Origin of the sequence: Streptomyces sp. NPDC090077 (genome assembly GCF_044747545.1) — a bacterium.
In the GTDB taxonomy this organism is placed as follows: domain Bacteria; phylum Actinomycetota; class Actinomycetes; order Streptomycetales; family Streptomycetaceae; genus Streptomyces.
This window is the reverse complement of record NZ_JBIVEG010000021.1, coordinates 1-111515: the sequence shown is the minus strand read 5'-3', so window position 1 is coordinate 111515 and position 111515 is coordinate 1. Positions and strand designations below refer to the sequence as shown.

At 71.9% G+C, this 111515-nt stretch carries 105 protein-coding genes, 2 tRNA genes and 1 pseudogene; 57 read left to right on the top strand and 51 right to left on the bottom strand.

The genetic code is table 11. The annotated features are described in order from the left end of the window. Window positions 1-859: 859 nt before the first annotated feature. On the bottom strand, window positions 860-1519 hold the full coding sequence (locus ACIPW5_RS28700; RefSeq protein ID WP_401250779.1) for an SMI1/KNR4 family protein: 660 nt from the start codon (window positions 1517-1519) through the stop codon (window positions 860-862). Between the two features lie 542 nt (window positions 1520-2061). On the opposite strand from ACIPW5_RS28700, the gene ACIPW5_RS28695 reads away from it, so the two are divergent. Together ACIPW5_RS28695 and ACIPW5_RS28690 are read left to right on the top strand one after the other, a co-directional pair. Further along, entirely contained in the window at window positions 2062-4374 is a 2313-nt protein-coding gene (locus tag ACIPW5_RS28695; RefSeq protein ID WP_401250776.1) for an N-6 DNA methylase, read from the top strand. A 68-nt stretch (window positions 4375-4442) separates the two neighbouring features. Beyond that, the gene (locus ACIPW5_RS28690) at window positions 4443-4664 is read left to right on the top strand and encodes a hypothetical protein (RefSeq protein ID WP_401250773.1); all 222 of its coding nucleotides are present in this window, start codon (window positions 4443-4445) and stop codon (window positions 4662-4664) included. Between the two features lie 296 nt (window positions 4665-4960). On the opposite strand, the gene ACIPW5_RS28685 is transcribed toward ACIPW5_RS28690, so the two are convergent. Further along, window positions 4961-5031 (bottom strand) — tRNA-Gly (locus ACIPW5_RS28685). A gap of 480 nt (window positions 5032-5511) precedes the next feature. On the opposite strand from ACIPW5_RS28685, the gene dcd reads away from it, so the two are divergent. Both dcd and ACIPW5_RS28675 read left to right on the top strand, forming a co-directional pair. Next, window positions 5512-6099 carry a dCTP deaminase gene (dcd, locus tag ACIPW5_RS28680; RefSeq protein WP_007265045.1) on the top strand — a complete coding sequence of 196 codons (588 nt, stop codon included), beginning with the start codon at window positions 5512-5514 and terminating at the stop codon, window positions 6097-6099. Beyond that, on the top strand, window positions 6096-6593 hold the full coding sequence (locus ACIPW5_RS28675; protein ID WP_363053693.1) for a phosphoribosyltransferase: 498 nt from the start codon (window positions 6096-6098) through the stop codon (window positions 6591-6593). Before dcd ends, ACIPW5_RS28675 begins: the two co-directional genes overlap by 4 nt. 77 nt (window positions 6594-6670) lie before the next feature. On the opposite strand, the gene ACIPW5_RS28670 is transcribed toward ACIPW5_RS28675, so the two are convergent. Next, entirely contained in the window at window positions 6671-7636 is a 966-nt protein-coding gene (locus ACIPW5_RS28670; RefSeq protein ID WP_401250768.1) for a Yip1 family protein, read from the bottom strand. Window positions 7637-7868: 232 nt separating this feature from the next. Here ACIPW5_RS28670 and ACIPW5_RS28665 point away from each other — a divergent pair, with 232 nt between their 5' ends. Then, entirely contained in the window at window positions 7869-8792 is a 924-nt protein-coding gene (locus ACIPW5_RS28665; protein WP_401250766.1) for a hypothetical protein, read from the top strand. Between the two features lie 913 nt (window positions 8793-9705). On the opposite strand, the pseudogene ACIPW5_RS28660 reads toward ACIPW5_RS28665, so the two are convergent. Continuing rightward, a pseudogene (locus ACIPW5_RS28660) lies at window positions 9706-11964 on the bottom strand (heterodisulfide reductase-related iron-sulfur binding cluster); the annotation flags it as partial. A 110-nt stretch (window positions 11965-12074) separates the two neighbouring features. Beyond that, entirely contained in the window at window positions 12075-12683 is a 609-nt protein-coding gene (locus ACIPW5_RS28655; protein WP_401250763.1) for a sugar transferase, read from the bottom strand. A 261-nt stretch (window positions 12684-12944) separates the two neighbouring features. On the opposite strand from ACIPW5_RS28655, the gene dnaK reads away from it, so the two are divergent. Genes dnaK through ACIPW5_RS28635 form a run of 4 tightly spaced genes read left to right on the top strand, consistent with a single transcriptional unit; the run spans window position 12945 to window position 17138 of the window. Next, a complete protein-coding gene (gene dnaK / locus ACIPW5_RS28650) occupies window positions 12945-14789 on the top strand; it encodes a molecular chaperone DnaK (protein WP_401250760.1) in 1845 nt (614 codons plus the stop codon). After that, entirely contained in the window at window positions 14789-15454 is a 666-nt protein-coding gene (gene grpE / locus ACIPW5_RS28645; RefSeq protein ID WP_401250757.1) for a nucleotide exchange factor GrpE, read from the top strand. Before dnaK ends, grpE begins: the two co-directional genes overlap by 1 nt. 39 nt (window positions 15455-15493) lie before the next feature. After that, entirely contained in the window at window positions 15494-16669 is a 1176-nt protein-coding gene (dnaJ, locus tag ACIPW5_RS28640) for a molecular chaperone DnaJ (protein ID WP_401250754.1), read from the top strand. 1 nt (window position 16670) lies between these two features. Continuing rightward, complete coding sequence (locus ACIPW5_RS28635) at window positions 16671-17138, top strand: heat shock protein transcriptional repressor HspR (protein ID WP_385762824.1); 468 nt, start codon at window positions 16671-16673, stop codon at window positions 17136-17138. A gap of 123 nt (window positions 17139-17261) precedes the next feature. On the opposite strand, the gene ACIPW5_RS28630 is transcribed toward ACIPW5_RS28635, so the two are convergent. Further along, the gene (locus ACIPW5_RS28630; RefSeq protein WP_401250751.1) at window positions 17262-18293 is read right to left on the bottom strand and encodes a helix-turn-helix transcriptional regulator; all 1032 of its coding nucleotides are present in this window, start codon (window positions 18291-18293) and stop codon (window positions 17262-17264) included. 85 nt (window positions 18294-18378) lie between these two features. Between ACIPW5_RS28630 and ACIPW5_RS28625 the strand changes: the two genes are divergently transcribed. After that, window positions 18379-18576: a hypothetical protein gene (locus ACIPW5_RS28625; protein ID WP_401250748.1), complete on the top strand. Its 198-nt coding sequence runs from the start codon at window positions 18379-18381 to the stop codon at window positions 18574-18576. Further along, window positions 18576-18890: a hypothetical protein gene (locus ACIPW5_RS28620; RefSeq protein ID WP_030228709.1), complete on the top strand. Its 315-nt coding sequence runs from the start codon at window positions 18576-18578 to the stop codon at window positions 18888-18890. The genes ACIPW5_RS28625 and ACIPW5_RS28620 overlap by 1 nt, the downstream gene beginning before the upstream one ends. Before the next feature lie 175 nt (window positions 18891-19065). On the opposite strand, the gene ACIPW5_RS28615 is transcribed toward ACIPW5_RS28620, so the two are convergent. Beyond that, window positions 19066-19470, bottom strand: coding sequence for a pyridoxamine 5'-phosphate oxidase family protein (locus ACIPW5_RS28615; protein WP_401250744.1), 405 nt, complete (start codon window positions 19468-19470; stop codon window positions 19066-19068). Window positions 19471-19639: 169 nt separating this feature from the next. Here ACIPW5_RS28615 and clpB point away from each other — a divergent pair, with 169 nt between their 5' ends. Together clpB and ACIPW5_RS28605 are read left to right on the top strand one after the other, a co-directional pair. Next, window positions 19640-22225, top strand: a complete 2586-nt coding sequence (clpB, locus tag ACIPW5_RS28610; protein ID WP_401250741.1) for an ATP-dependent chaperone ClpB — start codon at window positions 19640-19642, stop codon at window positions 22223-22225. Between the two features lie 110 nt (window positions 22226-22335). After that, entirely contained in the window at window positions 22336-22875 is a 540-nt protein-coding gene (locus ACIPW5_RS28605) for a YbjN domain-containing protein (protein WP_401250738.1), read from the top strand. Between the two features lie 40 nt (window positions 22876-22915). On the opposite strand, the gene ACIPW5_RS28600 is transcribed toward ACIPW5_RS28605, so the two are convergent. Both ACIPW5_RS28600 and ACIPW5_RS28595 read right to left on the bottom strand, forming a co-directional pair. Beyond that, a complete protein-coding gene (locus tag ACIPW5_RS28600) occupies window positions 22916-24067 on the bottom strand; it encodes a glycosyltransferase family 39 protein (RefSeq protein ID WP_401250735.1) in 1152 nt (383 codons plus the stop codon). Between the two features lie 8 nt (window positions 24068-24075). Further along, entirely contained in the window at window positions 24076-25263 is a 1188-nt protein-coding gene (locus ACIPW5_RS28595; protein WP_401250732.1) for a pyridoxal phosphate-dependent aminotransferase, read from the bottom strand. A 720-nt stretch (window positions 25264-25983) separates the two neighbouring features. Between ACIPW5_RS28595 and ACIPW5_RS28590 the strand changes: the two genes are divergently transcribed. The 9 genes from ACIPW5_RS28590 (at window position 25984) to ACIPW5_RS28550 (ending at window position 35613) form a co-directional block, all read left to right on the top strand. Beyond that, window positions 25984-26502, top strand: a complete 519-nt coding sequence (locus tag ACIPW5_RS28590) for a DUF2617 family protein (RefSeq protein WP_042801168.1) — start codon at window positions 25984-25986, stop codon at window positions 26500-26502. Window positions 26503-26601: 99 nt separating this feature from the next. Next, window positions 26602-28245, top strand: a complete 1644-nt coding sequence (locus tag ACIPW5_RS28585) for a polyamine aminopropyltransferase (protein WP_401250728.1) — start codon at window positions 26602-26604, stop codon at window positions 28243-28245. 54 nt (window positions 28246-28299) lie between these two features. Then, entirely contained in the window at window positions 28300-29151 is an 852-nt protein-coding gene (locus ACIPW5_RS28580; RefSeq protein ID WP_401250725.1) for an SRPBCC domain-containing protein, read from the top strand. 19 nt (window positions 29152-29170) lie between these two features. Further along, window positions 29171-29959 carry an aldose 1-epimerase gene (locus ACIPW5_RS28575; RefSeq protein WP_401250722.1) on the top strand — a complete coding sequence of 263 codons (789 nt, stop codon included), beginning with the start codon at window positions 29171-29173 and terminating at the stop codon, window positions 29957-29959. Window positions 29960-29980: 21 nt separating this feature from the next. Then, window positions 29981-30520 carry an orotate phosphoribosyltransferase gene (gene pyrE, locus ACIPW5_RS28570; protein WP_401250719.1) on the top strand — a complete coding sequence of 180 codons (540 nt, stop codon included), beginning with the start codon at window positions 29981-29983 and terminating at the stop codon, window positions 30518-30520. 311 nt (window positions 30521-30831) lie between these two features. Beyond that, entirely contained in the window at window positions 30832-31854 is a 1023-nt protein-coding gene (gene fbaA, locus ACIPW5_RS28565; RefSeq protein ID WP_007265022.1) for a class II fructose-bisphosphate aldolase, read from the top strand. Between the two features lie 230 nt (window positions 31855-32084). Further along, the gene (locus tag ACIPW5_RS28560; protein WP_401250715.1) at window positions 32085-32792 is read left to right on the top strand and encodes a ScbR family autoregulator-binding transcription factor; all 708 of its coding nucleotides are present in this window, start codon (window positions 32085-32087) and stop codon (window positions 32790-32792) included. Between the two features lie 69 nt (window positions 32793-32861). Further along, window positions 32862-33563 (top strand): BTAD domain-containing putative transcriptional regulator, encoded by a 702-nt coding sequence (locus ACIPW5_RS28555; protein ID WP_401250712.1) that lies wholly within the window; start codon window positions 32862-32864, stop codon window positions 33561-33563. 112 nt (window positions 33564-33675) lie between these two features. Beyond that, window positions 33676-35613 (top strand): helix-turn-helix domain-containing protein, encoded by a 1938-nt coding sequence (locus ACIPW5_RS28550; RefSeq protein ID WP_401250709.1) that lies wholly within the window; start codon window positions 33676-33678, stop codon window positions 35611-35613. Between the two features lie 36 nt (window positions 35614-35649). Here the strand turns inward: ACIPW5_RS28550 and ACIPW5_RS28545 are convergent, their stop codons facing one another. Next, the gene (locus tag ACIPW5_RS28545; RefSeq protein WP_401250706.1) at window positions 35650-36822 is read right to left on the bottom strand and encodes an IS701 family transposase; all 1173 of its coding nucleotides are present in this window, start codon (window positions 36820-36822) and stop codon (window positions 35650-35652) included. 274 nt (window positions 36823-37096) lie between these two features. Here ACIPW5_RS28545 and ACIPW5_RS28540 point away from each other — a divergent pair, with 274 nt between their 5' ends. From ACIPW5_RS28540 to ACIPW5_RS28520, 5 genes are all read left to right on the top strand, one after another. After that, complete coding sequence (locus ACIPW5_RS28540; RefSeq protein ID WP_401250703.1) at window positions 37097-38179, top strand: CE1758 family FMN-dependent luciferase-like monooxygenase; 1083 nt, start codon at window positions 37097-37099, stop codon at window positions 38177-38179. Window positions 38180-38252: 73 nt separating this feature from the next. Then, a complete protein-coding gene (locus tag ACIPW5_RS28535; protein WP_401250700.1) occupies window positions 38253-38666 on the top strand; it encodes a DUF3151 domain-containing protein in 414 nt (137 codons plus the stop codon). A 129-nt stretch (window positions 38667-38795) separates the two neighbouring features. After that, window positions 38796-39644: a tryptophan 2,3-dioxygenase family protein gene (locus tag ACIPW5_RS28530; protein ID WP_401250698.1), complete on the top strand. Its 849-nt coding sequence runs from the start codon at window positions 38796-38798 to the stop codon at window positions 39642-39644. Next, window positions 39637-40878, top strand: coding sequence for a kynureninase (gene kynU, locus ACIPW5_RS28525; RefSeq protein ID WP_401250695.1), 1242 nt, complete (start codon window positions 39637-39639; stop codon window positions 40876-40878). The genes ACIPW5_RS28530 and kynU overlap by 8 nt, the downstream gene beginning before the upstream one ends. A gap of 172 nt (window positions 40879-41050) precedes the next feature. Then, window positions 41051-41926, top strand: a complete 876-nt coding sequence (locus tag ACIPW5_RS28520; RefSeq protein WP_401250692.1) for an alpha/beta hydrolase — start codon at window positions 41051-41053, stop codon at window positions 41924-41926. Between the two features lie 13 nt (window positions 41927-41939). Here the strand turns inward: ACIPW5_RS28520 and ACIPW5_RS28515 are convergent, their stop codons facing one another. Further along, on the bottom strand, window positions 41940-42617 hold the full coding sequence (locus ACIPW5_RS28515; RefSeq protein WP_401250689.1) for a macro domain-containing protein: 678 nt from the start codon (window positions 42615-42617) through the stop codon (window positions 41940-41942). 170 nt (window positions 42618-42787) lie between these two features. Here ACIPW5_RS28515 and ACIPW5_RS28510 point away from each other — a divergent pair, with 170 nt between their 5' ends. Further along, window positions 42788-44419 carry an ADP-ribosyltransferase domain-containing protein gene (locus ACIPW5_RS28510; RefSeq protein ID WP_401250687.1) on the top strand — a complete coding sequence of 544 codons (1632 nt, stop codon included), beginning with the start codon at window positions 42788-42790 and terminating at the stop codon, window positions 44417-44419. Window positions 44420-44440: 21 nt separating this feature from the next. Here the strand turns inward: ACIPW5_RS28510 and ACIPW5_RS28505 are convergent, their stop codons facing one another. The 3 genes from ACIPW5_RS28505 to ACIPW5_RS28495 form a co-directional block, all read right to left on the bottom strand. Beyond that, window positions 44441-44935: a carboxymuconolactone decarboxylase family protein gene (locus ACIPW5_RS28505; RefSeq protein WP_401250684.1), complete on the bottom strand. Its 495-nt coding sequence runs from the start codon at window positions 44933-44935 to the stop codon at window positions 44441-44443. Window positions 44936-45019: 84 nt separating this feature from the next. Continuing rightward, the gene (locus ACIPW5_RS28500) at window positions 45020-45649 is read right to left on the bottom strand and encodes a DUF6879 family protein (RefSeq protein WP_401250681.1); all 630 of its coding nucleotides are present in this window, start codon (window positions 45647-45649) and stop codon (window positions 45020-45022) included. Window positions 45650-45791: 142 nt separating this feature from the next. Further along, window positions 45792-47075: an adenylosuccinate synthase gene (locus ACIPW5_RS28495; protein WP_362458830.1), complete on the bottom strand. Its 1284-nt coding sequence runs from the start codon at window positions 47073-47075 to the stop codon at window positions 45792-45794. A gap of 184 nt (window positions 47076-47259) precedes the next feature. Here ACIPW5_RS28495 and ACIPW5_RS28490 point away from each other — a divergent pair, with 184 nt between their 5' ends. Further along, window positions 47260-48078: a diacylglycerol kinase gene (locus tag ACIPW5_RS28490; protein WP_401250882.1), complete on the top strand. Its 819-nt coding sequence runs from the start codon at window positions 47260-47262 to the stop codon at window positions 48076-48078. An 83-nt stretch (window positions 48079-48161) separates the two neighbouring features. Here ACIPW5_RS28490 and ACIPW5_RS28485 read toward each other — a convergent pair whose 3' ends face one another. From ACIPW5_RS28485 to ACIPW5_RS28450, 8 genes are all read right to left on the bottom strand, one after another. Next, a complete protein-coding gene (locus ACIPW5_RS28485; RefSeq protein ID WP_401250678.1) occupies window positions 48162-48860 on the bottom strand; it encodes an alpha/beta hydrolase in 699 nt (232 codons plus the stop codon). Window positions 48861-48976: 116 nt separating this feature from the next. After that, the gene (locus tag ACIPW5_RS28480) at window positions 48977-50194 is read right to left on the bottom strand and encodes a cytochrome P450 (RefSeq protein ID WP_401250675.1); all 1218 of its coding nucleotides are present in this window, start codon (window positions 50192-50194) and stop codon (window positions 48977-48979) included. A 9-nt stretch (window positions 50195-50203) separates the two neighbouring features. Then, entirely contained in the window at window positions 50204-50863 is a 660-nt protein-coding gene (locus ACIPW5_RS28475) for a response regulator (RefSeq protein WP_401250673.1), read from the bottom strand. Continuing rightward, window positions 50860-52188, bottom strand: coding sequence for a sensor histidine kinase (locus ACIPW5_RS28470; RefSeq protein WP_401250670.1), 1329 nt, complete (start codon window positions 52186-52188; stop codon window positions 50860-50862). Before ACIPW5_RS28470 ends, ACIPW5_RS28475 begins: the two co-directional genes overlap by 4 nt. Before the next feature lie 87 nt (window positions 52189-52275). Continuing rightward, a complete protein-coding gene (locus ACIPW5_RS28465; RefSeq protein ID WP_401250667.1) occupies window positions 52276-52947 on the bottom strand; it encodes a response regulator in 672 nt (223 codons plus the stop codon). Continuing rightward, a complete protein-coding gene (locus ACIPW5_RS28460; RefSeq protein WP_401250665.1) occupies window positions 52944-54263 on the bottom strand; it encodes a sensor histidine kinase in 1320 nt (439 codons plus the stop codon). The genes ACIPW5_RS28465 and ACIPW5_RS28460 overlap by 4 nt, the downstream gene beginning before the upstream one ends. Window positions 54264-54273: 10 nt before the next feature. Continuing rightward, a complete protein-coding gene (locus ACIPW5_RS28455; protein ID WP_401250662.1) occupies window positions 54274-55461 on the bottom strand; it encodes an acyltransferase in 1188 nt (395 codons plus the stop codon). After that, window positions 55454-56383 carry an alpha/beta hydrolase gene (locus ACIPW5_RS28450; protein WP_401250659.1) on the bottom strand — a complete coding sequence of 310 codons (930 nt, stop codon included), beginning with the start codon at window positions 56381-56383 and terminating at the stop codon, window positions 55454-55456. Before ACIPW5_RS28450 ends, ACIPW5_RS28455 begins: the two co-directional genes overlap by 8 nt. Before the next feature lie 240 nt (window positions 56384-56623). On the opposite strand from ACIPW5_RS28450, the gene ACIPW5_RS28445 reads away from it, so the two are divergent. Further along, the gene (locus ACIPW5_RS28445) at window positions 56624-57100 is read left to right on the top strand and encodes an HIT family protein (RefSeq protein ID WP_401250879.1); all 477 of its coding nucleotides are present in this window, start codon (window positions 56624-56626) and stop codon (window positions 57098-57100) included. 22 nt (window positions 57101-57122) lie between these two features. On the opposite strand, the gene ACIPW5_RS28440 is transcribed toward ACIPW5_RS28445, so the two are convergent. The 5 genes from ACIPW5_RS28440 to ACIPW5_RS28420 form a co-directional block, all read right to left on the bottom strand. Further along, window positions 57123-57758: a LysE family translocator gene (locus tag ACIPW5_RS28440; RefSeq protein ID WP_401250656.1), complete on the bottom strand. Its 636-nt coding sequence runs from the start codon at window positions 57756-57758 to the stop codon at window positions 57123-57125. 5 nt (window positions 57759-57763) lie between these two features. Further along, window positions 57764-58216, bottom strand: a complete 453-nt coding sequence (locus tag ACIPW5_RS28435; protein ID WP_401250654.1) for a nuclear transport factor 2 family protein — start codon at window positions 58214-58216, stop codon at window positions 57764-57766. Between the two features lie 81 nt (window positions 58217-58297). Beyond that, window positions 58298-59980 carry a serine/threonine-protein kinase gene (locus ACIPW5_RS28430; RefSeq protein ID WP_401250652.1) on the bottom strand — a complete coding sequence of 561 codons (1683 nt, stop codon included), beginning with the start codon at window positions 59978-59980 and terminating at the stop codon, window positions 58298-58300. 191 nt (window positions 59981-60171) lie between these two features. Beyond that, window positions 60172-60648, bottom strand: a complete 477-nt coding sequence (locus ACIPW5_RS28425) for a MarR family winged helix-turn-helix transcriptional regulator (protein ID WP_401250649.1) — start codon at window positions 60646-60648, stop codon at window positions 60172-60174. Then, window positions 60641-61270, bottom strand: a complete 630-nt coding sequence (locus ACIPW5_RS28420) for a DJ-1/PfpI family protein (protein WP_401250646.1) — start codon at window positions 61268-61270, stop codon at window positions 60641-60643. The genes ACIPW5_RS28425 and ACIPW5_RS28420 overlap by 8 nt, the downstream gene beginning before the upstream one ends. Window positions 61271-61463: 193 nt before the next feature. Between ACIPW5_RS28420 and ACIPW5_RS28415 the strand changes: the two genes are divergently transcribed. The 3 genes from ACIPW5_RS28415 to ACIPW5_RS28405 all read left to right on the top strand — a co-directional run bounded on the left by ACIPW5_RS28415 (window position 61464) and on the right by ACIPW5_RS28405 (window position 64347). Further along, the gene (locus ACIPW5_RS28415) at window positions 61464-62816 is read left to right on the top strand and encodes an aspartate aminotransferase family protein (RefSeq protein ID WP_401250643.1); all 1353 of its coding nucleotides are present in this window, start codon (window positions 61464-61466) and stop codon (window positions 62814-62816) included. Window positions 62817-62924: 108 nt separating this feature from the next. Then, complete coding sequence (locus ACIPW5_RS28410; protein ID WP_401250640.1) at window positions 62925-63596, top strand: GntR family transcriptional regulator; 672 nt, start codon at window positions 62925-62927, stop codon at window positions 63594-63596. Between the two features lie 100 nt (window positions 63597-63696). Next, window positions 63697-64347: a hypothetical protein gene (locus tag ACIPW5_RS28405; protein ID WP_401250638.1), complete on the top strand. Its 651-nt coding sequence runs from the start codon at window positions 63697-63699 to the stop codon at window positions 64345-64347. A 68-nt stretch (window positions 64348-64415) separates the two neighbouring features. Here ACIPW5_RS28405 and ACIPW5_RS28400 read toward each other — a convergent pair whose 3' ends face one another. After that, window positions 64416-65141, bottom strand: coding sequence for an SLATT domain-containing protein (locus ACIPW5_RS28400; RefSeq protein ID WP_401250635.1), 726 nt, complete (start codon window positions 65139-65141; stop codon window positions 64416-64418). Window positions 65142-65415: 274 nt separating this feature from the next. Between ACIPW5_RS28400 and ACIPW5_RS28395 the strand changes: the two genes are divergently transcribed. From ACIPW5_RS28395 to ACIPW5_RS28365, 7 genes are all read left to right on the top strand, one after another. Then, a complete protein-coding gene (locus ACIPW5_RS28395) occupies window positions 65416-65760 on the top strand; it encodes a YbaB/EbfC family nucleoid-associated protein (RefSeq protein ID WP_401250632.1) in 345 nt (114 codons plus the stop codon). A gap of 79 nt (window positions 65761-65839) precedes the next feature. Beyond that, a complete protein-coding gene (gene recR / locus ACIPW5_RS28390; RefSeq protein ID WP_401250629.1) occupies window positions 65840-66439 on the top strand; it encodes a recombination mediator RecR in 600 nt (199 codons plus the stop codon). Beyond that, complete coding sequence (locus tag ACIPW5_RS28385; RefSeq protein WP_401250626.1) at window positions 66432-67079, top strand: DUF5063 domain-containing protein; 648 nt, start codon at window positions 66432-66434, stop codon at window positions 67077-67079. The genes recR and ACIPW5_RS28385 overlap by 8 nt, the downstream gene beginning before the upstream one ends. Window positions 67080-67252: 173 nt before the next feature. Further along, a complete protein-coding gene (locus ACIPW5_RS28380) occupies window positions 67253-68527 on the top strand; it encodes an aspartate kinase (protein WP_401250623.1) in 1275 nt (424 codons plus the stop codon). Next, window positions 68524-69600, top strand: coding sequence for an aspartate-semialdehyde dehydrogenase (locus ACIPW5_RS28375; RefSeq protein ID WP_401250620.1), 1077 nt, complete (start codon window positions 68524-68526; stop codon window positions 69598-69600). The genes ACIPW5_RS28380 and ACIPW5_RS28375 overlap by 4 nt, the downstream gene beginning before the upstream one ends. Window positions 69601-69769: 169 nt before the next feature. Next, window positions 69770-70582, top strand: coding sequence for a SigE family RNA polymerase sigma factor (locus tag ACIPW5_RS28370; protein WP_401250617.1), 813 nt, complete (start codon window positions 69770-69772; stop codon window positions 70580-70582). Further along, the gene (locus ACIPW5_RS28365; protein WP_401250615.1) at window positions 70579-71745 is read left to right on the top strand and encodes a hypothetical protein; all 1167 of its coding nucleotides are present in this window, start codon (window positions 70579-70581) and stop codon (window positions 71743-71745) included. Before ACIPW5_RS28370 ends, ACIPW5_RS28365 begins: the two co-directional genes overlap by 4 nt. On the opposite strand, the gene ACIPW5_RS28360 is transcribed toward ACIPW5_RS28365, so the two are convergent. Together ACIPW5_RS28360 and ACIPW5_RS28355 are read right to left on the bottom strand one after the other, a co-directional pair. After that, complete coding sequence (locus ACIPW5_RS28360) at window positions 71723-72544, bottom strand: SURF1 family protein (RefSeq protein ID WP_401250612.1); 822 nt, start codon at window positions 72542-72544, stop codon at window positions 71723-71725. The genes ACIPW5_RS28365 and ACIPW5_RS28360 overlap by 23 nt on opposite strands. Window positions 72545-72587: 43 nt before the next feature. Then, window positions 72588-74420, bottom strand: coding sequence for a prolyl oligopeptidase family serine peptidase (locus ACIPW5_RS28355; protein ID WP_401250609.1), 1833 nt, complete (start codon window positions 74418-74420; stop codon window positions 72588-72590). 109 nt (window positions 74421-74529) lie between these two features. On the opposite strand from ACIPW5_RS28355, the gene ACIPW5_RS28350 reads away from it, so the two are divergent. The 3 genes from ACIPW5_RS28350 (at window position 74530) to ACIPW5_RS28340 (ending at window position 76716) form a co-directional block, all read left to right on the top strand. Then, a complete protein-coding gene (locus ACIPW5_RS28350) occupies window positions 74530-74697 on the top strand; it encodes a hypothetical protein (RefSeq protein ID WP_164720908.1) in 168 nt (55 codons plus the stop codon). A gap of 113 nt (window positions 74698-74810) precedes the next feature. Further along, window positions 74811-76112 (top strand): cytosine deaminase, encoded by a 1302-nt coding sequence (codA, locus tag ACIPW5_RS28345; RefSeq protein WP_401250606.1) that lies wholly within the window; start codon window positions 74811-74813, stop codon window positions 76110-76112. A 10-nt stretch (window positions 76113-76122) separates the two neighbouring features. Further along, a complete protein-coding gene (locus ACIPW5_RS28340) occupies window positions 76123-76716 on the top strand; it encodes an HD domain-containing protein (RefSeq protein WP_401250603.1) in 594 nt (197 codons plus the stop codon). A gap of 44 nt (window positions 76717-76760) precedes the next feature. On the opposite strand, the gene ACIPW5_RS28335 is transcribed toward ACIPW5_RS28340, so the two are convergent. Beyond that, window positions 76761-77411, bottom strand: coding sequence for a TetR/AcrR family transcriptional regulator (locus tag ACIPW5_RS28335; RefSeq protein ID WP_401250600.1), 651 nt, complete (start codon window positions 77409-77411; stop codon window positions 76761-76763). Window positions 77412-77512: 101 nt separating this feature from the next. Between ACIPW5_RS28335 and ACIPW5_RS28330 the strand changes: the two genes are divergently transcribed. After that, window positions 77513-78340, top strand: a complete 828-nt coding sequence (locus ACIPW5_RS28330; protein WP_401250598.1) for an alpha/beta fold hydrolase — start codon at window positions 77513-77515, stop codon at window positions 78338-78340. Here ACIPW5_RS28330 and ACIPW5_RS28325 read toward each other — a convergent pair. Continuing rightward, window positions 78332-79645: a chloride channel protein gene (locus tag ACIPW5_RS28325; protein WP_401250595.1), complete on the bottom strand. Its 1314-nt coding sequence runs from the start codon at window positions 79643-79645 to the stop codon at window positions 78332-78334. The genes ACIPW5_RS28330 and ACIPW5_RS28325 overlap by 9 nt on opposite strands. Continuing rightward, the gene (locus ACIPW5_RS28320) at window positions 79642-80166 is read right to left on the bottom strand and encodes a potassium channel family protein (RefSeq protein WP_401250592.1); all 525 of its coding nucleotides are present in this window, start codon (window positions 80164-80166) and stop codon (window positions 79642-79644) included. The genes ACIPW5_RS28325 and ACIPW5_RS28320 overlap by 4 nt, the downstream gene beginning before the upstream one ends. 296 nt (window positions 80167-80462) lie before the next feature. On the opposite strand from ACIPW5_RS28320, the gene ACIPW5_RS28315 reads away from it, so the two are divergent. Both ACIPW5_RS28315 and ACIPW5_RS28310 read left to right on the top strand, forming a co-directional pair. Next, window positions 80463-80900: a hypothetical protein gene (locus ACIPW5_RS28315; protein ID WP_401250589.1), complete on the top strand. Its 438-nt coding sequence runs from the start codon at window positions 80463-80465 to the stop codon at window positions 80898-80900. Between the two features lie 7 nt (window positions 80901-80907). Next, window positions 80908-81138 carry a hypothetical protein gene (locus ACIPW5_RS28310; RefSeq protein WP_401250586.1) on the top strand — a complete coding sequence of 77 codons (231 nt, stop codon included), beginning with the start codon at window positions 80908-80910 and terminating at the stop codon, window positions 81136-81138. 79 nt (window positions 81139-81217) lie between these two features. Here the strand turns inward: ACIPW5_RS28310 and ACIPW5_RS28305 are convergent, their stop codons facing one another. The 13 genes from ACIPW5_RS28305 to ACIPW5_RS28245 all read right to left on the bottom strand — a co-directional run bounded on the left by ACIPW5_RS28305 (window position 81218) and on the right by ACIPW5_RS28245 (window position 95278). Continuing rightward, complete coding sequence (locus ACIPW5_RS28305; protein WP_401250584.1) at window positions 81218-81661, bottom strand: luciferase family protein; 444 nt, start codon at window positions 81659-81661, stop codon at window positions 81218-81220. 202 nt (window positions 81662-81863) lie between these two features. After that, the gene (locus ACIPW5_RS28300) at window positions 81864-82115 is read right to left on the bottom strand and encodes a hypothetical protein (RefSeq protein WP_401250581.1); all 252 of its coding nucleotides are present in this window, start codon (window positions 82113-82115) and stop codon (window positions 81864-81866) included. A 12-nt stretch (window positions 82116-82127) separates the two neighbouring features. Beyond that, entirely contained in the window at window positions 82128-83504 is a 1377-nt protein-coding gene (locus ACIPW5_RS28295) for a hypothetical protein (protein ID WP_401250578.1), read from the bottom strand. Between the two features lie 124 nt (window positions 83505-83628). After that, window positions 83629-84246: a hypothetical protein gene (locus ACIPW5_RS28290; RefSeq protein WP_401250575.1), complete on the bottom strand. Its 618-nt coding sequence runs from the start codon at window positions 84244-84246 to the stop codon at window positions 83629-83631. Further along, complete coding sequence (locus ACIPW5_RS28285) at window positions 84246-85256, bottom strand: hypothetical protein (protein WP_401250572.1); 1011 nt, start codon at window positions 85254-85256, stop codon at window positions 84246-84248. The genes ACIPW5_RS28290 and ACIPW5_RS28285 overlap by 1 nt, the downstream gene beginning before the upstream one ends. Window positions 85257-85294: 38 nt before the next feature. Beyond that, on the bottom strand, window positions 85295-85921 hold the full coding sequence (locus tag ACIPW5_RS28280; RefSeq protein ID WP_401250569.1) for a hypothetical protein: 627 nt from the start codon (window positions 85919-85921) through the stop codon (window positions 85295-85297). A 29-nt stretch (window positions 85922-85950) separates the two neighbouring features. Then, window positions 85951-86574, bottom strand: a complete 624-nt coding sequence (locus ACIPW5_RS28275; RefSeq protein ID WP_401250566.1) for a hypothetical protein — start codon at window positions 86572-86574, stop codon at window positions 85951-85953. 12 nt (window positions 86575-86586) lie between these two features. Next, window positions 86587-88836, bottom strand: a complete 2250-nt coding sequence (locus ACIPW5_RS28270; RefSeq protein WP_401250563.1) for a hypothetical protein — start codon at window positions 88834-88836, stop codon at window positions 86587-86589. A 142-nt stretch (window positions 88837-88978) separates the two neighbouring features. After that, window positions 88979-89530, bottom strand: coding sequence for a hypothetical protein (locus ACIPW5_RS28265; protein ID WP_401250560.1), 552 nt, complete (start codon window positions 89528-89530; stop codon window positions 88979-88981). A gap of 49 nt (window positions 89531-89579) precedes the next feature. Next, window positions 89580-92594: an ATP-binding protein gene (locus ACIPW5_RS28260; protein ID WP_401250557.1), complete on the bottom strand. Its 3015-nt coding sequence runs from the start codon at window positions 92592-92594 to the stop codon at window positions 89580-89582. Between the two features lie 7 nt (window positions 92595-92601). Beyond that, window positions 92602-93159, bottom strand: a complete 558-nt coding sequence (locus tag ACIPW5_RS28255) for a hypothetical protein (protein WP_401250555.1) — start codon at window positions 93157-93159, stop codon at window positions 92602-92604. Window positions 93160-93265: 106 nt separating this feature from the next. Next, the gene (locus tag ACIPW5_RS28250; RefSeq protein ID WP_401250552.1) at window positions 93266-93526 is read right to left on the bottom strand and encodes a hypothetical protein; all 261 of its coding nucleotides are present in this window, start codon (window positions 93524-93526) and stop codon (window positions 93266-93268) included. Between the two features lie 84 nt (window positions 93527-93610). Next, complete coding sequence (locus ACIPW5_RS28245) at window positions 93611-95278, bottom strand: conjugal transfer protein (RefSeq protein WP_401250549.1); 1668 nt, start codon at window positions 95276-95278, stop codon at window positions 93611-93613. A 272-nt stretch (window positions 95279-95550) separates the two neighbouring features. On the opposite strand from ACIPW5_RS28245, the gene ACIPW5_RS28240 reads away from it, so the two are divergent. The 7 genes from ACIPW5_RS28240 to ACIPW5_RS28210 all read left to right on the top strand — a co-directional run bounded on the left by ACIPW5_RS28240 (window position 95551) and on the right by ACIPW5_RS28210 (window position 103202). After that, a complete protein-coding gene (locus ACIPW5_RS28240) occupies window positions 95551-96006 on the top strand; it encodes a hypothetical protein (RefSeq protein WP_401250546.1) in 456 nt (151 codons plus the stop codon). Window positions 96007-96046: 40 nt separating this feature from the next. Further along, the gene (locus ACIPW5_RS28235) at window positions 96047-96682 is read left to right on the top strand and encodes a hypothetical protein (RefSeq protein WP_401250544.1); all 636 of its coding nucleotides are present in this window, start codon (window positions 96047-96049) and stop codon (window positions 96680-96682) included. Further along, entirely contained in the window at window positions 96679-97872 is a 1194-nt protein-coding gene (locus ACIPW5_RS28230) for a hypothetical protein (protein WP_401250541.1), read from the top strand. Before ACIPW5_RS28235 ends, ACIPW5_RS28230 begins: the two co-directional genes overlap by 4 nt. Next, window positions 97869-98258, top strand: coding sequence for a DUF4913 domain-containing protein (locus tag ACIPW5_RS28225; RefSeq protein WP_401250538.1), 390 nt, complete (start codon window positions 97869-97871; stop codon window positions 98256-98258). The genes ACIPW5_RS28230 and ACIPW5_RS28225 overlap by 4 nt, the downstream gene beginning before the upstream one ends. A gap of 189 nt (window positions 98259-98447) precedes the next feature. Then, window positions 98448-99134 (top strand): hypothetical protein, encoded by a 687-nt coding sequence (locus ACIPW5_RS28220; RefSeq protein ID WP_401250536.1) that lies wholly within the window; start codon window positions 98448-98450, stop codon window positions 99132-99134. Window positions 99135-99141: 7 nt separating this feature from the next. Beyond that, a complete protein-coding gene (locus ACIPW5_RS28215; protein ID WP_401250534.1) occupies window positions 99142-101190 on the top strand; it encodes a peptidoglycan DD-metalloendopeptidase family protein in 2049 nt (682 codons plus the stop codon). Window positions 101191-101468: 278 nt separating this feature from the next. Continuing rightward, window positions 101469-103202: a type IV secretory system conjugative DNA transfer family protein gene (locus ACIPW5_RS28210; RefSeq protein ID WP_401250531.1), complete on the top strand. Its 1734-nt coding sequence runs from the start codon at window positions 101469-101471 to the stop codon at window positions 103200-103202. A 162-nt stretch (window positions 103203-103364) separates the two neighbouring features. Here the strand turns inward: ACIPW5_RS28210 and ACIPW5_RS28205 are convergent. After that, window positions 103365-103438 (bottom strand) — tRNA-Pro (locus ACIPW5_RS28205). Window positions 103439-103539: 101 nt separating this feature from the next. Further along, window positions 103540-104478 (bottom strand): metallophosphoesterase, encoded by a 939-nt coding sequence (locus ACIPW5_RS28200; RefSeq protein ID WP_401250528.1) that lies wholly within the window; start codon window positions 104476-104478, stop codon window positions 103540-103542. Between the two features lie 68 nt (window positions 104479-104546). Here ACIPW5_RS28200 and ACIPW5_RS28195 point away from each other — a divergent pair, with 68 nt between their 5' ends. After that, a complete protein-coding gene (locus tag ACIPW5_RS28195) occupies window positions 104547-105008 on the top strand; it encodes a GatB/YqeY domain-containing protein (protein WP_401250525.1) in 462 nt (153 codons plus the stop codon). Between the two features lie 86 nt (window positions 105009-105094). Here ACIPW5_RS28195 and ACIPW5_RS28190 read toward each other — a convergent pair whose 3' ends face one another. Next, a complete protein-coding gene (locus ACIPW5_RS28190; protein WP_401250522.1) occupies window positions 105095-107470 on the bottom strand; it encodes a transglycosylase domain-containing protein in 2376 nt (791 codons plus the stop codon). A 397-nt stretch (window positions 107471-107867) separates the two neighbouring features. On the opposite strand from ACIPW5_RS28190, the gene ACIPW5_RS28185 reads away from it, so the two are divergent. Beyond that, window positions 107868-108218: a WhiB family transcriptional regulator gene (locus ACIPW5_RS28185; protein ID WP_030228569.1), complete on the top strand. Its 351-nt coding sequence runs from the start codon at window positions 107868-107870 to the stop codon at window positions 108216-108218. Window positions 108219-108256: 38 nt separating this feature from the next. Here ACIPW5_RS28185 and ACIPW5_RS28180 read toward each other — a convergent pair whose 3' ends face one another. Next, window positions 108257-109612: an ArsA family ATPase gene (locus ACIPW5_RS28180; protein ID WP_401250519.1), complete on the bottom strand. Its 1356-nt coding sequence runs from the start codon at window positions 109610-109612 to the stop codon at window positions 108257-108259. A gap of 17 nt (window positions 109613-109629) precedes the next feature. After that, entirely contained in the window at window positions 109630-110616 is a 987-nt protein-coding gene (locus ACIPW5_RS28175; protein WP_401250516.1) for an ArsA family ATPase, read from the bottom strand. A gap of 46 nt (window positions 110617-110662) precedes the next feature. Between ACIPW5_RS28175 and ACIPW5_RS28170 the strand changes: the two genes are divergently transcribed. Further along, window positions 110663-110824: a DUF4177 domain-containing protein gene (locus tag ACIPW5_RS28170; protein ID WP_007264966.1), complete on the top strand. Its 162-nt coding sequence runs from the start codon at window positions 110663-110665 to the stop codon at window positions 110822-110824. Further along, window positions 110821-111291, top strand: coding sequence for a RidA family protein (locus tag ACIPW5_RS28165; protein WP_401250513.1), 471 nt, complete (start codon window positions 110821-110823; stop codon window positions 111289-111291). The genes ACIPW5_RS28170 and ACIPW5_RS28165 overlap by 4 nt, the downstream gene beginning before the upstream one ends. Window positions 111292-111515 lie beyond the last annotated feature (224 nt).

Below are 111515 nucleotides of genomic sequence, written 5' to 3'. Positions count from 1 at the left end.
ATTGGCACCCGCAAGCCGTTACCCTCGCTGGCCGCACTTCAGGCCGAAGGCTGGGCCTTCCAGGAGCGGGCTAGAGAATCATCCCACGCGGACTCGGCGTCGTAGTCAAAGGACGCTGCCCTGCAGCCCCGGTTGCGGGCAGGGTTGCAATGCACCCAATTGTCTTCGCCAGGCCCCAGCTCGATGGGCTTCCTACAGTTGCGACACTCCGACCGCTCCGTGGCCGAGCTGATGCCTGCGGCCAACTCGTCGATGCGCTCGAGCAGCTCACGCACAGACATCTCAGGGTCTTCTGTGGCCAAGAGGGCGACCAAGCGGCGGGCGTTCTGGACCGTGGACGCGTTCAAGGAAGTGACCCCTTTGGCGAGATGTCTGGCGAACCCATCCGATCCTGCCCGACGCGGGCTGAGCCTGTCCTGGCTACGAGAGATCTCTTCGGGGCCGGAGCGGACGAGATCCAGCTGCACCCCCAAGAGGCAGGCGGGAGCATGCGTGTACAGGGACACGGCGGCGCGGGATCAAGCGTCCCTATTGCGTCGCGTCGCAGCTCTCGCAGCGGCTCACAGCCATCCGTTCGGTGTTGCCCTGGGTGGCGCGGAGCGGGTTGGAGGGCGCGAGGCGGCGCCATGCCCCGGGGGACGGGGCGGGGACCCAGCCATAGCGGGGTGGCTGGATGTCGGCCGGGACGATGTGCATGCAGCCAGGAAGGTGGGCCTTACCGCTGCCATGGATGATGATCGCAGCCGCTGGCCAGCCGTCCCATTCGCTGGTTGGCGCGCTGCTGCGCGGTGCGTGGGGATCGCAGTCTGCGCAGTTGTGCATTTCGTGGCGTTCGCAGTACTGCATCGTCCTCACCCAGTTAGGTCTCGAGCTGTTGCTCGGTGCGGTCGAGCCAACTCAGGTACCAGTGCGAGAAATCGTGTCCGGTCGGCTCGATCCCTCGATCTGCTGGCCTCAGATCCTCCCAGATGGCACCTCGGTGCGGGCCCGTCATGACGATCAGTGACGCATAGCCGCATCCCTGGTCACTCAGGTACACAGCCCCCGCTTCCTGTGCGTCATACAGCTCCTCGTAGCGCGCATCCCAGGCCACATGCGCACGACGGAACTCTTCGTCGGCCGTAAAGGCGTCTGAAGTGGGCTCCTGTGCCTCAAGAGCTTCTAGCTCACTCCTCAGCTCCTCCGCTGCAAAGGGCCGTCCGGCGAACTCGGCGGTGGTCGGCTGTGCAGAGAAGGCAAGTCCGGTGCCGAGCCACTGCCACCCCGCGTTGCCCAAGGTCGGCGTCATCAGGCCGTAGTCGGGGCCGGCTCCCCCTCCTGCGACGTGGAGGAGGAAACCCCGATACTGCGCAGGCAGGTCAATGCCCAGGTCTGCCTCCAGCGCCCGGAGCTGCCCCTCGCTCATGACCGGACCGAGGCGAAACCCGTGCCCTCGTGCTCCGAAGATCTTCTCCGCACCGGGGCGCTCGGCAAGCTGGAGCACCCGCTTGCGAACTCCCGTCCACATGTCCCGGCTCATGGGGACACACGCTAGTGAGGCGCGCACAGTCCCGGCACAGGATTTTCCACGCCCTATCGGCACGTTGCCAGTCCCCGGGGGCGTTCCCACGCAGGCAGGTCGAGTGGATTGGCTGGAGCATCGTTTGTGCGCGGCAGGGCGTAGTGGTCCTGCCGAACGGCCTGGGGCGTGGGACTGGGCGGCACCGTCAACCGGCAGGTCTTGCCGCCGCCAGATGCCGGAGGCAGCCCGCCCTGAGCTCCATCCCACCAGCACGCTCCGGGAACCGGAGTGCCTCCCATGGGGCTCGCCTGCTGCGCAGGTCGAAATCCTGTTAACCCCGATGAACATGGATCTGCCGTGACGGGTAGTCGAGTGCACGTCTCTGATCAGGGGTTCTAGCGCCATATTGGCCGTGCTGACGTGTGACTCCTCCCTGAGGCTCCCTCTCTTCTTCAGCGATGGGCCATGAGCACTGTGAATGCTCACTTGATCCACACGTTGCATTCCGCCTACGGTCCTCGTGTCGGCAGATAAAGCCGACACGATGCCAAGGAGTCGTGATGGAGCCAGCACATGACGAACAGACAGGTCTGCTTACCCGGACGCAGATCGCGCACCGCCTCCGAGTGAGCCGTCCGGCCGTGTCGAACTGGGCTCGGCGGTACGAGGACTTCCCCACACCTGTGCGTTCCGGTGACGCGGAGCTCTTTCGGGAAGCCGAGATCGGGCGATGGCTGGTGACCCGCGGCCTTCGGCCACGACAACTGTTGAAGGGGGAGCGGGCTGGTACGACCTACGCCGACCGCTTCGGCCGTGCGACCGGGAGGCGAGGGACGGCAACGAAGTCCGCGCGGATTCTCTCCCCGCAGATCGAGGACGGGGACAGGCAGGCTGTCGATCAGCTGATGGACCGTCTCGCGGATCGGGTGCGGGGTCCGGCCGCGATGGCGGATTTCGTGAACCTCTGTCTCTTCGTCATGTACGTACGCCACGCAGAGCCGGAGCAGTGGCGTCGGATCGAGCACCTCATGGCAGCGGGTGAACAGGCACAGAACGTCAAGGGACTCTTGGGTTCCCTTGGCGACATGGCCCGGGAGACTCTGCGCCAGCATGGTGACCGTACCGACATGCGGGGCAGTCTGCTGAATCTCCAACCGCGCAGCTGGGACGACCTCATTGCGGCTGTGCATACGGCGGCCCGCGCCGGCGTGGGTGCGTTTCAGCTGGTGTGGGAGTCGTTCAGCGTCCGGGAAGGACTGCAGAGCTCGGAGTTCTGCAGCCCGGTGGGCCTGGCCTCGTTGGCGGCAGATCTGATGCTGGCCCCAGGTGAGAAGGCCACTGTGTTGGACCCCTATACGCGGGGCGGGGAAATGCTGGCGGCCGCGTACCGACACGTCGGGGACGCGGGCGGGACTGTCTACGGCGAGACCCTGGACGGACGGCTGCAGTCGGTTGCGAGTCTGTACCTCCTCCACCTTGGGGTGCGGCCCAAGGTGAGCAGCAACCGGTCGGACCGATGGCCACCGCTCCGGGAACACCACGCGGACGTCGTGTTGACGAACCCGCCGTTCAACATGAGTGATGCACCCGGCCCTGGCCGGCGAACGGGGAACTGGCCGTACGGCGCCCCGCCCCGGGGCAACGACAATTTCGCCTGGGTGCAGTACGTCCTCCAGGCACTGGTACCCGGTGGACGAGCAGCGGTGGTGATGCCGGTGAAGGCGGGCAACTCGGTCAACGCTGCCGAGCGTGAGATCCGCGCGGCGCTCGTCCGTACGGGAGTCGTCGAGTCCGTCATCGTGCTGCCGCCACACCTGTTCTCCGCGACGCCGGTGCCGGTCTCCCTGTGGCTGCTGCGGCGGGTCGAACGTCCGGTACGGGAGGACGTCCTCTTCGTCGATGCACAGGGCCTGGGGGAGAAACGCCGACGTCGGCGCGTACTTCGTGACACGGACAGTGCGGCGATCACGGAGGTGGTACGTGCCTGGTTCGACAGAGCAGGTGGCCCGGAACCGGGTGAGGACGTGCTGCGCACTGCCGACCAAGGCTTCTCAGTCACCTCTGTGCTGCGCAAGGACATCGTCGGCGAGGAATACTCGCTGCACCCCGGTGACTACCTCGGTGGCGGACACTACGGTGCCGCTCCCGTTGCGGCCCGGCTGGGCGAAGCGGAGGACGCCGTGGCAGCGTACGGCGACAGGGTGCGTCTGCTGGATCAGCGGGAGCCAGGATTGGAGTACGGCTACCGTCCGGGTTCCGGTCCTGACCACTGGGAAGAGAAGACCCTCGTGCAGTTGTGCGAGATCCGCCCCGGACTTTCGTACACCCGCCTCCCAGCATCGGCGCGCACAGCCGACGCCGGTGTTCCGCTCATCTTTCCGCAGGATTTCGTCGGGGGAAGGATCGTGGACGAACCCCGTCATCGGGTGTCCTGGCAGATGGCTGAGCGTTTCAAGAAGTTCGAGGTGCACGCGAACGACATTGTCTGCGTGCGCACGGGTGCACAGCAGCAACCCGCTCTGGTTTCAAGTTCGCAAGAGGCATGGCTGCTCAGTGCGAACGTCACGCGGCTGCGTGTACTTCGGACGGCTGAGATCGATCCTCGGTACCTCCACGCCTATCTCGGCCTCCGGCACGCGCGGGAGTGGATGTCGCACCGGGCCGCGGCCACGGCAGCCCCGTCGCTGAGGTCCGAGGCCCTGGGGCACCTTCCGGTGCGCTTTCCGCCCATCGAGCAGCAGCGCCGGTGTGTGGAACTTCTCCGTGATCTGCACCAGAGCGCCGAGGCGTACGCCTCGTACGCCTCGGCGCTCGGCGGGTTGCGGGCCGAACTCGCCGAGCATCTCCTGCACGGCTCGGTGGAATCACTGTGACGGCCTACTGCGATCCCCCGAACCGTCCGTCCCTGTCCTCGTCCGAGAACCCAGAAAGGATCGATTCCATGCCCGAACCGGCGGCCTCCTCCACGCGCATGTGGCGACTGTGGATTGCCCTGTACGTGGCCTGTTCCGTGGTGGTCGGCCTGGTCGTCGCCCTGCTCACGCTTCGATCGGGCGCCGCCACCACCGAGGCCGTTCTGGCCGGGGGAGGCGGTTTCGCGACCGCGTTCGCCCTCTTCCTCGCTGTGCCGGCAACCGTGCGTGAACTCAAGCGCATGGGCTGAGCCGGATCCCCTCTCGGGGTTCGTGAAGACCGGGGTCGGGTCATCGGGCCGAGGTCGCCCCTACGCCTTGATGGACGCCACTTCCAGGTGCGCTGGACGGCTCCGGTGTCCGGAAGGACTGCCAGTCCTGCGGGCCGAGTCAAGAAATTGCCGGCACTCGGACTTGGAGCGGCAGTGTGAGACGGCGGCCGCCTTTACGCTCAGGCGACTCCGCGCCGAGGATTCTGGCGCGAAAGCCGTAGACAGGTTGAGACAACGACGAAGGCCCAGGTCGCTGACCTGGGCCTTCGTTCAAGAGCGGATGACGGGAATCGAACCCGCGCTATAAGCTTGGGAAGCTCATGTTCTACCATTAAACTACATCCGCAAGGTGGTCCAGTTGCCTGGATCCCTACCGTTGCACACTGTACCCCATGATCGACCCCCGGTGAATTCTCCCGTCCGGGTCGTCGTCGTTTGCGCCTCGCAGCAGGGTTCGTGGGGGCGGGAGTTGGGGCGTACCGTAGGGGCGCGGAGCGGCGGCTGGAGTGGGTCCCGATCATCCCCTAATGTGGCGATTCATCGCGTTACGGCTCGTTGGGGAAAGGGACTCGATGGAGCACACAGTCGTCCGTTGTGCCGAAGGGCATGTTTTCAACACCGCTTCGTTCCCGCTGCAGCACCTCGGTGCCGGCCGGATCGGGCCCGGGCGGCTGCTGCGGTGCCCGCGGTGCGCGCGGCTGAGGCACGCGGTGCCCGTCGGCGGCGTCAAGCGCTAGGGCGCGGGACGACAGGACGGTAGGCGGTACGGGCGCGCGGGGGCCTTCTCGATTGGGGGTGGCCCGCGCGCTCTGCGTATCCTCGGGACGTGCTTCTCTCCGACAAAGACATCCGGGCCGAGATCGACAGCGGACGGGTTCGCATTGACCCGTTCGACGAGTCGATGGTGCAGCCCTCCAGCATCGACGTACGCCTCGACCGGTTCTTCCGGGTCTTCGAGAACCACCGCTACGCGCACATCGACCCCGCCATCGAGCAGCCCGACCTGACCCGCATGGTCGAGCCCGAGGGCGACGAGGCGTTCATCCTGCATCCGGGTGAGTTCGTGCTGGCCTCGACGTACGAGGTCATCTCGCTCCCCGAGGACATCGCCTCCCGGCTGGAGGGCAAGTCCAGCCTCGGCCGCCTGGGTCTGGTGACGCATTCGACGGCCGGGTTCATCGACCCCGGGTTCTCCGGGCACGTGACCCTGGAGCTGTCGAACCTGGCCACCCTTCCGATCAAGCTCTGGCCGGGCATGAAGATCGGGCAGCTGTGCATGTTCCGCCTCAGCTCGCCCGCGGAGTTCCCGTACGGCAGCGAGCGGTACGGATCCAGGTACCAGGGGCAGCGCGGGCCGACCGCCTCGCGCTCCTTCCAGAACTTCCACCGCACCCAGGTGAGGCACGAGGCATGAGCGCAGTACGCGAGAACCTGACCTACGAGGGCTTCGGCAACGCCGTCCGCGAGCTGGCGCAGACCATCGCCGACGACGGCTACGAGCCCGACATCATCCTGAGCATCGCCCGCGGCGGCGTGTTCGTCGCCGGCGGCCTGGCGTACGCGCTCGACTGCAAGAACATCCACCTCGTGAACGTGGAGTTCTACACCGGCGTGGGCACCACCCTGGAGATGCCGGTCATGCTGGCGCCGGTGCCCGAGGCGATCGACTTCACGAACAAGAAGGTCCTGATCGCCGACGACGTGGCCGACACGGGCAAGACGCTCAAGCTCGTCCACGACTTCTGCCTCGGCCACGTCGCCGAGGTGCGCTCCGCCGTCATCTACGAGAAGTCCCACTCGCTCGTGCAGTGCGAGTACGTGTGGAAGCGCACCGACGACTGGATCGAGTTCCCCTGGTCGGTCCAGCCGCCTGTGGTCAAGCGCGAGGGCCAGGTCCTCGACGCCTGATACGGGTACGGACACGGATACGGGAAGGGCCCGCCGCGCGATCGCGCGGCGGGCCCTTCCCATACGTGCCGGGTCGGCTAGAGCGTGCCCAGCTTGATCATCGAGAGCAGTGCGACCAGCTGGATCGCGGACGCGCCCAGCGCCTTCTGCCAGGGCAGGTCGTGCGACTTGCTCACCATCGAGGTGAACAGGGCGCCGGCCGCCAGCCAGGTCACCCAGCCCAGCACCTGCACGAGCATGTTGTCGCCGCCCAGGAACACCGCCACCAGCAGGCGCGGTGCGTCTGTGATGGACATGACCAGCATCGACAGGCCCACGGTCGGCTGCCACGCGCCGTCGCCGCCCAGCTGGCGGGCCAGCGTGTGGGTGACCGCGCCGAGGATCAGGCCGCACAGCACGAAGGCCACGCCGGCGCTGAGGATGATCGGGATCACCTGGGTGAGGGTCGCCTTGATGGCGTCCTCGCGGGCCTTGTCGAAGCCGAAGACCGCGAGCATGCCGTAGACGAAGGTCACGACCAGCGCCGGGCCCCAGACGGGGTAGTCGCGCATCTGGAGGAAGGTCGGCCCCGGCCGCAGCACGATGCCGCGCAGCAGGTCCTTCCAGGGCAGCCGCGGCCCGGCGGGGGCCGCGGGGGCCGCGCCCGCCTGGTAGGTCGCGCCCTGGCCGTACGGGTCCTCGCCGACCGAGAAGGCCTGGGTGTGGCCCGGGTCGTTCGCGTACGAGCCCCCGTGCGCGTGCTGCCCCGCGTACGGGTCGTGCGGCGGCTGCGGGTGCGGCTGGGCGTACTGGCCGGGCCGGCCCTGCTGGCCCTGCTGGCCGTACGGGTCGAAGTACTCCGGTTCGCCGTGGTCGCCCGCGCCGCCCTGGGCCGGCCAGTGCTGCTGCGGCGGCGGGCCTGCGGGCGGGTAGGGCTGATGGCCGTACGGTGCCTGCGGCGCTTGCTGCTGCTGCTGACCGTACGGCTGCTGCCGCGGGGTGTGCGGGGGTTGCTGCGGAGGGTGGTTGTCGTCCCTGCCGCGTCCGATCCTGAATCCAGCCACGTGATCGAAAGTACCTGCTCCGCCGGGCGACCGTGGCCGGGCCGCCGATACGGGCGGCCTTTGCGGCTGACCTGTGACATCCCCTAGGGGGAGTGGGGGGAGGGTGATTTACACGGTTGCGTGGGGTTCTGTGGGGGTCTGTTACGCAGCCGAGGGGATGCGTACGCATCCGGTCCGTAGCTTCGGGAGTGTCGCCGCCACGGAGTCACGAACCAGAACGGAAACCCCAGACATGCGCCGTACCCGCCGCAGCACCGCCCTTCGTACCGCCGCAGTCCTCACCGGCACCGCCGCCGTGCTGGCGCTGCCCGTCGGCTCCGCCTTCGCGGACTCGCCGACGGTGCCGGAGCCCGAGGTGCTGCCGGGGATCGAGCAGCCGGTGGTGGACCCGTCGGTGAAGCCGCCGGTCGAGCCGAGCGAGAAGCCGGCCGGCAAGCCGTGGAAGGGGCGGGTGTACGTCACCACCGTGAAGCTGGCCGACGGGTCGGTCGCCAAGGTCTACAAGGCCGGCGACGGCCGCTTCGAGGCGGACGTCCTCGCCCGCGGCACGAAGCTGGACACCCTGGTCAGCAGGAACGGCGAACCGGCGTACGGGCAGCACAACGGCCTGCACGTCGTCCTCCGGCCGGACGGCACCGTCACCTCGTGGGTCGAGGGCGGCTCCCACAAGCCGAAGCCGAAGCTGGAGAAGGAGACCTCGGTGCGGATCACCATGCCGGACGGGCGGATCGCGCGGCTGGTCGACGGCCCGAAGGGCAAGCGGGCCGAGATCTCCATGCCGAACGGCAACGTGCTCGGCTCGATCGACCTGAAGAACCCGAGCGTGCTGAACGACGGCTGGACGTACAGGCTCGTCCAGGACGGGAAGCGCGTGAAGTTCGTCGTCATCGACGGCAAGGGGGGCGGGGACAGCTGGGTGTACGACTTCTCCACCGGCAGGCTGATCGAGCGGTACCGGGCGGAGAAGCCGACGACGGCGAAGCCGACGAAGATCGAGCGGGTCCTCCCGAAGGGCGGCGTGAACGCCGGCGCCCCGGGCACCACCGACCCGCAGACGGAAACCCCGCTGCTGCTGGCCGCGGGCGGCGGCATGGCCGCGACGGGCGCGGCGGGCCTCGGCTTCGCACTGCTCCGCCGCAACCGCACCGACGGCTGACGCCCCGCCCGGCAGCCGGATACGCGGAACGGCCGGTCCCCCCGCGGGGGGACCGGCCGTTCTCACCGTGACGAGCGGCCCGCGCCTACTTGGCCGCCTCGGGCGCGTCCTTGGCGTCTGCCGCGTCCTCGGCCGGAGCGTCGGCCCCGGACTTGGTCCCAGCCGGAGCCTCCGCCTCGGTCTCGGCCGGAGCCTCCGCCTCGGTCTCGGCCGGAGCCTCCGCCTCGGTCTCGGCCGGAGCCTCCGCCTTGGTCTCGGCCTCGGCGGTGGCCGCGTCCTCAGCCGGGGCTGCCTTGGTCTCGGCCTCTGCCTGGGCCGCGTCCTCTGCCGGGGCCTCCGCCTTGGTCTCGGTCTGCGCCTTGGCCGGAGCCTCCGCCTTGGCCGGGGCCTCCGCCTTGGTCTCGGCTTCGGCCGGAGCCTCGGCCTCGGCCTCGGTCGCAGCTTCGGTCTCCGCCTTGGCCGGGGTCTGAGCGTCAGCCGGGGCCTCCGCCTTGGTCTCGGCCTCCGCCGGGGCCTCGGCCTTGTCCTCGGCTGGAGTTTCGGCCTTGGCCTCGGCGGGAGCCTCGGTCTCCGCCCCGGCGTCCGATTCCGGCTTCGCCTCGGGCGCCTCGTCGGCGGCCTCGGTCTCCGCGACCGGAGCCTCCTTGGCGTCGGCGTCCGGCTCCGGCTTCGCGTCGGCCTTCGGCGCCGCCTCGGTCTCGGCCTCGGCGTCGGACTTCGGCTCCGCAGCGGCGGCCGCCTCGGACTCCTTCTCCGCAGCGGCAGCGGCAGCGGCAGCGGCCTCGGCGGCCTCGGCGGCCTCGGCCTTTTCCTTCGCCTTCGCAGCGGCAGCCGCCTTCGCCTCCGCCTCGGCAGCGGCCTTCGCTTCCGCGGCCGCCTTCGCCTCGGCCTCCTCGGCGGCAGCCGCAGCGGCGGCCGCCTCGGCCTCCGCCGCCAGGGCCGCGAGCTCCTCCTCCGTCGGCTCCGGGGCCTTCACCGACTCCAGCAGCAGCTGCGCCACGTCCACGACCTGGACGGACTCCTTCGCCTGGCCGTCGTTCTTCTTGCCGTTCACCGAGTCGGTCAGCATCACCAGGCAGAACGGGCAGGCGGTGGAGACGATGTCGGGGTTCAGCGAGAGGGCCTCGTCGACGCGCTCGTTGTTGATGCGCTTGCCGATCCGCTCCTCCATCCACATCCGCGCACCACCGGCGCCACAGCAGAAGCCCCGCTCCTTGTGGCGGTGCATCTCCTGCTGCCGCAGCCCCGGCACGGCGGACATGATCTCGCGCGGCGGCGTGTAGACCTTGTTGTGCCGGCCCAGGTAGCAGGGGTCGTGGTACGTGATGAGGCCGTCGACCGGCGTCACCGGCGTCAGCCGGCCCTCGTCGATCAGGTGCTGCAGCAGCTGCGTGTGGTGGATGACCTCGTACTCGCCGCCCAGCTGCGGGTACTCGTTGGCGATGGTGTTGAAGCAGTGCGGGCAGGTGGAGACGATCCGCTTCGCCGACTTCGGCTTCTTCGTCGACGGGTCGTCGTCGTCCTCGCCGAACGCCATGTTCAGCATGGCCACGTTCTCCTGGCCCAGCTGCTGGAACAGCGGCTCATTGCCCAGGCGGCGCGGCGAGTCACCGGTGCACTTCTCGTCGCCGCCCATGATCGCGAACTTGACGCCCGCGATGTTCAGCAGCTCCGCGAAGGCCTTGGTGGTCTTCTTCGCCCGGTCCTCCAGGGCGCCCGCGCAGCCGACCCAGTACAGGTAGTCGAACTCCGAGAGGTCCTCCGCGTCCTTCCCGATGATCGGGACCTCGAAGTCGACCTCCTTCGTCCACTCCACGCGCTGCTTCTTGGCCAGGCCCCAGGGGTTGCCCTTCTTCTCCAGGTTCTTGAGCATCGTGCCCGCCTCCGACGGGAACGCGCTCTCGATCATCACCTGGTAGCGGCGCATGTCGACGATGTGGTCGATGTGCTCGATGTCGACGGGGCACTGCTCCACGCACGCGCCACAGGTCGTGCAGGACCACAGCACGTCCGGGTCGATGACGCCGTTCTCCTCGGCCGTGCCGATCAGCGGGCGCTCCGCCTCGGCCAGGGCCGCCGCCGGGACGTCCTTGAGCTGCTCGGCGGTCGCCTTCTCCTCGCCCTCCATGGTCTTGCCGCCGCCCGCGAGCAGGTACGGGGCCTTCGCGTGCGCGTGGTCGCGCAGCGACATGATCAGGAGCTTCGGGGACAGCGGCTTGCCGGTGTTCCAGGCGGGGCACTGCGACTGGCAGCGGCCGCACTCGGTGCAGGTGGAGAAGTCGAGGATGCCCTTCCAGGAGAACTGCTCGACCTGGGAGACGCCGAAGACGTCGTCCTCGCCCGGCTCCTCGAAGTCGATCTCCTTGCCGCCCGAGGTCATCGGCTGCAGGGCGCCGAGCGCCGTCGAACCGTCGGCGTTGCGCTTGAACCAGATGTTCGGGAAGCCGAGGAAGCGGTGCCAGGCCACGCCCATGTTGGTGTTGAGCGAGACCGTGATCATCCAGATGAAGGAGACGCTGATCTTCACCATCGCGGTGAAGTAGATGGCGTTCTGGATGCCGCTGTAGGAGAGGCCCTTGAAGGCCAGCACCAGCGGGTACGAGGCGAAGTACGCCGGCTCGTACGACTCGACGCCGTGGATCGCGCCCTCCAGGCCGCGCAGCGCGAGGATCGCGAGGCCGATGGTGAGGATGACGTACTCGACGAAGTACGCCTGCCAGGCCTTCGAGCCGGCGAAGCGCGACTTGCGACCGGCCCGCGAGGGGAGGTTGAGCAGGCGGATCACCATCAGGACGACGATGCCGACGACGGTCATCACGCCGATGAACTCGGTGTAGAGCTCGAAGGGCAGGAAGTCGCCGACGATCGGCAGCAGCCAGTCGGCCTGGAAGAGTTGGCCGAAGGCCTGCACCAGGGTGGGCGGCAGCGTCAGGAATCCGATCGCGACGAACCAGTGCGCGAAGCCGACGATGCCCCACCGGTTCATCCGGGAGTGCCCGAGGAACTCCCTGACCAGGGTGATCGTTCGGTCCTTCGGACGGTCCGTGCGGCTGCCCGCCGGTACGGGTTGGCCGAGCTTCACGAACCGGTAGATCTGCGCCACGGCTCGGGCGATCAGCGCGACGCCGACCACGGTCAGGACCAGCGACACGATGATCGCGGCGAGTTGCATGGGAGGGCTCCTCGGGCGGGACTTACTAAGCGGTAACTTATTGAGTCAAGGCTTGAGGTTACCCAGTTCCCGCGCCGCACTGTAGGTGAGCGTGCGGTGATCTGTGTCGCTCAGGCATGCCTCTGTCGGTAGGCCGCCCGAGGGGTCTGCGCGAGGATCGCGAGATCCATCCCCAGCCAATGGCTCTCCACATAGTGCCGGTCGAGCAGGGCCATCTCCGCCCAGGGGAGGTCGGAACGCGCGCTGACCTGCCACAATCCGGTCATTCCGGGACGTACCAACAGCCGTTCGGGGTGGTCCGTACGGGCCTCCGGGCGCGGCCCGACCAGCGACATCTCGCCACGCGCCACGTTGAGCAGCCGCGGCAGGCCCTCCAGCGCGCACCGGTGCACCAGCTCGCCCGCCCGCCCCGCCCCCTCGGTGCGCAGCCGCCAGGCCCGGAACGGCCGCCCGCCGAGCCCGAGGGCGGGCTCCCGTACGAGGACCCGCGCGCGGGTCGCCGCGTACAGCAGGGCGGCGGCCGGCAGCAGCGCGAGGGCGGCGGGGACCAGCAGGAGCGCGGTGCCGATCAGGTCGCAGACCCGCTTGGCCGGGGGCACGGCCGGCCGTCGCGCGGGGAGCCGGACCGGGATCCGGAGCGGCATCCGGGCCGGGATCCGGAGCTGCCGGAGCCGGAGCCGGAGCCCTGGCCGGGCGGTGAGGGGGTGCAGCAGGGGCATACCGGCACGCTGCCGGACACCCGCCCGGCCCCCGGCGCGCCGCGCGGTCGCGGGCCGCGGCGGGAACCCGTTCGGGTGCGGTACCGCCGCCGGGACCCCGCCCCGGCCCGTGCGCCCCAAGGGTGCGTGACGCCCCGGACGCCCGGGGTGAGCGTAAGGGCAGCCTAAAGGTTGAGTCCCCTCGACTCACCTCTGTTGACTCCGGGGCGGAGGTGATGCACTCTTGAGTCTGTTCCACTCAAGTCAGCTGGAGGAATCGAAATGGCACGTGCGGTCGGCATCGACCTGGGCACCACTAACTCCGTCGTCAGCGTTCTCGAAGGCGGCGAGCCCACCGTCATCACCAACGCCGAGGGTGCCAGGACCACGCCGTCCGTCGTCGCCTTCGCCAAGAACGGCGAGGTCCTCGTCGGCGAGGTGGCCAAGCGCCAGGCGGTCACGAACGTTGACCGGACCATCCGCTCCGTCAAGCGCCACATGGGCACTGACTGGAAGATCAACCTGGATGGCAAGGACTTCAACCCGCAGCAGATGAGCGCCTTCATCCTGCAGAAGCTGAAGCGCGACGCCGAGGCGTACCTGGGCGAGAAGGTCACGGACGCGGTCATCACCGTCCCCGCCTACTTCAACGACTCCGAGCGCCAGGCGACGAAGGAGGCCGGCGAGATCGCCGGTCTGAACGTCCTGCGCATCGTCAACGAGCCGACCGCCGCCGCCCTGGCGTACGGCCTCGACAAGGACGACCAGACCATTCTCGTCTTCGACCTCGGTGGCGGCACCTTCGACGTGTCGCTCCTGGAGATCGGCGACGGTGTCGTCGAGGTCAAGGCCACCAACGGTGACAACCACCTCGGTGGCGACGACTGGGACCAGCGCGTCGTCGACTACCTGGTGAAGCAGTTCGCCAACGGCCACGGCGTCGACCTGTCCAAGGACAAGATGGCGCTCCAGCGCCTGCGCGAGGCCGCCGAGAAGGCGAAGATCGAGCTGTCCTCCTCCACGGAGACCTCGATCAACCTGCCGTACATCACGGCCTCCGCCGAGGGCCCGCTGCACCTGGACGAGAAGCTCACCCGCGCCCAGTTCCAGCAGCTGACCGCGGACCTGCTCGACCGCTGCAAGACCCCGTTCCACAACGTCATCAAGGACGCCGGCATCGCGCTGTCCGAGATCGACCACGTGGTCCTGGTCGGCGGCTCCACCCGCATGCCGGCCGTCGCCGAGCTCGTCAAGGAGCTCACCGGCGGTCAGGACGCCAACAAGGGCGTCAACCCGGACGAGGTCGTCGCCATCGGCGCCACCCTCCAGGCCGGTGTCCTCAAGGGTGAGGTCAAGGACGTCCTGCTCCTCGACGTGACCCCGCTGTCCCTCGGCATCGAGACCAAGGGCGGCATCATGACCAAGCTCATCGAGCGCAACACGACCATCCCGACCAAGCGGTCGGAGATCTTCACGACGGCCGAGGACAACCAGCCGTCCGTGCAGATCCAGGTCTACCAGGGCGAGCGCGAGATCGCGGCGTACAACAAGAAGCTCGGCATGTTCGAGCTGACGGGCCTGCCGCCGGCCCCGCGCGGCGTCCCGCAGATCGAGGTCTCCTTCGACATCGACGCGAACGGCATCATGCACGTCACGGCCAAGGACCTTGGCACGGGCAAGGAGCAGAAGATGACCGTCACCGGCGGCTCCTCGCTCGGCAAGGACGAGGTCGACCGCATGCGCCAGGAGGCCGAGCAGTACGCGGACGAGGACCTGCGCCGCAAGGAGGCGGCCGAGTCCCGCAACCAGGGCGAGCAGCTCGTCTACCAGACGGAGAAGTTCCTCGCGGACAACGCGGAGAAGGTCCCGGCCGAGGTCAAGACCGAGGTCGAGACGGCCGTCACCGAGCTGAAGGACAAGCTCAAGGGCGACGACGCCGCCGAGATCCGCACCGCGACGGAGAAGCTCGCCGCGGTCAGCCAGAAGCTCGGCCAGGCCATCTACGCCGACGCCCAGGCCGCCCAGGCCGCCGGCGGCGCGGGTGACGCGGGCCAGGCCAAGGCCGACGACGACGTCGTCGACGCCGAGATCGTCGACGACGAGAAGCCGAAGGGCGGCGCTGCCTGATGTCGGAGGAGACCCCGGGTTTCGACGAGAAGCCTGAAGTCCCCACCGGCGCCGGCAGTGACGACGCGGAGCCGAAGGCCGCCGACTCCTCCAAGAAGGAGGACGAGGCGGCCCCGGCCGGGGACACGGCTCAGGATGTGGCCCTGCTGGCGCAGCTGGACCAGGCCCGCACCGCGCTCGGCGAGCGCACCGCGGACCTCCAGCGGCTCCAGGCCGAGTACCAGAACTACCGTCGCCGCGTGGAGCGGGACCGGGTCGCCGTCAAGGAGATCGCGGTCGCGAGCCTGCTGACGGAGCTCCTCCCGACCCTGGACGACATCGGCCGGGCGCGGGAGCACGGCGAGCTGGTCGGCGGCTTCAAGTCGGTCGCCGAGTCGCTGGAGACCGCCGCCGCCAAGATGGGGCTGCAGCAGTTCGGCAAGGAGGGCGAGCCCTTCGACCCGACGATCCACGAGGCCCTGATGCACTCGTACGCGCCGGACGTCACCGAGACGACCTGCGTGGCGATCCTGCAGCCGGGGTACCGGATCGGCGAGCGCACGATCCGCCCCGCGCGGGTCGCGGTGGCCGAGCCCCAGCCGGGCGCGGCGCCCGCCGCGAAGTCCGAGTCCGGTGACGGCGACACGCCGTCCGACAAGGACACGGATGCCCCCGACAAGGGCTGACGCACACCATGTAGGGATCCGAGAGGAGGGACACCGGGGATGAGCACGAAGGACTTCGTCGAGAAGGACTACTACAAGGTCCTCGGTGTCCCGAAGGACGCCACCGAGGCCGAGATCAAGAAGGCGTACCGGAAGCTCGCCCGCGAGTTCCACCCGGACGCCAACAAGGGCGACGCCTCGGCCGAGGAGCGCTTCAAGGAGATCTCCGAGGCGAACGACGTCCTCGGCGACGCCAAGAAGCGCAAGGAGTACGACGAGGCCCGCGCGCTGTTCGGGAACGGTGGCTTCCGCCCCGGTCCGGGCGGCGGCGGATCGTTCAACTTCGACCTGGGCGACCTGTTCGGCGGTACGCAGCAGGGCGGCCAGGGCGGCTTCGGCGGCGGCCTGGGCGACGTCTTCGGCGGCCTGTTCAACCGCGGCGCCGGCCCCGGTGCGGGCACCCGCACCCAGCCGCGCCGCGGCCAGGACGTCGAGTCGGAGGTCACGCTCTCCTTCACGGAGGCCGTGGACGGCGCGACGGTGCCGCTGCGGATGTCCTCGCAGGCCCCCTGCAAGGCCTGTTCGGGCACCGGCGACACGAACGGCACCCCCCGGGTGTGCCCGACCTGCGTCGGCACCGGCCAGGTCTCCCGGGGCAGCGGCGGCGGCTTCTCGCTGACCGACCCCTGCGCGGACTGCAAGGGCCGCGGCCTGATCGCGGAGAACCCCTGCGAGGTCTGCAAGGGCAGCGGGCGGGCCAAGTCCTCCCGCACCATGCAGGTCCGGATCCCGGCGGGCGTCTCCGACGGCCAGCGGATCCGGCTGCGCGGCAAGGGCGCCCCGGGCGAGCGCGGCGGCCCGGCGGGCGACCTGTACGTGGTCGTGCACGTGGGCACCCACCCGGTGTTCGGCCGCAAGGGCGACAACCTCACGGTGACGGTCCCGGTGACCTTCGCCGAGGCCGTCCTGGGCGCCGACATCAAGGTGCCGACCCTGGGCGGCCCCCCGGTCACCCTGAAGCTCCCCCCGGGCACCCCCGGCGGCCGCACCATGCGGGCCCGCGGCAAGGGGGCGGTCCGCAAGGACGGCACCCGCGGCGACCTGCTCGTCACGGTGGAGGTCGCGGTTCCGGCGGAGCTGTCCGACAAGGCCCGCGAGGCCCTGGAGATGTACCGGGACGCGACCGGGTCCGAGGACCCGCGCGCCCTCCTGTTCGAGTCCGCGAAGGGAGCATGACATGGACGGCCGCCGACGACAGCCCCGCTTCGGCGAGGGGGCGTACCAGCTCACCGACGAGACCCCGGTCTACGTGATCTCGGTGGCCGCCCAGCTCTCGGGCCTGCATCCGCAGACCCTGCGCCAGTACGACCGTCTCGGCCTGGTCTCCCCGGACCGCACGGCCGGCCGCGGCCGGCGCTATTCGGCCAGGGACATCGAGCTGCTCCGCACGGTGCAGCAGCTGTCCCAGGACGAGGGCATCAACCTGGCCGGGATCAAGCGGATCATCGAACTGGAGAACCAGGTGGCCGCGCTCCAGCAGCGCGTGGCCGAGCTGTCCGCCGCCGTGGACGGAGCGGCCGCCGCCCTCCAGGCCCGCGAGGCCCAGGTGCACGCCTCGTACCGCCGCGACCTGGTTCCGTACCAGCCGCCGGTGCCGGGCAGCGCACTGGTCGTCTGGCGCCCCACCCGGCGTCCGGGCGACTGACCCGCGCGCCGCGCAGCGAAGGCGAAGGCCCCGTGGGGCCCCTCCCGTACGAGGAGGGGCCCCACGGGGCCTTGTGCGCGTCCGGGGCGTCCCGCGGCTCCCCGCGGCCACCCGCGGGCCCCGTCAGGCCTCGGGGAGCTGCGCCGGGCCCGAGCCGTGCAGGATCCCGGACTGGGCGATGAGGTAGCCGAGCTGGGCCCGGCTGCCGCTGCCGAGCGCCGCGGCCAGCTTCGCGATGTGCGCGCGGCAGGTACGTACGTTCATTCCCAGCCGGCGGGCGATCGCCTCGTCCACGTGGCCCTCGATCAGCAGCTGTGCGATGGAACGCTGCACTCCGGAGATACCATCCGGGTGGTGCGTGTAGGTGATCTCGTCGCCCAACGGGACGCCCCTGCGCCAGAGTTGTTCGAAAACCTTGATGAGGTAGTCCACGAGACCCGGATGTCGCAGCTCCAGGGCCACCTTCCGGTCATCGCTGGCGGGGATGAAGGCCACCGTCCGGTCGAAGATCATGAGACGCTCTATCAGCTCCTCCAGCGTGCGGATCTCCACCTTCCCCGCGGAGATCCGGTCCACGTAGGCGAGCGTGCCCTGGCTGTGCCGCACGGTGTGCTGGTAGAGCGTCCGGATGCTCACCCCGCGGTCGATCATCGGAGTGGCGCGCTCCAGCGACTCGCTGAGGACGAACGTCGGCCGGGCGCCGCCGGGCTGGATGGTCAGGGCCTCCGTGTGGCACTCGGAGGTGGCCAGGTCGATGGCGGCGTTGATCTGGTCGAACCCCTCCAGGACCGTGATGGCGTGGGTGTTGGCGGGGCTTTGGGCGCTGATGGTCAGGAACGGCTCGAATGCGTCGGTGAGGTCCACGGCGGTGCGCCGGCGCTCCTGGATCTCGCGTTCGAGCGGATGCAGCCGCTGGGCCAGGGCGACGGACGGAGCAACCGCGCGCAGCTGGTTGGCGTCATCAGGGTCGGGTCGCAGCAGTGCGAATTCGAGCAGGCAGGGCGCGTTCTTGACCTCGCCCCGCGCGACGCGGCCGGTGCTCAGGGCGGCGGCGTACAGTCGCGCTCCCTCGGTGCACATCTCCGTGACGGGGTGGCGATGTGTCGGGTTTATGTCGCTCTTGGGCAAATCTCCACCCCCCAGGGTCCTGAACATGTAAGAACATGATGCATCGTCCCTGTGGCACTGACGTGCCTGAATGAGCCATCGTCTGACAGTGCGGGGGAGAGGATTCCATCAAGTGAGGACGAAGCCGACCATGTATAAGAGAATGCTTCGCTCGGCGCTTGCCGTTGTTTTCTCCGCCGTTGCGGTCTTTGGGGCGGCCATAGCCGCCGACGGGGACGCGGGAAGCTCTCAGGCCGCTCCGGTCTCGTCGGCCGCGGCGACGGTCGAGGGCGATTTCGGCTGGAACAGCACGCCTGCGCAGGTCTCCTGATGACCCCCGACGACCGCGACTTCCGTCGCGAAATGGCATCCGCGTACCGCTCCGGGTGGCAGTTCATCGACCTCGCCACGGCGATTCCCTACGCCGGCGACTCGTTGATGGTCACTCTTTTCGGCCAGCCGATCGTCGTCGTGCGCGAGGAGGACGAAGACGTCCGCGCCTACCGCTGTCTGCGCCGCCCCCGGGGCGCACCGCAGCCCGTCCGCTGCGAGGTCCGGTACGGCATGGTCTTCGTCAACCTGGACCAGCGTGACCACCAGCTCTTCGAACCCGATATCACCACCGCCACCCCCCGCAGTGCCTGAGGCGATTCCCCCGTCGTTGCAGATCGCTCCAGGTGCTACCCCCACACAACGGCGCCATCGTGGACCTGACCACGATGGCGCCGTTGTGATGTCCGCGTCCAGTGGTTGAACCGGACAATCGTCCCGGCGTCCGCCGGGGAGTGCCCGCAGGCCGCTCCGGGTCCGCCCCCGGGGCTCAGGCCCGGCCCATGGCCCGGTCGAGGGTGATCTCCAGGACCACCCGGTCCGGGTTGGGCGAGGGCGTCCGCCCGTACCGCTCCGCGTAGCGCGCCACGGCCTCGGCGACCGAGGCCTCGTCCGTACGGACCACCGCGCGCCCCTCCAGGGTGGCCCAGCGCCTGCCCTCCATCTGGCAGACCGCGACCCGGGCGCCGCCGCCGGCCGCCGCCAGGACGTTGCGGACCTTCTTGCTGTGCTTGTTGCTGATCACCCGTGCCAGCCCGGCCTCAGGGTCGTAGGTGACGCCCACGGGCACCACGTGCGGCGTGCCGTCCGGGCGCGGGGTGGTCAGGGTGCAGACGTGCCGCTCCCGCCAGAAGGCGAGGTACTCGGGCGTCGGGTTGAGTACGTCATGGGACATGGGCCGAAGCGTACGCCCGGGCATCCGCGGGATCCGGCGGCGGAATGGCCGCGAAAGCCGCCTTGAGTGGAATAGACTCAACTTTGCAGATGCTGAATCTGTCAGAGTACGCACGCGGCCCGCCGGGTGCGACGCGTCTCGTACGCCCGCCGGAGAGGAGAAACCGAGAGTGGACGCCGAGCTGACCAACAAGAGCCGTGACGCCCTGAACGCGGCCACGAGCAGGGCCGTCAAGGACGGCCACGCCGACCTGACCCCCGCACACCTCCTGCTGGCGCTGCTCGCCGGCGAGGACAACGAGAACGTCGTCGACCTGCTGGTCGCCACCGACGCCGACCAGGCCGCCGTCCGCGCCGGGGCCGAGCGCCTGCTCGCCGCCCTGCCCAGCGTCACCGGCTCCACCGTCGCGCCCCCGCAGCCCAGCCGCGACCTGCTCGCCGTACTGGCCGAGGCCGACGCCGAGGCCGGCCGCCTCGGCGACGAGTACCTCTCCACCGAACACCTCCTCATCGCCGTCGCCGCCAAGGGCGGACCGGCCGGTGAGGTCCTTTCCGCCCAGGGCGCCACGGCGAAGAAGCTGCTGGACGCCTTCCAGAACGCACGAGGAGCACGGCGGGTGACCACCCCCGACCCCGAGGGCCAGTACAAGGCCCTGGAGAAGTTCGGCACCGATTTCACCGCCGCCGCCCGCGACGGCAAGCTCGACCCCGTCATCGGCCGCGACCACGAGATCCGGCGCGTCGTCCAGGTCCTCTCCCGGCGCACCAAGAACAACCCGGTGCTGATCGGCGAGCCCGGCGTCGGCAAGACCGCCGTCGTCGAGGGCCTGGCCCAGCGCATCGTCAAGGGCGACGTCCCCGAGTCCCTCAAGGGCAAGCGGCTCGTCTCCCTCGACCTCGGCGCGATGGTGGCCGGCGCCAAGTACCGCGGCGAGTTCGAGGAGCGCCTGAAGACCGTCCTCGCCGAGATCAAGTCGAGCGAGGGCCAGATCATCACCTTCATCGACGAGCTCCACACCGTCGTCGGTGCCGGGGCCGGCGGGGACTCCGCCATGGACGCGGGCAACATGCTCAAGCCCATGCTGGCCCGCGGCGAGCTGCGCATGGTCGGCGCCACCACCCTGGACGAGTACCGCGAGCGGATCGAGAAGGACCCGGCCCTGGAGCGCCGCTTCCAGCAGGTGCTGGTCGCCGAGCCCACCGTCGAGGACACCATCGCGATCCTGCGCGGGCTCAAGGGCCGCTACGAGGCCCACCACAAGGTGGTCATCAACGACAGCGCCCTCGTCGCCGCCGCCACCCTCTCCGACCGCTACATCACCTCCCGCTTCCTGCCCGACAAGGCCATCGACCTCGTCGACGAGGCGGCCTCCCGGCTCCGCATGGAGATCGACTCCTCGCCCGTGGAGATCGACGAGCTCCAGCGCTCCGTGGACCGGATGCGGATGGAGGAGCTGGCGCTGAAGAACGAGTCCGACCCGGCCTCGATCGAACGCCTCGACAAGATCCGCAAGGACCTCGCGGACCGCGAGGAGGAGCTGCGCGGCCTCACCGCGCGCTGGGAGAAGGAGAAGCAGTCCCTCAACCGCGTCGGCGAGCTCAAGGAGCGCCTGGACGACCTGCGCGGCCAGGCCGAGCGCGCCCAGCGCGACGGCGACTTCGACACCGCCTCCAAGCTGCTCTACGGGGAGATCCCGCAGCTGGAGCGCGAGCTGGCGGAGGCCACCGAGGCCGAGGCGGAGGCGTCCAAGGGCACCATGGTCAAGGACGAGGTCGGACCCGACGACATCGCCGACGTGGTCGGCGCCTGGACCGGGATCCCGGCCGGCCGGCTCCTCGAAGGGGAGACCCAGAAGCTGCTGCGCATGGAGGAGGAGCTGGGCCGCCGCCTGATCGGCCAGGGCGAGGCCGTACGGGCCGTGGCGGACGCCGTGCGCCGCACCCGCGCCGGCATCGCCGACCCGGACCGCCCCACCGGCTCGTTCCTCTTCCTGGGCCCGACGGGCGTGGGCAAGACGGAGCTGGCCAAGGCCCTCGCGGACTTCCTCTTCGACGACGAGCGGGCCATGGTCCGCATCGACATGTCCGAGTACTCCGAGAAGCACAGCGTGGCCCGGCTCGTCGGCGCCCCTCCCGGCTACGTGGGCTACGAGGAGGGCGGCCAGCTCACCGAGGCCGTCCGCCGCCGCCCGTACAGCGTGGTGCTGCTGGACGAGGTCGAGAAGGCCCACCCGGAGGTCTTCGACATCCTGCTCCAGGTCCTCGACGACGGCCGCCTCACCGACGGCCAGGGCCGGACGGTGGACTTCCGCAACACCATCCTGATCCTCACCTCGAACCTGGGCAGCCAGTTCCTGGTCGACCCGGTCACCTCGGACGAGGACAAGAAGGCCAAGGTCCTGGACGTGGTCCGGGCGAGCTTCAAGCCCGAGTTCCTCAACCGCCTCGACGACCTCGTGGTCTTCTCCGCACTGACCCGCGACGAGCTGGCGCACATCGCCGAGCTCCAGATCGCCCGGCTCGCCAAGCGCCTCGCCGACCGCAGGCTCGCCCTGGACGTCACCCCCGCGGCCCTGGCCTGGCTGGCGGACAAGGGCAACGACCCGGCCTACGGTGCCCGGCCCCTGCGCCGTCTGATCCAGACGGCCGTGGGCGACCGCCTGGCCAAGGAGATCCTCTCCGGCGAGGTCCGCGACGGGGACACCGTACGCGTCGACGTGGCGGGCGAGGACCTGCTGGTCGGCCGCGCCCTGTAAGGGCCGCGCGGCCCCCCGTGTCCGCCCGGAGCGGATCGCCGGTCCGGGGCTGGACACGGGGTGGGCGCGATGGGGGAGGATGGCGGTATCCGCACGAAGGGAAGTACACGGTGAGCATCGACCCGGCCTCGATTCCGAACTTCGGGGGTCAGCCCGAACCGCAAGGCCAAGGACCGGCGGGCCCCGTCGTCCCCGACCAGGACCTGGTGAAGCAGCTCCTGGAGCAGATGGAGCTGAAGTACGTCGTCGACGACGAGGGTGACCTCGCGGCGCCGTGGGAGGACTTCCGCACCTACTTCATGTTCCGCGGCGAGGGCGAGCAGCAGGTCTTCTCCGTGCGGACCTTCTACGACCGCCCCCACGCCCTCGACGACAAGCCGCAGCTGCTGGAGTCGATCGACGACTGGAACCGCCGCACCCTGTGGCCGAAGGTCTACAGCCACACGCACGACGACGGCTCCGTCCGCCTGATCGGCGAGGCGCAGATGCTGATCGGCACGGGCGTCAGCCTGGAGCACTTCGTGTCCTCCACGGTCAGCTGGGTCCGCGCGTCGATCGAGTTCGACAAGTGGCTGCTGGAGCAGCTCGGCCTGGAGAAGGACGTCGACTCCGCCGAGGGCGACGAGAAGAAGGAGGAGGACGGCGAGTAGCCGTCCCCCCTCCCTCCGGGCCCCACGGGGTCCACACGGCCTACAGGGGCACCTTCGCCATCAGCAGCAGGTACGCCCCGTAGCCGTACGAGAGCCCGGCCAGGCCGGCGGTCACCGCGATCGCCGTACGCGGCCGGGCTCTCGCCATGGCGGCCGCCACCGGCAGCAGCAGCGGGAACGCGGGCAGCAGGAAGCGCGGCTTCGACTCGAAGTAGCCCGCCCCGCCGAAGGTGATCACCAGCAGTGTCCCGGCGTACACGAGCAGCGGCAGCGGCGTCCGGTCCAGTACGGCCAGCACCGCGAGCAGCCCGGCGGCGGCGAGCACGGCCAGCGTCACCCCGACCGGGATCGTCACGGGCCCGCCGGAGAGGACCTTCCAGACCGTCTCCAGCGTCCCGCCGCCGAAGTCGAAGCGCGAGCCCCACTGCCGCTGGACGGTGAAGTAGCCGAGGGGGTCGTGGCGGTGCGCCCCGACGGCCACGACGTACGAGGCCCAGCCCGCTGGCGCCAGCAGCCCGGCCGCCCACACCTCGGGCGCGCGGCCCTGCCGGACCACCAGCTCCCGCAGGGCCAGGACGGTCACGGCGGCGGCGACGGCGATCCCGGTGGGGCGGGTCAGCCCGGCGAGCGCGGCCAGGACGGCCGCCGCCATCCAGCGCTCCCGCAGCAGCGCGTACAGCGACCAGGCGGCCAGCGCACACAGCAGGGGCTCGGTGTAGGCGAGGCTCAGCACCACCGCGTGCGGCAGCGAGGCCCACAGCGCGACGAGCAGCACCCCGGCCCGCGCCCCCAGCAGCAGCTCCCCGATGCGGTACACCCCGACGGCGGCGGCGGCCGCGGCCGTCCAGGACACCACGAGCCCGGCGACGGGGCCGCCGCCGGTGAGGTCCACCAGCAGCGGGTACAGCGGGAAGAAGGCGTAGTCGCTCTGGATGGAGTCGGAGGCGGGCCACATGTGGGTGCGGCCGTAGCCGTCGGCGGCGATGGAGAGATACCAGAAGGAGTCCCAGGAGCCGCCGAGCACCTTGACCGGGTTCCGGCCGGCCCACCAGGCGCCGAGGGCGATGACCAGCACCCCCGCCCCGCGCACGGCGGCGAACACCCCGAGCGCGAGCCCGGCCGACCAGGCCGTCCCCCGTCTTCGCCGGGTGCGCCCGGAGGCGGGCGGGACCCTTCTCGTCGTCACGTCCATGCCGGGCCTCAGAGCCGGCGGAGGCGGTCCACTGCCTCCTGGAGCACGTCGGTCTGCTTGCAGAAGGCCCAGCGGACCTGGGTGGCCCCGGCGGACTTGTCGTCGTAGAAGACCTGGTTCGGGATGGCGACGACCCCGGCCCGCTCGGGCAGGGCGCGGCAGAAGGCGAGGCCGTCCTTCTCGCCCAGGGGCGAGACGTCGGTGGTGATGAAGTACGTGCCCTGCGGGCGGAAGACCTCGAAGCCGGCGGCGGCGAGCCCGTCGCAGAGGAGGTCGCGCTTGGCGGCGAGGTCCGCGCGGAAGCCGTCGAAGTAGGAGTCGGGGAGGGCGAGGGCCTCGGCGACGGCGTACTGGAAGGGGCCGGAGGAGACGTACGTGAGGAACTGCTTGGCGGAGCGGACCGCGGAGACCAGCGCGGGCGGGGCGGTGACCCAGCCGACCTTCCAGCCGGTGAAGGAGAAGGTCTTGCCGGCGGAGGAGATGGTGACGGTGCGTTCGCGCATGCCGGGCAGGGAGGCCAGCGGCACGTGCGCGCCCTCGAAGACGAGGTGCTCGTACACCTCGTCGGTGACGACGAGGAGGTCGCGCTCCACGGCGAGTTCGGCGATGGCGGCCAGCTCCTCGCGGGTCAGGACGGTGCCCGTGGGGTTGTGCGGGGTGTTGAGCAGGAGCAGCCGGGTGCGCGGGGTGACCGCGGCGCGCAGGGCGTCCAGGTCGGGGCGGAAGTGCGGGGCGCGCAGGGTGTGCGGGACGCGGACCGCGCCGGCCATGGCGATGCAGGCGGCGTAGGAGTCGTAGAACGGCTCCAGGGCGATGACCTCGTCGCCCGGTTCGAGGAGGGCCAGGAGGGAGGCGGCGATGGCCTCGGTGGCGCCGGCGGTGACGAGGACCTCGGTGTCCGGGTCGTAGGACAGGCCGTGGAAGCGCTGCTGGTGGGCGGCGATCGCGGTGCGCAGTTCGGGGACGCCGGGGCCCGGCGGGTACTGGTTGCCGCGGCCGTCGCGGATCGCGCGGACGGCGGCTTCGGCGATCTCGGCGGGGCCGTCGGTGTCGGGGAAGCCCTGGCCCAGGTTGATGGACCCGGTGCGGGCGGCCAGCGCCGACATCTCCGCGAAGATCGTGGTGCCGAAGGCGGCGAGGCTGCGGTTGAGGAGGGGGCGGCTGCTGCTGCCCGCGGGTGCGCTCATGGGCGCCATCCTCGGGGGAACCTCTGGAGTTGCTCAAGTGTGCTTTCGAGGCGTTGGCCTGGGGGCATCCCCCCTGCACGCGGGCCACGGGGGTGCCGCGACCCGGGCGACCGGGGCTGAGGAAGGGGGCGGGGCCGTGACCCTGGTCTTGATTCTCGTGTTGGTGGCGGTGGCGGGGGTCGTCGTGCTGGTGGCGCGGCTGTCCGGATCGGGCGGCAGCGGTTCCGGCTCCGGCGGCTCGCGGTCCAGCTGGTGGGCCGGCAGCGGGGGCTCCTCGTCCTCCTGCGGCTCTTCCTCGTCCTGCGGTTCCTCCTCGTCGTGCGGGTCCTCGTCCTCCTGCGGTGGCGGAGGCTGCGGGTCCAGCTGACACTGGTACGTGTGCTCGGGGGCCGCGATCCGCATCGTGTGCGGAAGCCGCGCGCACCCCGTGTGGACAGGACGCCCGGCGGGGACAACTTCCTTCGGGCGTCTTCTTGTTCGGGCCGGTACTACGGCGTACGGGCGGCGTCGTGTTGAACACGTGAACCGTGAAGCCCCCGGGGGGATGTAAACCCCGTCAAGTTGGGTAAAAACGCTGTGAGTGCCGTGCCTTTCATGATTCCCTCGGTTGAGTAGACCAGTCCCCGGACCTCCGGGACTTCCTGTGGACCCGTGCCGGTGTCCCCCCACCCGTTGACTACCGCTGGCGGGCCCCGGCCCATCTCCCTCGCGCGTTTGCGGAGCCGACTCATGCTCACGACCCTCCAGACCACCTACACCGACACGCGTGCCGCCGATCTCGCCTGGGCCCTGGGACGCGACCGGCTGCCCGCCCTGGCCGTACTGAACCTCCAGCTCGCTGACGCGAAGGTGGAGTTGCGCCTGCTCGGGGCCTCTCACCAGGTGCTCCTGGAGGAGGGTGAGGTGCTCTGTTCGGAGACGGTCGCCTGCATGCCCGGCAGCAGTACGCCGCTGCCGCTCGGCGTGGCGAAGCGGGTCGGCGACTGGGAGTACGAGTTCGCCGCGCGGGTCGAAACCCTCTCCCGGGGGTCTTTCGCGGGACGGGCGCAGGAGCTGCTCGCGCTGGTCGCGGATCACCCGAACGGGCTAGCGGGCACCTTCCCCGGTGATCCGCACGCGTTCACCGCGATGCTCGCGCAGCGGCACGAGGGGCAGGTGCGCTGGCGCACCTGGCACGCGTACCCGCAGGAGGGCCAGCTGGTGGCCACCCGTACCCGGGTGGGCGTGCGCATGGGCGCCCCGGTCTAGGGCCCGCCTTCCGGATTAGGCCAACTGGCCTGATCTGCATGGCACTTGCACCCATGTGGGTGACAGGGTGTCGGTGGGCGGTGACGTACGGTTCGCTGCATGATCGACCGTTCCGCCCCCCGCGGGGTGCTCCCGGCGGCGGGGCCGCGGGGCGTGCAGACCGTCCAGGCCGCCCTGCCCGTACGCCCCCGGACCGGCCGACTCCTCGTGCTGGCCACGGTGTTCGTGTGCGCCGCCTGCGGGCTCGTCTACGAGCTGGAACTGCTCGCCCTCGGCTCGTACCTCATCGGCGACTCCGTCACGCAGGCGTCGGTGGTCCTGTCCGTGATGGTCTTCGCCATGGGCGTCGGCTCCCTCCTCGCCAAACGCCTGCGCCGCCGCCCCGCCCTCGGGTTCGGCGTCATCGAGGCGGCCCTCGCCCTGCTCGGCGGCTTCTCCGCCATGGCCCTGTACGCCAGCTTCGCCTGGCTGGGGGAGTCCCGGCCGGCCCTCGTCGCCTTCTCCTTCGGCATCGGGGTGCTCATCGGCGCGGAGATCCCGCTGCTGATGGTCCTCATCCAGCGCATCCGCAGACAGGACGCCGGCGGCGCCGTCGCCGACCTCTTCGCCGCCGACTACGTGGGCGCCCTGGCCGGCGGGCTCGCCTTCCCCTTCCTGCTGCTGCCCGTGCTCGGCCAGCTCACCGGGGCCATGCTGACCGGCACCGTGAACGCCGTCGTCGGCGGCGGCCTCGTCCTGTGGCTGTTCCGCAAGGACCTCGGCAGGCGCGGCCGCTGGCTGCTGGTCACCGCCAACGCGACCGTCCTCGCCCTGCTCGCCTCCGCCACCGTCCTCGTCGACGACTTCGAGCGGGCCGCGCGCACCGCCGTCTACGGCGGCGAGGTACGGGTCGCCGCACAGACCGGGGTGCAGGAACTGGTGCTGACGGGGCCGTCCACCGGATCCCCGCGCTCCCTGGACCTCTTCCTGGACGGGCGGCTGCGGGTCAGCGGCTACGACGAGTACCGCTACCACGAGGCCCTGGTCCACCCCGCGATGACCGGCCCGCACAGCCGCGTCCTGGTCCTCGGCGGCGGCGACGGGCTCGCCGCCCGCGAGGTGCTGCGCTACCGGGACGTCACCTCCGTCACCGTCGTCGAGCTCGACCCCGGCGTGGTCCGCCTCGCCCGCACCGACCCGATGCTCTCCGCGCTCAACGCCCGGGCGTACGCGGACCCGCGCCTCGGCGTCGTCACCCAGGACGCCTTCCGCTGGCTGCGGGGGCCCGCCGCGCGGGACCGCTTCGACGTCATCGTCTCCGACCTGCCCGACCCGGGCATCACGCCGAGCACGAAGCTGTACTCGCAGGAGTTCTACGGGCTCGCCGCGCGGGCCCTGAAGCCGGGCGGGCGCATCGCGGTGCACGCCGGCCCCCTCACCACGAGGCCGCGTACGTACTGGACCGTCGAGTCCACTCTGCGCGCGGCCGGGCTGCTCACCACCCCGTACAGCACCGGCGGCCGGCTTACCGGCTTCGCCGCCGGGCCCGACCGCACCCAGGGCGCGGCCGACGCGCCGCCGCAGGACTGGGGCTTCGTACTCGCCGCCCGCGACCAGGTCCCCGAGCTGCGCGTGGACCGGGACACCCCCGCCCTGCGGGCCGTGTCCACCCGGGGGCTGCAGGACGCGGCCCGGGACGCGGCCCGGAGCCGGCCGGCCCGGCTGCTCCCGCCGTCCACGCTGCCGCATCCGCGTTACCACTGACCCGTGGCGTCGTGTCCGTGTGCAGCGGGGGGTCCCCTCGGTAGGCTCGGCCGCATGGAGCATCAGGTGTTCGTTCCGGTACCGGCCCAAGACGTCCGCGCCGTGCTGCGCGACCCCGCCCGGGTGGCCCGCTGCGTCCCCGGGCTCCAGCAGGACGCCGACACCGCCGCCGGGCCGCTGGCCGGGCGGCTCAAGGTGCGCGTCGGCGGCCACACCGTGACCTACCGGGGCACCCTGTCCCTCGCCGAGCGGGACCCCGACCACTTCGCCGCCGAGGGGGAGGGCGCCGAGGTGCGGGGCAGCGGCACCGTCGGCCTCGCGCTCGAACTGCGGCTGGTCCCGCACGACGGAGGGACCCTGCTGGAGTTCAGCGGCGGGGCCACCGCCGACGGCCGGGCCGCCGCCTTCGACCCGGGGGCCACCGCCACCGCCGCCGGACGGCTCCTCGACCGCTTCGCCGCGAACCTGGCCGGCGCGGCCGGCACGGCGGCCGATGCCGCCGCCGGGGCCGGGGAGGCGCCGTCGGACCCCGGCGCCGACCTGCCGTCCGTGTTCGACACCGAGGTGCCGCCCCCGTCCCTCGACCCCTTCCTCGCAGGCGAGTTCGCCGACTTCGCCTCCTTCGCCGAGCCGGACAAGGAGAAGGAGGAGAAGGAGGAGGACGCGGCCGGGACGGGCCCCGCCGCCCCCGGACGCCCGCCGGCCGAGGCGGCCCACGCCCGCCGCACGATGATCGGCCGCAGCGCCGAAGAGGTCGACCACGCGCCCCCGCGCGGCCGTTACGCCCCGGTCCCGGCGCCCTCGGCGGCGGGCGGGCAGAACGGCATGCGCTGGATCGCCCCGGCGGCGGCACTGGCCCTCGCCTCGGCGGTCGTGGTCGGAAGGGCGTTGCGCCGCCGTCGCTGACGCGCCGTAGGGTCACCGTATGACTACGCGACTGAGCGCCGGCGGCGCCGAGCTCACCATCGATCAGGAAAACGGCTGCCGGGTCAGCGGTCTGCGCGTCGACGGCGTCGAGCTGCTGCGGCAGGGCCCGAAGTTCGGGGCCTTCCCGATGGTTCCGTGGTGCGGGCGCACCGCGAACGGCCGGTTCCACGACGGCGCCGCCGTCCACCAGCTGCCGCTCAACCACCCGCCGCACGCCATCCACGGCTTCGCCCGCGACGCGCCCTGGAAGCAGGCCTCGGCCACCGGCACCACCGCGGCCTTCACCTACGACCTCGTCGACCCGTGGCCCCACCACGGCCGGGTGACGCAGCTCTTCGAGCTGGGCGCGGACGCGCTGACGATCCGCCTGGGCGTGGAGACGTACCAGGACTCCTTCCCGGCGCAGGCGGGCTGGCACCCCTGGTTCAACCGGGTCCTGACCGAGGACGGGGAGCCGGCCCGGATCGGCTTCGACCCGGCCTGGCAGGAGGAGCGCGACGAGGACCACATCCCCACCGGCCGCCGCATCGACCCGAAGCCCGGCCCCTGGGACGACTGCTTCGGCATGCCCTACGGGGTCGACGTCACCCTCACCTGGCCCGGTCAGCTGGAGCTGAAGGTCACCAGCCCCGCCGAATGGGTGGTCGTGTACGACGAGCAGCCCGAGGCCGTCTGCGTCGAGCCGCAGTCCGGCCCGCCGAACGGCCTCAACACCCTCCCGCGCCTGGTCACGCCCGTGGACCCGCTGGAGGTCTCCACGACCTGGACGTGGCGGCGGCTCGGCTGACCCGCAACTAAGCTCGACGGCATGACTGACGTACGCGATGCGCTTCTGCAGCAGATCAAGGACAAGGCCGTCGTGCACGGCAAGGTGACGCTCTCCTCCGGCAAGGAAGCCGACTACTACATCGACCTCCGCCGGATCACCCTCGACGGCGAGGCCGCCCCGCTGGTCGGGCAGGTCATGCTGGACCTCACCGCCGACCTGGAGTTCGACTGCGTCGGCGGCCTGACCCTGGGCGCCGACCCGGTCGCCACCTCGATGCTGCACGCCTCCGCCGCGCGCGGCGAGCGCCTGGACGCCTTCGTCGTCCGCAAGGCGCAGAAGGCCCACGGCATGCAGCGCCGCATCGAGGGCACCGACGTGAAGGGCAAGCGCTGCCTGGTGGTCGAGGACACCTCGACCACCGGCGGTTCCCCGCTGACCGCCGTCGAGGCCGTCCGGGAGGCGGGCGGCGAGGTCGTCGCCGTCGCCACCATCGTGGACCGGGGCGCGGCCGAGGCGATCGCCGGGGCGGGCCTGCCGTACCTCACCGGCTACCAGCTCGGGGACCTGGGCCTCGGCTGACCCCGCCCGGCCCCTCCGCGCACGCTCCGGCCGTCTCGGATCGTGGTCCCGCGGGGTGACGGACGGGCCCGGGACCGGGTGCGGGACAAGTGGGGACCAAGGTCCCGGTCGTCTTCGCCCCAGTCCTGACCTGCGGATTTTCGAATGGGCGGGGTGTTTCACGTGAAACACCCCGCCCATTGTCGTGACCGGGGGGTGACAGGCGGGGTGGAGTGTTGCGCCGAGTCTGGAAAGATAGGCGCGACGGCGACGTCGCCCCCAGGTCAGGGCCCGCAATAAGCACACTCCCCGCACATCCAAGGAGCGGACAGATGCCCATCGCAACCCCCGAGGTCTACAACGAGATGCTCGACCGGGCGAAGGCAGGCAAGTTCGCCTACCCGGCCATCAACGTCACCTCGACCCAGACCCTGCACGCCGCACTGCGCGGCTTCGCGGAGGCCGAGAGCGACGGCATCATCCAGATCTCCACCGGCGGTGCCGAGTTCCTGGGCGGCCAGTACAGCAAGGACATGGTGACCGGCGCGGTCGCCCTGGCCGAGTTCGCGCACGTCGTGGCCGCCAAGTACGACGTCACGGTCGCGCTGCACACGGACCACTGCCCCAAGGACAAGCTGGACGGCTACGTGCGTCCGCTCCTGGAGGTGTCCGCCGAGCGCGTCGCCCGCGGCCTGAACCCCCTCTTCCAGTCGCACATGTGGGACGGCTCCGCCGAGACCCTGGCCGACAACCTGGCCATCGGCCAGGAGCTGCTCGCCAAGGCCGCCGCCGCGAAGATCATCCTCGAGGTCGAGATCACCCCGACCGGCGGCGAGGAGGACGGCGTCAGCCACGAGATCAACGACGAGCTGTACACCACCGTCGAGGACGCGATCCGCACCGCCGAGGCCCTGGGCCTGGGCGAGAAGGGCCGCTACCTGCTGGCCGCCTCCTTCGGCAACGTGCACGGCGTCTACAAGCCGGGCAACGTCGTCCTGCGTCCGGAGCTGCTCAAGGACCTCCAGGCCGGTGTCGCCGAGAAGTTCGGCAAGGCCTCTCCGTTCGACTTCGTCTTCCACGGCGGTTCGGGCTCCACGCCCGAGGAGATCGCCACCGCGCTGGAGAACGGCGTCGTGAAGATGAACCTCGACACCGACACCCAGTACGCCTTCACCCGCCCGGTCGCGGACCACATGTTCCGCAACTACGACGGTGTCCTGAAGGTCGACGGCGAGGTCGGCAAGAAGTCCACCTACGACCCGCGCACCTGGGGCAAGCTGGCCGAGGCGAGCATGGCCAAGCGCGTCACCCAGGCCTGCGCCGACCTGCGCTCCACGGGCACCAAGCTGAAGTAAGCGGCGAGGACCCGGAAGGGTTCCCGAGGACCTGAGGAAGGGGTCCGCCGGTCCGACACGGGCCGGCGGGCCCCTTTTCCGTGCACGGTGCAGTGGATTCGGGAGGGATTCGCCCGAGGTGACATACGGCGTTGGACGCGCGGCGGCGCGATGGTGTGGAATCTCTATTACCCAGAGAAACGTACCCGTGGGGATGTAAAACCGGCGGGCCAGGAGAGGCGACGCCGCAGATGAAGACAGAGCGACCCCAGGTGAAGCAGGACCGGGCGGTGCGCACGCGGCGGGCGATCCTGGAAGCGGCCGCCGTGGTGTTCGAGGAGCACGGCTACGACGCCGCGAAGCTCTCGGACATCGTCAACATCGCGAAGGTCACCAAGGGCGCGCTCTACTTCCACTTCGACTCGAAGGAAGGCCTGGCCCAGGCCGTCATCGACGCGCAGAACGCGACCGAGCCCAAGATGCTGCCGCAGCAGTACAAGGCGCAGGAGTTCGTGGACATCGGCATGGTCTTCTCGCACCGGCTGCGTCACGAGGCGCTGATCCGCGCCAGCACGCGGCTCACGCTGGAGTACGGCAACCAGCGGCTCGACCGGGCGGCCCCCTACGAGGCGTGGATCGACCTGCACACCGAGGTGCTGGGGGAGGCCCAGCGGCGCGGGGAGCTGCTGCCGAACGTGGACCCGGTGGTCCCGTCCCGGCTGATCGTGGGGGCGTACGCCGGGCTGAACACCATGTCGCACACGCTCGGCCTCGACCTGGACGCGCAGGTCGCGGAGCTCTACACGCACGTGATGCCGAACGTGGTGGTGCCGGCCGTCGCGATCCGGCTGGACACCGGTCCCGGGCGGGGGGCGCGGGCGCTGTTCGGGCCGATGGGCGCGCACGAGTGCCGGTCCGACTGCCGGGCCGGGCAGCCGCCGCGGGAGCCGGCCGAGTAACCCCTGCCCCCTTCCCTGAAAGATCCTTCCGGGTATGATTTTTCTGCTCGCCTGCCCAGGGAGATCACTGTGGACATTGAGGTACTCGGCGCACCGCGGGTCGTCGAGAACGGCGTCCCCATCACGGCCCCCACGCCGGAGTCCCGGCACGTCCTGGCGGTCCTCGCGGCCTGTCCCGACCGGGTCGTCCCCGTGTCCGTGCTCGCGGACGAGCTGGTCCGCCGCGTCCCGCCCGAGCACGCCCACGCCGCCCTGCACACCGCCGTACGCCGGCTGCGCGAGCGCTTCGCGGAGGCTCAGGGGGCCGGCTCGGTACGGACTCCCGAGACCGTGCTGTCCACCAGGCCCGGCGGGTATCTTCTCGACACCGCCGGCGGCCGCTGCGACGTCCGCGAGTTCGAACGGGAGTCCGGCGCCGGATACCGGGCCATGGAACGCGGCGACTTCGTGCAGGCCGCCGCACGGCTGCGCCGGGCGCTGGACCTGTGGACCGGCCCCGCCCTGGACGGCATCGACGCCGGGACCTGGCTCCGCGGCCGCATCGCCTGCCTCGACGCCGACCGGCTCACCGTGCTCGGCCAGTGGGCCGAGGCGGAACTCGCCCTCGGACGCCACCGCGAGCTGCGCCTCGCGCTCGCCGTCCTGCGCGGCTCCGGCCGCCCCGACAGCGCCTACCTGGCCGCACTGCGCCGGGCCGAGGCCCGCGTCGAGGCCGCCCGCAGGGCCCGGCCGGCCCCCGGGCCCTCCCTGACCGGCGCCGCCCGCACCTGACCGCGGGCCCGCACCGCCCGCCCCGTACGCCCTGCTTGACCCCTCGCCCGACGGAACCTAGGTTCGGGGCCGGGGACGGAAAACAGCTGGTCGGGGTGGGGGGAGCTGCGGCATGCGACGCGGGGACGGGGACGGGGTCGGCCCACTGGACGTACTGGAGCTGCTCGCGCAGGACGCCCCGCAGAGCCGGTACGAGACCCTGCTGGCCGAAGCCCGCGGCGCGGGCGCCGGCGAAGCCGAACTCGCCGCCCTCACCCGGGCCGTCGACCTGGCCGGCTCCGTACGGGCCCGCGCGAGCCGGGGCAGACAGCGCGAGGCCGCCCTCACCGCCCTCGTCGACACCGCCCACGACCTGACCTCCCCGTACGACATCGACGGCCTGCTGCGCCTGATCACCCGCCGGGCCCGGCGCCTGCTCGGCTTCGACATGGCCTGGCTGTCGTTGAGCCGCCCCGACGGATCCGCGTACGTGCGCACCTCGGAGGGCGAGACCACCGCGCTCAACGTCGGCCTCGAACTGGGCACCGGCCGGGGCCTCGGCAGCATCGCGCAGGCCCGCCGCTCACCGGTGTGGACCCCCGACTACCTCGCCGACCCCTCCATCGCGCACGCCCCCGGCATCGACGCCGTGGTCGAGGCGGAGGGCCTGCACGCGATCATCGCGGTCCCGCTGCGCCGGGGGAACTCCACCCTCGGCGCGCTCTACGGATCCGACCGTGCCGTCAGGGAGTTCACCCCCGACGAGATCGGCATCATGCTCTCCCTCGCCGACCTGGCCGCCGTCGCCATCGAGAAGGCCCGGCTGCTGGAGCAGACCCGCGACGAGGTCACCGAGCTGGCGGCCTTCGGCTCGCGCACCAACACCGCCCTCACCCGGGTCCGCCACCTGTGGGAGTGTCACGCCCGGCTGGCCGGGCTGGTCCTGGACGGGGCCGGCCTCGCCACCCTCGCCCGGGCCACCGCCGACGCACTGGACGGCGTGCTCCAGGTACGGGACCCGGGCGGGCGGCCGCTGACCGCGACCGGGGAACTGCCCGGCCTGGACGAGGAAGCGGTGACCAAGGGCGCCCTCCAGGCCCTCACCGACCGGCGCCCGGTGCGGCTGCCCGGAGACCTGTGGCTCGCCCCGGTCCTGGCGGGGGCCGAGGACCTCGGGGTGCTGCTGCTGAGCGCCTCCGAACCGCTCGCCGACGAGGACGTACGGCTGCTCCAGCTGGCCGCCCAGTCCGTGGCCTCGCTGATGCTGATCCAGCGCGGCACGGCCGCCGCCGAGGGCCCCGTCCACGACGAGATCCTCGCCGACCTGCTGGAACGCCCGCACTCCGTCGACCTCCACCTGCTGGAGCGCACCCGCCGCCTCGGCATCGACCTGGACGGCCCGCACGTGGTGGTCGTCGCCCGGCCGGAGGGCGGCGAACTGGGCAAGGCCGTGGCCTGGGCCTCCTCGTACGCCTACCGGATGGGCGGGCTCAAGGGCGTCCGCCGGGGCTGCATCGTCCTCGTCCTGCCCGGCAGCGACGCCTCGGCCGCCGCGCACCGGGCCTCCGGGGAGCTGTCGCCGCTGCTGGGCCACGCCGTGTCCACCGGTGCCGCCGGACCGACCCGGAGTCCGGGCGAGGTGGCCCGCGTCTACGCCGAGGCCGTGCGCTGCCTGGACGCGCTGACCGCGCTCGACGGGGTGGGCGGCACGGCCTCCCTGCGCGAACTGGGCTTCCTCGGCATGCTGCTGTCCGCCGACCACGACGTGGAGTCGTTCGTCGCGGCGACCATCGGCCCCGTCCTCGCGTACGACGCGGACCGGCTGACGGAGCTGACCCGCACCCTGGAGGCGTACTTCGCCTCGGGCGCCAGCCCCACCCACGCCGCCGAGGCCCTGCACGTCCACCCCAACACCGTCTCCCGCCGGCTGGACCGGATCACCGAACTCCTCGGCCCCGACTGGCAGAAGCCCGCCGGGGCGCTGGAGATCCAGATGGCCCTGCGGCTGCGCAAGGCCCGTACGGTCCTGCACGATCGCCGCACCGCCGCCGACCGCGCGGACGGCGTGTGACCCCGGGCGGTCACGCCGCTCGGTGCTCCGTGGCGGTCACGCCGCCGCGTAGTGCTCCGTGCCGGTCAGGGCGCGGGCCGCGTGCGCGACCGAGGCCAGCGTGACGTGCCGGTGCCAGCCCGGCAGGGCCCGCCCGGCGAAGTCCCGCAGGCCCGCCTCCTGGCCGCTGTGCCCGGCGGCGAAGCCGACCCGCCGGCCCTGCTTCGTCAGCCGCAGCAGCGGGCCCACGGGCAGCCGTACCAGGTCCGTCACCCACAGCTGCGCCGGAGGGCGGCGCGGGTCCGTCCACTCGCCGACCAGCAGCAGGTGGCGGCGCCGGGCCGGGGACGGGTCCGGCATCATCACCCGCACCGCCACCGCCAGGGTGCTGCGGTGGCGGCCGCCCGGGAGCGCCGGGTCCGGGTCGGTCCACTCCACCGGGGTGCACAGCCCCTTCACCGACTGCAGGACGTCCCGCGCGGGGCGCGCCCCGGCGCCGTGGCCGGGCAGCGCGGGGTCGGTGACGAGCAGCGGCGTCGACGGCGCGACGCGGGCGATGACGGGCAGGGCGGCCTCGGCGAAGCGGTTCATCGTGGAGCGGGTGCCGATCCGCTGGATGTCGAGCACCACCGGGCGCCGGTTGCCGCTGCGCCGGACCGTCTCGATGACGGCGTCCGCCGCGGACTCCTCGTACGCGGCCTGCGCGTCGGCGGGGCCGGGGGCGCCGGGGGCGTCGGCCTCCGGCAGGTGCATCCGCCAGCCGACCGGAGTGACCAGGCCGGCCGAGGCGAACCAGGTCCCGAAGGCCTGCTGCCCCCGGAACATCTGCCCCTGGTGCGGGTCGAAGCGGTGCGCCACCCCCACCGAGTGCTCCCCGCCCTTCGGGATGGCCATCGGCTGGGCCACCCACGCGGTCAGCGGGGTGGCCGTCTGGAGGAACCCGGCGAGCGAGGCGCGGATCGGTTCCCAGTCCCAGGTGGAGCCGGAGATGAAGTGGTGCATGCTCTGCTCGGCCGCCCCGCCCCCGACCTGCCCCGCGATCCCGCGCATCGACTTGCGGCCGGGCAGCGCGAGCAGCCCCTGCACGTACTGCCGGCCCTTCTCCCGCTGGTCCTTGCGGCGCAGCGAGGACAGGACCGCGGCACACAGGTCGTCGGCCGCCTCCCGGACCGGGTCCCGCCGTACCGGTGCCACCGTGCCCGTACCGGTGCCCGTGCTGATGCTGCTCATGACCGCTTTCACGACATGCCCCCCTCGGCGTGCGTCCACTGCCCCTCTACCGTCGGACGAGCACCCCTTCTCCGGGGAGGTGTGCCGGGCACCGCACTTGGCCGGAACGTGGTGGGGCCGCCACCACCCCGGCGACTTGACGGACTGGCCGGGCGGACCTGGCCGGACCTGCGCGAATCGGGCACGGTCGGATCGCGGGGCCACGAGCCGCGGTGCCGGGGCCTGCCCCCCGGCGCCGCATCCGCGCGGCGGCGTCTACACGGGAGGGGCGGGGGTGCAGTTCGGCATCTTCTCGATCGGCGAGGTCGCGCCCGACCCGTCGACCGGCCGTACGCCGACCGAGCACGAGCGGATCACGGCCATGACCGCGCTCGCCCTGCGGGCCGAGGACGCCGGGCTGGACGTCTTCGCCACCGGCGAGCACCACAGCCCGCCGTACGTGACCTCCTCGCCGACGACCCTGCTCGGCTACCTCGCCGCGCGCACCCGGCGGCTGATCCTGTCCACCGCCACCACCCTGGTCACCACCAACGACCCGGTCCGGATCGCGGAGGAGTACGCGCTGCTCCAGCACCTGGCGGGCGGGCGCGTGGACCTGATGACGGGCCGGGGCACCATCCCCAACTGCTACCCCTGGTTCGGCCAGGACCTGCGCCAGGGCGCCGCGCTGGCCCGGGAGAACTACGCCCTGCTGCACCGCCTGTGGCGGGAGGAGGACGTCGACTGGCAGGGCCGGTTCCGGGCCCGGCTCGACGGCTTCACCTCCGTGCCCCGCCCGCTGGACGGCGTACCGCCCTTCGTGTGGCACGGGGCGGTGCGCTCGGCGGAGACCGCGGAGCGGGCCGCGTACTACGGCGACGGCTTCTTCGCGGACAACCTCATCGGTCCGGTCGGCCAGTACGCCCGCCTGGTGGAGCTGTACCGCGCCCGGTACGAGGAGCACGGCCACGGCACCGCCGGGCAGGCGGTCGTCGGGCTCGGCGGGCAGGTCTTCGTACGGGCGCGCTCGCAGGACGCGGTGCGGGAGTTCCGCCCGTACTTCGAACGGTCCCGGGTGCACGGCGGGCGCTACTCGCTGGAGGAGTGCGCGGCGCGGACGCCGCTGGCCGTGGGCAGTCCGGACCAGGTGATCGAGAAGGTCCTCGGCTTCCGGGAGGCGTACGGGGACTACCAGCGCCAGCTGTTCGCCGTGGACCACTGCGGGCTGCCGCCGCAGGCCGCCCTGGAACAGGTCGACCTGCTGGGCGAGCGGATCGTGCCGGTCCTGCGCCGGGAGCTGGCCGCCTCCCGCCCCCCGTCCGTCCCGCCGGGCCCCCGCCACCCGGCGACGGTCCTGGGGCGCGAAGTCGCGGCGTGACCCGCGCGCGTGATCCGGGCGCGTGATCCGGGCCCGGCCGCCGGCCGCCGGCTCCGTCGGCCAGACTGAACCCATGTCGATTCACCAGAACCTGCTCGGGGGCCCCGCCCCCACCCACCTGCCCGACGAGCCCGCGCCCCGCGAGGCCCTCGCCGCCGGTACCGACCCGTCCGAGGTGGCCGCCGCGCACCCCACGTCCTCCCTGGCCTGGGCCGCCCTCGCCGACCGGGCCTTCGAGGCCGGCCACCCGGTCGAGTCGTACGCGTACGCCCGTACGGGCTACCACCGCGGCCTGGACGCGCTGCGCCGCGCCGGCTGGAAGGGCCACGGCCCGGTGCCGTGGGAGCACGAGCCGAACCGCGGCTTCCTGCGCGCCCTGCACGCCCTGGCGCGGGCCGCCGGGGCCATCGGCGAGAAGGACGAGTACGAGCGCTGCTCGACCTTCCTGCGCGATTCCTCCGAGACGGCGGCGGACACGCTCGCATAACGCTCTCCAGGAGCGCCCTAGAGGGCTTCCGGATCCCCTGCTTATGATGCGGAGCAGGGGACCGGGGCTCCACTTACCTCATCGGAAGGAGCGGACCGCTACCCGGAAGCACGTGTCGAGGAGACAGAAATGTCGCACGCCCTTGATGCCTCCGGAGCCGGTTCGGACACCCCGAACCTCGACTTCGCCGGCACGACCCCGTACGAGGACTACGTCCAGGCCGACGTCCTCACCCACCTCCAGCACCTGCGCTCGGACGACCCCGGCGAGATGGTGTTCCTCGTGACCACCCAGGTCATGGAACTGTGGTTCACGGTCATCGTCCACGAGTGGGAGACCGCCGCCCGCGCCCTGCGCGAGGACGAGGTCCCGGTCGCGATGGACGCGCTGAAACGATCCCTCCGCGAGCTGGAGGCCCTGAACGCCTCCTGGCGCCCGCTGGCCCAGCTCACCCCCGCGCAGTTCAACTCCTACCGCGCCGCACTAGGCGAGGGTTCCGGTTTCCAGTCGGCGATGTACCGCCGGATGGAGTTCCTGCTGGGCGAGAAGTCCGCGTCGATGCTGGTCCCGCACCGGGGCGCCCCGCGGGTCCACGCCGAGCTGGAGAAGGCCCTCCACGAGCCCAGCGTGTACGACGAGACCCTGCGCCTGCTGGCCCGCCGCGGCCTGCCGGTCCCCAAGGCGGTCCTGGACCGGGACCTGGCCCTGCGGTACGAGCCCTCCGCCGAGGTCGAGGCCGTCTGGACGGCCCTCTACGCGGACCCGTCCGGCCCGCACGCGGACCTGCACCGCCTCGGCGAGCTGCTCACGGACGTCGCCGAGCTCGTCTGGCGCTGGCGCAACGACCACCTGGTCGCGACGCGCCGGGCGATGGGCGCGAAGACCGGCACGGGCGGCTCGGCCGGGGTGACCTGGCTGGAGAAGCGCGCCACGAAGAACGTCTTCCCCGAGCTCTGGACGGCCCGCAGCCATGTCTGACGCGACCGTGAACCCGAATCCGATACCGGTACCGATACCGGACCCGATACCGGAGCTCCGGGAGCGGGGCGCCCGCCTCGACGCCGAGGACGGCCTCGGCAAGCTCCGCGAGCGCTTCACCCTGCCCGAGGGCGTCGTCTACCTCGACGGGAACTCCCTCGGCGCGCTGCCGGCCGGGGTCCCCGGCGCGGTGGCCGACGTGGTGCACCGCCAGTGGGGCGAGCTCCTCATCCGCTCCTGGGACGAGAGCGGCTGGTGGACCGCCCCGCAGCGGATCGGCGACCGCATCGCCCCGCTGATCGGTGCCGCCCCCGGCCAGGTCACCGTGGGCGACTCCACCAGCGTCAACCTCTTCAAGGCCCTCGTCGGCGCCGCCCGGCTGGCGGCGCCCGGCCGGACCCGGATGCTGGTCGACGCCACCACCTTCCCGACGGACGGCTACATCGCCGCGTCCGCCGCCCGGATGACCGGCCTCGAACTCGTCCCGGTCGACCCCTCCGACGCGGCCGGCGCCCTCGGCGACGACACCGCGGTGGTGCTGCTCAACCACGTCGACTACCGCAGCGGCCGGCTGCACGACCTGCCCGGCCTCACCGCGGCCGCGCACGCCGCGGGCGCGCTGATCGTGTGGGACCTGTGCCACAGCGCCGGGGCCCTGCCCGTCGGCCTCGACGCGCACGCCGTCGACCTGGCGGTGGGCTGTACCTACAAGTACCTCAACGGCGGCCCCGGTGCCCCGGCCTACATCTACGTGGCCGAACGGCACCAGGGCGCCTTCGACTCCCCGCTGCCCGGCTGGAACGGCCACGCGGAGCCCTTCGCGATGACCCCGGACTACGTTCCCGCCGAGGGACCGGCCCGGATGCGCGTCGGGACGCCGGACATCCTGTCGATGCTGGCCCTGGAGTCGGCCCTCGACGCCTGGGAGGGCGTGGACGTCGAGGACGTGCGCGCCAAGTCCCTCGCGCTCACGGACTTCTTCCTGGAGTGCGTGGCCGCGTACGTCCCGGCCGGCAGGGTCGAGCCGGTCACCCCGGCCGAGCACGGCCGGCGCGGCAGCCAGGTCTCGCTGCGGGCCGAGGGCGCCCGCGAGGTGATGGCGGAGCTCATCTCCAGGGGGGTCGTGGGCGACTTCCGGGCCCCCGACGTCCTGCGGTTCGGATTCACCCCGCTGTACGTCGGTTTCGCCGACGTGGAGCGCGCGGCGCGCACACTGGGTCACATTTTCGGGTGACGCGGTAGCGAAACGTCACACCACGGGGCGGGCGGGGCTACGGCTCCGCCCGCCTCCGTACGGGCCCGTTCCGGCGGCCGGTGGCACGGGTCGGCCTGGTACGGTCCCGCTCAGTCGGAACACCGGAACACCTGTCCCCCCTGTCCCACGCGTTTACCGAGAGGTTGAGCCGATGACGGACCCCGCAGTCGAACGGGACGCCGCCGAGGCCGCCTCGGCCTTCGCACACCCCCCGGTCGGCCCCGACGCGAGCGCCGCGTACGGGGACCACCCCGACCAGGTCATCGACTTCTACGCCCCGCGCGGGGACTCCACCGGCTCCGCGCCGCTGGTCGTGGTCCTGCACGGCGGGGCCTGGCGGGCCCCCTACGACCGGCAGCACATCACCCCCTTCGCGGACCTCCTCGCCCGGCGCGGCTTCGCCGTCGCCAACGTCGAGTACCGGCGGGGCGGTTCCCTGCCCCGCCAGGACGCCGAGGGGCCGGTGGCCGGGCGCTGGCCCGAGACCTTCGACGACGTGGCCGCCGCCATGGACGCCCTGCCCGCCCTGGCCGCCGTCGCCCTGCCCGCGGCCGACTTCCGGCGGACCGTGGTGACCGGCCACTCGGCGGGCGGACAGCTCGCACTGTGGGCGGCGGCGCGGCACGTGCTCCCGCAGGGCTCCCCCTGGCGGCTGCCCGCCCCGCCGCCGCTGCGCGGGGTGGTGGCGCTGGCCCCGATCGCGGACTTCGCGGTCGCGGAGGAACTCGGCGTCTGCGGGGGCGCGTCGGCCCAGCTGCTGGGCGGGCCGGAGCACTGGGAGGCCCGCCTGCCCTGTGCCGACCCCGCGGCGCTGCTCCCGACGGGCATCGCCACCACCGTGGTGCACGGCCGCGAGGACATCGTGGTCCCGCCGGCGGTCGCGGAATCGTACGTGGCCGCGGCGGCGAAGGCGGGCGAGATGGTCGGCCTCACCCTGGTCGAGGGCGTCGGCCACTTCCCCCTGATCGACCCGGCCGCGGACGCCTGCGCGGTCGTCGCCGAGGAGATCTCCCAACTCGCCTGGTAGCGGTGCCCTCCCGTCAGCGCCGGGACGCGGCCCGCTCCGGCGGGGTGATGCGCACCCGCTTCCCGGCGGGGGCGCCCTCCAGGTCGTCCAGCTGCGCCGTGACCGTGGCACGCAGGTCGTCGTAGTCCTCGAAGCGGTGGTCGTTGAAGAGCGTGTAGCCCGTCCACATCAGGTTCGCGCAGATCCGGGCCGGTACGCGGCCGGTGCGGGCGCCCATGCCGACCAGGGCCACCGAGCGGATGCTGCCGGGCTTCTCCTCGTTCTGCCGGTGGACGGCCTGGAAGGCGGCCGCGCAGGCCAGGGCCACGTTCAGGGTCTGGCTGACGTTCTGCGAGGACGTCTCCATCGTCGGCGTCGAGATCAGGAAGCGCGGGACGAGGGCCCCGGACGGCACGCACACCGCGCTGCCCACCGGGAGGCTGCCGGCGAACCGGTCGCGTATCGCCCGCTGCACGCGCAGCTGGATGCCCGCGCCCAGGAACCGCTTGACGGCCGCGTCGACCCCGCCGTCCATCCGGCCGCGGGAGTTGGTCGGGCTGACCCACGCGTCGACGTCCTCGTCGAGGATCGACCCCCGGCGGATCTCGATCCCGGGGGTGTCGGCGAAAGCGGCCCGCCACGACTCCACCACATCGGCGTTGACGTCGGTCAGCACGACCCTGAGCGCAGGCTGAGCACGGTCCTCGGTCATCATCCACTCCCATCCAGAAAGGGTCTTTCCAGGCGCTCACCACGTTAGCGCCGACCACTGACAATGGGCTTCGGGACGACCGGTGGTGACGACCGATCAGCAATGTCAGTGGCCCTTGTTAGCCTGCGGAGAGATTCGAAGTCCGGCTCGACGTTTCGGAGTTCTCCGCCATGCCCGACACCAATTCCCCGGCCGGTTCCACGCAGCCCGACCCGAATGACCCGCTGGCCCTCGCCGAATTGTTCAAGGGCGGTGGCGAGCCGTGGTTCCCGCTGCTGGGACCCGTCATCGAGGCCCGGCCGAACGCCGCCGCGTTCATCGGCACGGGCCGCAGCCCGGACGTCGTACCGGTCCGCGAGCTGACCTTCCAGGCGCTCAAGCCGAATCCTCCGCACAAGTGGAAGGTTGTCGTCTTCGGGCAGAACCCCTATCCGAGGCCGGAAAGCGCCACCGGAATAGCGATGTTCGACAACACCTTCCACGACTGGAAGGACAGCCAGTTCGGCCGGGTCGTCAGCATTCGCTGCCTCATCAAGGCCGCGGCGATGTGGAAGCACGGAATTCCCAAGAAGACCCCGATCGCCGACATACGCGCGCTCCTGAAGGAGCAGGACACCGTGCAGCCGCCGGAATGGTTCCAGGCGATGCTCACCCAGGGCGTGCTCCTGCTGAACGCCGCCCTCACCGCGAGCAGCGACGGGCCCCGGGGCGGCGCCGACCCGCACACCGCCTTCTGGCGGCCGGTCGCCGAGCGGATCGTCGAGGAGATCCTGCGGGCCAAGCAGGACGCCGACGAGGAGGACCGCGGGGTCGTCTTCGCCTGGTGGGGCGCCCACGCGCGCAGCCTGAAGAAGGTCGTCCTCGAACTCCAGAAGAAGTACCCCGGCGTCGAGGTCCGGCACATCGACCACGCCAATCCCGCGGCGCAGGGCGACCTCTTCTGCGACGGCGACCACTTCGCCACGGTCAACGACGCGCTCGCGTCCGTGGGCGCCGAACCCGTCGACTGGCTCCCCGAGAAGGGGTGGAACGAGCGCGCGGAAGGGGCCGGCGGGGCGGGCGGCGAGGACGTCGCCGCGCGCATGGGCGCCTTCATCGCCTCCACGATGGAACTGCACCAGCTGTATCTGGAGCGCCTCTCCAGCGTCAAGGACGAGGGCCTCGTCCTCCCCGCGATCACCGGGGTGTTCGACACCCCGCTCATGGGGTTCCGGGACGCCGTCGCCCCCGTCGCCGAGCTGCTGTCCGGACTCGGCCGGCACGTCGACCGGTCGTACGCGTTCGGCCGGGCGCGGGCGGACGGAGCGGCCGCCGGGCTGTCCGCCGACGCGGTCTCCGCGCTCCACCTCTACACCTGCGAGTCCGCGTTCTACCGGGAGATCAACGCCGTCCTGCGCTCCCCGGACCGGTCCCGGCTCGTCCCGTACCTGCCCTACCTGCGGCTGCTGTTCTCGGCCGTGTCGGGGCTGCCCGCCCGCACCGAGCCGCTGTACCGGGGCGTGGCGCTGGACCTGCGGGCGCAGTACCCGCTGGGCCGCACCGTCACCTGGTGGGGCGTGTCCTCCTGCACGCCCGAGCTCGGTGTCGCGCGGGGCTTCCTCGGCAGCCGCGGCAAGCGGACCCTCTTCGAGGTGGTGCCCGCCCGGGCGGTGGGCATCCGGGACTTCTCCGCGTTCACCGAGGAGGAGGAGTTCATCCTCTCCCCGGGAACGCAGCTGAAGGTCACGGACGTGAAGACCGAGCGGGGCGGGCTGTGCACGGTGCGGCTGACCGAGCTGGAGGAGCAGACGCTGGTCTCCTGACCCGGTGCGGGCCGGCGCCGCTCAGTCCCACTGCTGGTCGGCGAGGGAGGCGACCGGCTGGGGCTTGCCGATCACGGCCAGGGCGATGAAGAAGTTGATCTGGCCGATCGCGATGGTGAGGGTGGCCAGCGCCTTCTCGTCGTAGTGCGCCGCGACCTCGGCGTACAGCTCGTCCGTGACGCGCTCCTGGCCGCGCGGGGCGGGCTGGAGGGTGGCCTCCACCAGGGCGAGCGCGGCGCGCTCGGCCGGGGTGAAGTACGGGGCGTCCTGCCAGGAGGAGACCGCGGTGATCCGCTCCTCGGACTCCCCGGCCTTGCGGAGGAAGGAGGTGTTCAGGACGGTCAGGTAGGTGTTGTGGACGATCTGCCCGGCGCGCAGGTGCACCAGGCTGACCGTGGTGCGCGGCACCGAGCGGTTGCCGGTGGCGCGGAAGAGGGCGGCGCTGACGTCGTTCAGCTCGGGCACGAACGCGCCCGGGTCGGCCATCCGGGAGATCGGGGCGGGGGTGTTCGTCATGGCTGCTGTTCTCCTTCGGTCGGTGTCCTCACAGCACTGACCCGGGGGAGGGCGCGGATGTGACAGGACCGGGGAGATTCTTTTTCAGACCGCCGGGGGCGGCGGCAGGTGCGCGACGGAGTGGGTGAAGTAGGTCCGCAGGTCCTCGGCCACGGCGTAGGCCCGCTTCACGAACACCTCCCAGGGCCTGACGACCGCCGGGTCCTCGTACCGGCGGCTGCCCGTGTGGACGCCGGCGGGGGTGTGGAGGACCTCGTAGAGGACGCGGCCTTCGAGGATCACGATCTCGGGCAGCCGCCCGCCGTCGGCCGCCTCGGTGAAGGAGAACTCCTCGGCGGACAGCACCCGGGCCTGGTGCCCGGCCTCGGCGCGCATGTGGAGCCAGTGGAGCTGCCACTGCACGTACGGGGAGAGCGGCTCCTCCACCACCCGCAGCCGGCGGAAGGGGGAGCCGTTGCGGCCGTCCTCGTCGGCGGCCCTGCGCGCGGTGGTGCGCTCCGCCTCGATCAGCCGGAGCACCTCCCGCCAGTCGCCCCGGCGCAGCGCCTCCCGGGCCGGGTTGCCGGTCTCCTCGAAGTGCTGGAGCCGCTCCAGCCGCCAGGACTCGCCGTTGCGGACCGACGCGCGGCGCGTCCGCAGTTCTTCGGCGTAGGCCTCGGCGTCGAGCGCCTCGCCTCGGTTCGCCGGGAGCGCCGGCGCGCGGAGATCGTGCATCTGGAATCCCCAGCCTGGGTGAAGGTGCCCCGACTGTACCGAACGTGATCAGGAGGACGCGGTACGTGTTCGCGCGGGTCTGCCGAAAACGCCGAAGGGGCGGGGCGCACGGTGTGCTCCCCGCCCCTTCGGGCGCCGGTGCCTAGAGGAACGAGTTGATCTCGATCGTCTCGGTGCGGCCGGGGCCGACGCCGATCGCGGAGATCGGGGCGCCCGACATCTCCTCCAGCGCCTTCACGTAGTTCTGCGCGTTCTTCGGCAGGTCGGAGAAGGTCTTGGCCTTGGTGATGTCCTCGGACCAGCCCGGCAGGGTTTCGTAGATCGGCTTCGCGTGGTGGAAGTCGGTCTGCGAGTAGGGCAGCTCCTCGACGCGCTTGCCGTCGATCTCGTACGCGACGCAGACCGGGATCTCCTCCCAGCCGGTCAGCACGTCCAGCTTGGTGAGGAAGAAGTCCGTCAGGCCGTTCACGCGGGTGGCGTAGCGGGCGATCGGGGCGTCGAACCAGCCGCAGCGGCGGTCGCGGCCGGTGGTCACGCCGCGCTCGCCGCCGATGCGGCGCAGCGCCTCGCCGTCCTCGTCGAACAGCTCGGTCGGGAACGGGCCCGCGCCGACGCGGGTCGTGTAGGCCTTGAGGATGCCGATGACGCGGCTGATCTTCGTCGGGCCCACGCCGGTGCCGGTGCAGGCGCCGCCGGCGGTCGGGTTCGAGGAGGTGACGAAGGGGTACGTGCCGTGGTCGACGTCGAGCAGGGTGCCCTGGCCGCCCTCGAAGAGCACGACCTTGTCCTCGTCCAGCGCGTTGTTGAGGATCAGGGTGGTGTCGGCGACGTAACCCTTGATCTGGTCCGCGTACTGGAGCATCTCCTCGACGATCGCCGAGGCCTCGATGGCGCGGCGGTTGTACAGCTTCGCGAGGAGCTGGTTCTTGCCCTCCAGGGCCGCTTCGACCTTCTGGGTGAGGATCGACTCGTCGTAGAGGTCCTGGACGCGGATGCCGACGCGGTTGATCTTGTCCGCGTACGTCGGGCCGATGCCGCGGCCGGTGGTGCCGATCTTGCGCTTGCCGAGGAAGCGCTCGCCGACCTTGTCGAGGGTGACGTTGTACGGCGTGATCAGGTGCGCGTTGCCGCTGATGAGCAGCTTGGAGGTGTCGATGCCGCGCTCGTTCAGACCGCGCAGCTCGGAGAGCAGGACGGCCGGGTCGACGACGACACCGTTGCCGATGACAGGGGTGCATCCGGGGGAGAGGATGCCGGAGGGGAGAAGGTGCAGCGCGTACTTCTGGTCGCCGACGACGACCGTGTGGCCGGCGTTGTTGCCACCCTGGTAGCGCACTACATAGTCAACGGATCCACCGAGCAGGTCGGTGGCCTTTCCCTTGCCCTCGTCACCCCACTGAGCTCCGAGCAGCACAAGAGCGGGCACAGGCGTACACCTCTTCCGGATGGGGCATGTCCAAGGTCAGGGGGCGTACGACGATGTACACCGCAGGCTGAGCCGTCGGACCGGTGCCCCGGAATAGACGAAGGCCCTGGCGCAATAGCGCAAGGGCCTCTTGCACAAAGATGCTACCCGAGGAAGGACCGAGGTGTCGGCTCCAGAGCCCGCCATGAGCCATGCGGGCGCGCCGGTAGGCGGCCTGCTCGTGCTCGTCGACCCGGTCGCCCGTCGTCTTGACGGTGAGTCCGTGCGCATCGCGAAGGATGTGTTGTCAGCGGGAGCGGCGGCGAAAATCTGCCTCCCGGATTCACAGGAGGAATTTGCGCGGGCGCTCGCCCGCCGGGGTCATCGGCGGCCGGTGATCGTGGGCGACGACCGGGCGCTGGTGCGGGCCGTGGGCTTGCTGCACCGGGAGCCGGAGCCCGGCGAGAGGGTGGTTTCGCTGATCCCGGTGGGGCCGCCGGGGGCGCTGGCGCTGGCCCGGTCGCTCGGGGTGCCGCTGTCGGCGGTGCTGGCGGCGAGGACGGCGCTGGACGGGCCGGCGCGCCCGCGGGACCTGCTGGTGGACGACGGCGGCGGGGTGGTGTTGGGGGGCCTGCGGATCAGCCCGCCGGCGTCGGCCGTACGACGCGGCGGGGGCTACCGCTCGCTGCTGCGGACGCTGCTGCCGAGCCCGGCGGCGCCCGCGTGGCCGGTGCACCGGCTGCGGGTGGAGGTCGACGGGGTGGTGCTGGCCGACGGGGACCGCCCGGTGGAGGACGTGGCCGTACGGACGGCCGGGGGCGGTGCGGGGCCGGCCGAGGTGGTGGTCCGGCTGTCGGGGGCGCCGCCGCTGCGGGGGTGCGCGGAGGCGGTCACGGTGTCCGGGGCGGTCGGGGCGTCCGGCGAGGACTTCCGCTACCGGGCCGACCACGCCCTGGCCGGGCCGGTGCGGCGGCGCACGTGGACGGTGCGGCGGGCGGCCTGGTCGCTGACGCTGCCGAGGTGAGGTGCCCGGCGGGGCGTCCGGTGGGGCGTCCGGTGGGGGCGGGCCGGTGGGTCCGGCCCGCCCCGTAACGCCGCGGAAGCGCCCTACCGGCCGGCCGCCTCGTTCGCGGCGGCCTCGATCAGGTCGGTCACCGGGCCCGGCTGGGAGGCCAGGGAGGCGTGCGAGGAGTCCAGCTCGATCGTCTTGCGGGGGTTCATCCGCTCGGCCATCCGCCGCTGGTTGTCCGGGTGGATCATGTGGTCCTGGGCGGACACCTGGTACCAGGACGGCTTCGTGCGCCAGGCCGGGGCGGTGATGTTGTCGCCGAAGGTGGATCCCAGCGGGGCCTTCTGCGTCACCGCCATGACCAGTGCCTCCTCGGGCGTCAGGTCCTGCGCGAAGCTCTCGTGGAACTTGTCCTGCTTGAGCCACAGGTAACCGTCCGAGTCCGGCGCGATGTTCGCGAAGGCCGCCGGGGGGTGCTGCTCGGTGATCGCGCCCGGGCTCTCCCCGGCGTCGGGCGCGAACGCCGCGATGTAGACCAGCCCGGAGACGTTCGGCAGGTCGCCGGCCTCGGTGATGACGGCGCCCCCGTACGAGTGGCCCACCAGGACCACCGGTCCGTCGATCTGCCGGACCATCTTGCGGGTGCGTTCGGCGTCGTCGGCCAGCGAGGTCAGCGGGTTCTCCACCGCGTGCAGGTCGCGGTGGCCGCGACGGTGCAGCTCGGTGATGACCTTGGCCCAGTGGGCGGCGCCGCCCCAGAATCCGTGGACCAGGACGATGGCGGGCTTTTCGGACATGGGGGTGCCTCTTCTCGCGGCGGGTCGGGGGGTGCGTCCGCTTCACGCTAGGCAGCCGCCGCGGTCCCCGCCACCGGACGGACCCCGGGCCGGGTTCCCGGCCGTCCGGACACCCCCTAGAACTCCACCAGTAGCTCCCGCAGCCCCCGGATCACATAGCCGTCCTGCCACCGCGGCTCCCTCACCAGCCGCATCGGCGGGCCGTCCGGGTCGAGCAGGGCCCCGAACGAGGCCGCCAGCTCCAGCCGGGCCAGGGGCGCGCCCAGGCAGTAGTGGATCCCGGCCCCGAAGGTCAGGTGCGGGTTGTCCGTCCGCCCGAGGTCGAGCACGTCCGGGTCCTCGAAGCGCGCGGGGTCCCGGTTCGCGGACCCGAACAGCAGCGCCACCTCGGCCCCGCGGGGGATCACGGTGTCCCCGACCTCGATGTCGTCGAGCACCCAGCGCTCGAACATCTGGAGGGGCGTGTCGTAGCGCATCAGTTCATCCACAGCTGTGGACAACTTTTCCGCGCCCGCAGGTCCCGGGTGCGCGCGCAGGGCCGCGAGCTGCCCGGGATTGCGGAACAGGGCCCACCAGCCGTTCACCGTGGTGTTCACGGTCGCCTCGTGCCCGGCGTTCAGCAGGAGGACGCAGGTAGAGATCATCTCCTGCTCGCTGAGCCGGCCCTCCTCATCGTGGGCGGCGATCAGCGCGGAGATCAAATCCGTGCCGGGCTCCTTGCGGCGCTCGGCGATCAGCTCCCGCAGGTACGCGCTGAACTCCACGCTCGCCGTCACCGCCCGCCGCGCGGTCTCCTCGTCCGGCCGCAGCTCGAACATCCCGCAGATGTCCGCCGACCAGGGCCGCAACAGCCCCCGGTCCGCCTCCGGGACCCCCAGCAGCTCCGCGATCACCGCCACCGGCAGCGGTTCCGCCACGGCGGTGAGCAGGTCCCCGCCGCCGGCCGCCCGCAGCCCGCCCACCAGCTCCCGCGCCAGCCGCTCGACCGACGGCGCCAGCCGCTCCACCATCCGCGGGGTGAACGCCTTCGACACCAGCCGCCGCACCCGGGCGTGCGCGGGGTCCTCCAGGTCCAGCAGGCCGTTCCCGTTGAGCACGTGGAACGGCTCGTGCTCCGGCGGCGGCGCCTCGCGCCCGAACTCCTCGTGGCTGAAGCGGTGGAGGTACGTGCGCCCCAGCCTCCGGTCCCGCAGCAGCGCACTCACATCGGCGTAGTGCGGGACCAGCCACTGCCCCGTCGCCCCGCACCACACCGCCCGACCCTGCTCCCTCAACTCCCGGTAGGCGGGGTACGGATCGGCGACGAAGGCGGCATCCCACGGATCAAAGCGCATCCCCGCACCCTAAGCAGGCGTCACCAGCCGTGTCTCGTAGGCGTACACCGCGGCCTGCGTACGGTCCCGCAGGCCCAGCTTCACCAGGATCCGGCTCACGTGCGTCTTGATCGTGGACTCCGCGACCAGCAGCCGGTCCGCGATCTCCCCGTTGGACAGGCCCTGCGCGATCAGCACCAGCACCTCCGTCTCGCGCTCCGTCAGCTCCGACACCCCCGAGGGGTCCGTCACCCTCTGCACCTCCGGAAGCTTCGAGAACTCCGCGATCAGCCGCTTCGTCACCGACGGGGCGAGCAGGGCCTCCCCGGCCGCCACCACCCGCACCCCCTCCGCCAGCTGCCGGGCCGAGGCGTCCTTCAGCAGGAACCCCGACGCCCCCGCACGCAGCGCCTGGTACACGTACTCGTCGAGGTCGAAGGTCGTCAGGACCAGCACCTTCGCCTCCGTGTCCGCCGCGACGATCTGCCGCGTCGCCTCCAGGCCGTTCATCACCGGCATCCGGATGTCCATCAGCACCACGTCCGGTCCCAGCGCCGCGACCTGCGCGATGGCCTGCCTGCCGTCGACGGCCTCGCCGACGACCTCGATGCCCTCCATCGCGTTCAGCAGGACGGAGAACCCCTCGCGGACCATCATCTGGTCGTCGACGATCAGCACCCGGATCGTCATGCCGGCTCCTCCTCGGGCTGCGGGCGGTTGCGCACCGGTATGAACACGGCCACCTCGTACCCGCCCGAGGCGGTCTCCCCGGCGGTCATCTCGCCCTCCAGCATCGCCACCCGCTCCCGCATCCCGGTGATCCCGTGGCCGGCTCCCGGCGAGGGCGGGACGTCCCCGTCCGCCGGACCGTTGACCACCCGTATCCCCAGGCCGCCCAGGACGTACGACACCTCCACCTCGGCCGCCGCGCCGGGGGCGTGCCGCAGGCTGTTGCTCAGGGCCTCCTGGATGATCCGGTACGCCGACAGCTCCACGCCCTGCGGCAGCTCGCGCACCGCACCCGTGACGGTCTTGTCCACGCTCAGGCCGGCCTCCCGCACATTGGCGAGCAGCCCGTCGAGGGCGGCCAGCGTCGGCTGCGGGGCCTCCGGGGCCTCGTAGTCCGCGGACCGCACCACACCCAGCACCCGGCGCAGCTCCGTCAGGGCCGCCACCGCGTTCTCCCGGATGGTGGCGAAGGCGGCCTCCAGCTCCGGCGGTGCCTCCTTCACCCGGTACGGGGCCGCCTCCGCCTGGATCGCCACCACCGACATGTGGTGCGCGACCACGTCGTGCAGCTCCCGGGCGATGGTCGTCCGCTCCTCCAGCAGCGTCCGCCGGTCCCGCTCGACGGCCGTCACCTCCCGCTCGGCGATGACCTCCTGCCGGGCCTCCCGGCGCGTGTTGCGGACCGTCACCACCAGCAGGGCCACCGCGGAGAAGAAGGCCATCGGCGCGACGGAGGTGCCGTCCCCGCCGCCGATCAGGATCGGCAGGACCGTCCCGTACAGCAGGGTGATGATCCACATCCAGGCCGCGGCCCGGGGCCGCAGCCGCACGGCGACGAAGGTCATGACGGCGAGGGTGGCGAGGAAGGTGCTGGGCGACCAGGGCCAGGACAGCGACCGGTCGGAGACCAACGACAGGGCGGTGGTCAGCGCCAGCACCACCCAGAACGCCCCCGCGGGACGCACCAGGGTCATCAGCACCGGGCCCGCCGCGAGCAGCCCCACCACCACGAACTGGACCGACGGCCCGCCGTACTGGTGGTCGGTGCTGGCGAGCATGGTCACGATGAACGCCGTCAGGACCACCACGGCATGAGGCAGGTAGGCCGCCTTCGGCCGTATCCCCTCGGGGAGCCGGCGCACCAGCGGGCCGTCCGTCCGCATCGGCGGGAGCGGCCGGTAGGCGAAGGCGTCGGTGATCAGCTCGTGGCGCAGGCTCTGCATCAGGCCCGAAGCCATCCGCAGTTCGGGAGGCCGGGGGGTCGCCCCGGTGGTCGTCTCGGTCATGTCCAAACCGTAGGCCGGTGCCCCCCTCGGCCGCGTCGCCGCAGAAGGGGATTTCCCGGGGTCCCCCTCAGGTACTACACGGGGCTCTCAGTAGCCCGCCGGACGGACCAGACCCGTCTCGTAGGCGAACACCGCGGCCTGGGTCCGGTCCCGCAGCCCCAGCTTCACCAGGATCCGGCCGACATGCGTCTTCACCGTCTGCTCGGCCACCACCAGGTGCGTCGCGATCTCCCCGTTCGACAGGCCCTGGGCGATCAGCGACAGCACCTCGGTCTCCCGCTCCGTCAGCTCCTCGATCCGCGCCCGGGACGGGGCACGCGGCGCGCCCAGCCGGGAGAACTCGGTGATCAGCCGCTTCGTGATGTTCGGGGACAGCAGGGCCTCCCCGGCCGCGACCACCCGCACGGCCTCGGCCAGCTGGTCCGCCGAGGCGTCCTTCAGGAGGAAGCCGGACGCACCCGCGCGCAGCGCCTCGTACACGTACTCGTCCAGGTCGAAGGTGGTCAGCACCAGCACCTTCACCGCCGATTCCGGTGTGCCCGTGATGACGGAGGTGGCCTCGATGCCGCCCATCCCCGGCATGCGGATGTCCATCAGGACCACGTCCGGGGCGAGCTCCCCGGCCTTGGCGACCGCGTCGGCGCCGTCTATCGCCTGGCCGACCACCTCGATGTCGGGCTCGGCGTTCAGCAGGACGGTGAAGCCCTGCCGGACCATCATCTGGTCGTCGGCGATCATCACCCGGATCGGAGTGCTCATACGTCCTTCTTCTTCTCTGTGGAGGAGCCGCCGGGCGGATCCATGGGGAGCACGGCGCTCACCTCGTACCCGCCGTCGGGGCGCGGGCCGGCCGCCAGTTCGCCCCCCAGCATGCCCGCCCGCTCCCGCATGCCGAGCAGCCCGTGCCCGGCACCGGGCGAGGGCGGGGCCGGCCGGGTCGGCGCCGAGTTCGCCACGCACAGGTGCAGTTCGCGCGGCCCGTAGGCGATGCCGACCTCCACCCGGGAACCGGGGGCGTGCCGCAGGCAGTTGCTCAGCGCCTCCTGCACGATCCGGTAGGCGGTCAGCTCCACGCCCGGGGTCAGCGGCCGCCGTATGCCCGCGCTCTCGGTCGTGACGTCCAGCCCGGCCGCGCGCACGTTGTCCACGAGGCCGTCCAGCTCGGCGAGGGTGGGCTGCGGGTGGTGCGGGTTCGCCGGATCGTCGGCGTGCTCAGAGCGCAGCACGCCCAGCACGCGCCGCAGTTCGGTGAGGGCCTCCAGGGCGTTCTGCCGGATGCCGGCGAGGTTCTCCTTCAGCTCCGGGGACGGGTTCTCCACCAGGTGCGGGGCCACCTGGGCCTGGATGGAGATCACCGACATGTGGTGGGCGACGACGTCGTGCAGCTCACGGGCGATCCGGCTGCGCTCCTCCAGCAGCGTCCGCCGCGCCCGCTCCTCCTCCGTCAGGCTCTCCTGCGCCACGAGCTGGCCGCGGGCCAGGCGCGTCGCCCGCAGCGCGTACCCGAGGACCCCGGCGAAGCCGAAGACGAGGAGCGCGCCGACCGCGCTGCTCTGGCCGTGCTCCGGCTTGAAGAGCGTCTCGGCGGCACCGGTGCAGGCGACGGAGATGCCGACGACCGCGCCCGTCACCTTCGGCGGCACGCGCAGGGCCACCAGCAGCACCAGCGGGGCGAAGGCGAAGACCCCGAGGGGGGTCCACGGCCAGGTCTGGCCCTGCCCGACATGGCCGTGGATCATGGCGGCGATGAAGCCGGAGGTCACCAGACCGAGCCACCAGGCGGCGACCGGCCGGAACATCGCGGCGACGATGGAGAAGCCGGTGAAGAGGCACAGCACGATCACGCTCGGATCGTGCACGTGGTAGTTGTCCTGGATCTGCGTGAACGTCAGGAAACCGAAGAGGACCGCGACGTACACGACCAGGGCGTGCGGCAGCCGCTTCAGCCAGCGCGGCCGCTTCATCGGGGGCAGCGGATCCCGTCCGAAGGCGAACAGCTGCCGGACCACACCCTGAGGTGCGGGGCCGCCGTCGCGCACGGGGCCCTCGGCCCGCGATTCTCTCTGCTCGTTCACGTCGGTCACCCTAGGCATGGGACAACTCCCCTACGGATTCAGGACGCCGGTCGCGGAGGGACTCGACCGGTCCCCGGGGCCGGGGTGCCCGCTCATAGCTGTGGAAGGCGGCCCAGCAGACGGCCAGCGCCGCCGCGAACACCGGGAGCCACAGCAGCCGGGCGGCTATCCAGCCCGCCGAGCCGGGCTCGGTGTGCAGACCGGGCAGGTCGGAGGAGAACAGCAGCCCCAGTGCGGTGACGGACATCATCGCGGTCTGGTGCCAGAGGAACACCGTCATCGCGGACAGGTTCATCAGGGCCACCTTCGCCCAGGTGCGGGGCCGGCGCATGGCCCGCGCCAGCGGCCCGCGCGCCAGCAGCGCCAGCCCGCACTGGGCCAGCCCGAAGGCGACGGCGGCCAGCGTCGGCGGGTTCAGGTTGGACACCGCCGCGCCCGGCACCCCCACCATCGACGCCGGGTACCCGCCCCACAGGACCAGCGCGGCCGCACCGGCCGCACCCCCGCCGAGCAGGAGCAGGGCCGGACGGCGCCGGGCGAACGCCCCCCGCGCCCAGGCGGCGCCCAGGGTGTAGGGGACGAGCCAGCCCGCGGCGACGTTGACCCAGCCGATCCACGCGGGCCCGCCGAAGCCGAACCGCCACGCGTCGACCCCCGCCACCACGAGCGCGGGCCACAGCGGGCTCAGCCGGACCACCAGCGGGGTGGCGGCGGTCAGCGCGGCGAACACCAGCAGGAACCACAGCGGCGACCACACCAGCCTGAGCAGGGTCCGCACGGTGTCCCACTCGGCCCCGCCCAGCAGCAGTCCGCCCGCCATGAGCGTCCACAGCGCGAGTACCGCCGCCACCGGACGGAACAGCCGGCCCAGCCGCAGCCGCACCCAGCTGCCGTACGTGACCCCGCGCGCCCGCGCCGACGCGTACCCCTGGGCCGCTACGTGACCGCCGACCAGGAAGAACACCGCCAGGGTCTGGAGCACCCAGGACAGCGGGGCCAGCCAGGGCATGTGGGCGAGCGGACTCACCCCGCGCAGACCGCCGTCGGTACTGGTCAGCGAGGTCACGAGCCAGTGCCCGAGCACGACCCCGAGGATCGCGAGGGCCCGGAGGGCGTCCACCGAGCGGTCCCGGTCGGCCGGGGTCGCCCGGTCGACGCGCTCGGCGAGGGCGGACCAGCGGGTGCGGAGCCTATGCACGGGGGGCCTCCGGTCCGAGGACGATGCGGGCCAGGCTGTCGAGGGACTCGGTGCCCGGCTTGAGGTAGTCGCTGTGCCCGGCGGAGCCGGCCGCGAAGGTCCGGGCGCCGAAGGCGGGGTCCACCGGGTCGGTACCGAACCCGACCCCGCCGAGCCGCACATGGGGAACACGGCCGATCCAGTCGCCGGAGCCCCGGCCGGCCCACACCCGGGCGCCGGTCGGCAGGTCCCGCGCGGTGGCGGCTCCCGTACCCGGGCTGCCGTACAGGGCCATGTCGGTGACCTCAGGGCCGGTTCTGGTCCGGCCGCAGACCACCGAGCCGTACGAGTGGCAGAGCAGGGAGATCCGGGCGTCGGCCGGGGTGAACCTGCGCAACCCGGCCAGGAACGGTCCGAGTTCCGCCGCGGCCCGGTCGGCGCGGTCGGCCGTCAGGACGGTGGTGCTGACCGTGCCGGGGGTGTCGTAGCCGAGCCAGGCGACGACCGCGGTGCGCGGATGCCCGGCCCGGAGCCGCTGCTGGAGGGAGCGGGCCCCCTCCCGGAAGCGCTGGTAGGTGTCCAGGTTCGTGTCCGATCCCGGCACCAGGACCGCGATCCGGTCGGCGGTGCCCAGGTCGCCGAACACCTCCACGGCGCGGCCCTGGCCGCGGCCGTCGAAACCGAAGAACCGGGCTCCGGGCCCCGCCATCGCCCGCAGTTTCGCGGCCCGTCCGGCGTGGCCCGAGTCCTCTGCCGTCCGCGCCGCCCCGGCGATGCCGGCGAGGGCCGCGGCGTACCGGCTCTCCAGGGGCGCGGCATCGGAGACGGCCTCCGGGGCCGGCGCCGGTATCCGCGGGGACGCGGCGGCGGACACGGGGAGCACGACGGCCGCGGCGACGAGGCCGGCCAGCAGGGTGCGGCGGAGGCGGCTGCCAGTGCTCATGTCGGATTCCTCTTCCTGTCCCTCGCTCCGGCGGGCAGGCGCCCGCTCTGACAACGAAGTTAGGAATCGGACCCCCTCGACTGCGTCACGCTGCGGAGCGGGCTTCAGAGGTAGCTCTCAGGTATGACCACCCGTACCTGAGAGCCAGCCGGCAGCGGATCTCGACCGTTCCACGAGCCGGGCCCCCGCCCCCGCACCGTCACATCCGCCCGGACCACGCCCCGTTAAGGTCCGGGGATGATCGAGAACGACTGGCGGCACGACCGCATCGGCAGCGCGCACCGGGGGCTGAACCCCACCGTCCTGCGCCGCCTCGACTCCGGCTTCGCGGCCATCGGCGACCGGCAGTTCCTGCCCGGGTACTCGGTGCTGCTGACCGACGACCCCGCCGTGACCCGGCTCTCCGACCTGCCCCCGGCGCGCCGGATCGCGTACCTCACCGACCTGGAGCGGCTCGCCGAGGCCGTCGAGCGGGCCTGCGCCCGGCTCGACCCGGCCTTCCGCCGCGTGAACATCGAGATCCTCGGGAACACCGACCCGTACCTGCACGCCCACATCTGGCCCCGCTACGACTGGGAGCCCGAGGACCTCGTCCGGATGCCGGTGTGGCTCTACGAGGACGAGGAGTGCTGGCGCGGCGAACGCCATGCGCTCGCGCCCCGCCACGACGGGATGCGGGCCGCCGTCACCGAGGAGCTCGACCGCCTCCTCCCGTAGCGGGCCGACCCCTACCCGGGAGCTACGTCGCGGACGTGGCCACGCGCACCCCGAAGCCGATCAGGACGATGCCCGTCACCCGGTCCATCGTCCGGCGGACGCGCGGCCGCGTGAAGAACCGCCGGGCGCGCGACAGGACGTAGACGTACGTGCTCAGCCAGGCCAGCGTCAGCAGCACGTGCACCAGGACGAGGAGCGCCATCCCCGCCGCCGGGCTCAGGCCCGGCGGAGCGAGGGTGGGCAGCAGGCCGGTGTAGAACACGGCGATCTTCGGGTTGAGCGCGTTCGCGACCAGGCCGGTGCGCCAGGCACTGCCCCGCCCGGGTGCGGGACGGCCCCCCGTGTCGTCGGCGGTGCCGTCCAGGGCGGTCCCGGCGCCCGGACGGCGCAGCGACTGCGCGCCGAGGAAGCAGAGGTACGCCGCACCCGCGAGCTTGACCACCAGGAACACCTCGGCCGAGGCGGCGAGCAGGGCCGCGAGCCCGGCCGCGGTGAGGGCGCCCCAGAGCAGCAGCCCGACGGCGATCCCGCCGACGGTCCGCAGCCCGTCGGCCCGCCCCCGGGAGACGGCCCGCCGGGTCACGATGGCCATGTCGGGGCCGGGTACGAGGGTCAGCAGGGCCAGGACGCCGGTCGCCGCGGCGAGTTGCGTGAGCACACGGCTCAGTCTGCCACCAGGGGTTCGACGTAAACGGCTCTCCAGCGGGGCGCAGGGTCCTGTCCAGGGCTGGTCCAGTACTCCCGGGCGCCGACGACCCGTCCGTCGCGGACCGTCCACAGGGATACGGCCCGGTAGAGGACGTGGTCCTCGGGTATCTCCACCTCGGTGACGACGAGGTCCCCGTCGGCGAGGATGCGCAGCACCTCGACGGAGCCGACGGACCGCTCGTAGGAGCCGTCCGGCCCTCCCGAGCCGGTGCCGCCGTCGCCGCCGGACCCGTCGGCGGCGTCCCCCTCGTCACGGAGCACGGCGATGAAGTTGTCCCTGCCGACGATCCGCTCGCCGCTGACCGGCCATTCGATGACGGCGTCCGCGGCGACGAGCCCGGCCACGCCGTCCCAGTCGCGTTCCTCGATCCGCTCCCACAGCTGTGCCACTACCTTCAAGGGCTCCATGTGCGGCAGTGTGCGATGGGCCCCGCGTGCGCAACAAGCGCTGTATGCAGGCTTATTGACTTCGACACAAACGCCAGCCGACTACTCCCTGTAATACGTGAGAGGGGTACTGGATCCCCCGCTCAGCTCGCGGACCAGGCCCCCGTCGGGCAGCAGCCGCAGCCGGCTCCAGCCGCCCGGGGTACAGGTCGGAGCGGCTCCGGAGGTGACGGCGGAGGCGTCGAGCTCCACCGGGTCGGGGCCGCTGCGCAGGGCGGCCCGCCAGGAGCAGGAGTAGGCCGGGTGCTCGACGCTCAGGGTCATGACGGGGTCGCCGACGGCTCCGGGGGTGAGGGTCAGGCGCCAGTCGGCGGAGCCGGACGAGGCCCGCCAGGTGCCGGCGTAGGACTGGGGGAGCCGGCCGGTCCCGGTTCCGCTTCCGGGGCTCCCGGCGGAGCCGGATCCGGAACCCGCTGTGGAGGGACCCGGCGCGGAGGGGCCCGTTGCGGTGGCGCCGGAGGCGGTGCCGCCGGGGGCCGTGACCGGGGGCCGGGGTGCGGAGCCCCCGCTCATCACCGCGTACACCGTGCCGCCCGCCGCCGCCGCGACCACGACGGCCACCGCGACGAGCAGCGCCGTCGACACGCTGCCCGTACGCGCCGCGGGCGGCGGTGGGGCCGGCGGCGCCACCGGCCGCGGCCCGTACGGCTGGACGGGGACCGGGGGACCGGCGGTGACCGCCGCCGCGAGGGTGGCGGGGACGGTGCGCGGAGCGTCCGGCAGCGGCGCGGGCGGCGGCACCGGCCACGGCCCGGGCATCGGCCCGGGAGCCGGCTCCGGCTGCCGGGGGCCCTCCGCCGGCCCGGAGTCCTCGCGGTCGAGGAGCTGCGCGGCCTGCCGGCCGAGCTGGGCCACGAGCGGCGCCGGGAGCCAGGGTTCCAGCGCCCGGCCCCCGGCCACGGTGTCGCCCGCCCCCACCCGGGCCAGGACGGCCCCCGGGCCGGGCCGTGCGGCGGGGTCCTTGTGCAGGCAGTCCGCGACGAGCCCGCGCAGTTCGGCCGGTACGCCGTCCAGGTCCGGTTCGGCTTCGACGATGCGCAGCAGCAGCCCGGCGGTCCCGCCGGGGTGTTCCGCGTCGCCGAACGGCAGCCGCCCGGTGGCCGCGTAGGCCAGCACGGCGCCGAGGCAGAAGACGTCGCAGGCCGGGGTGACGGGTCCGCCGCGCACCTGCTCGGGGGCCATGAAGCCGGGGGAGCCGACCAGTTGCCCGGTCCGGGTCAGCCCGCCGTCGGGCTCGTCCAGGGGGCGGGCGATGCCGAAGTCGATGACGCGGGGTCCGTCGATGGTGAGCAGTACGTTGGACGGCTTCAGGTCGCGGTGGATCAGGTCGGCGCGGTGGATGTCCTGGAGGGCGCCGGCGAGTCCGGCCGCGAGGATCCGTACGGTGCGGGCGGGCAGCGGGCCGAAGTCGCGGGCCACGACCTGGCGCAGGCTCGGTCCGGCGATGTAGCCGGTGGCGAACCAGGGGGTCGCCGCCTCGGTGTCGGCGTCGAGGACGGGCGCGGTCCAGGCGCCGCCGACGCGCCGGGCGGCGGAGACCTCCTGGCGGAACCGGGAGCGGAACTCCTCGCGGAGGGCCAGGCCGGGGTGGACGAGCTTGACGGCGACGGTGCGGCCGCGGTCGGAGCGGGCGAGGTAGACCTGGCCCATGCCGCCGGCCCCGAGGCGGGACAGCAGGCGGTAGGGGCCGATGCGGTGCGGGTCGGTGGGGTGGAGCTGCTCCATCGCCGGGTGGTCCCTTCCCCCTGGGCTGGCCGGACGGGGCGAGCGTAGTGCGGTGCGCTCCGCGGGGGGAGGGGGAACGGGGGTTTGCCCCTGCCCCGGCCGGGCGGTTCCGGGGTGCGGCGCGGGGGCGGGCCGGGGCCGGGACCGGCACCCCGTCCCGTCCCCGGCCCCTCCGTTGCGCGTCCGCCGGGTCAGGCGCCGTCCCGGTGTTCCGCCGTGACCGCCGCCAGCGCCGCCGAGAGCCGGTCCAGTACGGCGACCGTCTCCGCGAAGCCGGCTTCGCCGAGGGCCTCCGTCAGCCGGGCGGCCAGTTCGGCGTGGCCCGGTTCGATGCGGGCGATCGCGGCCCGGCCCTCCTCCGTCGGGCGGAGCAGCTTCGCGCGGCGGTGGGCCGGGTTGGGGACGTACTCGGCGAGGCCCTGGGCGGCCAGCAGGTCGGCCACGCGCTGCACGCTCTGGCGGGTGATGCCCATGGTCCTGGCGATGCCCGCCACGGGCAGAGGCTCCGTCAGCACCGCGCCCAGCACCTGCCACCACGCCGCCGTCAGCCCGGCCGGGCGGGCCAGTTCCTCGGAGACGGAGAGGAACTGGCCGTTGAGGTGGAAGACGCCCAGGGCGGTGCGGCTGAGCAGGTCCTGCCGCTCCCGCCCGGACAGCGGTTCAGGCATCGCCGGCCTCCGCCGCCGCCATCAGCACCGGGAACGCGCTCGGGTCGGAGTCGTGGAAGAGCCGGTACCAGGCGTCGAGGACGTCCGGCTTGTAGACGCCGAGCCGGGCGAAGACCTCCCGGGCGAAGGCCACCGGTTCGGTCGGGCCCGCCGTGATGAGGTCCCCGCCCGTCACGGCGTCGGCCTCCACGTACTGTCCGGCGCCCGCGTACCCGGGCTGCTCCGCGAGGTAGAACGAGACCGCGCTGGTGTGCGGGCGGTCGTCCAGCAGGCCCTCCCGGGCCAGGCCCGCCGTGGCTCCGCAGATGGCCGCGACCGGTACCCCGGCGGCCAGGAACTCGCGGGCCTTGGCCGCGAAGGGGGCGAGCTCGTCGCCGGAGTCCCACAGCTCGGCGCCGGTCAGGATCAGCAGCGAGGAGTCCTCGGGGCGCAGGTCGGCGAGGGACAGGTCGGGCAGGATCCGGACGCCGCCCATCGTGGTCACCGGGGTGTCGGCGGCGAAGCCGACCGTGCGGACCCGGTGGCCGCGCTGGGCGAGGTGGGCGGTGGTGTGTCCGGTCTCCCAGTCCGCCCAGGTGTCGTAGACCGCGAGGTGGACGGGCTTGGCGGGGGTCTCGGTCATGGTGCGCCTCCAGTGGTTCCGGTGGTTCCAGTGGTTCCGGCCGGCGGGCCGGACGAGCGGTATGACAGAAGACTGTCATCTTGGGAGTGTGCTGTCAACGAATATCCCGGCAGACAGACTGCCGAGAGCGGCCCCCCACCCCCATACAGTCCGCCGATATCCCTTCCCACCTGCGCACTTCTAGCGTGACCGCATGACCCCTCATGTCACCGGCGCGACCGTCAAGGCCGCCGACCGCGCTCACGTCTTCCACTCGTGGTCCGCCCAGGCCCTGATCGACCCGCTGGCCGTCGCCGGGGCCGAGGGCTCGTACTTCTGGGACTACGACGGGAACCGCTTCCTCGACTTCTCCTCCCAGCTCGTCAACACCAACATCGGCCACCAGCACCCCAAGGTGGTCGCGGCCGTGCAGGAGCAGGCCGCCAGGCTCTGCACCCTCGCGCCCGGTTTCGCCGTCGACGTCCGCTCCGAGGCCGCACGCCTCATCGCCGAGCGCACTCCCGGCGACCTCGACAAGATCTTCTTCACCAACGGCGGCGCCGAGGCCGTGGAGAACGCCGTGCGCATGGCCCGGCTGCACACCGGCCGGCAGAAGGTGCTCTCCGCGTACCGCTCGTACCACGGGGCCACCGCCGCCGCGATCAACCTGACCGGCGACCCGCGCCGCTGGCCCTCGGACACCGCCTCCGCCGGCGTCGTCCACTTCTGGGGCCCGTTCCTCTACCGCTCGCCCTTCCACGCGACCACCGAGCAGGAGGAGTGCGAGCGCGCCCTCGCCCACCTCGCCGACACGATCGCCTTCGAGGGACCGGCGTCCATCGCCGCGATCATCCTGGAGTCGGTGCCCGGCACCGCCGGGATCATGACCCCGCCGCCCGGCTACCTGGCCGGCGTGCGCGAGCTCTGCGACCGGTACGGCATCGTCTTCATCCTCGACGAGGTCATGTCGGGCTTCGGGCGCACCGGCAAGTGGTTCGCCGCCGAGCACTGGGACGTCACCCCCGACCTGATCACCTTCGCCAAGGGCGTCAACAGCGGCTACGTGCCGCTCGGCGGCGTCGCCATCTCCGCCGCCATCGCCGAGACCTTCGCCACCCGTCCCTACCCGGGCGGACTGACGTACTCCGGCCACCCCCTGGCCTGTGCCGCCGCCGTCGCGACGATCAACGCGATGGAGGAGGAGGACATCGTCGGGAACGCCGCGCGCATCGGGGCCGAGGTCATCGCCCCCGGGCTGGCCGACCTGGCCGAGCGCCACCCCTCCGTCGGGGAGGTCCGCGGCCTCGGCGTCTTCTGGGCGCTGGAACTCGTACGCGACAAGGAGACGCGCGAGCCGCTCGTTCCGTACAACGCCTCCGGCGCCGACAACGCCCCCATGGCCGCATTCGCGGCGGCCTGCAAGGCGTCCGGTCTGTGGCCGTTCGTCAACATGAACCGGACGCACGTCGTGCCGCCGTGCACGGTCACGGAAGCCGAGGCCAAGGAGGGCCTGGCGCTCCTCGACGAGGCGCTGACGGTGGCCGACCGGCACACCGCCGGCGCCTGACGATCCGGATAGCGGGCGCTATGTCCGCATTCCGGCCGTAGACCGCTCGGTTTCGGCCGCGCTGCCTGGCCTAAGGTGTCCGAAGTTCTACTGAGGAGACGGACCCCTATGCCAGGCAGCCGGAGCGGAGGTGTCACCCGCAACACCCTTCGGCAGCAGATCGCGGACGCGCTGTGTGACGAGGTGCTCGCGGGGCGTCTCCCCCCGGGGACCGAGTTCACGGTCAAGCAGATCGCCGAGCAGTACGAGGTCTCCGCGACCCCGGTCCGCGAGGCGCTGGTCGACCTCTCGGCGCAGGGGCTGCTGGAATCGGTGCAGCACCGGGGCTTCCGCGTGCGGGCCTTCACCGTCGACGACTTCCGGGGAATGATCGAGGCCCGGACGCTGGTGCTCGACGGCATCTTCCGGCGCCTCGCCGAACGCGGCACCCCGCCCGGCACGGGTGAACTGCTGGTGTCCGTGCGCCGCCGCGCGGAGGAGGCGCGGCGGGCCGCGCACAGCGGTTCGCTCGAAGTGCTGATCGGCTACGACCTGCGCTTCTGGCGGGAGCTCAGCGAGCTGGTCGGCAACGCCTACATCTCGGACTTCCTGCACCGCATCCGCGTGCAGTGCTGGGTCTTCTCGGTCCCGCACCTCCAGGGGGCCCAGGAGCTGCGGGACGCGCTGTGGGACGGGCACAACGAGCTGGTGGACGCGGTGACGCTGGCCGACGCCGACGAGGTGCGCCGCCTCGTGCGCGCGTACAACCAGCACGGGCTGGACTGGGCCGCCCGCCTCTGACGCCGCCGGTCCGCCCGCCCGGGTTCTGCGCACCCCTTCGCGGAGCGTGTCCGGCGCATTACTCTGGCCCGATCGGCGGCAACGACTGATCGGAGCCCGCGTGGCCTGTGACCTGTGGCTGGTCCCCCTTGTCGACGTGCTGTGCCACAGCCCCGACAACCCCTTCGCGGAAGAGATCGCCTCGTACGACAAGGCGCTGGGCGAGGCGGGTCTGCCGTCGGTGCCCGTGTTCGCGTACATGCCCGGCCTGAGCGGGGACGTGGCCCCGGTGGCCGGCTTCGACTACGACGCCCTGCACTTCCTGCGGCGGGCGTACCTGCTGCAGATCTGCGGGCTGCCGGTGACGCCGGTGGACGAGCTGGGCGGGGACTACGAGCAGCTGCTGGAGATGTTCGAGGCCACGGCCCAGCAGTCCCACCTGGTGTGGCACTACGACCACGCGGGGGCGTACGTCCCGGTGGACTTCGCGGCTCCGCTGGCCAACGAGGAGCTGCTCGCCGGCGGCGGCCCGCTGGGGTCGGCCCAGGGCCTGCTGCGGGAGCTGGCCGTCGTGGCCCCCGCGATCGGGATAGACCCGGCGAACCCGCCCGCCGCGCCGGCGCCGCCCGGGGGGCCGACCGCGCTGGAGGAGCCCGCGGGACCCATTCCGTACGACGAGAGCCCCTTCGCCCGGGAGCGGCACGTGTGGCTGGGCCTGCACGCGGCGGCGACCCGCAGCCTGGGCCAGGGCTCGATGATCATCTTCAGCTGAGCGGCGCCGGCCCCGTACCGGTACGGCCCCGTCGGCGCGCCGCCCCCGTGAGCGGCGCGCCGCGGGACTCAGCGCGGCTGCTCCGGAGGCCGCTGGCGCGGCATGTTCGGGCGGGTCCCCGGCGGCAGCGGGAAGCGGGCCGGGGGGACGCCCGGGTCCGGGCGGGCCGGAGCCCCGGCCAGGGACTGCATCAGCAGCGGCGCCGGACCCGCGCGGAACTCCACCATCCAGTCGGCCGTCTCCGAGCGCACGAGTTCCGTGACGTCCTCCGAGAAGCGGCGCAGCACCGTCAGGCACCGCTCGGCGGCCTCGCTGGCCGTCCCCTCGGTGGGCCCCAGCACCTCGCGCACGTTCTCCGAGGCCCAGTCGAACTGGAGGGTCTGCAGCCGCCGCTGCACCGCCTGCGCCGTCGCCACGTCCCGCATCCACCCGGACGTCAGCCCGAAGAACCGGTCGCAGGCCATGCAGGCCGCGGCCAGCAGCAGCGACAGGTAGCCGTACGGGGCCGCCCCCGGCGCCGAGCCCGTCAGCTCCAGCAGCGGCATCGCCGCGCCCGTGACGGCGCCCACGGCCGCCCCCGCGCGCAGCGCCCGCGCGCCCCGGCGCTTCCACGCCCGGTCGGACAGGTACCACTCCGCCGTGCGCAGCGCATCGGCCTCCACCCGCCGGTAGAGCTCGTCGAGCCGCTCGGCGGGCTCCCCCCAGTCCCCGAGAGGGAACGGCCGGCCGGTAAGGTCGCCGTCCTCTGCGGGATCCCGGGGTGGCCCCTCGGGCTGCATCTCCGGCTGACTCACCCGGCACTCCCTCTGCCTGCGCTGACGTGTGGTGCGCGTGTGCGCAATGGTGCGCATGCTCTTCCTACCTTCGAATGACGCGCGATGGACAACGAATCCCGGGTTTTCCGCCCACAAGGAGGGCTCCATCAGGCACGCGCACGCCCCGTCTCTCACCCGAAAGAGTTGGTCCTCCCGGCGTAGGGCGCGGCGCCCGGGGAGCACGTAGGCTCGGATTGACCAAGCCTTCCCCGAAGGCGATCCGCAGCCGTTTCGACGTACGGAGTGAGTACCTGTGATTCCCGGTGGTGGCCAGCCCGACATGATGCAGCTGCTCCAGCAGGCCCAGAAGATGCAGCAGGACCTCGCCGCGGCGCAGGAGGAGCTCGCCGTGGCCGAGGTGGAGGGCCAGGCGGGCGGCGGCCTCGTGCGGGCGACCGTCACCGGTTCCGGTGAACTGCGCGCCCTCGTCATCGACCCGAAGGCCGTGGACCCGGAAGACACCGAGACCCTCGCCGACCTGGTGGTCGCGGCGGTCCAGGCCGCCAACGAGAACGCTCAGGCGCTCCAGCAGCAGAAGCTGGGACCGCTGACCCAGTCCCTGGGCGGCGGCAGCGGCATCCCCGGCCTTCCCTTCTGATTCCTCCCGGAGGGCCCCGTCCCCCGCCCTCCACTACCCTCCATTCGCACCACTCGCAGAAACGAAAGAAGGCAGTCCGTTGTACGAAGGCGTGGTCCAGGACCTGATCGACGAGCTGGGCAGGCTGCCCGGCGTCGGGCCCAAGAGCGCGCAGCGGATCGCCTTCCACATCCTGCAGGCCGAGCCCACCGACGTCCGGCGCCTCGCGCACGCGCTGCTGGAGGTCAAGGAGAAGGTCCGGTTCTGCGCGGTGTGCGGGAACGTGGCGCAGGAGGAGCTGTGCGGGATCTGCCGTGATCCGCGCCGCGACCCGGCGGTCATCTGCGTGGTCGAGGAGCCGAAGGACGTCGTCGCCATCGAGCGGACCCGCGAGTTCCGGGGCAAGTACCACGTCCTCGGCGGGGCGATCAGCCCGATCGAGGGCGTCGGCCCCGACGACCTGCGCATCCGCGAGCTGCTGGCGCGACTGGCGGACGGGGCGGTCACCGAGCTGATCCTCGCGACCGACCCGAACCTGGAGGGCGAGGCCACCGCCACCTACCTCGCCCGCATGATCAAGCCTATGGGCCTGAAGGTCACCCGGCTGGCCAGCGGGCTCCCCGTCGGGGGAGACCTGGAGTACGCGGACGAGGTCACGCTCGGGCGGGCCTTTGAAGGAAGGCGACTTCTTGATGTCTGACGCAACGCTGCACGCCCTGGGACAGGATCCGGACGACTTCGCCGCCTCGATCGCGGACCAGATCGAGTCCTTCATCGTCGCGGTCACCGAGGTGGCCAAGGGCGAGGACCCGGACAGCGCCGTCCCCTTCCTCCTCCTGGAGGTGTCCCAGCTGCTGCTGGCGGGCGGCCGGCTGGGCGCGTACCAGGACGTCCTGCCCGAGGAGCGCTACGAGCCCGACCTGGGCCCGGAGCCGGACGTGGACGACCTGCGCGAGCGCTTCGCCCTGATGCTGGAGCCCGTCGACGTCTACTCCGAGGTCTTCGACCCGTACGAGCCGCGCAAGGCCCCGGTCGCGCACCGGATCTCCGACGACCTGGCCGACGTGGTCGCGGACCTGCGGCACGGGCTGATCCACCTCCAGGCGGGCCGGGTCACCGAGGCGCTGTGGTGGTGGCAGTTCTCGTACTTCACCAACTGGGGCCCGACGGCCTCGGCCATGCTGCGCGCCCTCCAGTCGCTGATCGCCCACGTCCGCCTCGACCAGCCGCTCGCGGCCCTGGACGGCCTGGACACGGACGAGGACCTGGCGGAGGACGAGCTCGCGGAGCAGGCCGGCGCGGTCATGGCCGAGGAACTCGGCCGTCTGGGCCGCAGGTAGTACGGTCCGGGGCGGCGGTTGCGGCCGGTTCCTGATGGTTCCGGCCGTTTCGCGGTGTCCGCGGGGCAACCGTTTCGCTGATCTTTTCATCTCATGATGTGGTACGAGGCGGTCGTATCCCGACTGCTCGTTAGACTGCACCCGCAATGAGACGGACCGAGCGAGGAGCGCACGTGGGCCTTGTCGTGCAGAAGTACGGAGGCTCCTCCGTAGCCGATGCCGAGGGCATCAAGCGCGTCGCCAAGCGGATCGTGGACACCAAGAAGAACGGCCACCAGGTGGTCGTCGTGGTTTCCGCGATGGGCGACACGACGGACGAGCTGATCGATCTCGCCGAGCAGGTATCCCCGATGCCTGCCGGGCGCGAATTCGACATGCTGCTGACCGCCGGAGAGCGGATCTCCATGGCCCTGCTGGCCATGGCGATCAAAAACCTGGGCCACGAGGCCCAGTCGTTCACCGGCAGCCAGGCAGGCGTGATCACCGACTCGGTCCACAACAAAGCGCGCATCATCGATGTGACGCCGGGCCGTATCCGCACCGCGCTGGACGAGGGCAACATCGCCATCGTCGCCGGCTTCCAGGGCGTGTCCGCGGACTCCAAGGACATCACCACCCTCGGCCGGGGCGGCTCGGACACCACCGCCGTCGCGCTCGCCGCGGCGCTGGACGCCGAGGTCTGCGAGATCTACACCGACGTCGACGGCGTCTTCACCGCGGACCCCCGCGTCGTGAAGAAGGCCAAGAAGATCGAGTGGATCTCCTCCGAGGACATGCTGGAGCTCGCGGCCTCCGGCTCCAAGGTGCTCCTGCACCGCTGCGTCGAGTACGCCCGCCGCTACAACATCCCGATCCACGTCCGTTCGTCCTTCTCCGGACTGCCGGGCACCTGGGTCAGCAACGAGAATCCGCAAGGGGACGCGCAGGTGGAGCACGCCATCATCTCCGGAGTCGCTCACGACGTCTCCGAGGCCAAGGTCACGGTCGTCGGCGTTCCGGACAAGCCGGGCGAGGCCGCGGCGATCTTCCGCGCCATCGCGGACGCCGAGATCAACATCGACATGATCGTCCAGAACGTGTCGGCGGCCTCCACGGGCCTGACGGACATCTCCTTCACCCTCCCCAAGGCCGAGGGCCACAAGGCCATCGACGCCCTGGAGAAGGCGAAGGCGCAGATCGGCTTCGAGTCGCTGCGCTACGACGACCAGATCGGCAAGATCTCCCTGGTCGGCGCGGGCATGAAGACCAACCCGGGCGTCACCGCCTCCTTCTTCCAGGCGCTGTCCGACGCGGGCGTCAACATCGAGCTGATCTCCACCTCCGAGATCCGCATCTCGGTCGTGACCCGCCAGGACGACGTCAACGCGGCCGTCATCGCCGTCCACACGGCCTTCGGCCTCGACTCCGACAGCGACGAGGCGGTCGTCTACGGAGGCACCGGACGATGAGTCCGCACCGGTCGGCCCCGGCCCCGGCGCTCGCCGTGGTCGGGGCGACCGGAGCGGTCGGATCGATCCTGCTCCAGATCCTGTCCCAGCGGGCGGACGTCTGGGGCGACATCCGCCTGATCGCCTCCCCGCGCTCGGCCGGCCGCGTGCTGGCCGTCCGCGGCGAGGAGACCGAGGTGCTCGCCCTCACCGAGGACGCCTTCGAGGGCCTCGGCGCGGGCGACGTCGTGCTCTTCCTGACCCCGGCCGAGGTGTCGGCGCACTGGGCCCCCGTGGCCACCGCGCGCGGTGCCGTCGTGGTGGACCAGTCCGCCGCCTTCCGGGAGGACCCCGAGGTGCCCCTGGTGGTGCCCGAGGTGAACGGCCACGCCGTACGCGTCCGCCCGCGCGGGATCGTCGCGGGCCCGGACTGCGTGACCGCCGCGATGATCGCCGCCGTGGGCGCGCTGCACGCCGAGTACGGGCTGGCCGAGCTGGCCGTCTCCTCGTACCAGGCCGCCAGCCGCTCGGGCCGGGCGGGCGCGGAGGCGCTGCGCAAGCAGCTGACCCAGGTCGCCGGGAGCCCCCTCGGAGAGCTGCCCGGGGACGTGCGCCGTGCCGTGGGCGAGGACACCGGGCCCTTCGCGGCGCCGCTCGCGCTGAACGTGGTGCCCTGGTCCGGTGAGCTGCGTGCGGACGGCTGGTCCTCGCACGAGCTGGCCGTACGGGCGGAGACCCGGCGGATCCTGGGCCTGGCATCGCTGCCGGTCGCCGTGACCTGCGTCCAGGTCCCGGTGGTGACCGGGCATTCCCTGACGGTGCGGGCCCGCTTCGAGCGGGAGGTGTCCGCGGCGCACGCCCGGGACGTCCTGGAGGCGGCGCCCGGGGTGGTCCTCGTCGACGATCCGGCGGCGGGGGAGTTCCCGACCCCGGCGGACGCGGCCGGTACCGATCCGGCCTGGGTGGGCCGGCTGAGGGGCTCGCTCGACGATCCGAGGGCGCTGGAATTCTTCGTGTGTGCGGACAATCTGCGCAAAGGTGCCGCCCTGAATGCCGTCCAGATCTCGGAACTGATCGCGGGTGAATTCGCGTAATCCGCTTTGTAGGATCGGCATCGATCCCTTGATCAAGGTGATGGACCGACTGCCGCCTGGACGAATGGGGCAATCGGGAAGAGCGGGTACGCATGAAGGCAATGGGGAAATTGCTGAATACTCTGCCTCGCGCGTACAACCCTGACGGGGGGACGCGTGTCCAACGGGCGTGGCAGAGGCACTGTTGGACGTGGCCGTCCTACCGGCGCGCAGCGGGATCGTTCCCCCGCGCCGGCGCCCAGGCGCGCCCGGCGGCGGCTTTCCTGTGATCGTGCCCGTCCCGCCGGCCGGCATGCCGCACATCGCACCACCGACCCGGGGCGGCCGCGTGCCCTCGCCCCGCGATAGCGCGGACACCACCACGACCCCGCAGCCGGCGGAGACCCTCCCGCCCGGGGCCCTGATACCCGGGGCCCCGGAACCGGCGGGCCCTGCGCAGGAGGGCCCGACGCCGGCCGGGGCCGACGCCGAGCGGCCGGTCGTGGCCGGTACCACCGTCGACCACCTCACCGAGACCTACCAGGCCCACTACCGCTCCCTCCTGGGCCTGGCCGCGCTCCTCCTCGACGACACCGCCTCCTGCGAGGACGTGGTCCAGGAGGCCTTCATCCGTGTCCACTCGGCCCGCAACCGGGTGCGGGACCGCGACAAGACCCTGGCCTATCTGCGCCAGACCGTCGTCAACCTCTCGCGTTCCGCGCTGCGCCGCCGCATCCTCGGCCTGAAGCTGCTGTCGAAGCCGATGCCGGACATGGCCAGCGCCGAGGAGGGGGCGTACGACCAGCTGGAGCGCGACGACCTGATCAGGGCGATGCGCGGACTCCAGCGCCGCCAGCGCGAGGTGCTCGTCCTGCGCTACTTCGCGGACATGACGGAGGTCCAGGTCGCCGAGACGCTCGGGATATCGCTCGGCTCGGTCAAGGCGTACGGATCGCGGGGCATTGCCGCGCTGCGGGTGGCGATGGAGGCTGCGCAGTCATGAGGGACGACCACGAGAACCTGCCCGGCCCCGCCGGGACGGCCACGGCCGACGAACAGCTGCTGCGCGGCCTGTTCGCCGGAGCCGTACAGGGGCTGGAGCCCTCCGAGGGGGCCCTGGAACGGCTGCGGCACGCGGTGCCCGCGCGCCGGGCCCGCAAGCGGCAGGCCCTCCTGGCCACGGCCGCGGTGGCGCTGCTGGCGGGTACCGCGATCCCGGCCGCGCTGCACCTGAACGCCGACGAGGGAGCGGTGGCCGGGCACTCGGCCATGGCCGGACACGGGGAGTCGCAGGGCCCCCGGACGGGCGCCGCCCAGGACCCGCGCCAGAACGGTTCCGGCGCCGTGGCGGGGCCCCGGCCGGTGGGGTCCCCGGGCAGGGGCCAGGAGACGGGCGGCGGGACGCAGCAGCTCCCGCAGGCGGACGGCTCCCCGACGGGCGGTACGGTCGCGGGTCCCTCCAGTGCCGCGGCGGGCGCCCCCACGGGCGGCGCCGGCCATGGACCGCTGCCCCCGGTGGGCGCGGCGCCCGGCGCGCCGGGGTGCACCGCCGACCAGCTGGGCGTGTCGGGCAGTGCCCGCGCCCCCGAGACCGACGGCAAGGTCTACGGCAGCTTCAAGGTCACCAACGTCTCGGCCCGCGGATGCACCGTCTCCGGTCCGGACACCGTGACGGCCGCCTCCGTGGCGCAGCCCGGCCCGCCGCCCCTGCCGGCGGCCGCGCCGCCGGTGACGGTGACCGGCCACACGGCGGGGGACCCGGCGAGCGCGCTGCTCCCCGACCCGTCCGCCGAGGCGCCGGTGCTGCTGCTCCAGCCCAACACCGCCTACGAGGTGCGGTTCGCCTGGGTGCCCTCCGACCGGTCCTGCCCGGCGGCGAAGCCCGCGCCGTCGCTCAAGCCGCAGCAGGAGGGCGGCGGGGCACAGCCCCCGGCCGACCGGCAGGCCGGCGGCGCGGCGGACGGCACGGCCTCTGCTCCGGAGCCCGCGGGCGCCGCGGGGACCCCCGCCAAGGAACCGCAGACCGGCTCCAGGAGCCCGGAAGCGGCCGGCGTGGAGGTCTCCCACACCCCGGGCCCGGGCGCCCCCGTCACCCAGACCACCATCCCGGCGGCCTGCGGCGGCACGGTCTACCGCACGGGCCTCATTCCGCCGGGCGCGCCGTAGCCGGCTCCGGTTCTCCGGCCGCGCCCGCGGGCGCGGCCGGGGAACCGGCGGGCAGCAGTCCCGCCTCGGCGTCGCGCAGGGTCTCCACCTCGCGCCGGTAGAGCCGGAACCACATGAAGAGCACGAAGGCGACGAAGACGAACCACTCGCCGGTGTAGCCGAGGTTCTGGAAGGCCTTCAGGTCCAGCCCGGTGTTGTTCGGCGCCTTCGCGGGCACCGGGGTCATCCCGTCCACCGGCGTCTGCACCGTGAGCCAGGCGTCGTACAGCGGCTCGTGCACCAGGTTGACCAGCGTGGCCGCCCCGATCACCCCGAGCTGGCCCTGCGGCAGCCCGCCCTGTGCGTGCACGCCCTTGGTGCCCGAGTTCTCCGAGGACTGCAGGGCCCCCGTCACCTCGACCCGCCCGGCCGGCGGGGCCGGGGCCTTCGCCGGGTCGGCCGGCCCCGGCAGCCAGCCCCGGACCACCGGGACCGTCTTCCCGGAGTCGGTCCGCAGCAGGGTCAGGACGTAGAAGCCGGGCTTCCCGCCGAGGTCCCGTTCGGGGACGAGCAGCTGCTGCCCGTACTCGCCGGCCGTGGAGGCCAGCCGTCCCGAGGTCCTGGTGTCCACGGGGAGCAGCGAGTCCAGGGGCTCGGCCGCCAGGTCGGCCGGCCGCTCGGCCTGGGCCTCCTTGTGGCTGCCGACGCGGTCCTCGAACCGGCCGAGCTGCCAGGTCCCCATGAACAGGCAGAAGGGGATGGCGAGCGCGACGAAGACGTTGATCCCCCACCAGCGCGGGGTCAGGAGAAACCGGTGCACCCCACCAACGGTACGGGGGGTGCACCGGAAGCCCGGTGGCGGGTCAGCGCGGCAGGCCCTGGGGCAGGTGCTTGAGCGCGAATTCGAGGTCCATCCGGACCTGCTTGATGCGCTCCTCCACCACCAGCGAACCGTGCCCCGCGTCGTAGCGGTACACCTCGTGCACCGCGCCGCGGGCCGCGAGCCGGTCGACGTAGTTCTCGATCTGCCGGATCGGGCAGCGCGGGTCGTTCACGCCCGCCGCGATGTGCACGGGCGCCTTCACCGCGTCCACGTACGTCAGCGGCGAGGAGGCCTCGAAGCGCTCCGGGACCTCCTCAGGGGTGCCGCCGAAGAGGGTGCGGTCCAGGGCCTTCAGCGCCTCCATCTCGTCGTGGTACGCCGTCACGTAGTCCGCGACCGGTACGGCGGCCAGCCCGACCGCCCAGTCGTCGGGCCGCATGCCGATGCCGAGCAGCGTCAGGTAGCCGCCCCAGGACCCGCCCGACAGCACCAGCCGCGCCGGGTCCGCCAGGCCGGAGGCCACGGCCCACTCCCGGACCGCCGTGATGTCCTCCAGCTCGATCAGGCCGACCCGGTGCTTGAGGGCGTCGGTCCACTCGCGGCCGTAGCCCGTCGAGCCCCGGTAGTTGACCCGGACCACGGCGAAACCGTGGTCCAGCCAGGCCGCCGGGGTCGCCGCGAAGGCGTCGGAGTCGTGCCAGGTGGGCCCGCCGTGGATCTCGAAGATGGTCGGGAAGGGCCCGTCACCGTGGCCCACGGGCCGCTGCGCGAGCGCGTGGATCCGCCCGCCGGGCCCCTCGACCCAGACGTCCTCCACCGGCACCGAGCCCGGCGGGCGCATGCCCGGCGGGTCCAGGACGATCCCGCCCGCGGTGGACCGTACGGCGGCCGGCTCGGCGGCCGAGGACCACTGGTACTCCACCGTCCCGTCCGGGCGGGCCGTCGCGCCCGAAACCGTCCCCGGCGGGGTGTCCACCCGTACGAGTTCCCGCGCGGCCAGGTCGTACCGCCACAGCTCGCTGCGCGCCTCGAAGCTGTGCGCCACGAGGAGCGCGCTCCCGTCCGGGTACCACTCGGCGCTCACGTCGCCGGGCAGGTCGACGGCCAGGTCCTCCTGCGAGCCCGTGGCCACGTCCCAGACCATCGGCTCCCAGCGGCCGCGCCGCTGGTGCCCGACGAGCAGCCGGGTGTCCCCGGCGACGGGTGCGAAGCCGAGCACCTCCAGGCCCAGTTCCTCGGTGCCGCCCCGGGAGTCGTCCAGCTCGGCGACGGTGGCGCCGTCGAGGGTGACCACGCGCAGGGACGAGTGCATGGCGTCGCCGTGCTCGGTGTGCTCGATCGCGAGGAGGGTCCCGTCGTGCGACAGGTCGCCGACGCCGGCCGACTCGCGGTGCCGGTAGACGACCTCCGGGGCGGCACCGGGGCGTACGACGTGGATCGTGGAGCCGTCCTCGTCGGTGGACCGGCCCACGACCGCCGTGCCGTCGCGGCCGATGGCCAGCCCTGCGGGGTAGGAGGGCTCCAGTCCGGGAGTGGCCGGCTCGTCGGGGCCGCCCGCGAAGGGCTGGCGGACCCAGGTGCCGAACTCGTCGCCGTCGGTGTCGGAGAACCACCAGATCCACTCCCCGTCGGGGGAGAGCGCGCCGTCGGTGGTGCCGTTGGGGCGGTCGGTGGCCTGCCGCTGCGCGCCGGTCGCCCGGTCCCAGGAGTAGAGCTCGTAGGTCCCGGTGGCGTTCGAGACGAAGAGCGAGCGGTCCGGGGCGTCCTCGGCCCAGTCGGGCAGGCCCACGCGCGGCGCCCGGAAGCGCTTCTCCCAGTCGGGCATCCCGGCAGCGGGTGCGGGGTCGGGGGTCAGGTCGCTGTCGCTGGTCATGCGCTCCATTCTTGCGGGTCCGGCCGCGGCGGGCGGTCGGGATGCCGACCGGGCCGAACGGGCGCATGGTGGTGTGCGTACGCCGAACGCTTGCGAGAGGGTGTTGACCATGGCCAAGAAGGCCCGTACCGGCCACCACAGCCACCAGGATTCCGAACGCGCGATGGCGAAGAACACGGCGGCCGAGGCACGTGCCAAGGCCGCGGGCAGAGAGGCCCAGTCGCTCTCCGCGAAGACGCGAGGCATGCAGCAGAAGGCACAGGCCAAGCGCGGCTGAGCCTCCGCACCGGTCACCGGCCCGGCGTCCCACGGGGACGCCGGGCCGCGTGCGTCGTGCGCCCACGGCTCGTTTCACGTGAAACATCGCCCCGCGTGCGTACGCTGGACCGCATGCGGATGATCGTCCGGGGCGCCCGGCTGCTGCACGAAGACGGCCTGTCCGACGTGGAGGTCGCCGAGGACGGCCGGATCGCGCGGGTGGTCCCGTACGACGACCAGAAGGAGCCGCCGGCGACCGGGGTGCTCATCGAGGCCCACGGCGGGCTGCTCACCGCCCCCTTCGCCGAGCCGCACATCCACCTGGACACCGCCCTCACCGCCGGTCAGCCCCGCCCGAACGCCTCCGGCACCCTCTGGGAGGGCATCGCCTGCTGGAGCGAGCGCAAGCGCACCCTGACCCGCGAGGACGTCATCGCGCGGGCCACCGAGGTGCTGCGCTGGCAGGCGGCCAACGGCGTGCTGCACGTCCGTACGCACTGCGACGTCACCGACCCGTCCCTGACCGCGCTGGACGCGCTGCTGGAGGTCCGCGACCGGGTCCGGGACATCATGACCCTGCAGATCGTCGCCTTCCCGCAGGAGGGCATCGTCTCCTTCCCCGACGGCGAGGCGCTGCTGCGCGAGGCCGTGGCCCGCGGAGCGGACGTGGTCGGTGCGATCCCGCACTTCGAGGACACCCGTGAGGACGGCGTCGCCTCGCTGCGGACCGCGTTCGCGGTGGCCGAGGAACACGGGCTCCGCGTCGACGCCCACTGCGACGAGATCGACGACGAGCAGTCCCGCTTCGTCGAGGTGCTGGCCACGCTCGCCCTGCGCTCGGGCCTGCGCGAGCGCGCGACCGCCTCGCACACCACCGCCATGGGCTCCTACAACGGCGCCTACAGCTTCAAGCTCCAGCGGCTGCTGGCCCGTTCCGGCATCAACCTGGTGGCCAACCCCTTCGCGAACCTCAACCTCCAGGGCCGCTTCGACGCCTACCCCAAGCGCCGCGGCCTCACCCAGGTGAAGGAGATGCTGGCCGCCGGGGTCAACGTGGCCTTCGGCCACGACGACGTGATGGACCCGTGGAACGCGCTCGGCACCGCCAACCCGCTCCAGACCGCCCTCGTCGGCCTGTACGCCGCCCAGCTCACCGGTGCCGACGACATCCCGCTCGCGTTCTCGATGGTGACGGAGCGCGCGGCGCGCGTCCTCGGCCTGTCCTCCTCCGAGTACGGGATCACGGCGGGCGCCCCCGCCTCCTTCGTCCTCCTCCCGGCGCCGAGCCCCGAGGAGGCGATCCGCCGCCAGGTCCGGCCGCGGTACGTCGTCTCGCGGGGCAGCGTCCTCGCCGAAACCCCGCCCGCACCGGCCCGGTTGTGGTGGCCCGGGGAGTCCGGCCCCTCGGAAGTGGACTTCACCCACCCCGTCTAAGGTGCCGTCCATGACGTGGACCCTGCACGACCTCGACTCGGACACGGCCCGTTCGGCCTTCGGGATCGCCTCCGAGTACGCCGACGCCGCCCTCCTCAACCACTCCGTCCGCTCCTACGCGTTCGGCGCCGAGTACGCGCGCGTGCACGGCCTCACGTACGACGCGGAGCTCTTCTACGTCAGCGCCCTGCTGCACGACCTCGGCCTGACGGCGCCGTTCGACAGCCACACCCTGCCCTTCGAGGAAGCCGGCGGACACGTGGCCCGGCTCTTCACGGCCGGCCTGGGCTGGCCCCCCGCCCGCCGGGCCCGCGCGGAGGAGGTCATCGTGCTGCACATGCGGGACGACGTCACCGCCGCCGAGGACGTCGAGAGCCACCTCCTCCAGGTGGGCACCAGCGCGGACGTGTCCGGCCTGCGCGTGGCCGATTTCGACCCCGCCTTCGTGTCCGGCCTGCTGGAGCACCACCCCCGCCTCGGCTTCGGCCCGTCCTTCCTCGCCCTGGTCGAGGACCAGGCGGCCCGCAAGCCCGCCTGCGCGGCGGCCTCCTACGTCGCGGGCGGCGCGGCGAAGCGCATCGCGGCCAACCCCCTGGACGCGTGACGCGCCCGGGGCCGGGCGGGCCCCGCGCCCGGCCCCGTCGGGCGTCAGAGCCCCCGCTCGATCATGGCGATCACGTCCCGGCCCGCTTCGTGGGCCTGCTCCGGGGTGATGCCCCGCAGGGGGCCGTCGATGATCAGGGAGGCCAGGCCGTGCACCGCCGACCAGGCGAGGAACTCCGCGCCCGGGCGGCGGGCCTCCGGCAGGACTCCGGTCTCCACGAGCCCGTCCAGTGAGGCGCCGAGCAGCTCGAACGGGGTGAGCCCGCCCGCCCCGGCCGCCGTCGCGTCGGCCGCGTACGTCATGTCGGCGGGGACGTGGAAGGCGGTCCGGAACCAGCCCGGCTCGGTCACGGCGAAGCGGATGTAGCCCGTTCCCACCGCCCGGAAGCGGGCCCGGGCGCCTTCGGCGGGGTCCGGGGCGGCGGGCAGGCCGTCGATCTCGGCCTCCATCGCCAGGGCCACCCGGGCCATCGCGGCCTGCGAGACCCCGTGCACCAGGGCCCCCCGGTCGGCGAAGTGCCGGTAGGCGGCGTTGGGCGACACCCCGGCGCGCCGGGTGACCTCGCGCAGCGATACGGCGTCCGGGCCGCCCTCGCGCGCCAGCTCCAGGGCGGCTTCGAGCAGCGCGCTGCGCAGGTTCCCGTGGCGGTAGGTACTGCGCCTGGGCGGCGGTGGCGGTTCGGCTTCCGACGGCATGGGACCCCGATTCCTCGAATTATGTGGACGGCGTGAACTTCCAGGTATAGCCTACGAGCGAGATGTGGACGCCGTCCACATCGTTTCGGGGGGAGCAGAACGTGCAGAAGGCCGTGTCCCGCGACGGGACCGCCATCGCCTACGACCGCACCGGCGTGGGCCCCGCCCTCGTCCTCGTCGGGGGCGCCTACCAGGTCCGCGCGGACCCGAGGTGGGCCGTGCTCGCCCGGGCCCTCGCCGAGCGCTTCACCGTCGTGACGTACGACCGCCGCGGCCGCGGCGACAGCGGCGACACTGCCCCCTACGCGGTGGAGCGCGAGATCGAGGACCTGGCCGCCGTCATCGCCGAACTGGACGGACCCGCCCGGGTGATGGGTATGTCGTCGGGCGCCGTGCTCGCCCTGGAAGCCGCCGCCCACGGCGTTCCGATCGAGGAACTGGCCCTGTACGAGCCGCCGTTCGTCGTCGATGACAGCCGCCCCCCGGTCCCCGCCGACTACGTGTCCCGGCTGGACGCCGCCATCGCCGAAGGCCGGCGGGACGACGCCGTCACCCTCATGCTGACCGTCGCCGTCCTCGTACCGGCCGAGCTCGTCGGCCAGATCCGGGCGAGCGGCCTCTGGGGCCACTTCGCGGCACTGGCCCACACCCTCCCGTACGACGCCCGGGTCATGGGCGACACCATGTCCGGCCGCCCCCTGCCCGCCGACCGCTGGGCGGCCGTACGGATCCCCGTGCTGGCCATCGGCGGCGGTGCCAGCGACCCCTGGCTCCGGTCCGGCGCCCGCGCCCTCGCCGACCTGCTGCCGGCGGGCCTGCACCGCACCCTGGAGGGCCAGACCCACGACGTGGACCCGGCCGTCCTGGCGCCCGCCCTGGCGGAGTTCTTCGGCGGCGACCGGCCCTCGGCCCGACGGCCCTCAGCCTGACAGCGGCCGAGGGGGCCCGGGCACCAGCTCGGTGGTGATCATGGCGAGGACGGCGGCCAGGATCACCACCGGCGTCATCCCCGGGGCCCCGACCAGCAGGATCGCCATCACCGCGCTGCTGACCGGCAGCCGCAGCACGCTCGCCCCCGCCGCCGCCAGCCCGGCCGCCACCGCGGGCACCAGCCCCAGCCCGGGCAGCGGCGCGGCCAGCACCCCCGCCGCCGCACCGATGAACAGCGCCGGGAAGATCGGGCCGCCGCGCATGCTGCCGAGGCAGAGCGCGTACCCGACGGTCTTGCACAGCAGCACCGCCACCAGCGCCCCCGAGCCCCAGTCCTCCGGATGACTGGCCAGCACGGCCATCACGGCCTGCCCGGACGAGGCCACCTCCTCCGGGGACCGGCCCGTGGCCAGGGCGTACGCGGCCGCGCAGACGCCGGCGCCGAGTGCGCACAGCGTCGTACGGGCCACCGTGTCCTTCGCCGTGAACACCGCCACCTGCTGCCCCACGCCCACCGCCTGGCGCAGCACCGCCGCCACCGCCACGGCCAGCAGCAGCGCCCACCCCACGTCGGCCGCGTCCAGCCGGGGCACGGGCCCGGGGAGCTTGATGGTCAGCCCGCCGGTCTGCAGGCCGGTCCAGCGCCCGAACCCGGTGAACACCAGGGCCCCCACCCCGCTGGAGAGCAGGGCGGGCAGCATGACGGCCACCAGCTGCGGCCCGCCCACCCCGACCACCTCGATCAGCAGCACCGCCGCGATCAGCGGGCTCCCGAAGATGGCGGCGATGGCCGACGCCGCCCCGGCGACCCCCAGCAGCACCGTGGCCTGCGGGGTGGAGGGGCCGCGCGCGAGATCCCGCAGCAGCAGGGCGAACCCGCCGCCCAGGGCGATCAGCGGAGCCTCCGGGCCCAGCACCGCACCGAACGGCAGACTCGCCGCCGCGGCGAGCACCACGCCCGGCAGCACCTTGGTCGAAGCCCCGCCCATGCCCAGCCCGGCGGCGGGGACGTGCCCGCCGGCCCCGGGCATCCGGGACACCACCAGGCCCACCCCGATGCCGCCGATCAGCAGCAGCGGCAGCGGCCACCACCAGGGCGCCACGTCCCAGCCGAGCGCGTTCGGCAGGCTCTCCCACAGCAGGTTCTGCAATTCGTGCATGCCCGCGAGGAACCAGAAGCAGACCAGGGAGACCGGGATCCCGACCAGCGCGCAGAGCAGCAGCGTCCGGCGGTACGGAGGGGTCTTCAGCAGCGCCCGCAGCATCACCGGCTCGGCCGGCTGGGCCGATTGCGTCGCCGTCATGGCTCGCTCCTTTCGGGCTGTCGGGACAGCCCGGTCTCTACCGCTCCGAAGAGCGCCTTGGCGACGATGCCCACCACGACCAGGTCGGCCACCATCTGCCCGGTGACCAGCGCCCGCGCGGTCCCGGTGGCGGGCGCGATGTCGCCGAATCCCACGGTCGCGAACACCGTCACCGTGAAGTAGAGGGCGTCGGTCCGGGTCAACGGCTCGGTGAACGCCACCGGCAGGCCGCGCGACAGCAGGAAGTACGTCGCCGAGAACAGCAGCAGGAACAGCGGGATGGCGGTGCCCAGGGCTTCCACCACCCGCAGCCTCGGATGGGCCGACCGGGCGATGGCCTTGACCTGCCAGACGACGAGGCACCCGAAGAGCAGCAGCCCTCCGGCCAGCGCCGCGACGGCCACGACGCCGAAGCCGTAGTCGAGCGGGGCCACGTAGTACAGGCCGGTCAGCACCACCCCCGACCCGACCGCCCGCAGCAGGTGCCCCATCACCACCATGCGCCCGGAGCCGCCGCCCATGACCGCTCCTCACCGCCGCCTGGCCCTCACCGCATTCCAACACCCCCACCCCCACCCCGCACCCCACGAGCACCCACCCGGTGGCCGGCCCCTGCCGCCGCGCGGAGCGCCAGCCCGGCCGGACGCGCCCCCGCTCCCGAACGGAGTAGCCGGCCCGGTAGCGGATCCGGTCACTCTTCGTAGTGGATCTTCCAGTGCCGCAGATCCCGGGGGCCGCCCGGAGGAGTTCCGTTCTGTGCAAGGACACCCCCCACGGAAGGGCACCAGACATGGCCCGGCATCCCTCAGCCCGCCTCATGACCGCCGTCACGGCAGCGGCCGCGCTCCTGCTCTTAACCCCGGTTCAGGCACACGCCGGCGCCATCGGCTCGACCCCGGTGGCCACCTTCGACTACCCCGTCGGGGGCGTCACCATGAAGGTCCCCACCGGCTGCATGTTCACCCATATCCTCAGGGGCGACGGCAAGAAGATCACCTACCAGAACGCCGGTGTCGACTGCGGCTTCGTCGGAGCCCTCAACGCGGGCTTCTGTAACTGGCGCATCGACTTCACCTACGCCGACACCAACAGCAAGACCTACAAGACCTCGCAGGGCAAGACCCACACCGAGTGCGAGATCCATCCCATGCGGAACAACGCACCGCAGACGCTCCCCCGTTACGGCAAGGCATGCGCCCACCTCAACATCAACGGTGTGCGCCGCGTCAGCCAGTGCCACCACATCACGAAGTGAGCCGCGCATGACCATCCAGCCCGCCCCCGAAGACCCCGCCCGGGAGAGCAGGCACCGCCGCGGCGGGGTCATCGCCTTCGCCGCAGGGACGGTCGTGTCCCTTGCCGTCTTCGCCTTCCTCCCCGGGCTCCCCCACGTGATCGACTGGGGCGCGATCCTCGTGTCCCTCGCCGTCGGCGCCCTGGCGCGCTGGGCCTACCGGGCCTGGGCCGCCAGGAGCCGACTGCCCTCGGGGTGACATCGGAGCGGTGAGCGCACGGCAGGGGCCCGGTCCGGGCGGTCGGACCGGGCCCCTGACCTGGAGGAGGCGCCGGGTGTTACTTCGCGCCGAGGGCGTACCAGTACGACTCCTGGACGAGCCGCCAGACGATCTCCAGCTCCGCCGGGTTCCGGGGCCCGTAGATCAGCGTCACGTCCTGGACGGGGTGGTGCACGCCCCAGCCGGCCTCGATGACCTCGTCCTCGGTCTCCTTCGGGAGGGTGATGTGGAGCGAGCCGTCGTGGTGGGGGTGGATGTGGGCGAACTCCCGTCCCCCCTGGAACGCTTCGGCCGGGCCCGTGCCGATGCCCTCGGGCAGGAAGAGCGAGCGGGCGTGCGGGACCGAGACGAGCGTGGGCGCCATGTAGACGAACGGCAGCGCGCGCATCCGCCCCCACAGCTCCTCCTGCATCATGATCGGGGAGATCTGGGAGCCCTGGCCGTGCGGGGCCGGACCGAAGACACGCGGAGCCGCGCCGGGGCGCGGGGGCAGGGAAAGCATGATGGTGTTCCTTTCCGGCCGGCGCTGGACCGGCCGCGGCGTGAGCACTCCGAGGAGCTGCGAAGCTGCTGCCTCCACGGTCCACGAACCCGCTCAGGCCCCACTGGCGAGCCGGTCGAGAACGCCTTCCGACAGTCCGCAGAAACGCAGGAAGGGCCTGATCCGATGTCTCGGATCAGGCCCTTGAGCGGGTGCGTCCCGGTCAGCAGTCGGCGTCGGGCAGGGTTTCGGTACTGCCGTCGGGGTGGATGAGGAGGCGGACCGCACCGCCGTAGCGGTCGTCGGTGATCACAGCAGGGGTCGGGGCGCCGAGCTGCTGGGCGCGCTGCTGGAGGATGCCGATGACGACGTCCTGGATGTTGCCGAAGGGCGGGGCCGTCACGGGGACCTCGTCGATCAGGCCCGCGTGGTGGGAGAAGACGCGGACTTCCGCGGCCGGAGAAGTGGGCTGCACGGCGACTGCCTTTCAGGAGTTCGGGGCGGCTTCGCCGGTGGACGGCGGGTTCGTGGTGTAGGTACCGCGCGAGACGCGCAGCAGTCGGCCCGACTTGACCATGGCGGACAGGGCGTTGCTGACCGACTTGCCCGCGTCCCGGTACGCACCCGGGGGCAGCGCCCCGACCACGTCGCGGCCGGTGAAATGGCCGGGGAAGGAGGACACCGCCGCCTCCACGGCCCTGCGCAGGCTGGGGACGCTCCAGGGGCCGGGCCCGCCCGCACGCGTGGCGGAGTGGTGCGGGTGCGCGTCGCGGCGGAGGCCCGCGTGGCCCCCGTCGTGGTCCTGGTGCGGGGCGAGGGGCTGGTACCGCTCCAGGTGGGAGCGTAGCTGGCGCACCGCTTCCCGTACGGCCAGCAGCTCCCGGCCGTGCGGGACCCCGGCCGGGACCGCGGCGTCGGCAGCGGGGACGAGTACCGCCGTGATGGCCTCGACACGCTGCAGGGACTCCGTCAGGCGGCGCAGCAGGGGCTCGAGGATGTCCTGCCGCAGTGCGGCGACGGGGTCGCTGGTCGCGAGCTCGATGCTCACGGAACTGGTCAGGCCGCTGTCCGCGACCTCGTACGCGGCGTCGTCACCGGCTGCCGCGCGCCAGGACTCCAGGCTCAGGCGGGTCCGTCCCACGGCAGCGAAGAACTCGGGCTCCACCGCGGTGGACGGCGTGAGCGCGAGCAGCCCGGCGAGCTGCTCGGCGACCTTGAGGACGAGGAGCGTGGCGCGTGCCAGCGGACCGAGCACGGTCTTCTGTATGGCCAGGGAAGGATCATCGAGGGGGAAGGTGATCCGTTCTCCCGACAGGGCCGGAGCGGCCATCTTCTTCGATACCTCGTCTGTGTCGGCGCGCTGTCGGCGGTCTGCTGGGGCGTACTGGTCCGGATCCTGCCGCTGGGCGGGCACCAGCCCCCGGCCGGGACCGAACGCCCCGCGCGTCCGGTGCTCCTGGAGGGCGCTGAACGCGTCGAGCACGGCGGCGGACTCGACCGCTTCGCCGCGCCCCCCGGTGGCGGACGCGCCTGAGGTCAGACGTCCCCGGCTGTCACCGATGTCCAGGCGCCTGCGGATCCAGCGCCGGTCCTGCTCGGTGGTGGCGGCGGCGTAACCGCCCGGATCGGACCGGACGACGGAGACCTGCAGGCATTCCGCCCACCGGGGGCAGGAGAAGCAGAGCTGACGGGCGGCATGGGTGAGGGCCTGGTTCCGGCGCGTCCGGAACGGCAGCTCGGACCCGCCCGCAGGCGGACGCTCCAGGAGAGGCTCTCCGAATATGTCGGGCCTCCGCTGACAGGGCAGAAGTGTGGTGGTGGCCGGCAGCATTGCCAGCCGGGTTCTCAGCGCTGTCCTCGTCATGGAAGAAGTCCCCCGATGTTCTCTGTGACCAACGGGGACTCTAAGACAGGGGAATTGACGACGGCAAAGCCGAACCATGTCTTGTGGATCTTTTATTACACACCTGAACCGATGGCCCATCACATCACCGCACGTCTCTGGCAGTAGCTGTCATGAACCGGAAAATGCCGCGACGCCCCACGTTCCGTTCACTCCCGCTCACCCTTGCAATGCGTCGGCTACGCGCCACCAGAGTCCCGACGACGCAGAGGAATCCGATGGGAACACCGAAGAGCGGTGCGAGCATTCCGACCCCGGACGCGCCGATCAGCAGTACGTCGGCCAGTACGACGGTGACGCCACGCCGCCCCCGGGGCTGCTTGAGCATCCAGGCACCCAGCAGCGCCATACCGCCGAGCGCCCAGTAGCCGAAGACCGCCTGGCCGCTGAGGAGTCCGCCGGCGGATCCGCGTGCGATGTCGCCCGCGGCCGCGAGGTAGCCGGTCATCGCGGTGGTCACGACGGTCGAGGCGAGCGCGAGCAGCAGCTGCCCGCGACGGCGCAGCAGCCAGACCCCGACGGCGAGGGCCGACAGCATGCTCATCGTGATGAACGAGGCCATGCTGGACGAGGCGAGGAGGAAGAGCGTGTAGGCGCCGGCGGTGCCGAGGACGATCCGGCGGAGCAGCCGCACGGCCCAGGCGTCGTCCCGCTCTTGGCGGAGCAGGCGGCGGAGGGAGCCGGGGGAGGGGCGAGAGGGCATTACGGACCGTCCATACCTGTGGCGGGGGTGCGGAGAGTGAGGACCGGAGCACCCGTGCTTTCGGCTCCGGAGGCCGGTCCAGCGGTCTCGCGCGCGGTGACGGTGCTCGGCATGGTGACACCCATCTGCCAGAGCGGACTCGGCAGACGCACGGGCGAGGCCTGCTGCTCGGGAGCCTGTACGGCCGGAGCCTGCGCCTGCCCGGGGGCCACGGTCTCCAGCACGCTGTCGATCTTCGCCTTGCGGGCCTCCGGGGTGTCGGCGGCGAAGGCGTGCGGGTCGATGTAGCGCGGCAGGTCCTCGTTGTCGAACTGCGCGACGGCACGCACCGCGTTCGTACCGGCCTCGGCCCGGGTGACCTCGGGCCAGGACTGCGGAGGCTCGTACACGAAGTGGATGTTGTGCAGTCCGACGTTCTCGTTCCCGCAGAGCGTGCCGAGTTCCTTCTGGTGCAGGACCGCCCGGGTGTTGCCGATGTCTGCGAAGACCACCACCCGGCCTTCGGCCAGCCCGCCGTACGTCGCGGAGATGTCGTCCCATTTGGCCTTGGCGTAGCCCGGGGGAAAGCCCTTCTCCTCACCACCGAGAGCCCGGATGATCTCCGGCTCCCAAAGGAACATGTCATCCAGCTCCCGGCCGCCCTGGGTCGTCTCCAGGGTCTGGGCCGAGCCGGCACTGATCGTGTTCTGCTCGGAGGCCCACTGCTCCGCGATGAAGCGCTGGGACAGGACGTGCACGCCCCTGTTGTTCTTCGGTGCGTCCGGGTGCTCGAGGCCGTGCGACCAGAAGGCGCTGATCGGCTTGGTCCCTTCGGGCGGAGTGAGCTTCGCCTTGTCCCGCGCGAGGGCGTCGATGTACTGCCGCTCCTTGGACAGCAGCGACTTGCCGTCGTCCAGCACGATGTCCTTCAGCCCTGCCGCCACGGCGGCAGCCGAGATCCTCTCCACCACGGCGTCCGGGTCGATCCGGGCGTCTTTGGCCGCCAGCTCACGGGCGTGAGCCCGCGCCAACGCGCCTTCCGCTATGTGTTCCGGTATCGGTTCCGCGCTCACGGGCGCCCGGCCTTCAACGGACGGGGATACACGTCGAGGCTCATGTTGACCGCTCCGGGACGGGACCCGTCGGCGGTACCCGTTGCGGGGGTGATGGTCAGGCTGGCGAGCGCGCCGTTCGGAGCGTCGAGCTCCCAGTAGGCGATGCGGTAGGGGCGCTTGTACTTCAGGCGGCTCTCCAGCTTGGGCACGGCGTACTCTCCGAGCTCGTCGGGGAAGTCCGTCGAGTCCCAGGCGCCGTCCCAGGCCGGTGCGCCGAGCACCGAGGACACGGCGTCGCGGTAGAGGGGCCACGCCTCGTCGGCCTCGGTCAGCACCTGCGGGTTGCCCTCGGACGTGACGGACGACGCGCCCCACACCCAGTACGAGAGGCTCTGCACCGGCGCCCAGCTGCCTCCCAGCGCGTTCAGCGTCATCGCACCCCCGGACCGCGTGACCACGTTGAGCACGTGCTCGAACTGGGTCGGTGTCCAGCCGAACTGGGCGCACCACTCGTCCAGGCCCTGGCTCAGCAGCGGCGGGCCGTTCCAGACGGTCTCCCAGTGGACGTCGGTCAGCCCCCGCAGCTCGGTGACGAGTTCCTGCGGAGTCCGGTCCACCGGCGGTTCGAAGGGCGTTCCCATGTCGTGCTCTCTTTCTCGCGTCTCGTACGTCACAACAGCCAACCGGGGCCGTTGAGGGCCTTCGGGTCGGCCGGCCCGTGGAAGGTGAGAGAGATCGTCCCACCCCCCGCGTACCCGCCCTCCTGGTGGTCCAGCGCGAGCACGATCACCGGGGCCAGCGGATTGGGGTACCTCCACTGGGCCAGCCGGTACGGGGCCCGGAGCTCCCGCCGCTCCTCGGCGTCGCTCCACCGGCCCGGCGCGGGCGGTTCCGGGAAGTCCGGACTGTCCCAGGCGCCCTCCCAGCCCGGTGCGCCCAACGCGGCGGTCATCCGGGCGAGGTGGGCCGCGTAGCGGTCGAGGGCTGCCTTCAGGACGGCCCCGCCATCGGAGGGCGCACCCTCCGCGACCTGCCAGACCGTGTAGGCCGCCCGGGTCACGGGCCGGCCGAGGCCGGCCCGTGAGGCCAGGTACAGGCGGCCGCCCCGCGGCGTACGCACCCACAGGCCCGACTGGGACCACAGCGGCTGCCAGCCGAAGCCCGCACACCACTCGGCGCGCTCGGCCTCACCGTCCGGTACCCCGGGCCAGACGGCACGCCAGTCCACGCGCAGGAGCGCGCCCAGCTCGACGGCGACCTCCCGGGGCGGGTGGTCGGTGATGACGCTTGCCATGCTCGGGCCCTTCTAGCGGTCCGCCAACCGGCCGTCATCTTCGCGCGGCAGCGGGGACGGGGGCGGTGTCAGCGGATTCGGGTGGACAAGAGGTGGCACCGCGTTCTGGGGGGCGAGCACCGTCGGCGCCGGCTGCTGCTGCGCGTGCCGGGCATCCGCCTGGACCCGATTCCCGGTGGAGGCCGCGGGTCCCTGCTGCGCGGGAACGGCGGGCGCGGGCGCGGGGGCCGGTGCAGGCAGATGCGGTGCGGGCTGCGGCGGCGGCACGTGGGCCGACGGCGTACCACCGCCGACGAGACGGCCGATGCGCTGGGCCCGCTCAGCTTCTGCGGCCTGCTGCTCGCGCTTGGCCTCGACTGCCGCGTACTGCCCCTCGAGCTGGTCCTTCTGGACCGTTGCGGTCTGGTACGCGGTCTTGCGCTGTTCACGCTTGGAGGGTTGGGGGGTGGAAAGCTTGCCTTCCTTCTGCCACCGACCGTCGTTCTTCTTGTTGTCGTAGGTCCGCAGAGCGGCGAGCGTGCCCTCCTTGCCCACCTTCGCGCCCACCTTCGCCGTACCGCCGACGACACGGCCCGTCGTCTTCGCAGCGCCGACCGCGGCCCCAGAGCCGTACTGACCCAGCTTTCCGCCCACCGTGTTCGCCATGTCCCCGACGCCCAGAGAGTCCTCCGCCCCGGCGATCTGCGGGCTGTAGGCACCTCCGAGCAGCTTCTTCAGCATCATCACCACGGCGACGCTGACCAGCACCAGCATCAGCAGCTGCATACCGAGGGAGATCTTGGCGGGCAGGATCATCTGGTACAGCACGAGCAGCACGGTCAGGATGACGCCGAAGCCCGCCCTGAGGACGAAGCTGTGGATGAACGTCTGCAGCCAGCCCTTCAACAGCTTCTGCTGCGAAGGGTGAATGCCCAGCGTGGCGATCAGCGGCAGCATGATGATCATGATGAGCGTGACGGCGTGCCACAACAGGGTGAGAACGCTGAGCACCATCACCATGACGGCGACGATCAGCGCGGCGATCAGCGAATAGAAGGCGATCCCGAGCCGGTCCCCCGCGTTCCTGCCCGCCCACTCGTCGAAGGTGACCGGGTAGACGTGCTGGTCCGGCTTGCTGTTGTTCGAGCCCTTGCCTCCCGCGATGTCGTAGCGGATGGGGACCCACTCGTTCTTGTACTTGTCGAGGTCCTTGCCGAGCTCTTGGTTGGTCCGGGCCTGGGACACCAGCTGGCGAATGCGGAGGTCCTCACAGCGTGCGCTTCCCTTGACGCCCCAATAGCACTTGTCGTCGTGGGACGTCGGGGCGCACACACCGTCCTTGTTGCTGCCTTCCTTCTGCCGGAAGATGCAGTCAGTGCCGGCTTCGCCGAACTGGCCCAATGCCCAGGGACGGAACACCAGCGTGTCGTACATGGCGCAGCTGTTGATGCGCACGCCCCGGTTTTCGACATCGTCGCCCTTCGGCAGGTCGCAGGGGGGCTGTGCCGTTCCGGAGAGTCCGCTGAGAACCGCTTCGCTGAGCGCCGCGTTGGCCTGTGCGATGCCGGAGTCCGCCGTATCGATGAAGTTCTTGAAGTTCCCACCGGTGAGCATGACCACCACGGCAACGGTGGTCAAGGACGCCCAGCCGACGCCCGACCATGCCTCTCGCATCTGGTTCTTGCGCCATTTGCCGAAGACCCAGAAGCCGGTCAGGGCGATCATGACGGGAACCGCCGGTACGAAGAGGTTGTCCTTGAGCGTCGTCACGACATTGTTGCGGCCCTCGTACAGACCGGCGAGCGGGCTGGGGTTGGAGGCGTATTCCTTGATGGAAATGCCCGCTCGGGTGAGCAGTTTGGTGAGGTCGAACACCGTGTCCGCTATGCCGTTGTTGACGAAGTTCATGACGGAGCAGTCGTCTGCTTCATTGCCGTTCAGGCCCAGGAACCCCTTGTCCTGGGAGGCGTCTCCCCGGCCCCGCATCGTCATGGACCAGTTCATGCCACGCATGCCGGCGAGCTCGTACATCGTGTAGTTCTCAGCACCCCCGGGCAATTTGGCAGGGTGGTCGAAGAGGCCCGTGGTGTCGTTGAGGGTCTTGGGCTGCGACTTCTCCCACTGCTTGACGGCCGGGAAGACCGATTCGATGTTGCCCGGGTTGTCCATCTGGTAGTTGTCGTCGCCCGTGAACGAACAGGCGAAGTCCATGGCGCGTACCGGGCTGGGCACGGCCATGCTCAGGGCGAGCAGGGCGAACATCAGGAATGCGCCGATACGCACCGCACGCCCGGCCGCCTTCGCCCGTTCGCGGGGCGATGGTCGGGCGGAGAGATCTCCACGTGACTTGGCGCAACGGCGCACGGACATCAACTTCCTTCCGGAGTTCCGCAACGGGCGGGGTGAGGGGCGGCGGTGTGGGCCGCTAGGGGATGTAGTCCGTCGTGACGCATCCCTCGACGGCGCCGTCGCGCTTGGTGTAGCCGCTCGGGATCTTGCTGTTGTACGTGGCGCTGCACGATGCGACGAGCAGTCCTGAGGACTTCAGCGCGTTCGTGGTGTCGCCGGCGGTGGGAACGACGGCAAAGTCCGCCCCGACCAGGGCGACCGCGAACCTGTCCTTGCCGGCCGCCTCGTTCGCCTTGAGTGCCTGCTGGAACTTCTTCATGTCGGCGAGGGTCAACATGGCTATCGGCCCGCCCTCGGACTTGCAGTAGGCCTGCTCCTTGACCCCCGCTCCGGCGTCCTTGGGGAGGTCCTCGAACTCCTTGCGCATCGGCGAGTACTGGGGCAGTTCCGTCTCCACGTCCCTGCACGTCGCGTACTGGCTGACGAAGCGCTCCATCGAGGCGACGTCCTTCGCCTTCGGCAGGCTCTTCCCGCCGCTTCCGGCATCGGCCTCACCTCCGCCGCAACCCGTCAGGGACGCGAGCGCCACTACGGCGGCTCCGGCAGTGAAGGTCCTGGGCAAACGCATGGTGTCTCCTTGGGTGAGGCGTTCGGATCGGTCTCGGCGCGTGGCGCCGCTACTGCGAGGCGGCCGCCTCCGCCTCGGCCGGCCGCTCCTCGCGGGCGGCCTCCTGCATGAAGGTCCAGTCCCGCACGCTGAGCGGTGGGTCGACGGACTGGCGGCCCGGTCGGGTCGTGCCGTTGGTGTCGGTGGCGGCGAGGATCTCCTGGAAGACGAGGTCCACCGCGACCGTACCGACCCGCTTGTCGACGTCCCGCTGGAGGCAGACACCCGTCCGCAGCTCCTGGAGGGAGTTGGACACCTTGGTGTCGCTCTCCGGCCGGCCGAGCAGTGGCGCGACCAGCGAGGCCTCCTGGGCGGACTTCTGCTTGAAGGCGAAGACGGTGTGGATCTGGTTGGCGCCACCGCTGCGGGCCTCGGAGTCCTCGATCTGTACGAGGTCGATGGCCTGCTGGGTGATCAGGACGATGACCGCCAGGTAGGAGCGGCCCTGCTTGAGCGCACGCCGCATCAGGTCGCGGCCGCTCTCGGTCGCGGTGACGACGTACGCCTCGTCGACGAACAGCGCCTTGGGCCGCAGACCGACCTCGCCCGTCACCGGGTTCTTCTCGTAGCCGACGTCGAGCATCTGGCTGCCCAGCTCCACGACCGCCATGAGGGCGGTCGCTGCGAGCCGCTCGGCCGGGTTCCAGCTGCGCGGGTCGGAGGAGGCCGGCGTCTGGAAGCCGCGCAGGGTGATCACCGTGCGGCGCTTGCGCATCGCGGACAGCGTCTGCGGCTTCTCCGCGAAGGCGAGTCGCGCGTACGGCAGGGTGCGCAGCTCGGTGAGCAGCATCTGGGCGAGCTTGAGGTCCTTGACGGCCTCGCGGTCCCCGCTCGCCACCGCCTCGTCATAGGCGCGCACGACCTCGTCGACGACCTGCCACAGTGTCGGCCGGGGTACCTGCCGCTCGGCGTCGCGGGCGCTCAGTCCCTGCTCGGTGGCCTGCCGGATCGCGGAGTTGTACCAGCCGACCACCGAGGCCATGGCCTCGATGACGGGCAGGCGCACCCGCTGGTAGTCCTCGTCGCCGAGGAAGCCACGCAGCATCGTTTCTGCGAGCAGTCGGCCCGAGGGGACGTCGCGGGCGACGACCCACGGGTCGAGCACGCCGGCCTGGCCCTTGAGGAGGTCGACGACCTCGGTCTCGCTCCAGAACTCCGGGTTGACCGGCCGGAATCGGCTCTCCGGGGTGCCGAGGAGACCCGCTTCGGCGTCGAGGGGGAACTCGGGGTCGTTGACCTGGGACCCGAAGGCCAGGTAGTAGCAGAGCTGGGCGAAGTCGGTCTTGGGGTCGATGACCAGGCAGCGGACGCCCGACTCCGACTCCTCGTAGAACTTCTGCAGGGCCAGCGAGGACTTGCCACCGCCGGATGCGCCGACGATGGCGACGCCACCGCCGTCGTTGCGGGCGGGGCCGACGTGCAGCGAGTAGTGGACCGGGGTCTTGCCGGCCCAGCCGACCAGGTTGCCGACCCAGCCGAGCTGCTTGCCCGACCGGCGCTCGGGGTTGTCGCCCAGCTCGGTGCCGGCGGTGGGCAGCCCGGCGCCGAGCTGCTCGACCTCCTGGAGGCGCAGGTACGGGGCGATGGGCAGCTTGGGCGCGTCGCCCGGGAGCTGGGACTGGAGCAGCCGCCACTGCTGGCGGCTCGGGCGCAGCAGGGTGACCTTCAGGTCCTGCTTGAACTGCATCTCCAGGACGCGGCGGCGGCGCTCCAGCTCGGCGAGGTCGGGGGCGGAGATGGTGAAGCGGATCTGCGCCTCCATGCCCGGCATCTTGTGCTCCTCCACGTCGTCGACGAGGTGCTGGGCACGGGTGACCTGGGCGGCGAGCTGGGTGCCGGGGGCACGGCCGGAGTTGGCCATGTCGTTCATCTCGTCGACGAGGTTGCCGCTGATCTTCTTCGCCCGGTCCTGGAACTTCAGGTACGGGATGAGGGTGAACCGCATGTCGATCTCGACGGGGAAGTCGACGTGCTGCGCCGCGTAGCGCGCCCACGCGGTGGACTGCCGGAAACGGGTCTCGGTGGGCCAGCTCGCGGCTACGAGGGTGGTCGTGTAGCTGGTGTGGCGCTCACCGGTCATCTCGTCGTACTGGTGCAGCGCGATGTGTGTCTTGCGGTTCTCTCCGGAGAAGTCGACGACCAGGTCGAACTGGTCGGGACCCCAGGCGCGGCTGCCGAGCACCGGCTCGGCGGGGATCGGCAGGTCGCCGTGGAGCGGCTTGCGGATCAGCCAGACCAGTTCCTGGCGGCTCAGCGGGGTGCCGCCGAGGCCGGAGAGGCTCTCGTGGACCTCGCGCGCGACCTGGGTCCACTGGGCCAGCAGCTGCGGCGACAGGTACTCGTCGTGCACGCCCGTGGCACCGGCCGTGGCTGCGTCGGCGGCGTCCCGTACCGAGCGCGTGACGCCCGAATCCTCGACCGGGTCGTCGCCGCCCGGGAGCACCCCGCTGTCGCTGCCGGACTTCCGCTTCATCGAACCGAGCTTGACCAGCAGGATGTTGCGCTCGCGTTGCGCGCCGATGCGTTCCTGGTACTCGGCCTTGCGGAAGTTGTACGCCTTGTAGTTCTCGGTCGGGTCCCAGGCCACGGCGTTGAGCTGCTCGGCCCAGTCCTGCGCGGTGATCGGCCGGTACACCTTGCGGTAGTGGCACTCGACGTTGCGGTCACCGCGGGCGAGGCTGAGCAGCGCGCGGGCCGGGGCCTCGGCCATGGCCTGGAGCTCGACGGCGTTGAGGTACTCGTCAATGGCGGTGGGCAGCGCGATGCCCGTCCAGACGGAGTCCCCGTGGACGAAGATCATGTCGTCGGCGTACCGGTAGGGCAGCCGCATCTCCTCACGGCGCTTGGCCTGGGTGGCCTGGCCGCGGGAGGCGGAGCCGCCGGACCGCCCCGAACCACCGGACTTCCCCGAACCGCCGGATCCGCCGTTCTTGGAACCGGTGTTCTTCTTGGAGGAAGTGGACGCGAGGAGCATGGCGATCAGGAAGAAGGCGACCGCCCCGCCAAAAAAGATCAGCATGAACATGGAGGAGTCATCCTGCGGTCTCGGAGTGTGCCGTCTCGGCGGGTGCGTTCGTGGTCGACGACGCGATCGGGGACGCGGCGGAGGCAGCGTACGAGGAGCCGTGCCGGGCCGCCGTCGCGAGCGCCGCGTCGTACTGCTTGTGCCAGCGGCGCGCCTGCGGCTGCCAGAGGATGACCTGCCAGTGCAGCTCCTCCGGTTCGCGGTCCGCGCCCAGTCCCTGCAGCCGCTTGGGCTGGACCCAGTAGTCGGCCCACACCACCACCTGCTGGCTGAGGGTGAGTGCCGAGGGCAGCGGCCGGCCCCAGACGAAGTAGACGCCGACCGGCGGCCCCAGGTACAGGACCGACGTGATGAGCGACAAGCCCAGGAAGGGCAGGAAGGCCGACAGCGTCAGCAGCAGCACGAGCCACAGCACGCCGAAACCGAAGGCCGCGCCCAGCGCGGGCAGGAGCAGACCGGGAAGGGGGATGTTGCCCCAGTTCCATATGCGCTTGGGCCGGTTTAGCAGGTCCGTGTGGTCGTAGGCGACCATGGGCGCCGGTGCGTCCGGCGTGTCCTGCGGCATCAGTCGGTCCCCCTCTCTGGTGTGGCCGCGTGCGCGGCGCCGCGATCGCGGGCGGCACGTCTACGGTCGCGGGCCGGGTTCGGTTCGTAGCGGCCCGTCCCCGGGATCAGCCCTTGCCGCCGATCTGCTCGCCGAGGCTGATGAGCATTCCGGCGAGACCGGCGGCGCCACCGATGATGAACGCGGCCAGCGCGATCATGCCGAAGCCCTGGAAGGCCTCGCGCATGCCGTCGCCGCGCTTCATCGACAGCAGCATCCGGATGCCGAGGATGAGGAGGGCGCAGGAGGCCACCGTGAGGCCGAGGCCGGCCAGGATGCCCTGGATCTTGCCGAACATGCTTTCGAGGGTCGTTGCTGCCAGGATCATGGCGAGTCCTTCGTTCGTGAGGGGGGTACGGATGGGTGGTGCGTCGTACGGGGCGGCCTGTGCGACGACTTGCGCGATGACGTGTCAGTGGGCCGACTTGGAAGCGGACGGCTTGGGCGATGGGGAGGCGCTGGGGGAGCCCGAGCCGGACGGAGAGGCCGAGCCGGACGGGCCGGGCGTGCCGGAGGGGGCGGGCGCGCCGCTCGCTCCGGAGGCCGGCGTGGCACTCGGGGACGCTGTGCCGGGCGTGTCCGCCCGTCCACCCGTCGGGTCCATGACGCCGCCGCGGATGTCCTTGATGAACCAGCCCTGCGCCGTGTTCACCACGGTCACCCGGTACGAGCGCTTCAGGGCCACCTCCGCCTTCGCGTCATCGCCCCCTCCACCGCCCCAGACGACCGTCACCCGCGCCGGGACCGCCTGGCCCTGGCTGTACGTGACCTTCTTGCCGGCCTCGGTGCCCTCGGGTGCCAGCGCCTGAACCTCCTGGACCACCGGCGAGTTGAGCACGCCGGCCAGGCCCGAGACCGCCGCGGGGGTGGCGTCGGGGGTCGTGAAGCGGGCCAGGGCGGTGGTGTCGGACGCGGCCCACGCCTTGAAGTAGCCGGTCAGGACCTGGTCCCTGAGCTGGGCGGAGAGTTCCTGGTCCACGACCTCTTCCGCCTTCGCCGGCGCGGGCGCGGCGTCGCGGATCGGCAGCGGCATCTCGCCGACGTTGCCGACGACCCGCAGCCCCGAGGCGCCGGCGAGGTCCTTGACGTACACCGGTACGGAGAGAGTGGTGGTGCGGCCGCCCGTGTAGGCGACCTGGATGTTGAGGTACCGGCCGTTCTTCCCGTACTCGGGGAGCTCTTCGACGGTCCCGTCCCAGTTCGCCTGCTGAACCTGCTGCTTTCCCTTCCCGTTCCATCCGCAGTCGCGGTCGACGCCGGACGAGATGTAGCGGGAGAGGGACTCGCGGCGCTTGTCGGCGTTCTCCGGCGAGTACGTCATGCAGAGGGAGGCGTACTCCTCGGCGAAGACCGCCGCCGACTGGACCGGGAAGTCGGTGAGCCGGTAGCGGGTCAGGTCCCCGCCGTCCAGGGCGGCGGGCTTCACGGTGACGGACGACCGGCCGATGACCAGGCCCGTCACACCGCAGGACCCCAGTGCGAAGACACAGGTGGTGATCAGGAGCGTGGCGCGAAGGGCCACGTGCGTGCCCTTGCCGTTGGAGGGCAGCCGGCCTCCGGGGCGCGGTACGTCGAACCGGGCGTCCGGCCCCTTGGCACCGCTCGGCGCGGAGGGGGCGGGGGCGGTCACGGCCGCGACGGACGGGTCCTCGGCGGCAGCGGGTGCGGTGACGGCGGCAGGTATCGGGGCCGGGGACGCCTTACCGCCGCTCTTGCGGGCCTCGCGGGCGGCCTTCTTGCTCTCGTACTCGGCTTTGCGCGCAGCCTTCTTGCGTTCGTACTCGGCCTTCCGTTCGGCCTTCGCCTGCTCCCGCTTGTCCTTCTTCGACTCCGCGGCGGGACGGTCCGCGCGCGGCGGCAGGCTCGGTACCTGTCCCGGCGGGACGTTGGACTGCGGGGCCACGCGCACCCAGGCGGCGGCCACCTGGCTGCGGACCGCCTCGGCGGAGAGCTGGGGCGCGGCCGGGGAGCCGTGCGGACCCGGTGCCTGCCGGCCGGGGAGCGCGGCCCCGGACTGTGCGGGGAGCCCGGCATCCAGGCCCTCGCCGACCCCGTCCGCGGAACTGCTGTGGTCCGTCATCGGCTCGGTTCTCTCCCCGCGTGTGATCCCCGTCCGCCGGTCGGGCGTGCGGCGGGCCCTGGTGGGACCAGGTGCGTCGGCAGTGTGGCAAATCGAGCTGACATTCCCCTCCTGCTTTTCCTCGCGAGGAGAGGTGAGGAAGAAACAAGGAATCCCTGTGAGGAAAACCGGGGGGTCGGCGGGGCGAGCACGTGCCCGCGGCTCCGTCACAATGCCGGGTTGTGACCGGGCTTCGGGTACGGAGCCGTCCCCGACCTCCCGAAGGACGAGAGTTGAACGAGCAGAAGGTTCACCCGTGGCAGGACCCGGGCGCCGCCGCAGAGACCCCTGAAGCGCCGGTCGTGGATGCCGGGCACGCCTGGATCTCCGGATACGAGCCGGGTAACCCCTGGCAGGCGAAGCTCTGCCTGCACACTCCGCACGGCACGGTCGCTTACCCCCTCACCCCGCACACCATGCCGGACCTGCTGGAGGGCCTGGTCGTGGTCGCCCAGGAACAGCAGGGGGTGACGGGGGGCGTCCTGGACGAATCCGAAGCCGACGACTCCGTGGAGGACGCGCAGCCTGACGAGCCGGCAGAGGCCAGGACCATCCACAACGGCCGCGCGGCGCGTCTGACCGGATGGGCCGTGGTCCACGAACTGTGGGAGCGGGAGGACCCGAAGGTCCGCCTCATCATGGGCGCGACCGTCGTCGCCGTTTTCGTGTTGGGGATCTTGCTGTCCTGACGGGATACGGTCAAACCCACCACGCACAAAGGAGCCCGACATGCTGACGGAGACGACCGGCCGGACGCCGCAGGACCTCACGGCCGAGTTGACGGACCTGGCGGCCGTCGACGACTGGCCGTCGGTGTGGGCGGGCCCGCCGCAGGGCGGGACCCGGGAGTTCGACGAGTGGTGCGCGCGCTACGGCTGGGAGCCGCAGACGACCGAGCGCAGCCTCTGGCTCCGCACGCGCAACGGAGGGGACTGGACGTCGTTCGCGGTGTGGGGCGGCGACTGGAGCCCCCTCGCAAGCTTCAGCCACCAGGGATGGCACATCGCAGCGGGCTCCGGGGAGGAGAACGCTGACGTGCACGCGGCCGCGGCAGAGGCGTGGCCCGCCTACCTCAAGGCCGCCGAGGGAGCCTTGGGCGCCCCGACCTGGTCCGGTCAGTGGGACTCCCCGGACTTCCCGGAGCCTCCCCACCCCACGTTCTGGCGGGACCGTGAGGAGCGGGAGCTGAGCCGCAACCCGTTCCGGCTCGCGTACTGGGCGCCTAACGCAGGCGTCCCCGGGCAGCCGTACATCGTTCTGAGCCAGTCGGTCTCGTTCCAGAGCTGGACCACCGACCACCCCGGTGGCTCGGCCATCACCTTGAATGTGTACGCGCCGGTCGAGTTCCTCGCGGGTGATCAGTGACCAAAGTCGCACCGCTCACGCCGGAAGAGATCGAGCTCGCACAGAGGCTGGAGGCAAGGCACCAGGCCGGAGAGCCGCGCTCGCACGCGGACGCGCGCAAGATCGTCGCCCGGATGTTCGCGGACCGGAAGGCGGACCACGACCGACAGGCGGAGCTTGACCGGCAGGCAGGCCGTGAGCCGGCGGGTGAGAACGAGCTCCCCGACCTGATGTCGTACGTCTTGAGCGTCGCCGACAAGGGGGAGGTCACCAACCCGACGCGGGGCGATGACCGGGCGCTCTGGACCTGGCAGTCTCAGCCGGAGGGCATGGACCGGGAGATAAAGCACCGGTTCCTGGCCCAGGCGTGTGGCGAAACGCGCGGGTACCAGGTTCTGGAGGAAACCCCGGCAGCGGGCCAGATGGACGGGTACTACCTGGGGAACCGCTTCATGGCGGATGTGCTCACGACGGACTACGGCGTGAGCGCAGCCGACTTGCAGAAGACCATCGCCCAGTTCTGGCCCCGCGTCTCGGAGCGTTATGCCGAGGCGGCCAAGGGCCGGGTGCTGGTCTTCGCGGCGGAGATCGGTGAAGGCTCCGTCCTGGGTGCGTCGGAGCTGAAGCAGATCCTCGGACCGGAGGGAGTGGGCAGGGAGAACGTCGACTTCCTGGTCGACTTCCCCCACCCGCCGCATCTGCCGGCAGAGATGCGCGACCTGCTGGCGGACCCGGCCGTGCGATGCCAGATACGGCGGGAGGACTACGCGAAGGGAGACGGCAGGACGCCCGCCGATTTCCTTGCCAAGCTCGCCGCCGTCGACGTCCCCGAACACCTGAAGGAAGCCCACGCCGCGGCGGTGGCGACGCTGAGCGCGGCCAAGAGCTACGACGAATTCGAGGTCCCATCGGCCGGGCTGACCGAGCCCGAGCTGACCGAGCCCGGCGCGGAACAGCCCGAGTTGCAGGAGCCCGCGCCCGCCCAGCCCGAGCTGAAGGTGCCCGAGGCCGAGCAGTCGGCGGCCGAGGCTCCGACACCCCCGCAGCCCGAACCCAAGACGGTCGTGCACGGCCAGTCCTTCGTCCTGGGTGCGGACCTTCCCAGAACCCTCACCAGGCCGGCGCGCACCGGCCCCGCCGTCACCGGGATGCACGGCTGGGGCCCGCCTGCGGCCGAGGCCGCCCCCAAGTCCGCAGGGATCGAACAGTGACCCGCTCCGAACAAGCCACCGCCCCGGGCGAAGAGGTCGAGCTCTTCTTCTCCGACGTCTTCGCCTTCGTCGGCGAGTTCCTCGCCCCGACCGTGCGCCGCCGGCTCAACGGTTCCTCCGCCACCTGGTGCCCCCGCTGGTGGGAGCACCCCGAGGCCGGCGCGCGCCTCTCCGCGCTCTGGCTCGCCTGGGAACAGCTGCGGCTGGAGCCCACGCTCGGCCTGTCGACCTGGTGGCTGCACCACGCCGATCCGCACCTGCGGGTGCTGATGGACACGGACCTCGGCCCGTTCGCGGCCTGTTCGCCCAAGGTCGGCGGACACACCGCGTACCCCTTCGAACCCCTCCCGCTGGAGGAGTACGACCCCGAGACGCAGCCCTTGTGAGGGAACGGTGAGGGCGCAGGTGGCGCTCCCCACCGTTTCCCCGTATCCGTCAACCACCCTCCGACCAGGCTGTTTTCCTCACCCCTCCCCGTCATTTCCTCGTCTTTCCCCACGAGGAAATCGCACGTCCTCCCGGCCGCCCCGCCACCTACGGTGTCTCGGCGACCTGACTGAGGGAGGGCCGGGACGGTGGACTCACCCGTCGAGAACAAGCGAAGTGCGGTACTGGCGCTGGCACTACTGGGTGTCCTGCTGGTCGGCAGCCTCGTCGTGCTCACCGTCTTCGACGGCGAGGACGACTCCGAGGCCGACGCCAAACCCAAGGCGTCGGCCACACGGGGTACCGGCACCGGAGCGGGCACGGGCGGTGGTTCCGCAGGTGGGGCCGCCGCGCCGCAGACCGGATCGGCCCCCGGGGTGCCCCCCATCGTCCAGCCCGCCGACCTGAATGAGGCCCACCGTGCGATGGCCGACTACATGTCGGGCCTGAACACCTTCAAGTACACGGACAACAACGCCGCCTGGGCGCCCCGTCTGCTGGCCTTCACCGACGGCAGCGAGACGTTGAAGAAGCGGACCGCGCTGCCGACCGACAAGGCATGGGCCGCCTGCCAGCAGAACAAGTGCTCTTCCGCCGGGCAGGCCTTCGTACGCCGTGACGCGCTGATCGCCGACGATCTCGCCCGCGGCAGCGGTCAGTCGATCTCGAGCGTGGTGGAAGTGACCGCGACCCGTTCCAACGACGGCCGCAAGACCGAGACCGAGACCAACACCTGGCTGGTGAGCGCGCGCAAGAGCGGCGGCACGTGGCAGGTGAACGGCTTCGACATATACGGCCTGGGCAACGTGGGTGCGCCCGAGCCCAAGGAGGGGTGAAGCACCCGTGGTGGCTCCTGCCGTACTGGCGGCCGCGTCGAAGGCCGCCAAGGTGGCGAAGGCCGCCAAGAGTGCGGCCCAAGTCGCCTCGGGACAAGGCGGCAAGGGCGGCGGCGGAAAGAAGAAGAACAACTTCAAGTGGGTGCTGATCGTCGCAGGCATCGGCGCGATGCCGACCCTCGGCACCCTCCTCGTCGCCATGATCCTGATCATGGCGCTCATAGGCGGCATCGGCGGCGGCGCTGCCCAGGCGGCCTGCGGCAGCTACGGCGAGAACGCGGGCGCCGGCAACACCAGTGACAAGGCGGCCACGAACCCGATCATGCCCGCCGGCAAGATGTACATGCCGAGCGACACCGCCCGCGACGAGATACCGCCGAAGATGATCCTCGCCTCGATGCGCGCGGCCGCCCGCTACGACGGCCTCGACTGGACGATCATCGCCGGGCAGATGTACCAGGAGACGAGGTACGGCCAGGACAAGTCCGCGGCCCCCGGCGGCGACAACGGCTACGGCTACAAGGGCCTGCTGCAGTTCGGGGACTGGGCCTGGGGCCAATTCGGCGAGGACGGCAACGGCGACGGCCAGAAGGACCGCTACGGCGTCGACGACCTGGCCTTCGCCGCGGCCAACTACATGCACGCCCTGAAGGCGGAGTCCAACCCCTGGAAGGCGCTGCTCGGCTACTCCGGTTCGCTCGAGACCAACACCGTCTACCCCCGGGTGGTCCTCACCCAGGCAGCCCGATACCGCGGCACCCTCACCGACGACAAGGACCTGATCAACCGCTGGTACGCGCACCTGAAGAGCACCGTCGAGAAGAATCCTTCCTTCCCGGTCCTGGGCCAGACCTCGGACATCCCCGAGCCCGTCGGCAACAACGCCCAGCCGAGCGAGGCGCTGAGCATCCGCTCCAAGGGCCCCCGCAGCTGGTCCACCCCGCCCCTCGGCGGCGGACAGGGCGGCACCACGACGGCCATGGCGCCGATGGGCTTCTCCCGTCCGCTCGCGGCCCCGTTGCGCCCCGACGACCCGCCCGCGACGACCAGCGGCAAGGACTGGCAGTGGCCCATGAAGGAGGGCACGTACAAGCTCGGCACCAAGTACCACCAGGAGGGACCGCACTGGAGCCTCGGCTACCACACCGGGGTCGACCTGGAAGCGCCCACCGGCACCCCGATCTACGCCCCGGCCGACGGCAAGGTCGTCAGGGTCAGCAGTGGCGGCGCGTACGGCAACCAGACGCGCCTCGAGCACGCCAACGGCGTCATCACGCTGTACGCCCACCAGAGCAGCACTTCCGTGAAGGTGGGCGACAGCGTCAAGCGCGGCGACCAGATCGGCAAGGTCGGTGAAACGGGCAACGTGACGGGCGCGCACCTCCACTGGGAGGTGCTGATGCCGGGCGTCGACGACCCCTTCCGCAGCGGCCAGGACAACGGCCCGGGCGAGATCGACCCGGCGGCATGGCTGGAAGGCAAGATCACGGCCAGCCCCGACTACGGCAGCGTCCCCGGAGGTACCGGAAAGGGCAAGGACGCCGATTACCGCGACTGCGCCAAGAACGGCAAGGGCACGGCCGTCCCGCCGGACGGCGCCGGCTCGACCGGCCCCCTGCCCGACGTCGACGACACGGTCGTCCGCGCGGCGCTCGGCTGGGCCCAGCGCGGCATCGGCAAGCCCTACGAGTGGGGTGCACCCCGTCTCCAGGGCGACCACCCGACCTCCTTCGACTGCTCCAGCTTCACGCAGTGGATGTACTACCAAGCCAGTGGCGGCAAGATCAACGTGGGTTACACCACCTACGACCAGCAGCCCAACCTCGCGAAGTACAAGGTCGAACTGAGCCAGGCCAAGGCGGGCGACCTGATCTTCTTCCGGCCCAGCAACAGCGACCGCTCCCTCTCGGAGCACGTCGGCGTCGTCTGGGACCCTGCCAAGCACACGATCCTGCACGCCCCGAGGGTGGGCAAGAACGTCGAGTTCAGCCCCTGGGAGTGGCAGGGGGAGATCACGGGCGTCTACCGGGTGCCCACGGCCGGGAGCTTCCCCTAGGCCGTCTCTTCCGGATCTCGCTCCCCCAGCTACCGCTGGGAGGTGCCCCCAGACCCGCGCCGCCCGGCACCGCGCCTCGCCGCGTTGGCGGAGCACCCGAGTACGTCCAGTACAAGGGCGCCCCGCCAACGCGCCGATGCACGGCACCGGACGACGCGGGCTCAACCGGCAAGATCCGGAAGAGACGACCTAGACCGGCGGCGCCCACGGCGCCCCGGACCACCGACAGAACGAGATGCCGACGTCCCCCCGGGCCCGGCGGAAGGAACGCCCTGACCATGGCCCAAGAACCACAGAAGAAGCCGCGCGCCGAGGACGACTGGACGATCGAGATCGTCCTCCTCGTCGCCGGCGTCCTGGCCCTCCTGTCCGCCGCCTGGCTCGCGGCCCGCCTCGGCGCGGCGTTCACCGACCAGACGGCGCCCCCGGGCAACCCCTTCTCCTTCGCCATCGCCCTGGCCAAGGGCGACTACTCCTGGCCGGGTGGCGCGGCCAACGCCATCGCCGCTGCCGAAGCGCTGCTGCTCGCCGGCCTGATCACCGCCGGATACCGGATACGCCGACGGCTGCGCGACAAGCCGGACGTGGACCGGGCCGCCAAGCACATGACCGACGGCGCGGACCTCGGCAAGCTCACCATGAAGGGGGCTGCCGCGACCGCGCAGCGCCTCGGGGTGAAGGCCGAGGTGCCCGGCGTGTTCATCGGCCGCTCGGTGAAGGGCCGCCAGCCCCTCTTCGGCTCCTTCGAGGACATGCACGTCGACATCTGGGGCCCTCGTACCGGCAAGACGACACGGCGTGCCATCCCGGCGATCCTCGCCGCACCGGGGGCGGTCCTCGTCACCTCCAACAAGCGGGACATCGTCGACGGCACGCGGGGACCGCGCCAGGCCCGCGGGCAGGTGTGGGTGTTCGACCCGCAGCAGGTGGCCCAGGAACCGCCGGCCTGGTGGTGGAACCCCCTCTCGTACGTCACCGACGTGGCCAAAGCCCGCAAGCTGGCCGACCACTTCGCTTCGGGCTCGCGCGACGCCGACGCCTCCACCGACGCGTTCTTCGACCCGGCGGGCCAGGACCTCCTCGCCAACCTGCTGCTCGCGGCGGCGACCGCCAAGGCCCCCGTCACCCAGATCTACACCTGGCTGTCCAACCCGAAGGACGACACCCCGGAGCGCATCCTGCGCGGCGCCGGGCACGCCATGCCCGCCGACTCCCTGAACGGAGTCATCACGGCTCCGGACAAGCAGCGCAGCGGCATCTACGGCGTTGCCCAGCAGATGGCGTCCTGTCTGATCAACCCCGAGGTCAACCGGTGGGTGACCCCACTGGGTCCGACCGACGACCGCCCGGAGTTCGACCCCCACGAGTTCGTCCGTACCGCCTCGACCCTCTACTCGCTGTCCCGCGAGGGCAGCGACTCGGCGGGCCCGCTGGTGACGGCCCTGACCGTGGCCGTCGTCGAGGCGGCCGAGGAGTTCGCCACCACCCAGCGGGGCGGCCGGCTGTCGCTCCCGATGGTCGGCGTACTGGACGAGGCGGCGAACGTCTGCCGCTGGCGCGCCCTGCCCGACCTCTACTCGCACTACGGATCGCGCGGCATCGTGCTGATGACGATCCTCCAGTCCTGGGCCCAGGGCGTCGAGGTGTGGGGCGACCGGGGCATGGAGAAGCTCTGGTCCGCCGCGAACATCAGGGTCTACGGTGGCGGTGTCTCCGACACCCGCTTCCTCGGCGACCTCTCGGAGCTGGCGGGCGAGTACGAGCTCCGCGAGTACTCCGCGACCCAGGAGTCGGAGTACGGCCGCTGGTCCGGCAACCGGACGGTGAACGAGTCGGTCCGCCGCGAGCGCGTCCTCCAGGTCTCCGACCTGGGCTCGATGCCCCCGGGCCGCGCCCTCGTCCTGGCCTCGGGCACGAAGCCGGTCCTGGTGGAGACGGTCCCCTGGTGGGAAGGCCCGTACGCCCGCGAGGTCAAGGCCTCCCTGTCCACGTACGACCCCGGCGCCGCCTGAGCACCGCCCGATGCCCCGGCACGGTCCGGGGCATCGGGTCCACCCCTGCCGCAAGGCAGGGCCCCGGCCCGCCGGCCGGCCCGGGCCCCCAAACGATCACCGAAGACGCAGGAAGGGCCTGATCCGCGATGCGGATCAGGCCCTTGACCTGGTCTTACTCTGTCGGGGTGGCGGGATTTGAACCCACGACCTCTTCGTCCCGAACGAAGCGCGCTGCCAAGCTGCGCTACACCCCGATCGTCGCCCTGAAGTGTTGCTGTCCTGGCGACATCGATTACTTTAGCGGACCCTCGGCCTGAGACGAAATCCGGTTTTCACGAGCGCCCGCCGCAGGTGGTCAGGCCTTCGGGGCCAGGGTCAGGAGCGTCGCTTCCGGGGGGCAAGCGAAGCGGACCGGGGTGAAGCGGTTGGTGCCGCAGCCCGCCGAGACGTGGAGGTAGGAGCGTTGGCCCTGGGTCTCGTACGTGGACAGGCCCTTCACCCGCTTCGTGTCGAGGTCGCAGTTGGTGACCAGGGCCCCGTAGAAGGGGATGCACAGCTGTCCGCCGTGGGTGTGGCCGGCCAGGATCAGCGGGTAGCGGTCCGCGGTGAAGGACTCCAGGACGCGCAGGTACGGGGCGTGGACGACCGCCAGCGAGAAGTCCGCGTCCGCCTCCGGGCCGCCCGCGACGCGCTCGTAGCGGTCCCGCTTGATGTGCGGGTCGTCCAGGCCGGTGAAGGCCAGCTCGACCCCGTTGACCTTCAGCCGGGCCCGGGTGTTCGTGAGGTTCAGCCAGCCCGCCGCGTCGAAGGCGTCCCGCATGTCCTCCCACGGGTTGTGGACGGCGCCGACGACCGGCTTGTTGCCGTTCAGCCCGTGCCGGCCCTGCACCTTCTCGATCAGGTAGCGCCCGGGGTTGCGCAGCCGCGGCCCGTAGTAGTCGTTGGACCCGAAGACGTACACCCCGGGGAAGTCCATCAGCGGACCCAGCGAGTCGAGCAGCTCGGGCACGCCCTCCGTGTCGGAGAGGTTGTCGCCGGTGTTCACGACGAAGTCGGGGCGGAGTCCCGCCAGGGACTGCAGCCAGGCGCGCTTCTTGCGCTGGCCGCCGACCATGTGGATGTCCGAGACCTGCAGCACGCGCAGCGGGCGCATCCCTGCGGGCAGTACCGGGACCGTGATCCGGCGCAGTCGGAAGGAGCGGGCTTCGAAACCTGCGGCATAGGCCACACCGGCGGCCCCCACCGCCGCGATCGAGGCGGTCACCTTCAGGGGGACTCCGTAACGCGCGTGCATGGCCCCATCGTCGCAGACCGGGAAAACCGATGGGCGCCACAGGCCCCGCACCTGGCAGACTCAGGGGCATGACCACGCTCAAGGCCAAGCTCCAGGAAGACCTCACCACCGCCATCAAGGCGCGCGACGAACTCGCTTCGTCCACCCTGCGCCTGACCCTCTCCGCCATCACCAAGGAGGAGGTCGCGGGCAAGGAGGCGCGCGTGCTCTCCGACGAGGAAGTCCTCAAGGTGATCGCCAAGGAGGCGAAGAAGCGCCGCGAGGCCGCGGAGGCCTTCGCCCAGGGCGGCCGCGACGAGCAGGCCGCGCGGGAGACCGCGGAGGGCGAGTTCCTGGACGCCTACCTGCCCAAGCAGCTCAGCGACGACGAGCTGACGGCGATCGTGGCGCAGGCCGTCGAGGAGGCCAGGGCGGCGGGCGCCGAGGGCCCCCGGGCCATGGGTGCCGTCATGAAGATCGTGAACCCGAAGGTGGCGGGTCTGGCGGAGGGCGGCCGGGTCGCCGCGGCCGTCAAGAAGCAGCTTTCGTAAGTTCGTAAGAAGGACAACGTAGGGGTAAGGGGAGGGCCCCGGCCGGTGATCCGGCCGGGGCCCTCCCCTTCTTCGTGTCTCCGTCGCTACGGGGTGCCGCCGCCCCCGCCGCCCGCCGGGCCCGGGACCACCGGGACGTCGGGGACCACCGGGACCTCGGGGACGGTGCCGCCCGTGCCGCCGCCGGCGGCGGCACCGCCGGCACCGCCTGCCGCGGCGCCCCCGGCGGCCGCCCCGCCGCCGGGCTTGTTGTCACCGCCGGGCTTGCCGGGCTTCCCGGGCTTGCGCGGGGTGGTGGGCGGCGGGGTCGTGCCGCCCCGGCCGCCGGTGCTGCTGCCGCCCGTGCCGCCGGTGCCGGTACCGGTGCCGCCGCCCCCGACCGAGGGCTCCGGGACGCTGGCGCCGACGAAGTTCGGGGCGTCGCGGCCGGAGAGCGCGCCCGTGACGGCGTCCTTCCAGATCGGGCCGGGCAGGCCGCCGCCGAAGACCTTCGGGTAGTACTGCCCGCCGATGGTGATGTCCTCCATCGAGATCTTCTTCGAACCGCCGGAGCCGACCCACACCGCGCCGGACATGTTCGGGGTGTAGCCCACGAACCAGGCGTTGTAGCGGTTGTCGGTGGTACCGGTCTTGCCCGCGTTGTCGCGGTCGGTCAGGCCGGCCCGCTCACCCGTACCGGAGTCGACGACCCCGCGCAGCAGCTGGTTGATGGTGTCGGCGGTGTCCTGTGCCATCGCCCGGTCGCACTTGGACTTCGGCACCGCGAGCGCCTTGCCGTGCGCGTCGGTGATCGACTCCAGGGCGATCGGGGTGCAGTAGACGCCCCGGTTGGCGAAGGCGGCGTACGCGTTGGCCATCGTCAGCGGGGACATCTCGGCGGAGCCGAGCGCGATCGAGGGCTCCTCGGGCAGCTTGACGCCGCTGGCCGGGACCACGCCGAGCTTCTGCGTCATCTCGGTCACCGGGCAGATGCCGATGTCCGAGATCATCTGCACGAAGTAGGTGTTGATGGACTTCTCCATCGCCGTCCGCAGCGCGTACGGGCCGACCTCGTCCCGCGTCTCGTTCTGCGCGGTCTGCAGCTTGCCGTTGCCTAGCGGCAGGTTCTGCCAGGCCGGGCCCGAGCAGCGCGACACCGGGCTCGGGTACTCCATCTTGTTCGGGGCCGAGTAGACCTTCGTCGGCTCCATGCCCTGCTCTATGGCGGCGGCCGCGATGAACGGCTTGAACGTCGAGCCCACCTGGAAGCCGAAGTTGGAGCCGCCCATCCGCTTGTCCACGGAGTAGTTGATCTGCGTCTCGTTCTTCCCGAAGCCGTACGGCTTCGACTGGCCCATCGCCAGGACCTTCCCGGTGCCCGGCTGGACCATGGTCACGGCCGTGGCGATCGAGTCGTCCTCGTTGACGTGGTCCTTGATCGAGGCGTTGGCGGCCTCCTGCGACTGCGGGTCCAGCGTCGTGCGGATGGTCAGGCCGCCCTGGTTCCAGACCTTGGCCCGCTCCTCGCGGGTCTTGCCGAAGACCGTGTCGGAGAGGAAGGTCGCGCGGACGTAGTCGCAGAAGAAGCCCGCGCCCTTGACCGCGGTGATGCAGCCGTTCTTGGGGCGGGTCACCTTCAGCGTGACCGGCTTGGCCTTCGCCTCGTCCGCCTCGGCCTGCGAGATGTCCTTGACGTCCGCCATGCGCTGGAGGACGACGTTGCGGCGCTTCATCGCCTCCTGGCTGTCGTTCACCGGGTCGTACCGGCTCGGCGACTGCACGAGGCCGGCGAGCAGCGCCGACTCCTCCAGCGTCAGGTCCTTGGCGGGCTTGCTGAAGTAGCGCTGGGAGGCGGACTCGATGCCGTACGCGCCCTGCCCGAAGTAGGTGATGTTGAGGTAGTTCTCGAGGATCTTCTTCTTCCCGAGCTCCTCCTCGACCTGGATCGAGTACTTCAGCTCGCGGATCTTGCGGCCGAGGCTCTTCTCCTGCGCCTCGCGGACCTTCGTCTCGTCGTCGCCGGCCTCCTCGACGAAGACGTTCTTCACGTACTGCTGCGTGAGCGTGGAGGCGCCCTGTGCGGCCCCGCCCTCCTGCGCGTTGCGGTTCACCGCGCGCAGGATGCCCTTGAGGTCGACCGCGCCGTGCTCGTAGAAGCGCGAGTCCTCGATGGCGACGATGGCCTTCTGCATGTACGGCGACATGGCCGTGAGCGGCACGACCTGCCGGTCCCTGGAATAGACGGTGGCGATCAGGCCACCCTCGGCATCCAGGATCGTGGTGCGCTGGCTCAGCGGAGGCGTCTTCAGATTGGCCGGGATCTCATCGAAACCCTCGACCGTGCCCTTGGCGGCGAGGCCCAGAGCGCCGGCGCCCGGGATCGCGATGCCGGCAAGTACGACTCCGGAGAGAACCGACACCCCGAGGAACTTGGCGGCCTGCTGCGGCCCCGTCAGCCCTGCGCCCGAGCGCTTCTTTCCCATAGAGGGCAGCCTACGTTCTCATTCGCCGGACACGTGCGAATGCCTTGGCCTAAGCTGTCCCCAACTGTCACAGCAGTGCGGTGCGACATCAACCCCTCGGCTTGATTTTCACCCTTCCCGAATGGGGTGGACACATGTCCGAATCCCGCCCTTCGCTCTGACGGCCGCTCACCGGCGCTTCCCCGATTTCACCCGAATCGCCGGAATGGTCGGGCATGTCGCCGGATCACTCCGTCGGGTGATCTGCCGCTTACCCATAGTCCGTTCGGACCATTCAAGATTGGGCCCGTCGGGGGTGTTGCGCCGTCCCCGCCTTCCGTAACGTCCTCAACTGGCAGCGGTGAATATGCCGCTACCGCCGTGGGGGAGCCTCGATTCGGGAGAGGACGGCACCGGGATGGGCTGGGTTACCGACTGGAGTGCGCAGGCAGCCTGCCGCACTACCGATCCGGATGAACTGTTCGTTCAAGGAGCGGCACAGAACAGGGCCAAGGCGGTGTGCACCGGGTGTCCGGTGCGGACCGAGTGCCTGGCCGACGCACTCGACAATCGTGTCGAGTTCGGAGTGTGGGGCGGAATGACCGAGCGGGAACGACGCGCCTTGTTGCGCCGGCGTCCCACCGTCACCTCGTGGCGACGGCTGCTCGAAACCGCCCGCACGGAGTACGAGCGCAGTACGGGCATCCTCACCGTGGATGTCGACGCGGAGATCGACGTGTCGTACGAGACCTACGCGGCAGCCGGGTAACCACCCGGGCGCCGCGTCGGCACCACTCGTACGTACGCCTAGGCTCCTGCGGCCGGAACCCCGGCCGCGAGTCGCTCTCCGATGGCCCGAAGCCCGGCGAGGTCGTGCACATCGCCGGGCAGGGCGGCCACTTCGGCCACCGCCACCTCCGGGTGAAGAGAGGTGAAGCGATCGCGTGTGCGCTGCTCACGCGCGATCACCTGCATCCGCTCGGCGTGCAGGCGCAGCAGTCCCGCGGTGATCAGGTCCACGTCGTTCAGGTCGTTGAGATCGTTCAGGCCGCTCGGGTCGCTCCCGTCGTGCGCATCGTTCGGGTCGTGCGCATCGGTCGCGCCGGTCGTGCCGTCCGCTTCGGCGGTCGTCCCGTCCTCGCCGCCCACACCGGGGGAGCCGTCGTCGGCGGCGTCACGAAGTCCAGCCTTCCCGGACTCCTGATCGACAATGCCGCCTTCTTCAAGATTCTCTGCGGCGGCCAGCGCCCGCTCCGCGGACAGCTGTCCCGCGTCACTTCCGTGCACCCGGTTCAGCACCAGACCGGCCAGCGGCATCTTCTCCGCAGCCAGCCGTTCCACGAAGTACGCCGCCTCGCGCAGCGCGTCCGGCTCGGGAGCCGCGACCACGAGGAACGCCGTACCGGGAGCCTGGAGCAGCCGGAACGTCGCGTCCGCGCGCGTCCGGAACCCGCCGAACATCGTGTCCATCGCCGCCACGAACGTCTGTACGTCCTTCAGCAGCGAGGCACCCATCAGCTTGCTCAGCGTGCCGGTCATCATCGACATGCCGACGTTGAGGAACTTCATGCCGGCCCGGCCGCCGACCTTCGCCGGGGCCATCAGCACCCGGATGAACTTCCCGTCCAGGAACGACCCCAGCCGCTTCGGCGCGTCCAGGAAGTCCAGCGCGGACCGGCTCGGCGGGGTGTCCACGACGATCAGGTCCCAGTCGTCCCGGGCCCGCAGCTGGCCCAGCTTCTCCATCGCCATGTACTCCTGCGTGCCCGCGAAACCGGCCGACAGGGACTGGTAGAAGGGGTTCGCCAGGATCGCCCGCGCCCGCTCGCCGTCCGCGTGCGACTCGACGATCTCGTCGAACGTCCGCTTCATGTCCAGCATCATGGCGTGGAGTTCACCGGTGCCGTCGCCGGAGGCCGCTATCCCCGGTACCCGGCGCGGGGTGTTGTCCAGCGAGTCGATCCCCATCGACTGGGCCAGCCTGCGCGCCGGGTCGATGGTCAGCACCACCACCTTCCGCCCGCGCTCGGCCGCCCGTACGCCCAGCGCCGCCGCGGTCGTGGTCTTGCCGACCCCGCCCGACCCGCAGCACACGATGATCCGGGTCCCCGCGTCGTCCAGCAGCGCGTCGACCGCCAGCCGCTGCGGCGTGTCCAGCCCCATGCTCTCCCCGCCCCCGCTCATTCGGCGCCCACCTGCTTGCGCAGCTCCGCCGCCAGCTCGTACAGCCCGGCCAGCTCCATCCCCGAGCCGATCAGGGGGAGTTCGTACGTCGGCACGTCGAGTCCCGCCAGCACCGCGCGCTGCTCCCGCTCCAGCTCCACCCGGCTCGCGTGCTCGGCGGCCTGCGTCAGGAGCGGCTCCACCAGCCGCTCGGCCAGCCCGCCCCGCCGCGCCCCGCCCAGCCCGGCCCGGGACAGGGCCTTGGCGATCTCGGTGCGGCGGCCGTCCGCGGCCGCGCGCAGGGTGTCCTCGTCGAGGTGGTGCGGGCGCACCATGTTGACGATCACCCGGCCGACGGGCAGCCCCGCCCCCACCAGCTCGTCGATGCCGTCCGAGGTCTCCTGGACGGGCATCTCCTCCAGCAGGGTCACCAGGTGCACCGCCGTGTCCGGGGACTTCAGCACCTTCATGACGGCCTGCGCCTGGTTGTGGATCGGACCGAACCGGGCCAGCCCCGCCACCTCGTCGTTGACGTTCAGGAAGCGGGTGATCCGCCCGGTCGGCGGCGCGTCCATGATCACGTGGTCGTAGACGAACCGTCCGGCCTTGTCCTTGCGCCGCACCGCCTCGCACGCCTTGCCGGTCAGCAGGACGTCCCGCAGACCGGGCGCGATCGTCGTCGCGAAGTCGATCGCGCCGAGCTTCTTCAGGGCGCGGCCGGCCGAGCCCAGCTTGTAGAACATCTGGAGGTAGTCCAGTAGTGCCCGTTCGGCGTCGATGGCGAGCGCGTACACCTCACCCCCGCCCGCGCCGGGCGCCACGGCGATCTTCCGCTCCTCGTAGGGGAGCGCTTCCGTGCCGAAAAGCTGTGCGATGCCCTGCCTGCCCTCGACCTCCACGAGAAGAGTCCGCCTGCCCTCGCGCGCGAGGGCCAGCGCGAGTGCCGCGGCGACCGTGGTCTTGCCGGTGCCGCCCTTGCCGCTGACCACCTGGAGCCTGCTCACAGCGTCCGAGCCTAACCACTCCCGCTCAGGCATTACGCTCGCCCCCATGACCAAGAAGTTCGAATACGCGACGGTCCCCCTGCTGGTTCACGCCACGAAGCAGATCCTGGACACCTGGGGCGAGGACGGCTGGGAGCTCGTCCAGGTCGTGCCCGGCCCGAACAACCCCGAGCAGCTCGTGGCCTACCTCAAGCGGGAGAAGGCATGAGCGGCGTCGTCGAGGCCCGGATCGCCGAGCTCGGCCTGACCCTGCCCGAGGTCGTCCCGCCGCTGGCCACGTACCAGCCGGCGGTCCGGTCGGGCGCGTACGTCTACACCGCGGGCCAGCTGCCGATGGTGCAGGGCAAGCTCCCCGTCACCGGCAAGGTCGGCGCCGAGGTCTCCGCGGAGCAGGCGAAGGAACTCGCGGCGACGTGCGCGCTGAACGCGCTGGCCGCCGTCAAGTCCGTGGTCGGCGACCTGGACAGGATCGCCCGTGTGGTGAAGGTCGTCGGCTTCGTCGCCTCGGCCCCCGACTTCACGGCGCAGCCGGGCGTGCTGAACGGTGCGAGCGAGCTGCTGGGCGAGGTGCTCGGCGAGAAGGGCGTGCACGCGCGCTCCGCGGTCGGCGTGGCGGTGCTGCCGCTGGACGCGCCGGTCGAGATCGAGATCCAGGTCGAGCTGCTGCCCGCCTGACCCGCCTTCTCGACGCGCCGCTCGCGCGGCTCGGCCCCTGGGGCCTCCCCGGCTTCGCGCCGCTGCGACGGCCTCCGGCTGTCGGATGCGGGGCGGGGCCGGTTCGCGTTGCGGGGGCCGGTGGGCGTGTGCGGGTGGTGTGCCGCTGCGCGGGGCTGGGTCCCCTACCCGCCCTTCCACCGTTCCCCGGGCTGCGCCCGGACCCATACGGCGCTACCGCGCCC

Excerpts from the sequence above, each read along its gene's own strand:
- ACIPW5_RS28420 (WP_401250646.1), bottom strand. The coding sequence starts at position 61,270 with ATGACCGAGACCCCCGCCAAGCCCGTCCACCTCGCGGTCTACGACACC.
- ACIPW5_RS28250 (WP_401250552.1), bottom strand. The coding sequence starts at position 93,526 with ATGATCCTGGCAGCAACGACCCTCGAAAGCATGTTCGGCAAGATCCAG.
- pyrE (WP_401250719.1), top strand. The coding sequence starts at position 29,981 with ATGACTGACGTACGCGATGCGCTTCTGCAGCAGATCAAGGACAAGGCC.
- fbaA (WP_007265022.1), top strand. The coding sequence starts at position 30,832 with ATGCCCATCGCAACCCCCGAGGTCTACAACGAGATGCTCGACCGGGCG.
- ACIPW5_RS28630 (WP_401250751.1), bottom strand. The coding sequence starts at position 18,293 with ATGTTCAGGACCCTGGGGGGTGGAGATTTGCCCAAGAGCGACATAAAC.
- ACIPW5_RS28450 (WP_401250659.1), bottom strand. The coding sequence starts at position 56,383 with ATGAGCACTGGCAGCCGCCTCCGCCGCACCCTGCTGGCCGGCCTCGTC.
- ACIPW5_RS28195 (WP_401250525.1), top strand. The coding sequence starts at position 104,547 with ATGACCACGCTCAAGGCCAAGCTCCAGGAAGACCTCACCACCGCCATC.
- ACIPW5_RS28425 (WP_401250649.1), bottom strand. The coding sequence starts at position 60,648 with ATGCCTGAACCGCTGTCCGGGCGGGAGCGGCAGGACCTGCTCAGCCGC.
- codA (WP_401250606.1), top strand. The coding sequence starts at position 74,811 with ATGCGGATGATCGTCCGGGGCGCCCGGCTGCTGCACGAAGACGGCCTG.
- ACIPW5_RS28295 (WP_401250578.1), bottom strand. The coding sequence starts at position 83,504 with ATGACGAGGACAGCGCTGAGAACCCGGCTGGCAATGCTGCCGGCCACC.
- ACIPW5_RS28480 (WP_401250675.1), bottom strand. The coding sequence starts at position 50,194 with ATGCGCTTTGATCCGTGGGATGCCGCCTTCGTCGCCGATCCGTACCCC.
- ACIPW5_RS28465 (WP_401250667.1), bottom strand. The coding sequence starts at position 52,947 with ATGAGCACTCCGATCCGGGTGATGATCGCCGACGACCAGATGATGGTC.
- ACIPW5_RS28275 (WP_401250566.1), bottom strand. The coding sequence starts at position 86,574 with ATGGCAAGCGTCATCACCGACCACCCGCCCCGGGAGGTCGCCGTCGAG.
- ACIPW5_RS28350 (WP_164720908.1), top strand. The coding sequence starts at position 74,530 with ATGGCCAAGAAGGCCCGTACCGGCCACCACAGCCACCAGGATTCCGAA.
- ACIPW5_RS28265 (WP_401250560.1), bottom strand. The coding sequence starts at position 89,530 with ATGCGTTTGCCCAGGACCTTCACTGCCGGAGCCGCCGTAGTGGCGCTC.
- ACIPW5_RS28700 (WP_401250779.1), bottom strand. The coding sequence starts at position 1,519 with ATGAGCCGGGACATGTGGACGGGAGTTCGCAAGCGGGTGCTCCAGCTT.
- ACIPW5_RS28340 (WP_401250603.1), top strand. The coding sequence starts at position 76,123 with ATGACGTGGACCCTGCACGACCTCGACTCGGACACGGCCCGTTCGGCC.
- ACIPW5_RS28415 (WP_401250643.1), top strand. The coding sequence starts at position 61,464 with ATGACCCCTCATGTCACCGGCGCGACCGTCAAGGCCGCCGACCGCGCT.
- ACIPW5_RS28510 (WP_401250687.1), top strand. The coding sequence starts at position 42,788 with ATGCCCGACACCAATTCCCCGGCCGGTTCCACGCAGCCCGACCCGAAT.
- ACIPW5_RS28320 (WP_401250592.1), bottom strand. The coding sequence starts at position 80,166 with ATGGGCGGCGGCTCCGGGCGCATGGTGGTGATGGGGCACCTGCTGCGG.
- ACIPW5_RS28410 (WP_401250640.1), top strand. The coding sequence starts at position 62,925 with ATGCCAGGCAGCCGGAGCGGAGGTGTCACCCGCAACACCCTTCGGCAG.
- ACIPW5_RS28365 (WP_401250615.1), top strand. The coding sequence starts at position 70,579 with ATGAGGGACGACCACGAGAACCTGCCCGGCCCCGCCGGGACGGCCACG.
- ACIPW5_RS28260 (WP_401250557.1), bottom strand. The coding sequence starts at position 92,594 with ATGTTCATGCTGATCTTTTTTGGCGGGGCGGTCGCCTTCTTCCTGATC.
- ACIPW5_RS28490 (WP_401250882.1), top strand. The coding sequence starts at position 47,260 with ATGAGCCATGCGGGCGCGCCGGTAGGCGGCCTGCTCGTGCTCGTCGAC.
- dnaJ (WP_401250754.1), top strand. The coding sequence starts at position 15,494 with ATGAGCACGAAGGACTTCGTCGAGAAGGACTACTACAAGGTCCTCGGT.
- ACIPW5_RS28635 (WP_385762824.1), top strand. The coding sequence starts at position 16,671 with ATGGACGGCCGCCGACGACAGCCCCGCTTCGGCGAGGGGGCGTACCAG.
- ACIPW5_RS28580 (WP_401250725.1), top strand. The coding sequence starts at position 28,300 with ATGGAGCATCAGGTGTTCGTTCCGGTACCGGCCCAAGACGTCCGCGCC.
- ACIPW5_RS28590 (WP_042801168.1), top strand. The coding sequence starts at position 25,984 with ATGCTCACGACCCTCCAGACCACCTACACCGACACGCGTGCCGCCGAT.
- ACIPW5_RS28595 (WP_401250732.1), bottom strand. The coding sequence starts at position 25,263 with ATGGCGCCCATGAGCGCACCCGCGGGCAGCAGCAGCCGCCCCCTCCTC.
- ACIPW5_RS28585 (WP_401250728.1), top strand. The coding sequence starts at position 26,602 with ATGATCGACCGTTCCGCCCCCCGCGGGGTGCTCCCGGCGGCGGGGCCG.
- ACIPW5_RS28185 (WP_030228569.1), top strand. The coding sequence starts at position 107,868 with ATGGGCTGGGTTACCGACTGGAGTGCGCAGGCAGCCTGCCGCACTACC.
- ACIPW5_RS28290 (WP_401250575.1), bottom strand. The coding sequence starts at position 84,246 with ATGCCCTCTCGCCCCTCCCCCGGCTCCCTCCGCCGCCTGCTCCGCCAA.
- ACIPW5_RS28310 (WP_401250586.1), top strand. The coding sequence starts at position 80,908 with ATGACCATCCAGCCCGCCCCCGAAGACCCCGCCCGGGAGAGCAGGCAC.
- ACIPW5_RS28325 (WP_401250595.1), bottom strand. The coding sequence starts at position 79,645 with ATGACGGCGACGCAATCGGCCCAGCCGGCCGAGCCGGTGATGCTGCGG.
- ACIPW5_RS28535 (WP_401250700.1), top strand. The coding sequence starts at position 38,253 with ATGTCGATTCACCAGAACCTGCTCGGGGGCCCCGCCCCCACCCACCTG.
- ACIPW5_RS28505 (WP_401250684.1), bottom strand. The coding sequence starts at position 44,935 with ATGACGAACACCCCCGCCCCGATCTCCCGGATGGCCGACCCGGGCGCG.
- ACIPW5_RS28435 (WP_401250654.1), bottom strand. The coding sequence starts at position 58,216 with ATGGAGCCCTTGAAGGTAGTGGCACAGCTGTGGGAGCGGATCGAGGAA.
- grpE (WP_401250757.1), top strand. The coding sequence starts at position 14,789 with ATGTCGGAGGAGACCCCGGGTTTCGACGAGAAGCCTGAAGTCCCCACC.
- ACIPW5_RS28530 (WP_401250698.1), top strand. The coding sequence starts at position 38,796 with ATGTCGCACGCCCTTGATGCCTCCGGAGCCGGTTCGGACACCCCGAAC.
- ACIPW5_RS28335 (WP_401250600.1), bottom strand. The coding sequence starts at position 77,411 with ATGCCGTCGGAAGCCGAACCGCCACCGCCGCCCAGGCGCAGTACCTAC.
- ACIPW5_RS28200 (WP_401250528.1), bottom strand. The coding sequence starts at position 104,478 with ATGCACGCGCGTTACGGAGTCCCCCTGAAGGTGACCGCCTCGATCGCG.
- ACIPW5_RS28180 (WP_401250519.1), bottom strand. The coding sequence starts at position 109,612 with ATGGGGCTGGACACGCCGCAGCGGCTGGCGGTCGACGCGCTGCTGGAC.
- ACIPW5_RS28165 (WP_401250513.1), top strand. The coding sequence starts at position 110,821 with ATGAGCGGCGTCGTCGAGGCCCGGATCGCCGAGCTCGGCCTGACCCTG.
- ACIPW5_RS28620 (WP_030228709.1), top strand. The coding sequence starts at position 18,576 with ATGACCCCCGACGACCGCGACTTCCGTCGCGAAATGGCATCCGCGTAC.
- ACIPW5_RS28485 (WP_401250678.1), bottom strand. The coding sequence starts at position 48,860 with ATGTCCGAAAAGCCCGCCATCGTCCTGGTCCACGGATTCTGGGGCGGC.
- ACIPW5_RS28600 (WP_401250735.1), bottom strand. The coding sequence starts at position 24,067 with ATGGACGTGACGACGAGAAGGGTCCCGCCCGCCTCCGGGCGCACCCGG.
- ACIPW5_RS28170 (WP_007264966.1), top strand. The coding sequence starts at position 110,663 with ATGACCAAGAAGTTCGAATACGCGACGGTCCCCCTGCTGGTTCACGCC.
- ACIPW5_RS28665 (WP_401250766.1), top strand. The coding sequence starts at position 7,869 with ATGCGCCGTACCCGCCGCAGCACCGCCCTTCGTACCGCCGCAGTCCTC.
- ACIPW5_RS28280 (WP_401250569.1), bottom strand. The coding sequence starts at position 85,921 with ATGGGAACGCCCTTCGAACCGCCGGTGGACCGGACTCCGCAGGAACTC.
- ACIPW5_RS28615 (WP_401250744.1), bottom strand. The coding sequence starts at position 19,470 with ATGTCCCATGACGTACTCAACCCGACGCCCGAGTACCTCGCCTTCTGG.
- ACIPW5_RS28385 (WP_401250626.1), top strand. The coding sequence starts at position 66,432 with ATGTCTGACGCAACGCTGCACGCCCTGGGACAGGATCCGGACGACTTC.
- ACIPW5_RS28375 (WP_401250620.1), top strand. The coding sequence starts at position 68,524 with ATGAGTCCGCACCGGTCGGCCCCGGCCCCGGCGCTCGCCGTGGTCGGG.
- ACIPW5_RS28550 (WP_401250709.1), top strand. The coding sequence starts at position 33,676 with ATGCGACGCGGGGACGGGGACGGGGTCGGCCCACTGGACGTACTGGAG.
- ACIPW5_RS28545 (WP_401250706.1), bottom strand. The coding sequence starts at position 36,822 with ATGAGCAGCATCAGCACGGGCACCGGTACGGGCACGGTGGCACCGGTA.
- kynU (WP_401250695.1), top strand. The coding sequence starts at position 39,637 with ATGTCTGACGCGACCGTGAACCCGAATCCGATACCGGTACCGATACCG.
- ACIPW5_RS28315 (WP_401250589.1), top strand. The coding sequence starts at position 80,463 with ATGACCGCCGTCACGGCAGCGGCCGCGCTCCTGCTCTTAACCCCGGTT.
- ACIPW5_RS28695 (WP_401250776.1), top strand. The coding sequence starts at position 2,062 with ATGGAGCCAGCACATGACGAACAGACAGGTCTGCTTACCCGGACGCAG.
- ACIPW5_RS28235 (WP_401250544.1), top strand. The coding sequence starts at position 96,047 with ATGCTGACGGAGACGACCGGCCGGACGCCGCAGGACCTCACGGCCGAG.
- ACIPW5_RS28475 (WP_401250673.1), bottom strand. The coding sequence starts at position 50,863 with ATGACGATCCGGGTGCTGATCGTCGACGACCAGATGATGGTCCGCGAG.
- ACIPW5_RS28675 (WP_363053693.1), top strand. The coding sequence starts at position 6,096 with ATGAGCGCAGTACGCGAGAACCTGACCTACGAGGGCTTCGGCAACGCC.
- ACIPW5_RS28430 (WP_401250652.1), bottom strand. The coding sequence starts at position 59,980 with ATGGAGCAGCTCCACCCCACCGACCCGCACCGCATCGGCCCCTACCGC.
- ACIPW5_RS28470 (WP_401250670.1), bottom strand. The coding sequence starts at position 52,188 with ATGACCGAGACGACCACCGGGGCGACCCCCCGGCCTCCCGAACTGCGG.
- ACIPW5_RS28690 (WP_401250773.1), top strand. The coding sequence starts at position 4,443 with ATGCCCGAACCGGCGGCCTCCTCCACGCGCATGTGGCGACTGTGGATT.
- ACIPW5_RS28500 (WP_401250681.1), bottom strand. The coding sequence starts at position 45,649 with ATGCACGATCTCCGCGCGCCGGCGCTCCCGGCGAACCGAGGCGAGGCG.
- ACIPW5_RS28190 (WP_401250522.1), bottom strand. The coding sequence starts at position 107,470 with ATGGGAAAGAAGCGCTCGGGCGCAGGGCTGACGGGGCCGCAGCAGGCC.
- ACIPW5_RS28515 (WP_401250689.1), bottom strand. The coding sequence starts at position 42,617 with ATGACCGAGGACCGTGCTCAGCCTGCGCTCAGGGTCGTGCTGACCGAC.
- ACIPW5_RS28355 (WP_401250609.1), bottom strand. The coding sequence starts at position 74,420 with ATGACCAGCGACAGCGACCTGACCCCCGACCCCGCACCCGCTGCCGGG.
- ACIPW5_RS28655 (WP_401250763.1), bottom strand. The coding sequence starts at position 12,683 with ATGCCCCTGCTGCACCCCCTCACCGCCCGGCCAGGGCTCCGGCTCCGG.
- ACIPW5_RS28305 (WP_401250584.1), bottom strand. The coding sequence starts at position 81,661 with ATGCTTTCCCTGCCCCCGCGCCCCGGCGCGGCTCCGCGTGTCTTCGGT.
- ACIPW5_RS28575 (WP_401250722.1), top strand. The coding sequence starts at position 29,171 with ATGACTACGCGACTGAGCGCCGGCGGCGCCGAGCTCACCATCGATCAG.
- dnaK (WP_401250760.1), top strand. The coding sequence starts at position 12,945 with ATGGCACGTGCGGTCGGCATCGACCTGGGCACCACTAACTCCGTCGTC.
- ACIPW5_RS28245 (WP_401250549.1), bottom strand. The coding sequence starts at position 95,278 with ATGACGGACCACAGCAGTTCCGCGGACGGGGTCGGCGAGGGCCTGGAT.
- ACIPW5_RS28210 (WP_401250531.1), top strand. The coding sequence starts at position 101,469 with ATGGCCCAAGAACCACAGAAGAAGCCGCGCGCCGAGGACGACTGGACG.
- ACIPW5_RS28560 (WP_401250715.1), top strand. The coding sequence starts at position 32,085 with ATGAAGACAGAGCGACCCCAGGTGAAGCAGGACCGGGCGGTGCGCACG.
- ACIPW5_RS28520 (WP_401250692.1), top strand. The coding sequence starts at position 41,051 with ATGACGGACCCCGCAGTCGAACGGGACGCCGCCGAGGCCGCCTCGGCC.
- ACIPW5_RS28255 (WP_401250555.1), bottom strand. The coding sequence starts at position 93,159 with ATGCCGCAGGACACGCCGGACGCACCGGCGCCCATGGTCGCCTACGAC.